Below are 115,343 nucleotides of genomic sequence, written 5' to 3' on the forward strand. Positions count from 1 at the left end.
CCACCATAATAGACAACAGCATTATTTTCTACTCGTTGTTTTTCATTTTTTTTACAAGAGAATAATAGACATATTCCCAAAATCAGTAACAAGGTTTTTTTTGTTTTCATATTCTTTGGTTTTAATTATTGCCAACGGTCTCGTGTATGAGCAGTAGCGGATTTAACCCACAAAACTGTCAAATTACACTGACCTTAAATTTACACTTTTTAGTTTCAAAATAGCACAGAACCCGCTATTGCTTATACACATTGTTAGCCACTGGCTTTTTTCTTTCTGCGTTGGAAAAGCCATACTCTTTTGCAATTTTTGGCTTGTGTGTCGGCTGAAGCGAATTGCAAATGTGTATGGCTTTAGCGTTGGCTTATTCACTCGGAATTCTAAACCGAACTCCTACATACAATTCTCTCCCGCGAGTTGGTCCCCAAACTGAACTTGTGTCAAAAAACTGACCGAATGGGTCTTGCCAACCTATAATCGGTCGTTCTTGCCTAAAGTCAAAAATGTTTTCGCAACCTGCATACAATTCAAACTTTTTCAGGTTGTATGTAAATTGAGCATTTACAAGCACATAATTTTCTGAAAAGTCAGGTCGTTGAAATTCTGGTGGATTGCTCTGCGTATTTGGCAATCGTTGTTGACCGTACCAATGGATATTCATATCTACGTGATACTTTTTGGATAATGGTTTGTAGCCTAAAGTCGTTACTACTTTATGTCTTGGATTGAATGGCAATAGCACTTTTTGTCCGTCAATTTCCCGATAAACATCTAAAAAGCTGTAGCCTGTTTTAAATTCAAACTGTCGCCAAAAATTTAGATAGACTTCTGCCTGAAATGTATTGCTTACGCTCTTTCCTGAGAAGTTTTCAATGATTGCCTTTGTTGGGTCTGTATCGTAATCGGGAAATATTTGGTTCTGAAAATCAGTTCGGTAATAGTCCGCACTAAAAAAACCTGTAACATTCTCGCCATTGAATTTCTGTGTAAGATTAATACCTGTATTCAATGCTTTTTCAGGTTCAAGTTGTTCTGAAAAAACAATGTCTCGTGAACTTACCAATAAACCAATATTTTCACTAAACAAATTGACCGTTCGCCATCCTGTTCCAATGTTTGCACGTACAATGGTGTTTGGTGCAATATCATATTTTAAAAGTGTTCTTGGCGTTACTATTGTGCCAAATTGATTGTGATTATCAACTCGTATTCCTGCAATCCAAGTCAGTTTATCGTTGAGTAACTTTAAGGTATTTTCTGCAAATACACCTGCAATGTTTTCGTTTCGCAAATAATTGCCTGCATACGTTCTTTGCAAGTTGTTATTTGTAAAGGAAATATCTTCATCCAAATTCAAATGACGAAAGCTAAACCCTGTCTTTAGCGAGTTGTTGCCGTAATTGAATTCATATTGAAGGTTTCCATAAAAGTTGGTCTGGTTGGCATTATACTTTACAGTTCCGAAGTAGGATTTTTGGTCTTGATAAAAACTTGAAGCGAATAAAACAAAATTGTGTTGGTCGTTTAAGCGATAGCCTGTTTTCGTCCAAATTTCGGGCTGATTGATATTTACCGTTTGTCCATAAACTTCTGTACTTCCTTTATCATTGTTTTCGTTAAAACTGGTTTGTCCGCCAATCCGCTGTTCGTTTACATATCGCAATCCTATTCGGCTGTTCCAACCCCAATCTGCGTCATTTCCATATTTTAGTTTATTGGAAACCATATATCGAGTAAGTTTTGGTAAGTCGAGAAAATTGTCGTTATCCCTGTCAAACTCATTCGCTGGTTGCACCGTATGAAGAGCTGTCAAGTTGCTCCATTTTCCTTTTTTTATTGCATAATTGGCGTTCAAATGCTTTTCTGAAAAGCTGTTGATATAGGCATTTAGCAAAAGTTTGTCGGTTTTGTCAGGTTCTTTGGTCTCTACATTTATTTGTCCGCTCATACTCTCAAAACCTTGTAAAACGCTGTTTGCCCCTTTTGAAATGTAAATGTTATCTACTAAAGTTCCTGGAATACTGCTAATCCCATATGTATAGGTCAAGCCCTGTATCATTGGAAAACCATCAATCAAAACTTGATTGTACACGCCTGAAAGTCCAAGAATACGAAGCTCTTTTGAATTTGTTATGACGTTTGTGGTTTGTGGTTGAACAGTTGTTTGTGTTTCAAAGCATCCTGCCAAATCACAACAAGCGGCTTTTCCTAATTCGGTTTGCGTAATCTGTTCTGTCTTTATTGGATTGAGATTTGAAATAATTACTCCGTCTCGTTGTCCTTTTACAACCACTTCATCAAGCTCTTGAGACTGCTCTAACTTAAACTCTACAAATGTTTGGTTCGTTATTTCTATGGTGTCTGCAATATGTCCGACATAACGAGCTATCAGAAGTTTAGGCGAAATATCCTTTGTAGTAAGTTCAAACTCGCCTTTAATGCCTGTTGTTGTGCCAATGGTTGTGTTAGCCCAAAAGACACTCGCTCCAACAAGAGGTTCGTTTTTTTCGTTGGTTACCTTTCCTAAAATACTTTGTGCAAACAAGGCATACGGAAACAGCAAACCAACAATGAATATATATTTTTTCATTGTTTCTTTTTTAAATGAGTTGAAAAGCAAAGCGTAATTCAATTACGCTTTGCCTTAAATCTGTTTACTGCTTTATTTTGTATGGTCTTTCGTCAGGATTTTCGCAACTTCCTGTATTTTGAATTGCTGAATGTATTTCCTTTTCTGTAATCAGAGCTGGATTATACACTATTTCAAATGTGGTTGTTGGTCCTGTTTTTCCTGCTTTGCAAGTGCTTACACCTTTTAGTTTCTCGACATTTGCCGAAATCATTTTTAGGTCTGTCGAGCAAGTAATGCCTTTAACTTTGGTTGTTAAAGTTTTTGTGGTGTCCGCAATTTGCACTTTTTCTTTTGTCGATTGTGCAAAAGTTACTGTTGTTGAGGCTAACATAAATGTGATAGCCATAACGAAAATATTTGAAAATTTCATTTTTCTGAATTTAAATTGTTTAACTAAAAGTTGAACCGAAGTTTCGGTTCTTTTCTGTGGTCGAAAGTGTTGTTAAACAAATTGTGGCGGTTGCCAAAAGTCAGAAATGAATTGAGAAGCTATAAATGATTGGTATCCGAAGAACTCTTCGGTTGAAAAATCAGTCTGTAACGCTGGAAAAAAAGGTGTACTAACACAAATCAAAAGGCAAGAGCCACAAATTTGAAATGGATTACACATTCCGTTATCTTTTTGTTCGTTCTGATTTTCTGAATTATGATTGTCAGAAATTGGATTACACTTACTACTGCTACAGCAAGTCTGTTGGGTTTCTGACGAAAACGGAATAGCATCAATCGCTGGTTTTACCGAGAGAAAGATTACCGTGAAGGCTAATATGTAAGTTAAAATTTTCATCAGATTGTTACAAAGCTACAAAATTTCAATGAGTTTCCTTTCGAGCCTTGGCGAAAAACAGCTCTTTTGGTTTTTTCTGCGTTGGCTTTCGTGTCGGCAAAAACCAAATGTGCTGTTTGTGCGGCTGGCTTTTTAGCTTGTGGCTAACTTGTTTATATGCCGAACTTTACTGAGTTTATACCCCTACAAAGGAGGACTATGCCCAAGTTTATACATGGCTTCTTCAGTTTAGCCCGGTTGTGTTATTTTCTTACAATGCAATATACTGTTTTTATAGATCATCAAACGGACTGCTAATATTTTTAAAACTATTCTCGGTAACGTGGGTGTAGATCATTGTAGTTTTGGGACTGCTATGGCCCAATAGTTCCTGTATGTACCTAATGTCGGTACCGTTTTCCAATAAATGTGTGGCAAAGCTGTGCCGAAGCGTATGCAATGTAACCTCTTTTTTAATTCCCGCTTTAAAAACAGCTTTTTTTAATACCCATTGCGCACTGCTAGTACTGTATTTTTCCGAACGCTGACCTTCGAATAAATATTTACTCGGTTTATATTGTCTATAATAAGTACGTAGCGTTTCCAAAAAACTATGGGACAACAAGGTATACCTGTCCTTTTTTCCCTTTCCTCCCTTAATATGGACCAACATTCGATCACTATCAATATCGGTCACTTTTAAATTGATGGCCTCACCGATTCGCAATCCGCCCGAATAGATCAAGGACAGTAACGTTCTGTGTTTTAAGTTGTGTGTTTCCTCTATTATGGACCGTATTTCTTCCTTGCTCAAAACAACAGGAAGTTTCTTTTCCTTTTTTGGCCTCACCAGATCTAGGGCCTCCATAGCTATATTTTTGAACAAAAAATATTTTTTGATACCATTGATACATTGGTTTTGGTATGAAATTGATTTTCCTTCGTTCACGATAAAATCATAATTAAAGGACTCCACCAATGCCTTGGAATAGATTTTTGATTTTTTTAGGATGGCGTACCTAACAAAAAAAACGCTTACTTCTACATAAGTATTCACGGTATTTGGGCTCAATCTTTTCTCCATCAACCACTTTCTGAAACTATGTAGATCTCGTTGTTGTTTTGGACCTAAAGGAGGTAAAGAGAACGGCTTTTTATTTTTGGGGAGTCCTTTCTTTTTTTGTCTCACCTCTGAATAGTCCACATAGCATCCGATTTTTCGTAAATGATTGAAAATAAGGTTTAGATTATTTGAGGAGTTTTCCAGATAGAACGTACCATCCAGAAGGTCCTGCTGCAATACCGGCAACTTTAATAAATGTTTCCTTAGTGTTGTGTCCGATTTATAGTCGATACGGATAATGTCCGCCCCATTTTTTGTCCCTAAAACCAGTTTTACGGATTTCATTTTATTTCGTTTAAAATAAATAGGGGGTGCTACGCGGTAAACCTGTCCGTTAAAATACAAAATCAAATTTGTAAACGATCAGTGTAACTATTTGGCCCAAATACTGTCTGTTATTTTGGTACCGATGCTTAAGGAAAAAGGGGAGACTATAGGTTTTTTACATAAGTGCGTCTACGACGAATTACCTTGGGGTCAAAATGCTTCCACATCTGTTGTATGGCAATATTGTCCTCCAGTTCGGGGGTTCTAATGCAATTCACAACGCCACGCTTTTTAAAAGTGTGGTGGAACTCGTTAAAAATAATGGCCGTAACACCTTTGTTCTGGTATTTTGGATGAATGCCGATAAGGTAGAAAATGGCATCCTTACTGTGTTTTCTGGCGTGGAGCAAATGGAAAATGCCGAACGGGAACAATTTGCCCTTGGCCTTTTGCAAAGCTTCCGAGAAAGAGGGCATTACAATGGCAAAGGCCACCATATTGTCCTCGGCGTCCACCACAAACTTAATATACTCCGGGTTTATAAAACCAATGTACTTTTTCTTAAAATATTCCTTTTGGATATCCGTGATCTTAACAAAGGAAGATAGTTTGGCATAACTATCGTTGAACAGGTCGAACATTTTGTCCACCCACGGCATAATATCGGCACTTTTCTTAAAGTTGAGTTCTCTGAGCCCGAATCGTTTTTTGATGAGCATATTGGCTTTCTCAAAAAGTTTGGGGTCCGCATTGGCCGCCAAAAATTTGCTTTCGGAGTATTTTTTTTCCGTGGTGAACCCGTGCTTTTCATAATGAGATTGATAATAGGGGTGATTGTACCAGGTGATCATATTGCCAACTTGATCAAAACCTTCGGTGAGCACGCCCACTTTGTCCAAATTGGAAAAACCTACAGGACCTTCCATGTAATCGAGTTGGTTTTCCTTGCCGATTTCCTTCACTTTGTCCAACAAGGCCTTGGAAACTTCCAGGTCGTCCACAAAATCGAACCAACCAAAGCGCATTTTTTTAAGCCCCTGTTCCTTAACCTCCAACCAATTTATTATGGCCGCTACGCGACCCACTAACTTACCATCCATGTAGGCTAAAAAAAACTGCGCCTCCGCTGTTTTAAAAACAGGGTTCTTGTCCTTGTCAAAAGATTCCATTTCATCATTGATAATAGGGGGTACCCAATACGGGGAGCCTTTGTAGAGCGAGAAAGGGAATTTTACAAATCGTTTAAGGTCCGATTTGGACGAAACCTGTTTTATGGTAACCATAGTTGCAAATTAATACCCAATATTATGAATATTACTTGCGCTAGAAAAATAAGATGGTGTAAAACGTAAAAATCCATGGATTAACCACGGTTTTTTCTCTTCTTTTTTGATTTCCGTTTATTGGAGTTCTTTTTGATTTTCCCGTTCATGCCAGATTGCTGCTCGTTGATCGGGATAAGTTCATCTTTATGAAAATCCAAGCGATACGAAAAACCGAGCACTACAAATATACGGGAAGGGTCGTTTTTAAAACCCGACCCCATATGGATATCGGCCTGGAAATTAGGATTGATCAAACGGGCCACCCCGGTCCTTAGAATAATATCAGAATAGCGATCCCCGGAAATGCCCTGTCCCTCAAAAAAGACACTCCATCTGGGGTCACGAAAAGCATGGGTTACCGAAAGGGCGTATCGCCATTCGGGAGTATCGGTCGTAATGAGATCGTAGGCAATATTGGAAATCAATACAAACCTTGGGGATAGCCTGCTCTGTGTTTGGATTCCACCACGGTACGAAATTGTAGGTTCGCCGGGATAGAACGGATTATCGCCCAATACAAAATTCGCACCACCGTACACCGACACGGCCGGAATCAGGTTTTTCCATTGAAAAAGGTTGTTGGCCCTCCAGCTGTACAAGTTGGGTTTGCTCCGAGCAGGATCTTTGTAGGGGTCAAAGACCAAATATTTTAATCCTACACGATTTCTGGAAAAATTGGTGAGCGAACCCTCGATGCCCAAGTCGGGATAAGTAATGTTCTGTGTAATGAACGTACCTTCCATGATCACTTCCAGCTCCTCGAAAAGCAATCCGTAACGTAGGGCATAATCGGCGCCAAAAATGTTGGAGTCGGAGTTTAAGTCCGCATTGTCCTGCTGTTCGTACAGCAAGCCAACTTCTGCCTGCACCACATTTTTACCAACGGCATAGGCACTTGCGGCCCTGCCCGGGCGGTTGGAATTGATCACATCGGTATATTGTGCGCAGATAATGGTGGGGAAAAAAGCGAGTAAAAAGAATTTCTTTTTGATTATGGAAATGTCCATATAACTGGTTTTTAATACTATTTTAAGATACGTTTTATGGGTTTGCGGGACTAACAGTGTAAATTTGATTCAATAACTGAGGTTATATGGTTTTATTACAAACGATTTTAATATTCATATTAGTATACTACGGGCTTAAATTCCTGTTAAAATGGTTGGCGCCGAAATTGCTCAATTACGCCATGCGCAAGACCAACGAGCGTTTTGAGCAGCAGTTCGGAAATCCTGGGGATTTTGGACATACAAAAACACGGGAAGGGGAGACCACCATATCCAAAAAACCGCAACGCAGATCCAATCCTTCAAAAAAAGTTGGAGAATACATAGATTTTGAGGAAATTGATTAATATTTGCCGAATCAAAACCTATCCATGAATCTTTCTCCAAAAGCCATTATCACCCATATTTGTGTTATTGCTTTATTCATTCTTGCATCACTGGTCTATTTTTATCCAGTTTTACAGGGAAAAGCTATTTATCAATCCGATATAGCGTTGTACAAGGGCATGGCCCAGGAACGGGATGCCTACAAGGATGCCACGGGTGTGGAGTCCTATTGGACCAATAGTGCATTTGGCGGCATGCCCACCTACCAGTTGGGAGCCAATTATCCCCATAATTACGTAAAAGAGTTAGATCGTCTGATTCGTTTTTTACCGAGACCCGCCGATTATTTATTTCTATATTTTATAGGGTTTTACATTCTGTTGCTTTGCCTTAAGGTTGATTTTAGGTTGGCGGCCCTTGGAGCCATAGCTTTTGGCTTCTCTACCTACCTGATTATTATTCTTGGCGTGGGGCACAATGCCAAGGCACATGCTTTAGGGTATATTCCAATGGTTCTTGGCGGGGTTGTGCTCGTTTTTCGAAAAAAATATATTCTAGGATTTATACTCACTGCACTGGCCATGGCACTCGAAATAAGTGCCAATCACTACCAAATGACCTATTATTTTATGCTTTTGGTGCTACTAATGGGTTTGGTATATCTCATTTATGCCATTAAGGAAAAAGAACTAAAACACTTTTTTGTTTCAGTAGGAATTTTGGTTTTGGCCGTTGTTCTTTCCGTTTTTACCAATGCCACAAGTTTGCTGGCAACAAAGGAGTATGCCGATTGGAGTACCCGTGGTAAATCTGAACTCACCATTAACCCCGATGGAAGTGAAAAAGCCGTTTCCACAGGGTTGGACTACGATTACATTACACAATACAGTTATGGGGTAATGGAATCCCTAAATGTATTTGTACCTAGGCTGTTTGGTGGTTCGGGCAGTGAAAACCTGGGCAAGGATTCCAAAGCTTATGAATACTTGACCAATCAAGGGTTGACCCCCACCAAAGCATTGGAATTTTCGAGTGGTCTACCACTTTATTGGGGCGATCAACCCATTGTAGCAGCCCCTGCCTACGTAGGCGCAATCGTTTTCTTTTTGTTTGTGTTGGGCGGTTTTTTGGTTGATGGAAGAAAAAAATGGTGGTTATTATCGGGAGCTGTTATGGCCTTGCTCTTATCGTGGGGCAAGAACTTTCCTTTGCTCACCAATTTTATGATAGATTATTTTCCCATGTACAATAAGTTCCGGGCCGTATCCTCCATACAAGTAGTACTGGAACTCTGTTTGCCGGTGCTTGGTATTTTAGGGGTTTGGGAACTGTTTAAATCCAGCACAGGTCAAAAAGAAAAACTAAATGCTTTAAAATGGAGTTTTTTCATAACGGCTGGTTTGGGCATAGTGATCTTATTGTTAAAAGGTTTCTTTGATTTTGAAGGTTCCCGGGACGAAATGTACCGTGGATACTTTGGAGATGAGTTAATGTCCATGATCCTACGCGATCGTGAAGCTGTTTATGTTAGCGACACCATTCGTTCGTTGGTCTATGTTCTTTTGGCCGCAGCCGCATTGTGGTTTTTTATTAAAGAGAAAATCAACAAAAACGTTTTAGTATTTGCCCTTGGCGCCCTTATTCTTTTTGATTTGGTAGGAGTGGACCTTAGGTACGTGAACGAGGACGATTTTGTACGTCAGCGTCAAGTAAACCAACCGTTCCAAGCCAGTCAAATAGACCAAATGATCATGCAGGACGATTCCATTTATCGTGTTTTTGACCCTCAGGAAGGCATCAATGGTTCACGAACCTCCTATTTTCATAAATCGATCGGTGGCTACCATGCTGCCAAACCACGGGCACTGCAAGATCTGTTCGAGTATCATTTGTACCAGAACAACCTTCAGGTTCTTAATATGTTGAATGTTAAATATATTATCCAACAAGATGAGGAAGGCAATAGTTTTCCGGCTGTAAATCCAGATGCCAATGGCAATGCTTGGTTTGTGGATCAATTGGTGGCCGTTTCATCTGCCAACGAGGCAATCCAAAAACTGGGCGATTTTAATTCCAAGACACAGGCCGTGGTGAACACGGCGCAATATCCGGAATTGACCAAGATGCGTTACACAGCAGATTCGTTGGCAAGAATAGATTTGGTGGATTACCGCCCCAATTACCTAAAATATACATCTAAAAACCCCAATACTGGTTTTGCCGTATTTTCCGAGATGCATTATCCATCGGGCTGGAATGCTTTTGTAGATGGTGAATTTCAGGAACATTACAAAGTAAACTATGCACTTCGCGGTATCAAGGTACCCGCTGGTGAGCACGAAATCGAATTCAAGTTTGAGCCCGAAGTGGTGGAAACTGGTAGTCAGATCAGCTTGGTGGCCAACATCCTGCTTGGCATAATTATAGTTGGGGGACTGGGCTTTACATTGTTCTTACGTAAAAAGGAAGTGGCCTAATGCGAAAAATTTTGGTCATAGCGTATTATTGGCCTCCTGCGGGTGGACCAGGTGTACAGCGATGGCTCAAATTTGTAAAATACTTGCCCGAACTTGGGTTGGCCCCCATCGTTTATGTTCCGGAAAATCCTAGCTATCCGATAATCGATAACAAACTGGTGAACGAAGTTCCAAGTTCCATCCGAATACTGAAACGTCCCATAAAAGAGCCCTACGGTTGGGCCTCAATATTGTCCAAAAAGAAAACTAAGACCATAAGTTCTGGAATTATAAAGGAGAAAGATCCATCTTTTATAGAGAAGGTGCTGCTTTGGATTCGCGGTAACTTTTTTATTCCTGATGCGAGGAAACTTTGGGTAAAACCATCCATTTCTTATTTGGCGAAGGTAATCGCGGACGAGGGCATAACCACTATTGTCACAACAGGGCCACCGCACAGTTTACATTTGATCGGACTTGGACTCAAAAAAAAGTACAATATCCAATGGGTCGCCGACTTTAGAGACCCATGGACCTCTATTGGGTACCACAAAAGTTTACGGCTCACCAATTATGCCCATTTAAAACATAAGGCACTGGAAAAAGGCGTTCTTTTGCGAGCAGATAAGATCGTGGTAACAAGCAGAACCACAAAATTGGAATTTGAGGCCATAACTCCCAAGCCCATTAAAGTGATCACCAATGGTTTTGATGATGAATTGCCATTGGTTGCCTTGGATAAAAAGTTTACCATTTCACATATTGGTTCGTTGTTGACAGGCAGAAACCCTTTAGGTTTTTGGAAAGCTGTACAGGAACTATTGTCTGAAAATGAATTGTTTAAAGACGCTTTACATATCCAACTGGCAGGTGTAGTGGGGGAGGAAGTGCTACAATCCATTAAGGATTTTGGACTTACCGACTATGTGGAACAATTGGGCTATCTTCCACACGATAAGGTTTTGGAAACCCAGCAAAAGTCACAATTGCTATTGCTGTTGGAGATTGATTCCAAAGAAACCAAAGGTATTATTCCAGGAAAACTGTTCGAATATTTGAATGCCAAGCGACCTATTTTGGCCATAGGACCACAAGGCTGGGAGGCGGGTGCTATGGTCGTGGACCATAAAGCGGGAACGTTCTGTTTGCATAATGATGTAGCGACTTTAAAAACTGTACTTTTGGAGGCATTCCATCAGTACGAAAAAGAAACTTTAGGTTGTAATTCAGAAGGGGTGGAGCAATATCACAGACGGGCGTTAACGGAATCTTTGGCTAAATTTATCTAATGGGCGTTGTTCTTAAGCAATCCATACAAAATACAGTAGTAACGTATCTGGGGTTCTTTTTTGGAGCTATTAATACGTTGTTTCTGTATACCAAAATACTGCCGGACAAATATTACGGCCTGGTAACCTTTATTTTGGCTTCGGGAGCCATATTAATGCCGCTAATGGCATTTGGGGTGCACAATACCATGATCAAGTTTTATAGCAATCATCAAGAGACCGAAAAAGATGGTTTTTTTACCTTGATGTTGTTGGTTCCGCTGCTCGGGGTAGTTCCCGTTGCCTTGGTCGGCTTGATTTGGTACGATCCCATTGGCGATTGGGTGTCCCAAGTAAACCCTAAGGTAAAGGATTATCTGTGGTATGTCTTTTTTGTGGGACTAGCGATGGGCTATTTTGAAGTATTTTACTCCTGGACCAAGGTGCATCTAAAGTCGGTTTTCGGAAACTTTATGAAGGAGGTTTTTGCCAGGGTAGGGGTGTCCCTTTTGCTTGTCCTGTTTTATTTTGATGTGATCTCATTGGATATGTTCTTCAAATGTTTGGTAGGATTGTATTTATTGCGGACACTGATCATTAAAATGTATGCTTTTTCCCTTCGGATGCCCAAGTTTAGTTTTAAGTTTCCGAACTATACCAAAGAAATCCTGTCCTATTCTTTTTTAATTATTTTGGGAGGATCTGCATCCCTGGTTTTGTTGGAAATAGACAAAGTGATGCTGAATCAGTTCATCAGTATAGAAAATGTGGCGTATTATGGAGTGTCCGTTTATATCGCTACTGTGATTATTGTACCGTCTCGTGCCATGCACCAGATTACTTATCCATTAACAGCAGAGCTGTTGAATACCAAAAATGAAGCTGGTCTGGATACTTTGTACAAAAAAACCTCACTAACACTGTTCATTGCTTCGGGCATCTTGTTCGTTTTGATTATTTTAAACCTCAACGACTTATATTTAATGCTTCCCGAAAATTATAGAAATGGCTTCACCATTGTGTTCTTGATCGGTTTGGCCAAAGTTATGGATTCACTTTTGGGAAACATAAATTCTATCTTGTACAACTCTAAATACTATAAAACGGTGTTGGTGTTCGGGGTCTGTTTGGCTGCCTTGACCATTTTGCTCAACTTTTTGTTGATTCCCAAATTAGGTATGGAAGGGGCTGCATGGGCCAGTTTTGTCTCTATTTTTATCTTTAATCTGGTAAAATTGGTTTTTGTGAAGCTGAAATTTGGCATTTTGCCTTTTACCTCGGCGACCTTTAAGGTTTTTTCGACCTTGGTCTTATTGATTGTACTGTTCGATTTTGTGCAGTTTCAATTTCATCCGTTAATAAATATTGGTTTAAAATCCATATTGGTATCTGTAATGTACTTAGGTATTTTGTACCGTTTTAATATTTCTGAAGATGTATCCGGAATATTGTCCAAATGGCTCAAAAAAATACCCCGTAGCGAATAAATTCAGCTACGGGGCATACAACTAACCAACCTAAAAAATCTTTCTAATTGTTACTTCTTGAAGATCTCGAGGACCTTGAAGCACTTGTATTACTTTTTCTATTGCCAGAACTTCGGCTTACCGTTGCTCTTGAACTACTTTTTCTGCTCACGGTGCTTTTCTTGACACTAGGCCTTGCACTTTTGGACACTGTTCTGCGTGTAGAGTTGCCTTTGTTCAGCGTTGTTCTATTGGAAGACCTTGCTACCGATTGAGGCTTTTTATATGTACTACTACTTGTGCGTTTTACAGTGGTCCCTCGTGAGTTACTGGTCACTTTTCTTGTGCTCACGGTTCTCTTGTTCGGAGTTCGAGTGACCTTTGTATTGGTGGTCACAGTTCTACTTGATCGACCAACGTTGTTGGATTTTCTGTAATTATTGCTACTGGAACTCCTTGAAGCCACCGTATTTCTTTTTACGGTATTGCTGGAACGGTTTGCTGTTGAGTATCCTCTTCTTGAGGAATTTTTGGATACCGTTGCATTGCTTCTTCCATAATCGACCCTTCTGGCGCTATTGTCCCTTACAGAAACTCTTCTGTCATTTCTATAGATTTTGTCCCTTCTATACCTGTTATCATTTCTATAGACTTTGCCAACTCTTGCATAAGCACGTCTTGTATTGTATCTATAGGGTGTATAATATGTATATCGAACAGGTCTGTAATACCTTCTGTACGGTCTAGCGTATACGTTGCAAAAACCAACGGTCGGTCTTATAAAATATCTGTGAAAAGGTCTGTACACATATCTTCGATTATATACATTGATAAACCCTGTGTAGTGACTAAAAACTCCACCATTATAGTAAACATGTAGGCCACCAATTCTCCGTACCCTACCATTGTTGTACCAGATATCCACATTTCCTATTTGTGATACACGACCATAGTAATCGTAAAAAATAGGGGTGTTCTCTACTTGTATTACAGCACCGTAATCATCGTACTGAACAAATGGATTGTAGTTATATCCAGAGTTAAAAGTGATACCGACATTGCCAATTCTAGCTCCTACGCCAACATTTACCCTATTGTCCATATAGAAATCGAACTCACCATCGGGATAAACGGAAAAAGTAACCCCATCTTCTACAAAGATGAAAGAATTTCCATATCGATAATTAGGTGCGGTAACCGTTGTATTTGTTGTTTCTGCTTGGATACTTGGTATTCCAAAAACAACCGCTGCTATAATGAGTACTAACTTTTTCATACTACAAGGTTTTAAGTTCCAGATGCAAATATTTACATCCACCTTGTATTAAGCAATCAGCGTGCCAAAAAATATAACTAGATGATATACAGTGTGTAAATAATTATTTATTTAATAATAAACATTGATCTTCGGTTAAGTTGATGTTGCTCATCGGTACACTCGACTCCATTGGAACATTCGTTTAACAACTGTGTTTCTCCATATCCTTTTGCGGTAAGCCTACTTCTACTAATACCTTTCTTTACAAACCAATTTAAGGTGGATTGTGCCCTTCTAGAAGACAATTTCATGTTGAAAGAGCTACTAGATCTTGAATCAGTATGGGATTCTATATGGATTTTTAACTGAGGGTATTGCTTTAATGCTTGTAATATTTTGGCCAACTCCACTTCTGCATCCTTTCTTATGTAATGCTTACCATAGTCAAAGTATATGGGCAAAAGATTTAATCTACACCCAAGGTCATCCACTGCACAGTCCGGTGGAGTAAGTTCTAGGTTCAGTTCTAAGGTTTTTGAACCTCTAGGAGTCTTGATATTTTTTTCTGTAGGTGTATATTCCCTAGTGTCATTTTCACCTCTTACTGCATATTGTTTGCCACAATCCACTAAATTTTCAAACTTGTATTTCCCTTTTTTATCGGTTGTTGTTTGTGAAACTACATTATTGTTTTCATCTAATAAGGTAACTTTTGAATTGCTTAATGGTTGGGTTGTGTTTGCATCCGAAACCAGTCCTTCAATATTTATTACACCGCATTTTTCCCAAACTCTATAGATATCATCAGAAACGCTACCTTCATCACCGTCTCTATTGGATGAAACAAACCCCACTTGTTTTTCCTCGTTGATAATAAAACCAAAATCATCCTTGTTCGAGTTTATGGGCTGTTTTAGGTTCGTAACTTTTATAAACTCGCCTTCACTGTCCAGCGAAACAGCAAAAACGTCCAATCCACCCAATCCTAAATGCCCATCGCTGGAAAAATAAAGGATATTGCTCTTGCTGACATAGGGAAAAGTCTCCCGCGCTTCTGTGTTAATTTCTGGCCCAAGGTTAACAGGGGTCCCATAGTTCTTTGATTCACTTATTTTTACATACCAAATATCAGATTCACCCAATGTTCCTTTCATGTTGGATGAAAAGTACAAGCGAGTTTCATCTGGACTTAATGCAGGGTGTGCTACAGAGTATGAATCACTATTAAAAGGCAATTCTTCGACATTGCTCCACAGCCCTTCATCATTTTTTTCCGCTCTATAAATTTTAAGCGTCACAATTTTTTCTTTGTTCTTCTTTTTCTTACCGTTTATATAGTTGTTTCGGGTAAAGTACATGGTATTACCGTCTTTTGTGAAAGCGGCGGTTGTTTCATGATATGGCGAATTTATTTCTCCCTTGATAGGTTTAGGGTTTGCGATTTCCCAGTCATCGGTAATTTCGGCCTCATACAAATCAACATAGGGTAATCCAGACCAATTATGAACTTTAGAGCCTTCTGTTTCTTGGGAAGAAGAGGCATATACAAGCTTGTCCATAAAAAAAGATGGGCCAAAATCTGAACTGGACAATAGTTTTGTAATGTTATCCACTTCAAATTTTTTGGATTGAAAATCCACTAAGCTATCCAGAGCGGAATACTCGTTCGCATATATTTCAGCGATTCTGGTGGTTGCTGATTTTTCGGCAAATGTGCCCATTACCTTTTTCGATTCTTGATATTCCCCAATACTTTTTAAGCTCTGTGCAGTTCTATAATAATAGACAGCTTCCATCTCATCGGAGTATTTTTTTATCAACTCTTTATACCATTTTACAGCATTGGCATAATCACTATTAAAATAGTACGTGTCTCCTAACTTTTTATAGACTTGGGCCGATTCATATCCATCTTCTACAACTTTAAGGTATATTTCCCTCGCATTGATGAAATCGTAGGTATCAAATTCTTTGTTTGCTTTTTTGATTATGCTCGACTGTGCGTTCATTGCACAGGTAAAACAAATAAATAAGGAGAGTAGGAAGTATTTTTGGGGTAACATATGCTGTGTATTAAAAAAATCTTGGGGCTACTATTTTTTCCGCTTTGTTAAAGATGTCGAATCGAAGAAAAACTTCATAAGAACCGTTGCTATAATCTTCAATTGCTGTTGATTGGTAATCATATCCTACACCTGCAAAGATGCTGTCCGAAATTTGAAATCCCAATAATGCACTTATGGACGCGTTCCATCTATACGATGCCCCAACGACAAACTTTTCCTTGAACATAAAATTGGCCGATAAATCCCATTGAAGGGGAGCACCATCTACCATTCTCCAAAGGGTTGCTGGTTTTAATTTTAGATTGGGATTCAGGTCGAATACATAGCCGGCAATAAAAAAATAGTGCAACCTTTCCACCACAACACCTTCAAGGTTTTCGTCATCTAGTGATTGTTCATCAAAGTGCTGTATGGAAAGGAAATTTGGAACGGATACCCCGGTATAGAATTTTTGGGTATTGTAATATATTCCGGCCCCCACTTGTGGTTGGATTTTGGAATCTATATTATTTTGAAAGAATGGGTCGTTGGGATTTGATAAATTTAATTTGGAGTAATCCACGTCCAACATATCTGCTCCGACCTTCAACCCAAATGAAAGCTTGCTCACATTTCTCCGGGCCAAATGAAGTGCATAAGAAAAGTCGATTGCAGCATTGGATTCAACTGCCGGGCCTATTTGATCATGAATAATCGATAGCCCTATTCCCATATTGTCATATAAACCGGCAGGGAGGTTTACCGTAAAAGTCCCGGTTTTTGGGGAACCTTCCAGGTCAACCCATTGGTAACGGCCCAACACACCAAAGCTCAATGTTTCCCTTGAACCCACATAGGCTGGATTTATAATCTGGGTATTGTACATATATTGTGTGTATTGTGCATCTTGTTGGGCACACATCAAAAAAGTTGACCCCAGGAGGCATATATAGAAAACTATTTTTTTCACGTTTTTGTCTATTGACCTTTTTAGCAAAGGATTTGTCATCTTTAAAAGTTGATATGGGTATTTTAATTATTGTTGCTTAGGAAGAGGTAGCCTGAATAGTTCTTTGCGCCTGGATTTTCATTGGGAAATTCGAGTATATAGAAATAAGTACCGCCAGGAAGTTTATTTTCTTTGGAAACTGTAGCCTTGCCTTCTGAAACCCCTGTGAACAATTTATTCCCGGTTCCATATCCTTCGGCTTTATAAACCAGGGCTCCCCATCTATTGAATACTTTTAGAGTGTTATCGGGATAGGCCTCAATACCGTTTATTTGGAAATGATCATTGATTCCATCTCCATTTGGTGTAATCCCATTAAATATTTCAAAATCAGGGTCATTAATCGTAAAGGTGCAAATCTCCTCGGGTACCAACGTTTCGGTAGGGTTGTTTTCCAAAGGACTGTTATCGTCAGATAAATCAGATACCTTAGTTTGTTGGCCTACTATAGAAGCAAAGACCGTAGCTTGATTTACCACTGATCCATTCTCTATATCCATTTCTGTTATACTATAATTAGCGGTAAATGTCCAGCTTTCGCCAACAGATAGAATACCATCGTCCCCTATGTCTTCTCCTGGGCTCAGCTGTGTGGAAATTACATCATCCAACTTTTGGTCTTCTAGTGTTATGTCGGTGAGATTTGCACTACCAACATTGCTCACGATAAAGGTGTATCGAATAGATTCGTTGCATCCATCCAAATCTAGGTCATCAAGTTCCCCTGTTTTTACCAAAGCAATCCCGGGACCACCACTGGTACACACATCGGATGGAACCATTGTGAAATCTGAGTCACCGTCAGAAATTAGTACATCCAAGTTTTCTGGTTTGGCAGAAACCACCGCTTGGTTATTGATGGTACTATTGATATCATTTAGCACTAGGCTATATAGGACTTGATAGCTCCAGCTCTCCCCAATGGACAGTACATTGTCATTGCCCGTATCGGTATTGGGGTCGGGGCCATCAACGGTTCCCCCCAAGAAATCATCTTGCAGAACAACCTCAAGCAAGTCAAAATCCCCGGTATTGGTCACGGTAAAGCTGTAGAGAATACTTTCAATACAACCATCATTATTAAAATCATGTAGATTACCAATTTTATTGAGTTCAATGCTTGGAGCTCCAGTAGTACACGCCGTATCGGTAACACTGGTCTGTGTCGGCCCATCCAAAGTTTCATCGCTAGGATGCGAAACATCTTGTAACGGGATGTCCGTATCAAAGATTTCTGCGGTTACTGTTGCTGTATTTTCCACAAAGGTCAGATCTATATCTTCCTGAACAATGGCGTAAATGGCTTCAAATGTCCAACTTTCTGCTGGTGAAAGCACACCATCCTCGTTTACGTCCGATCCTGCGATGGGGCCAACAATTTCACCTCCAAATAAGTTATCCAATAAGATAACGCTATCCAAAGCCACATCTCCATTGTTTGTGACGGTGAAAGTGTACAATATACTTTCTTGGCAGCCATCTTGGTTCAAGTCTTCCAGCGCCCCTGTTTTTATGAGACTTATGCTTGCCGTACCTTGCTCGCAGGCATCTGAAGATATTGTGGTGTTTGTGGGGTCATTTTCATTGGCATTTGGGGAATCATCATCGGATTGGTCCTGTACCTCAGCGGTTCCACATAGATTGAATGCGGTAACGGTAGCGGTATTTTCTACATTGCCCGCATCTATGTCGGACTGTTGTAAAGGATATAGGCCAGAGAACACCCAGTTTTCGCCCACGCTCAAAATACCATCCGAACCATCGTCCGAGGTATCATCCAAAATGGGATTCCCTTGTAACAAATTATCAACGATACTAACGGTTGCCAAGGGAGCATCACCGGTATTGTGCACGGTAAAGGTATATTGAATGTGGTCATCACAACCATCGTTATCAATAATATCCACAGTTTCTCCTTCTTTCACCAAACCGACGGATATATTTTGGCAACTGCTCAGATCTACCTCGGTAACATCATCTTCATCTGGACTGTTGTCATCCGATAGGTCTTCAATTGGAAAATCCGGATAGGCCTGTACATTTGAGGTTACATGGGCCTGGTTGTGGAAACATCCAAAATTGATTTCGTCTTGGGTTATGGGTTGTGTTGCAGTATAAACCCAGGTCTCATTAGGATCTAATAAGCCAATATTGTTTTCATCACCTGTGGGGCCACTGATGACCATGGGCAAGTTAAGATCAGTGAGCACCACATTCTCAAGTAGCTCGTTGGATGTACTTTCGTTGGTCACGGTAAAGGTGTAATCTATGGCCGTACAATCTGCGTTGACCACCCCGGTTTTGACCAATCCAATACGGGGTTCACAATCAGCGAGCAAAGTTATGGTAGGTCTATCCTCATCAATACTTTCAAAATCAGATACATCCTCTACGGTCACATCAGGAAAACCGACCATGGCTGCCTTCACTAATGCGGAATTTTCTACCTCTCCATTCAAACGATCTTCCGTAGTCAATTGATACTCGACGGTATTAAAAATCCAGGTTTCACCAGGATCCAATTGCCCGGGGTTTATATCATCGCCCTCATTCGGTGTTAGAGGAATGGATATGGGTAGGTTTAAATCGGTAATGGTCACATTCTCCAGAATCTGCCCTTCCGTACTTTCATTGGTCACTGCAAAGGAATAATCAATAAATGCGCAACCTCCTTCCACACCTTGACCATCTTTGGCCACCCCTTTTTTTATAAGGCTTATACGAGGTGTACAGGTTGGAATGTCAACTATTGTAGGTCGATCTTCATTAATATTTTCAAAATCGGAAATATCACTCGCCACTTTGCCTGGAAAGGTATCGGATTCCGCTAGAACATACGCATGGTTCTCTACAGACCCGGTAGTAATATCTTCGGCAGAAAGGGGATAAACTACCACATACTCCCACACTTCGCCAGGCTCCAATATACCCAATGGGGCATTATCACCATTAATGGGTTGGGCAGGAATAATCCCAGCCAATTTTGGGTCTTCAATTGCAATACTGGAAAATGTTTCAGTCGGTTGTCCTGTATGAGTAACAAAAAACGTATATTCTATTGATGAACAACCATTATCTTCTCCCAAAGGACCTTTAGATTGCCCTATTTTTGTGAGTGCAACGCCAGTGGTACAAAAGCTCAGGTCTATTACTGTTTCCCCATCTATACTGAAATCACTGGGATGCGAAAAATCGGATACTATGGTGCCGGGCGAGTTTACCATTTCAGCTTCAACAAAAGCTTGGTCGAGTGTTTGCCCTGCATCAATTTCCGTATCCAAAAGCTTACGCGTGATCACATATTCCCAATTTTCACCAAAGTCCAAGATGTTATCCTCAACGCCAACACCTATTGGACCCTCGATGGTTTCGTTAGGGCCAAGATTATTTATGGTGATGTTGTGCAAAGGTTCTTGATTTATACTTGTGTTTTGTATTGCTAGGGTAAATTGAACAAATGAACAACCAGGTGATACATCAGTGAATGCAAAGGTTTTGCCTTTCAATACCGTACCAATACTGGTATCGCAATTACTTAAAGGAGTATTGGTCTCTCTATCTTGGTTAACATCGCTATGATCTGAGGCATCTACTGCCACTATTAGGGGAGTTTGGTTTTTTGCTTCAGCGGTGACATAGGCTTGGTTCAGCACAAAACCATCTGTAATATTATCTTGTACAACAGTATAGAATGCTTGGTAGGTCCAAGTTTCACCAGGTTCCAATTCCCCAGCAATACTTCCTCCACTCTCCACAGGAGGTTCTGAAATAACACCATTTAAAGCGGGGTCTTCAAGAACAACATTGATAAAGCTGTATGGAACGGTATTTAAATGGGTTAGGGTAAAAGTGTATAAAACTTGATTGCAATTGCCCAAGGTTTCCCCGGTTTTGATTAGTCCGATACTCCCTTTTTCACAATTTGTTATGTCGATGTTGGTGTTGCCATCGTCCAACAGATCTGTAGGATGTGACAAATCGCTGACTGTTGCGGTAGGGGTTCCGTTTGCTTCGGCAGTTATTGATACTTGTTCAGTTATCGTAGTATTAAAGTCACTTTGATTTAATGGTCTGGAAGCACTATATTCCCAAGTCTCGCCGGGGTCAAAAAAACTATTGTTATTAGAATCTCCATCTACCAATACGAAACTCAAGCTTGTATCTAAACTGCTAATATTGATATTGGTTAAGTTTTGAGGAGAGGAACTTAAGTTTACAACAATGAGTTGATATTCTAAAGTTTCGCATCCCGGGGAATTACCAAACCAATCGCTGGTTTGGGCCAAGAGTTGAGCACCAATTTTGCGACAAGAAGAAATGTCAAAAACGGTTGGATCATCTTCATTGAACAAGTTATCGTCGGATAAATCAATTGTGGTTACCCCCGGTTGCCCCACAACTTCGCACGTGACCCTTACTTGGTTTTGAATGGAGTCTTGACTAAGGTCATCGGGACTTAAATTTCGTGTTGCATTGAGTTCCCAAGATTCACCTGCATCCAATATCCCATCGTTATTGGTATCACCGGATACGGGAGTAAGGTTTACTATCAACGCTGGATCATTTATATCAATGGCCTCTGTAATTGTTAGTGATTCACTATTGGTACTATTATTTCTTATAAATACTGTATAATTTATAGCAGAACAATCTCCATTGACGGTTCCGGACATGACCACTGCTATACTTGGCACATAGAGGTTTGTGCCTGTTTCGGTTGTGTTATTGTAAATTGCATTTTCCGTATAGTAACCATTCAATGTATGGGCCCTTAGGGCCAAGCTAAAGCTGATCAAGGTAAAAAGCAACAAAATTGACCCTATATGAAACCTTTGGTTACTTTCTTTATATCTCGTTTTCATGGCAATTAGCTTTGTGGTTATTGGTAAGGAACGGGAAGAAGAATCCGATACAATAAGCTATGCTCGATGTATTCGAACTTTTGTTTACAAATAACGGATGGATGTTTTGTGGAACGTATAAATTCACCATACGTGAATAAATTGTTATTTAACCCACAATTTTAGGCAGATAAATAAGATGGCTTAGGTGTCATTTGATAAATCAATGATATGAATTGACGAAATAAGCATATCAATTGACGGGATAATCCCATAAATTAGGGGGTAAACATATAAGATTACAAATACAAAAGTGGTTTCTTACAAACTTGAAATACGGCTATGAATAGTTGCGTGGTTTAGTAATTAACTTTTCAAGTACACACCAAACTGAAAATCCTCGCGGATTTTCAGAAGTAGGGGAGAACAAGCAATTACTAATGGCCATTGTACACAGTTTTTATTTGTTCAATATCCAATTTATTAATTCCGTTTTGTCTACAATTGCCCAACTATGAGGATGTCTTTCGCCATTGGCTCTGTATCCTTTATCAGTTGTCGGAATATATTCAACACTCTTATATCCTTTTTTGTTAAGACTTTCAGATAATTTTTTGATGTAAAAAGCGTTCATTTGTTCGTAATCCGCCATTCGATTTTCTTTCCACCAAAGAGTGTCAGGTTCTGTATAAAGTCTGATTTTAGTCCGTTTTAATTTTTTTATATTAGAAGTGTTATTCGTGCTGTATGTGAACACAGCATTTTTTTCATATTTTCCAATATTATCTTTTGGATTACCGAAGTTACTGCCCAAAGTTTCTAAAAGCCAAGTACTTTCTTGAATTGAAGGTTCTGAAAAATTTCGTTTTATATTTTTTTCTGAAGATTTGTACAATGCAACCAAGTCTATTGGCGAATCTACAATAAACACTCCTTTTGGGTCAATATAGAATTGCTTCATCCCAACAATAAAATTACTTATTAAGAGACTGACAACTCCACCACTTGAAAAACCCCCGATAAAAATATTTTCAGTTGGCAGCTGATTTTCAATAATTATATTCTGCAATTTTTTTGCGAGTTGACGTTTTTCGCTTTCCTCAAGCCATAGCTTCTGATTAAAGTTTGATAACAAAACTGCAATACTGTTTTCTCTCGCAATGTCAAGAATTTGAAATTCCCTTTTAATATCATCAGCATTTTCAGGATAACCTCCGAATAAAATTAAAACACCATTAATTTCTTTGTTTGGTTTATAAAGCTCGTAATCTTCTTTTATAATTTCAGTAAACTTAGTTTTTTCAGTAGCTATTTGTTCCTTTTCTTCTTTTTTCTGTTTACAAGAAACAACTACAACAAATATTAAAATTAAAATGGATGTTCTTTTCATTCTTCAAATTGTGTACAACGGTCTCCTTTATATTTATAAATATAAACTCTCCTGCTCAAGGTCCTATTAAGAGTTGTCAGCTTTTTAACTTTAGATTATTTGAGCGAGATATTTACTCGTATGTGACAAATTATTTTTAACGATTTCCTCCGGAGTGCCTTCGACTACCAAGTTCCCACCTTTTTCACCGCCTTCGGGGCCTAGGTCTATAATGTAATCAGCACATTTTATGAGCTCCATATTGTGTTCGATAACAATAATGGAATGTCCCTTGTCCAAAAGTTCTTCAAAGGATTTGAGCAGTTTTTTGATATCGTGAAAATGAAGACCCGTAGTGGGTTCATCAAAAATGAACAAGGCTTTTTCCTTGGTATGACCTTTCACCAGGAATGATGCAAGTTTTATACGTTGTGCCTCGCCGCCAGATAGGGTAGAAGAGGATTGCCCCAAGGTAACATAACCCAATCCTACATCTTGCAACGGTTTTAGCTTGGTTACGATCTTGTTCTGATTGTACTTGGTAAAGTGATCAATGGCATCGTCAATGGTCATGTTCAAGATATCATCTATGTTCTTACCTTCGAAGTGGACTTCCAGGATTTCCTTTTTAAAACGTTTGCCGCCACATACATCACACTCCAAATGTACATCGGCCATAAACTGCATCTCTACGGTAATCTCTCCCTCTCCCTTACATTTTTCGCAACGACCACCATCTACATTAAAGGAAAAGTGTTTGGCCTTATAACCACGTAGCTTGCTCAGTTTTTGCGAAGCGAGCAGACTTCTTATATCATCGTAGGCTTTAATATAAGTGACCGGATTGGAGCGCGAGGAACGGCCAATCGGGTTTTGATCTACAAATTCCACATGTTTGATATGGGCATACTTGCCATACATTTCCGAGAACTGTCCGGCCTTTTCACCATACCCCCCTGTTTCCTTCAAAATAGAAGGATACAGAATTTTACGGACCAAGGTACTTTTTCCACTTCCCGACACTCCGGTGACCACTGTGAGTACGTTCAAAGGAAAAGTAACATCTATGTTTTTGAGATTGTTCTCTCTCGCTCCTTTAATTTGAATGTAATGCTTTGAGTTTCTCCGTTCTGAAGGAACAGGGATTTCCATGGTTCCATTAAGATAGTTTGCCGTTAACGAATCGGCCTGTAAGATGGTTTCCCAATCCCCGGTAGCCACTACGTTTCCGCCAAGGGTCCCCGCTTCTGGGCCAATATCGATAATTTCATCGGCAGCCTTCATAATATCTTCATCGTGTTCTACTACAATAACGGTATTCCCGAGATCACGAAGTGATTTTAATACTTCGATCAAATTTTCGGTGTCCCTGGGATGAAGTCCAATGCTGGGTTCGTCCAAAATATACATGGACCCCACTAAACTGCTTCCCAAGGATGTGGCAAGATTGATCCGTTGACTTTCCCCTCCGGAAAGGGTGTTGGATTTTCGATTTAATGTAAGATAACCTAGACCGACCTTGTCCAAAAACTCCAATCGGGTGGTAATTTCCTTGAGCAATCGTTTGGATATTGCCGTGTCGTGCTCGGACAGCTGTAAGCCGTTAAAAAACGTCATTAATTGTTTAATGGGCAGCTCTATTAGATCTGAAATGGATTTATTGTCCACTTTTACAAAGTTCGCTTCTTTGCGCAGGCGTTTTCCTTTACATAAGGAGCATTTGGTTTTACCTCGGTATCTGGACAACATTACCCTGTTCTGGATTTTATAGCTTTTCTCCTCCAGTTGCTCAAAAAATTTATGTATACCAATAAAATGTTCGTTGCCGTCCCAAACCAATTGTTTTTGAGAGTCCGAAAGTTCGAACCAAGGTTTATGTATGGGAAAGTCGAACTTGTATGCCGAATTTACCAATTGATCCCTGTACCAGCCCATACTTTCGCCACGCCAAGGGAAGATTGCATTTTCATAAACGGATAAAGAGGTGTTGGGAATTACCAGGTCTTCATCAATACCTATTACATCACCATATCCTTCACACTTTGGGCATGCACCGTAGGGATTGTTAAAACTGAACAAGTGTACATTGGGTTCCAAAAACTTCATTCCGTCCAACTCAAACTGGTTGCTGAATGTTTTGATCTCGCCAGTCTGAAGGTTTTCTATGGCACAGGTTCCCTTACCTTCAAAAAACGCATTGTCCACTGCATTGGCCAAACGGTTCCAGAAATCCTCATCATTCTTCACTATAATACGATCTACTACAAGATCGAATTCCCTACCGATATCTTCCGGGGCTTGATCAATACGGATGACTTCTCCCTTATATTTTATCCTGGCATACCCTTGTTTGGAAAAAAGCTCCAACGATTTTAGCGGTTCTCGTTCGTCGGATATGGTTATGGGGGACAACAAAAGAAGTTTGTCCCTTTCGTTCAACTGCTTTATGTAGTCGATAACATCGGTTACGGTATGCTTTTTAACCACTTTGCCAGAAATAGGTGAAATGGTTTTCCCAATACGTGCGTAAAGCAGTTTTAGGTAATCGTATATTTCCGTGGTAGTGCCCACCGTAGATCTTGGGTTGGTGGAATTTACTTTTTGTTCTATGGCAATGGCAGGGGCTATACCTTTAATATAGTCCACTTTGGGTTTGTCCAATTTTCCCAAGAACTGTCGTGCATAGGAGGAAAGACTTTCCACATATCTACGCTGTCCTTCGGCATAAAGTGTATCAAAAGCCAAACTCGATTTTCCAGAACCGGATAATCCTGTGATAACCACCAACTTATTTCTTGGAATCACAACATCTATATTCTTTAGGTTATGTAGTTTGGCACCTTTGATTATAATATTCTGCTTAGGATCTACGTTGATATTGATTGCCATATGTTAAAATTAGGGTTCCAAAGATACGATACACTGCACTTTATACGTATATTGTATCAGTTAACATATAAAAATCGTCAACTCACAACATAGATTTTTAGGTCGCCTCCCTATTTATCTATATTTGAAGTGTAATTAAAATCCTGATAGGCCTATACAGAATAATTACTTTTTAAAGATTAAAAACTGAATAACTAAAGTCTTTCTTGGCAAAGGAAGGGCTGTGATTTTAACCCAAAAAAGTAATTTGTATGGAACAGCTACAGATTAATGACTCGATTTTAGTAAAGAACTACATTAACGGAGACGAAAAGGCTCTTGAAATCCTAATCAACAGACACAACCAAAGAATCACCAGCTTTATATACAGCAAAGTTTTGGATAGAGATGTGGCAGAGGACATCTTCCAGGACACTTTTATTAAGGTGATTAAAACCTTGAAAAAAGGAAGCTACAGCGAAGAGGGTAAATTTTTACCTTGGGTAATGCGAATAGCCCACAATTTGGTGATTGACCATTTCCGTAAAAACAAGAGAATGCCCAAATTTGAGGGAAGCGACGATTTCAACATCTTCTCCGTAATCCACGACGAGAAATTGAACGCCGAAAAACAGATCATTAAAGATCAAATAGAAAGTGATCTTACCCTTTTGATCGAAGAATTACCGGACGACCAGCGCGAAGTACTTATCATGCGAATCTACAAGGACATGAGTTTCAAAGAGATATCCGAAAACACCAACGTTAGTATTAACACAGCTTTGGGTAGAATGCGATACGCTCTTATTAATCTTAGAAAAATAGTTGAGCGTAAGAACATCGTTTTAACGAATTAATCGGTATTACGTCGAACGCTGCAATATTTCCAATCTAGCGCCGTTATATAATGGAAACAATTACTTACGCTAGAATATGGAAAACATTTACTCTGAAGAACAAAAATCCGTAAAAACGGTAAAAGCGAGCCAGAAAACTGTTGATTTCTTACTTAGCTTTTCAAAATCGATTCATGTAGTTGACTACAAAAAACACCAGTTTGAAGTAACATTGAATTAATTTAAGGATCAAACTGACGAAAAGAGCCGCAATTAGCGGCTCTTTTTGTTTTTATAGTATTCGTTGATCACCGATTTGCGCCCAATAGTCTTGGTGATAATATCCTTTTCCAAGTCCCAGCCCCTGGCAGGCGAATATTCCCGGCCATACCAAATTATTTGAAGGTGCAACCTGTTCCAGATTTCTTTTGGAAATAAACGTTTGGCATCACGTTCGGTCTGTACCACATTTTTGCCATTGCTAAAACCCCAACGGTACATCAACCTATGAATATGGGTGTCCACAGGAAAGGCTGGAATCCCAAAGGCTTGTGAAACCACTACACTTGCGGTTTTATGTCCCACTGCAGGCAATTCTTCCAACAAAGCAATATCCCTGGGTACCTTGCCATTGTACTTTTCTATCAGTATTTTGGAAAGTCCATAAATGCCTTTTGCTTTCATAGGGGATAGACCCACTGGCTTAATGATCTCCCGAATTTCTTCCTCAGATAACTTTACCATATCGTATGGATTATCGGCCTTTTCAAATAAAAGAGGGGTAATTTGATTGACACGAACATCGGTACTTTGTGCGGATAGCAAAACTGCAATCAACAAGGTATAGGGATCCTTATGATCTAAAGGTATGGGAATGGTAGGATAAAGTTCATCCAAGGTTTTTACGGCAAAATCAACCTTTTCTTGTTTGGTCATATTTGTTTAACTTTGCTTGTATAAATATTAAACAATAAATTCAATCACAGAGATCATGAATATGTTAAAAATAGGAGATAAAGTACCTGATTTTTCAGCAAAAGACCAAGACGGCAATACAATTAATCTTAGTGATTACAAAGGCAAGAAGTTAGTGGTATTTTTCTACCCTAAAGCGAGTACTCCTGGATGTACGGCCGAAGCCTGTAATTTACGGGACAATTATAAGGAATTGCAAGATCAAGGTTTTGAGCTTTTGGGCGTTAGTGCCGATTCAGAAAAAAGACAATCCAATTTTAGGAACAAATACGAGTTTCCTTTTCCCTTATTGGCAGACGAAGACCATACCGTAATCAACACCTTTGGTGTTTGGGGGCCAAAAAAATTTATGGGAAAAGAATACGACGGTATCCATCGTACCACTTTTATTATTGATGGTGATGGAGTGGTAGAAAACGTTATCAGTAAAGTAAAAACCAAAGACCACGCTGCGCAGATATTGTCTTAAAATGCTTTTTTTCTGATCGAGCGTAGTCTAGATGTCAATAAACAGGAGGCATTTTAAAGTTCTCGATTGCGCTCGAACGGACAATAAAACGTAATAAAGTAAAAAAGGCACTGATTTCAGTGCCTTTTTGTTTATTCTTTTTTCTCAAGAACCTTTCTGGTAAATAAGTTTTTTTCTTTGATTATTTCGGCAATACCCTCCGGTAATTCTTCTTCCCATCCATCATCCTTGTTAATGATTCTTTTAAGAACATCCCTGGAGAAAATATGGAGCACATCCGGGTCATAATCAATAATGTCCATCACCTTTCCGTTATATTTAAAGAATTTGTACAATTCTTTCATTCTTGGATGAACCTTTACATTGTTGCTGGTAAGCACTTGTCCCGTTTCTGGATCTTTCATAGGGTAGAGGTACACTTTTAAATCCTTAAAGAACAGTTTGCCGAACGCTTCAAGAATACCACCGCTCAAGTGACGATAGTATTTTTCATCAAAAACATCTACCAAGTTGTTCACGCCCATGGTCAATCCAATTTTGGCCTTGGTGTAGCTGTTAAAGTATTCCACCAACTTATAATATTCCTGGAATTTGGAAATAAGCACCGTATGCCCCAGGGAACAAAGAAGCTCCGCACGATCCATAAAGTCTTGCTCATCTATTTCACCCGAAGCTTTTAGGTTGGACAAGGTAATTTCGAAAACTACAATGGCATTGTCCATATCTACTGTTTGCTCCCGAATAAAAATATCGTACGATTTCTGGAACATGTCCATATTCACCTTGGTCACCGGTCTAAAACTACCGCGAAGAGCCAAAATGTTTTTCTTGTAAAGCACGGCCGCAGGCAAAAGGTTGTGCCCATCGGGGCCGAACATTACCGCATCCGTCATATCGTTTTTAATAAGTTGAAGACTCATTAAACGGTTGTCGACCTCGGAAAAATTAGGCCCAGTAAAGTTGATCATATCAATCTCCAAAGTATCGTGGTCGATATGGTCGTATAGATATTTTAAGAGCTTTTTGGGCTTGTGGAACTTAAAAAAGGCGCCGTAAATTAAATTAACGCCTAAAATACCGAGGGTTTCCTGTTGTAATCTGGCCTCGTTTTGTTTAAATCGAATATGGAGAATAATTTCGTCGTACTCCTTTTGGTCCGGGTCTAATTGAAAACGAAGACCGACCCAACCATGCCCTTTGTATCTTTTCGAAAAATCGATGGTAGCCACAGTATTGGCATAACTAAAGAACAGGTAATCAGGGTTGTTGTCCCTACTGATCCGTTCTTCCACCAAACGCATTTCGTGGTCCAACATCTTTTTTAATCGGGATTGTGTAACGTAACGGCCATCCTCTTCGATTCCATAAATGGCATCGCTAAAAGATTTGTCGTAGGCGCTCATTGCCTTTGCAATAGTTCCGGATGCGCCACCAGCTCTAAAAAAATGTCTGGCGGTTTCTTGTCCCGCTCCGATCTCGGCAAAAGTTCCGTAAATATCTCGATTCAAATTTATCCTTAAGGTTTTCGCCTTTATGGAAGGAATATTTTCAAAAGAATTTTCTTTGCTTGGTACGCTGGGCATTTCCAAATTTTTAAACTACGGCAAAGTTACACTCTTCGGGCAATCTATTAAATAAATAAGTTATAATTTTGGTTTTAATGGATGATAAGATGACCATTACTTTTTTAGGTACGGGCACTTCGCAGGGCATACCCGTGATCGGAAGCAACCATCCCGTTTGTCTAAGTACAGACCCTAAGGATAAAAGACTGCGTGTATCGGTACTGATTTCTTGGGAAGAATATAATTATGTTATTGATTGTGGCCCTGATTTTCGACAGCAAATGTTGACAAATCCCATTGAAAGACTGGATGGCATTCTGTTTACCCACGAGCATGCCGATCATACTGCGGGCATCGATGATATTCGCCCATTTTTCTTTAGGCAGGGAGATATTCCCGTTTATGCCCATCCAAGGGTTTTGGATTCGCTCCGTAGGCGGTTTGATTATATTTTTGCCGATGAGGATCGATACCCCGGAGCCCCGGCGGTAGAAGTGCACGAAGTCTTTAAAAATAAGAATATCTCATTGGGCGATTTAGACGTGGTACCTATTGAAGCCTACCATAACCGTTTACAGGTTTTTGGTTATCGTTTTGGAGAGTTTGTTTACATGACCGATGTTAAAAGAGTGGAGGAGGAGGAAATCAAAAAAATAAAAGGCGCAAAAATTTTAGTGGTCAATGCACTGCGTATTGAGCCTCACCATTCCCATTTTAATTTAGAAGAAGCATTGGAATTTGCAGAAAAAGTAGGCGCGGAACAAACCTATTTTACCCATATCAGCGCTTTGTTGGGTTTTCATGAAGAAGTTGAAAAAAAACTGCCAGAAAATGTACATTTGGCCTACGATAACCTAAAGATAAAAATATAGAAGTTCTTAATTCGTTTTCATGGTAGGTTATAAAATAACAGATTGTCATTTTGAGTCCGACCCAACACGGGACGGAACATCTCGACTGTGTTCCATGTGACATTAATTGGAATTAAGGATTCATATAATTTTCAAATACATGAAGAAAAACATATTTCTATACCTATTTGTTTTTGCCGCTCTGTTGGCACTTTTTCAATACGTTACTGGTAGTAACATGCAAAAAGCATTGAGCTCTGATGTGGAAAAATTGGAAAACCAGGTAGTAAAACTTGAAGATTCCCTACAAACCATGCATCTAAAGGTACTGGATATGCAATACTTTACCTTGGAGAACAACGACGATGCCCTGGCCTATTACGACCACTTAAAACTGGAGAACCCATCGCTCTACATCCAGGATAAATTACTGGAAACCAACGAACAAAAAGGAGATAATCCTTTAATTCCCTACGAAGGGATGGAAAGTGATTTTAAGATAAACAAGATCAAAGTACTGAACCATAAATGGATTTTGGCCGATTTCTCAGATGGAAAATACTGGGGGGATATGATCATCAAATATGAGCTAAAAGATGATCTAAGCGTAGATTTTACTTTGGCCGAACATTTGCTTTACGCACCACGGGACTATTAATTTGCCTCAAGTCAGTACTTAGTTCGACACATGCAAAAAATATATCATCTGTAACGCATTTCTGAATTCTTAAGATTCCTTCTCAAAATAGCTTAAATCCGTTGTTGCAACCACTTTTTAAAGGAAAAAAAGTTTTGCTGGGAAACCCCGTGCCCCACCGGAAACTCTTCGTAAGTAGTTGGGATATTTAAGTTTTTGAGAAATTCAGGAGATTTTTGGGCCCATTCCAAAGGGATAACTTGGTCCACTTGACCATGTGAAGCATAAAAACTCAACTTACTGTGATCTTTTTGTCCATAATCTTCCACCAATATATTTTCATTGATGTAACCGCTGAGCGCAACCACATTCTTTATTTTTTCGGGATACGACAATGCCACCGAATAACTCAAAATTGTACCTTGGCTAAAGCCCAGAAGAGAAATATTATCCTCATCCAGGTCATAAGCTTCGATGGCCTCATCAATAAAGGCTACTATCTTTTCCCTAGATTCCTTCGCTTGCTCATCGTCGCTCCATTTGCCTTGTTCGGCATCAAAATTAATGGCATACCAAGCATGCCCAAATGGTTCTAGATCATACGGGGCCTTTACGGAAAAAACCATCAATTCTTCTGGTAATTCCGAAGCAAAAGAAAATAAATCCTCCTCGTTGCTCCCATAGCCGTGGAACATAAACAGCGCCGGTATTTTTCCGGATTGTATTGAGGAAGGGCGTAATAAATATGTTAAGGATAGGGGTTTAGGAGACATTTTTCTATTTTATGATATGAAAGTAAACCATTGTTGAAAATACTTGCCCAAAACCGGCAAAGGCTTTGTGTTCTCGTTTAAAACCTGTAAAAAACCAAAAACCCAAATAACCAAATAAAAAAGATAGATGGGTATGGATAAATAAGCTAATCCGGTATAGGTCAATAATATGGCGAGGGCATGGAAAAGTATATGAATTCCAAAGGCTTGCCTAATATGGAAACGCGCAAATGTATTTTTTGGTTCCATGTTCATTGTTATTGCGATCAAACAACCCACAATGGTAAGGTAAGATACTATTGCGGCGGTTTTTCCAGGTTGGGACTTACTCATTATAAATTGCTTTGGCCGTTGTTAATGATTCCGTAAACTTTTCCTTTTAAAGAAGTACCTATAAACATACTGTTCTTTGAAGTGGATAAAATATCCTTTACTTCAAAAGTGTAGGTCTGTTCTGGGTCGAACAAGGTAAAACAGGCTTTGCTCCCTTCTGTAAATTGTGGTTCCTCGATATGATATCTGTCCCGTCCTTTGGTCAATAACCTAATGGTTTCCTCGATTTCGAACAGGGTGTTCAAAGCGCCAAAAGCAGATTCCAGACCAATACTGCCGCTTTTCGCATTATCAAATTCAACTCGTTTGTGTTCTACATCCAACGGTATATGATCTGAGGTCACAAAATCTATGGTTCCATTTTTAACCCCCTTGATCAATGCCTTACAATCGGATTTTGCACGAAGGGGAGGGGACACTTTAAAATTGGAATCAAAGCCCTTTAGGGTCTCATCCGAAAAAAATAGATTATGTACGGCAGTACTGCAGGTGACGTCCAAGCCTTTTTTCTTGGCTTCTGCTATTAGTTTTACCGACCCGGCCGAGGAAATGGTCGGAATATGCAATTTTCCACCGGCGTATTCCAGAATAAACAAGTCCCTGGCCACCTGAAGCTCCTCCGCCAATGCGGGAATTCCTTTTAGGCCCAACATGGTGGATATTTCACCTTCGTTTACCACTCCTTTGCCCTTAATGTTGTTATCCTGAGGAAAGGAATGAACCAAACCATTAAAATTTTGCGCATACAGCAGGGCAATTTTCAGTAGATTGGGATTGGCTATCTGCTTTTTAAAATCATAAAAAGCCACTGCACCTGCATTTTTCATATCGTATAGCTCTGCAAGGTCTACACCGTCGGAATTTTTGGTCAGGGAGCCAATGGGATGAACTTGTGTAGCTTTTCCCTGTCCTCTTTCTTTTAAAAAAACTATATCGGAACTGGTATCGGGAACAGGGTTCGTATTTGGATTTAATACAATATCCGTAAATCCGCTCTTCCCCGCAGTAAAAAGTCCATTGGCAATGGTTTCACGTTCTTCAAAGCCAGGCTCACCAAAACTTACACTGCTATCGAACCAACCTAAGGACACGTGTAGATTATCTTTTTCCACAACTTTTGCATTCGAAGGGGCTTCCAAGGACACACCGATCTTATCAATTATACCTTTTTTAATGAGAATATCACGCTTTTTTAAATGCAGACCCTTGTTATCCGGACACACAATTTTTGCAGACTTCAGCAGAATGTTCATGTAACAAATTTTTGAATGAGTACCTCTATAAGTGCCAGAAGCAACGCTAAAATAACAAACCATTTCCAATAAGCGTAAATGTTATTCTCCGCTTTTAGCTGTTCAAAAAGTTCTGGAATTGAATCCAGGGTGTTTATGTTTTGCAATGTCCCCAAATCCAGGTATTTGAGCTGACTTTCCGTTCTTGGGTAATTAAAGCTGATATTTTGTAAAATCTCATTGTCCCGTACTATGGAATAAACCCCATCTTCTGTTGGATTCTGGTCGAAGGTGAGCTGAACCCTCGCGGGAAAACTCTGTTGCAGCGGTATAAATTCGTACCCTTCCTTGGTCACTTTTAAAATATCATCATTGTCCAATTCTACAACAACATCCACGGCAGATGCACTGCCCAATGTATTAAACAGCTTTGGCAATCGTAAGCTCGATTGTGCCATATTATAAAAAGTGGGCACGATCAAAGGTGAATTAACAAAATTGGAATTTGCCAGCTCCAAAGGCGCCGTAAATACATAAAATCTATTGTCACCAATTAAAAAAGGGTTTCCTCCGTCCATGGCCAAAGCCGTAGCAAGGTTGGTCCGTACATTAAAATATACACTTGTGGTGGGGTATTGAAAATTGGTCACTTGTTGTTCAAAGACATTTTGGTACAAAGGATGATCGAACGAAATCGTGGTCAACTGAGCTTCCGATGAGACTTTTTCGATAAAACGCGTAGAGGATAAACTGGATAGTAAGGAATTGTATGAAGATAGATCGGTGTTACTGGAGGGAACAATGATCACGGTGCCTCCAGTATTGAAAAACGACCGCAGAACAGTCTGCAAACTACTCGGAATAGCGTTCAAATTATCCAATACTATAACGTTTTTATCATCCAAAACACTATAATCGAGTCGATCTGGTGAGAACTTGTTAAAATCGAACTCATCGCCTCGGAACAGACGGTTCAAATAATCACTTTCCGATTCGCTTATGGCCAACACTTTTATTTTTTCCCTGGCATTGATATTGAAATAAAATCGGTTATCGTAGGCCAAAGCATTGTCCATAATACTCAAGTGGCCATCTAATTTTTGATGGACAGGGATGGAGAATTCAACTTCGGCATTTCCGTTCGATGTAAATTTTGCTGCCGTTTTGGCGATTAGTTCCCCATTGTCGTACAACGAAATCGGCACAGGATCATCCTCGTTACCTCCTGAAAGCAGTACTTTAAGACGCCCCTGATCATTTACACTATCATCCATAAAAACCGAATCTATGGACACGTTTGGGACTTGCCGTGGTCGTACGGGAACAAAATGGGCGTTCATGGTAGAATCCAAAACGTTGTTTTGCGAAGCTAATCTTTCTTGAAAATCAGAAATTACGATCAGATCCTTAATCGATGTCTTGCTTGTAGAAAACAAACTATTGGCCTTTAAACCAATCTCATTCAGGTTGAGCTGTTTATAAGAGTAGGGTAGTGCCAGCAGCGTATTCTGAATATCTCCTATTCGGATGTTGGTATAGGTTTTATCGTTGGTGAACAAGCTGAATTCCGTGTCACTCCCCACATTTTTGATAAAATCCTGAACAGCCTTTTCCAAAACCGGAATCCCATTTTGCTTGCCTTGCATACTAAAGGAATCATCCAAATAAACCACGATCTCTTTTTCTTGAAGAGCGGTGCTCGAGGAACTGAAAGGTTGTGCAAAGGCAATTATTATAGCTGCCAGTAGCAACAACCGTGTAAACAATAACAACCATTTTTTAAGGCTGTTGCTTTTTCTGGATTCGGAAACTACCTTTTGTAGCATTGCCACATTGGTAAAAGGTGTTTTGGTAAATCGACGTAATTGAAATAAATGGATCAATATGGGTATTACGAGAAGAAAAAGTGCCCAAAAAATTTCTGGATGTTTAAACTGCATTCCCAATTTTGCTTGATCAAAGATAGGGATTAAAATATTTGGATTTTAGTATTGATTTGCCAATTGTCCGTAATCCTTGGGCAAAACAGTAAAAGTGTAATCATTTTTGGCCATGGGGAACCATCTTTTCAACACTGATCGCACCGTTTTTATACTCTATTTTTGTATTTGGTATGTTAACGATACCTTTTACCGTTTCAATTTTAAATCAACAGAAAAAGAAATAATCCTGCATCGGGGATTGGCCCAATTCAGTAAAATAACTTCGAATTTCCTCTTGTGCTTCCTCGTTGGCAACGGTTATGATGCTTTGTGGATTTTTTAATTTCTTCAATGCATTAAAATGTACCAATTCTTTACCATAAATGTTTTTTCCGATTTTTTTGGGATTATCACATAGCCAAACAAAATCCAAGTTTTGTTTTTTAAGACCCTTCGCAATCTTTTTTCCCTTAAATCCCGCACCCCAGATCACTAGGGGTCTATTGGGTGTACGATTCAACTTTAAAAAATAATGGAGCTTGATCTCCAAAAAATAATTTTGTGCGTAGTGCTCATGCGTTCGAGAAGTTCGTGTATCATAGTCTCTCCATAAATGGAGTATTTGGTTACATGGGATTATTTGCAAACCATTTTCGTAAAATCGGAACGTAAGGTCGTAGTCTTCCGGATATCTGTCCGGTATAAATCCTTGGCATATTTCAAAATCTTGGCGATGGACCATCCAGCATGGGGAGGGAATTGAGCATTCTTTGTAAATCTCTTCAAAATTGGCCCCATTTTCCGTAAGGTGATTAAGCCATTGTTCGTATCTAGCGTAGCCATTACTAATTCCCCTATGTGAAAAATATTTTACCTGCCCTACGGCCACGTACCCCATTCCTTGTTTTTTCAATGATGAAACCATTACCTCCAATCGTTCTGGCTTCATTATGTCGTCGGAATCCATACGGGTTACATATGCGCCAGTACTTTGGGCATATCCCGTACGTAACGCTGGTATTATTCCCTGCCCCTTATTTTCAAAAACCTTGATGCGTGAATCTTTTGTGGAATAGGCGGTTAAGAGCTCTAAACCAGTATCGGTGGAATGATCGTTTACTGCTAAGATTTCCCAATCCGGATATGTTTGGTTTAAAATGGAATCTAGGCATTCGGGCAGATAGTGTGCAGTGTTTTTAAAGGGTATTATGATACTAATCTTGCCGTTTTGCATAAAATAAAGGACTTGTTCTTTTATTGGTATTGCAAGACCTGATCTATGGTTTCCTTGACCATTTGCTCCATAATTTTGTAGCCAGCCTTGGTTACATGTACCTCGTCTGTAGTCAATTCGGGTGGCAATCCATTTCTGTCATCTGCCATTTTAGAAAAATAATCCAAATATACGGCACCCTTGTCACTAGCCATATTTTTGAGCATTCTGTTAAGTTTTGGGATTTTAATATTGGGCTGCAAACCGGGGCTCCACGGATAATCAAAAGCAGGAAGAACTGAACAAACAATGGGTATGATCTGGTTGGCTTGGGCCAGTTCCACCATGGATAGGATGTTGTCGTGAATTTGTTTCAAAGTCATAGGACCTGTGTTGCCGGCAATATCGTTCGTACCGGCTAAAATTACCACCGCTTTTGGGTTCAGGTCAATTACATCTTGCCTAAAGCGCAATAACATTTGAGGAGTTGTTTGTCCACCGATACCACGGTTTATGTACGGGTTTTTATCAAAAAAATCCGGATTGGCGCCCTTCCACATCTCGGTAATGGAATTACCCATAAAAACTACACGGTTTTCGGTTCCGTTGGAAGTCGAAATACGGGTATTCTCCTTATGATATTTTTCCAAATTGGGCCAATCCTGAGCATTTATTTTTGATGAAATGGATAATCCTAAAAATGAAAACATGATCCAATAAATGGTTAGATTCTTCACAAGGGATGGTTTTGGTTAAAAATAGAAAAATATCAGGGTATTAAAAGTAAATACAGAATAAAAAAGAAGATGATAGTGGCTATAACAGCATAGATCATATGCCTTTTCTCTTTTTCTTTTTAAATAAACATTTTTTTACGAATACGAGCTATATCCCTTTGGGTGGATTTTTTAAAATATAATTCAGTAACATTTTTAGTGCCGTAAATATTGTCTTTAGATTTTAATTTTCTTTTTTTGAGCATGCTTCTATTGAGCTTCATACTCTTTATGGCATGCATCATGCTACCTTCTCCTCCCATAGTTGATATATTTTAGTATATCAGTGTCTTTTATTGTGGTTTTGTTACATCATAATTTAATCTACAGGGAATTACTCAATAAAAAAGCGATATAACTAAAAAAGTTATACCGCCTAATTTTGGTTTAATAGTATTGGGATTAATATTTTGCGCTCTTGCCTTTTGCTTGTGTTCTTAAAATAAAAGCCCGTATGTCTTCATTTGCGGCCTTTAGGTCTTCTCTCCTCAAATACATCATGTGGCCGGAACGGTACCCTTTAAATTCAAAACGATCTTTCATTCTACCACTTGGATCAACTTGGGACATGGTGTATTTAGCTGCAAAATAGGTGCAAGCGCCATCGTAATATCCCGATTGCACCAAAACATTCAAGTACGGGTTTTGTGCCATGGCCTGTCTTAGATTGTCACGCACATTGTCGTTTTCGTTGTCCCATGGGTGTACAGGACCGAACATATTGTATTTTATATCGGTCTTGAAGTTTAGCTCTTCCTGCAAATAATAGTTAATTGCTGGGGTGAAGCTATGCAACCAAGAAGTCAGTTCTGGAGAGTAATCCGGGCGCGTACCTGCCAATGTTTTATCTATTCCCAAATAGCGGCTATCCAATCGGCCAACGGTATATCCACCTTTTTCCCTTAAAAGGGCCTTCCAAAAAAACTGCGTGGGAACATCCAAATTATGGTCTAGGATATCTTTTGCTTTTAAACCTGAGTAGCGGGCCATTTTATCGGCGATGGACTTCCGTTCCGCATCTGCAATAAACCCACCCTTGGCAATGGCCGGTAATAATTCGTTTATGGTGAACTCTTCAACTTCTGGCAAAACTTCCAACAAATCCTTGCTTTGCAAATCGGATGGCAAAGCTTTGTGGTGCCATGCCGCAGCTGCAAAGTATGGCAAGTTCAAAGCACTGGAAACAGGATCATTGTCGCGGAACACCTTGTAATCCGCAGGTGAAACCATGATTACACCGTTCAAGTACATCCACTGTTGGTTTTGCAATGCCAAGGACAATCCCATAACACGTGTTCCACCATAGCTTTCACCCACAATATATTTTGGGGAGTTCCATCTATTGTTCCTTGTTACAAAAGTATTCAGCCATTCTGCCAAATATTTGGTATCGGCATTGATCCCAAAGAATTTTTTTCGGTCTACTTCCTTTCCGGTTTCCGGTATGGTTCTGGAATAACCTGTGTTTACCGGGTTTACGTAAACAATATCGGTAACATCCAAAACAGAATATGGATTTTCCTTTACGCCATAGGGCTGAACAGGGTAACCTTCGTCATCAATTTTTAGGATTCTTGGACCGGTGTAGGCCAAATGCATCCAAACGGAACCAGAGCCCGGACCTCCATTGAACGAAATCAACAATGGACGGGAAGATCTGTCTTTTACCCCATTTTTGGTATAATAGGTATAATGTAAGGATGCAACGGGCTCTCCCATTTCGTCCCAAACAGGTTGTGTGCCCGTGGTAGCTGAATAATCGATTCGTGCACCATTTATGGTAACGGAGTGCTGGGTAGTAATGGTAGTGTCTACAGGAAGTTTTCTTTCTTGGGCAAAGGTGATGGTCGCACAGAACGCCATACCCAATAATAAGAGTTTTTTCATTTTATATGGTTGAATTAGTCTAGTTCATAAAAATAAGGAATTTGATAATGGTTTCCTTAAATCTCAGTTTGAAAAAAATCACCTATCGTATTTATATCTCTCTTTGGATTTAATACATACAAGATATAAAAATGTACAATTAGCTTTTTGATAGGTATAATCAGAATGAACTGATGATAGTTTGTTAAGGGTTTAGAATCTCTCAAAAACTCCCAACCCAAATAGCGCAAAATCATATTTTACAGGGTCGACGGCATCCAGTTTTCTCAGGTTTTTGTCTAGTTCCTGTAATGCCTTGGCATCGTTCTGTTTACGCTTTAGTAATTTGAGTTTGCGGGCCACATTGCCAGAATGCACATCCAACGGGCAGGAGAGTTTGGAAGGGGCAATGCCTTTCCATAAGCCAAAATCGACTCCCGTACTGCTATCACGGACCATCCATCGTAAAAACATATTGATGCGTTTTGCCGCGGATCCATTTTTGGGGTCGGACACATGTTTTTGGGTGCGATTTTGATGAGGGAGTTCAAAAAATAGTTGTTTGAACTCCGAAATTGCGGGCTGCATGGAATCCTTGGTCTGGTATTGGGTAAAAATCGCCTCCAAACCTCCATGTTCTTGGTAGATGTTTTGGAGACTGGTTACAAAGTAACCAAGATCAATACTATTAAAAGTACGGTGTACAAATGTCGAGAGTTCACTAAGGTCCTCCGCGGTATGGGCCATCACAAAATCGTAGGGCGAGTTGCCCATTAAATCCATAAGTTTGTTTGCATTGTTAATAATGCTCTTACGGTTGCCCCAGGCTATGGTGGCCGTTAAAAAAGCGCTGATCTCAATATCCTCTTTTAATGCAAACTTGTGCGGGATCTGTAAAGGGTCGTCCTCTAAAAACTTGGGATGATCGTATTCCTCTACCTTGGCATCGAGAAATTCCTTGAGTTCTGCTTTGGTCATACTAATTCTTGGAGACAATCCGCCCATCTACCATGGTTAGTTTTCGGTCCGCCATATCGGCAAGGTCCAGATTATGCGTTACCAGAACAAAGGTTTGCCCAAATTCTTCCCGTAACTGAAAAAACAGTTTGTGTAGATTATCGGCACTTTCAGAATCCAAATTACCACTGGGTTCATCGGCCAAAACCACCGATGGTTTGTTCATTAAAGAACGGGCAACTGCCACTCGTTGCTGTTCCCCACCGGACAGTGCGTTGGGTTTGTGGTCGTAACGGTCCTTTAATCCCAGAAAATCCAAAAGCTCTTTGGCGCGTTGTTCAGCTTCGGTACGGGATGTTTTTTTAATAAAGGCAGGTATGCATACATTTTCCAATGCGGTAAACTCGGGCAGTAATTGATGAAACTGAAAAATAAACCCGATATGCTCGTTGCGAAATTGGGCCAAGTTTTTGTCATTCAATTGGTTTACGTCCGTATCATTGATCAAAAGAGCACTTTCTTCCTTGTTGGTAGGGGTGTCCAAGGTTCCCAGAATTTGTAGCAAGGTCGTTTTTCCTGCTCCAGAAGCGCCAACAATGGAAACAACTTCACCTTTTTTAATATTAAGGTCAACTCCCTGCAATACCTTGAGGTCTCCGTAACTTTTTTGAATATTTGTAGCCTTGATCATAACTAATTGTTCGGTGTTCGAAGATAATGATTACTGTTGTATTGTAAAGTTTGTTCGAAGTGGGATTTTTTTGCAAATACCATTTAAAAGTAATGGCTGGACAACCAAGTTCGACTAAGTTGCATATAAATATTTGTTATAAATCGTAATACAATATAAATATTGTTTAACTTTGAAAAGAAATGAATAAACAAAATGATTCAATATTGGAAACTGCAATTTTAGCAGGAGGTTGTTTTTGGTGTACCGAAGCCGTATTCCAAAGGCTAAACGGAGTAGTGGAAGTAGTTTCCGGATATACAGGCGGGACTATAAAAAACCCAGCATACCGCGAAATTTGTACCGGTCGTACGGGCCATGCCGAAGGTGTAAAAATAACATTTGATCCATCGATAATATCCTATGCCGAACTTTTGGAGGTGTTTTTTGCTACACATGACCCCACCACGCTAAACCGACAGGGAAACGATGTTGGCACGCAATACCGAAGCGAGATTTTCTATACTTCGCCCGAGCAAAAACAAATTGCCGAGGATTTTATCAACTTGTTGGACAACGAAAGTATCTTTGATTCTCCTATTGTTACCCAGATATCCGAGGAAAAACCTTTTTATTTGGCAGAAGAAGAGCATCACGATTATTACAACGGACATAGAGAGCAACCGTATTGTCAAATTATAATAGATCCCAAGATCAAAAAATTGAACAATTATTTTTCAAAAAAACTAAAACATGGCACCATATAGAAACCTCGAAGAATATAACATAGAGATCACCAATGAGGTAAAAGACCATTTTTCCAAAATTGTGGACGATATCGGGGAAGATGTAACCAGGGAAGGTTTGATCAAAACACCAGAACGTGCGGCGAAGGCCATGCTTTTCTTAACACAGGGGTACAAGCAGAATGCAGAAGAAATATTAAAAGGGGCCATGTTCGCGGAAGAATATGACGACATGGTAATAATAAAGGATATCGAATTATATTCTTTGTGCGAACACCATATGTTGCCCTTTTTCGGGAAGGCCCATGTTGCTTATATTCCCAACGGCCACATTGTAGGTTTGAGCAAAATTCCCCGCGTTGTGGATGTTTTTGCGCGCAGGTTACAGGTTCAAGAACGGTTGACCCACGATATACTGGAGTGTATCAATTCTACTCTAAAACCTAAAGGAGTCGCTGTGGTAATTGAGGCTTCCCATATGTGTATGATGATGCGAGGGGTGCAAAAGCAAAACTCTGTTACCACAACTTCGGGCTTTAGAGGACAGTTCGAGAAAATTGAGACCCGCAACGAGTTTTTGAAACTTATTAGTGCCGATTTGTCCTAATCCCTTTTCAAATTAATCGGGAATTGCTATTTTTCCCATATGGCAGAAGAAAAGGACAAAAAATACCGTAATCTACTTTTAGGTTTACTTTTTGATGGCATTGGTATGCTATCTTTTGCAATTCCGGGAATAGGAGAGTTTTCCGATGTAATTTGGGCGCCCATTGCTGGTTGGCTCATGACGCGTTTGTATAAAGGCAGGGTCGGTCAAGCTGCCGGTCTGATTACCTTTGCGGAAGAGTTGATCCCAGGGTTGGATGTTATTCCGACCTTTACCTTAACATGGATATATACCTATTTGTTGGGCAAAAAAAGGGTCGACCCTAAAAAGATTGACCCTTAATTCTTGATAACTTATGTCCTGCACGCTACAAAGGCAAATGTAAACTGAAAGAGATATTTCTTCCCATATTGGCTATACCGTCAGCTTTTAATCTGGATAGGTGAGAAATATAATCCTTGTTGAACAGGTTGTTTGCTGTAATCGAATACCCAACTTTTTGATTGAAAATATTCAAGTCTCCTCCGATGCCCGTATTGAACAAATTATATCGGGGCGTTCTTGTTTCAAAATCAGCAACCTTGTTCTGATTAAAAAATGTTTGAAGCGTTACAAAAGCATAGCATTTGTAGTTCTGATTTCTTTTGTTCCATTCCACTCTAAAGGTATTGGTCCAGCGATTGGCAGGTATTAGCGGCAAATTGGATTTATCATCCAATTGCCCATATACAATATCGTAACTGCTTTCCAGGTGCAGCCAATCAATAGGGTGGGGGTGTAGGTGGAACCCAAACTCGCCTCCGTACAAAATGGCATCTTGTTGTTGGAAATTATAAATGGGATCCAGTTCCCTAAATTCACCGGTAGGCTCCAAATAAATATAGTCGTTTACAATATTATAAAACGAATTAATATAGGCTTCCACATGTTTGTTCCCGTACTCTAGGGCAAGATCTATCTGAAAGTTTTGTTCGCTATCTAGGTCCGGATTTCCTATTTCTACTCGATTGGCGCCACTGTGCAGGCCATTGGAAGACAGTTCGGATAGGTTGGGGGCCCTAAAACCGGTCGCCAAGTTTAAACGTCCTATAATAGTTTTGGCAAGGTCCGTTCGGTAGCCCAAGGCCGCATTAAAATTATTAAAATTTCTGTCCAGTGCCGGAATATATTCCTCATCGCCCTCAATGCCACTGGCTTCACCGTTTATAGACCTTAGATCATAACGCAATCCAATTTGCAGATCACTTTTATCAAAATGAATGTGAGAAGTGACCAAAACCCCAAAATCGTTGGTCACGGCATCGGGAACCAAGATTTCCTCCCCAAAGTTTTCGTTGGTTTGATGCATGCCCTGCACCCCAAAAATAGTTGTTATATTTCCCCACTGTGGGTTAAACTGTATGTTGTAGTTAAAGGTTTTCAGCTTCATGTCCAGGGCGGCGCCTTCTTCCTCTTCTTCATGTTCTTCTTCGTGTTCCTCGCCTTCTTCGTGCTCATGTTCGTGCCCATCTTCCTCGTGGTGATGCTCTTCAAACTCCTTTCTGTTGTTTATAGTGTATCCGAACGTAGCCTCCAAACTCGATTTTTTAAAAAACAAATTGTTTTTGGAGCTTAATATATGTGTGGAGAGCTCTTGGTAGGGCAACAAAGGGTCGCGATCGTTGTTTTGAACCCCGATTTCTTCGGGAATGCCCAATTCCGTAGTATTGTAGTTATACCTTAATTCTGTTTTAAATTTGGACGCTTGGTAGGCAAGTCCCGTTTTTAAATCGGCTTCATTAAACCTCGAATTGGTAACGCTTGTGCCATCGCCCGTTTCATAATCGGCATTGGATGCGTATGCACCTCTTACCAAGAATTTTAATTTTTCCCCTGACGTTTTAAAACCTGCGTTTGCATTATAACCCAAAGTATTGGTAAAATACCGCATGTTTATATCTCCAGAGCTTTCTCCAGCTATTTCAAATTTCTCGGGATTTAAGTACAAAACACCTCCTAGGGCATCGGAACCATATAGTAATGAGGCAGGTCCTTTTATAACTTCTACACTTGAAATTCCGGCGTCGTTGAGTCCCAGCCCGTGCTCACCGCCAAACTGCTGGTTCTCCAATCTAACCCCTTGGGTATACACCAAAACCCGGTTAAAACTTAAGCCACGTATTACAGGTTTTCCAATACCGACACCGGTCGATACCGAGGAAACCCCTGGAATGTTCGTTATTCCTTCTGAAAGGGTAATTCCTCCTTGTTGTTTGAGCTCCTCCATGGACTTTTGCTCCACTTTCATTACATTTTCGCGCTGTAATTTGTGAAAAGGCGTGGAGAGCACCACTTCGTCCATTTCTATGGCCGATGGTTCCATTTTATAATCGAACCGGTTATTTCCTTCACTGATCTCAATGGATGTGGAATAAGTTTCAAAACCTATAAAGGAAACAACCAACTTATAGATACCTTCTGGCAAGTTTTTTAAGGAAAAGTCCCCATTTTTATCGGTTACAGTACCGTTTTCAAGTTGTGGAACATATACGGATACTTGTTCCAAAGGCGCTCCCGTTTCCATATCTGATATATTTCCGGAGAGTGTATGTTGTGAATAGCTACAAACTACCGTAAATATCATTAATAGGGTGATGTATAGTTGTTTCATTTTAAACTAATAAAGGTTGAACATATGGTTCCGTACATTTCAAAATTTGTCGTGAACGAACCAAAAACTTATCTAGCTCTTAAAAATTTAATTTTCCCCGGTTATCGCAAAAATGAGCCCAAGCCCATGCGTTTCAGCATTTTTTTTTCAAAATTCCAGAAGAATTGATATTGTCCAAACAGCCAGCCGATCAAAACAAGTAAGATTTGATAGATAGGAAATATCAATAGGATCCGAAGGGTCCAATATAAGGCACCAGGTATATTTTCCGCATCCAATCCAAGCCAGTGAATCAGAGGGCCGGCCAATTTACCGGATAAACTACCTGTTATGGCAAAAACAATAAATATGGCGATCATTTCCCATTTGTAGTCCACTCTCCATTTATTCTCCAGTTTTTTGAAACACCATAGAAAAAACTTGATCAGTACCAGATGAATGGCAAGCATAACCCCTAGGGTAAAAAACCATTCGTAAATAGTATTGTTCAAATTAAAAATATGAAGCAGACTTCGAGAAATAAGATAAGCTGTAAGTAAATTTAGGAATGTGCCCAAGATCGGAAACAAGAACTGCCAATTCTTTTGGATTTCCCAACGCTGTTTTATTTTTTGCATTTTTAATCTCGTAATTGATGCAAAAATAGCACTTTAAATCCGCGGTAGAAAAGGGCCTAGCCTTTGATTGTACTTTCTTTGAAAATAAATGAAGTAATTGTACAATTTATAGTTCACCTCGTATCCATAATCAATACTTGGGTCGTAGTTGATCTGCAATTCGTACAAATTTGGGTTGAACCTGTTGGGTTGCAATACTCTCTGGTTCCAGGTAATTACCATAATGGCATTTCTATTTTCCAAAAAGGATTGGGAATAGTAGCCTTCCGGCCTGGCAATGGAGTTTAGCCATGTATAAAACCCTGGCTCAATAATAATGATCTCGTATTCGGATTCTGCATCCTTGATTTCTACCGGTTCCTCATCATCAGAATCAAAAAGGGTTTGTTCCTCGTTGGACACATCCAATGTAGCTTTTTGAGAAGTACACGAAACAAACGCGATACAAAACGTCAAACCAAAAAGTAATGGAAGCAATATTTTCTTTTTCATGACATTAATTTACAAAAAAAGCCACTTGAATGTTCAAATGGCTTTGTTAAATATTGATCGATTTGACCTTTATTTTCCAAAAAGTCCTCCCAGCATACCGCCGAGTCCACTTTTTTTGCTGCTTCCGCTGTTAAGCACCATACCTGCTAGATCATCGATGACACTACCGTCACCATCGCTGTCCAAAAAGCTTTCTACTAAAGATTGTTGCTTGGATGCCGCGGCACCTCCGCCCATTAAGCCGCCCAATAGACCGTTGAGTCCTTCAGGGCTGCTTACGTTTTGTTGTCTGGTCTGTTTTCCCAAATATCCCAAAAGGATTGGTGCTGCTATTTTCAATATTTGGGCAATCGACCCCGCATCGATCCCTGATTTAGAACTTAGCGCATTCTCTACCTGTGGTTGTTTGGCCCCAAGGATATGGCCCAATATCCCGGCACCATCATCCATTACATTCTGATCTACACCTCCACCGAAAAGACTTCCTAAATCATCCAAAATACCACCATCGTGCTTGGAGGATAGTGCATTCATCAATCCTTGGGCTCCACCTGGTGTGGATGCATTCTTTTTCATGGCTCCCATAAGCAATGGCATGGCCATACTCAATACTTCTGCCGTCTTATTTTCCGATTGCCCTGTTTGTCCGGCAACCCCGCTGACCAACTGTTTTCCCATTGGGCTGTTGATCATGTCTAGTAATCCTGTCATTATGTTAGTGTTAAGGTTAAAGGTGGCAATGTACAAAAAAGCAGGTTTTGTCTTCTTTCACAAGCCTATAAAAGTTGTTATTTAAGCAGGTCAATTACGTTTTGTGCCAGTTCTTTGCCTATTCGCTGTTGCGCCTCCAATGTAGAACCGCCAATATGGGGACTAAGGGATATCTTCGGATTCATAAGTATCTTGATTTCTGGAGTGGGCTCGGATTCAAAAACATCCAATCCTGCGAATGCCAGGTGATTGTTTTCCAAGGCCTCGACCAAAGCTACTTCGTCCAGTACACCACCTCGTGAGGTATTGATTATTCCCGCTCCGGGTTTCATTAGGCCCAATTCTTTTTTCCCGATCAGGTAGGTGTCCTGTGAAGGTACGTGTAGACTCACAAAGTCTGAATTGGCCAGAACATCTTTCAATTCACTTTTTTGAAGGGAAAAGTCAATAGTCTGTCCGTTGTAAAAAGAAAGGGTCAAAGTTGTTTCGTCTGCATGATGGTCGGTGTACAAGACCTCCATGCCCAAAGCAAGTGCCATTTTTGCAGTAGCTTGTCCAATTCTTCCAAAACCGACGATACCCAAGGTTTTGCCTTTGAGCTCTACGCCGGCAGAATAACTTTTTTTAAGTTGTTTGAACTGGCTATCGCCATCCAAAGGCATGTTACGATTGGAATCGTGCAAAAACCGGACACCGTTCAACAAGTGGGCAAAAACCAACTCCGCTACGGATTCGGAGGACGCTTCTGGTGTATTGAATACCTTAATTCCTTTTGATTCGGCATATTTTACATCAATATTGTCCAAGCCTACGCCTCCACGACCGATCAACTTTAGGTCGGGGCACGCATCGATAAGTTTTTTATCCACTCTGGTAGCACTGCGTACCAAAAGGGCATCGACTTTATTTGTGTTGATATAGTTTGCCAACTGTTCTTCGGCAACCCTGGTATTTTTGACTTGGAATCCTTCCTTTTCCAGTAGAACAATTCCTTCCTGGGCAATTCCGTCATTCGCCAATATGACCTTCATAAATGTTTTTATTTAAAAATTTGAGTACTGCATTTCTTTTTGGGTATTGTCCTCTGGGGCCCATCACCATCAATATGGCAAGTAATGGTAAGTGAAGACGTCCGAACTCGAACAACTTCCAAAATTAAGTACAGTTATCCTTTCTTTTCGAGTTCGCTCATTATATCGACCAATACGCCAACACTTTCCATTGGCAGTGCGTTGTACATGGAGGCTCTGTAACCGCCAACCGATCTATGTCCATTGATACCGCTTATTCCAGCTTCTTTGCACATTTCGTCGAACACATCCTTTAACTCATCATCTGTAATATTAAAAGTAGCGTTCATACTAGAGCGGTCCTCTTTGGCGGCAATGCCAGAAAAAACTGGGTTCAGTTCTATTTCTGAATAAATAAGGTTGGCTTTACGCTCGTTAATTTCTTCTATGGCGGCTATACCTCCCAAATCTTTTAACCACTGCATGGTAAGCATGGATACATACACCGCAAAAACAGGGGGCGTGTTGAACATGCTGTCCTTGGCAATATGTACCGAGTAATCCATCATAGAGGGAATTTTGCGCGATACTTTGCCCAAGATATCTTCTTTTACCACCACCAGGGTTGTTCCGGCAGGTCCCATATTCTTTTGCGCTCCGGCATAGATCAAATCGAACTGGGAAAAGTCCATTTGTCTGGAAAATATATCTGAACTCATATCGCAGACTAAGGGAACATCTGTTTTTGGAAACTCCTTAAACTGCGTTCCATAGATGGTATTGTTGGAGGTTAAATGAAGGTAATCCAAATCAGTTGGGATCTCGAATCCCTTTGGTATGTACCTAAAATTATCTTTTTGAGACGAAGCCACTTCTACAATATCTCCGAACATTCGGGCTTCCTTGATCGCCTTCTGACTCCATGTTCCCGTGTTCACATACCCGGCTTTTGCATCCAAAAGGTTAAAGGCGGTCATTAAAAATTGCATACTGGCCCCACCTTGTAGGAACAAGGCATGGTATCCTTTGCCCTGGAGTCCCAAAAGCTCTAGGGCCAGGGAACGGGCTTTTTCCATTATTTCAACAAATTCTTTGCTGCGATGGGATATTTCAATCAGTGAAAGTCCAATGCCATCCAATTCCAGAACAGCTTCGGAAGCCTTCTGCATTACCTCTGCGGGCAGAATGCAGGGGCCGGCGCTAAAATTATGCTTTTTCATTTCCTAGGTTTAAGGGGTAAAGGTCTTAAAAATTGTTGTATCTAAAAATGGCTCCAACGGTTGGGGACTTTCTTAAAGTCCCGATAAAAATTCCATGGTATCAATTCCGTCGGCGTAGTCGCTCAAGCTTGGTTTTTGGGTTTGTCCAAAATTTATGTCTCCTTCCTTTTTGGAGACCACACATTGAATTTGCTTTTCCATCCTCCGTAAATCCAATTCCAAGCTGGCTTCATCATCATAAAATGAATAGAACAATGCGGAAATGGGAGAGGAAAGACTTTGATCCTCTTTTAAGATCAAAAAACCGTTATCCAAAATCTTGAACTCACTCATCAAATAAACAGCTTTGTTGTAATCGTAGTTATTGGCATATTTATGTTGGTGGATAATATCTTTATATGTGTAGAGTGCTTGGAACAGCCTGTCAAAATTGTATCCCTTGGGTACAAATATTTTGGATACGTTGCGGCAACCCAGCCCATAATATCTAAAAATATCCTCGCCAAGTGCCTCTAGCTCTTCTTCGGTTTCATCTCCGGTGAGCACTGCCACCGAATTTCTATTTTTTCTGATGATATTCGGCTTCTTTCCAAAATAATATTCAAAATAACGACTTGTATTATTGCTCCCTGTAGCGATCACTGCATCGAAATTCTCTAGTTTTTCGTCTACAAATTGGATTTTATCTGCGAGCGATGGCTCTTGTTCCATTAAGTAATCGGAGAGAAATGGGAGAAGCACTTTGTCATTGGAGGACTGCTTAATCAATACAGAATTACCGGAAAGCAATACACATAAAAAATCGTGAAAACCTACCAATGGTATATTGCCCGCCATTACTACCCCCACTTTTTTAGTGTTTTCTCCACTTTTAAAGGAGTATTGGGACAACCAATCGTTTATATGCGGCCTGGACAGGATATTTCCCCATTGTTCCATGGAAAATAAAATGTTTTCCTCCGTAAACCATCCGTTATGATGACCTGCTCTTGCCACGACCTCTTTTAGTCCCGGGTCGGTTTTTGGGCTTTTTTGAGAACAATCTTGACAAAATTCCGTTAGGTATTTTCCAAGTTTAACAAAAGCATCTATGGTATTTGTATCTGGTGCCATTAAATTTGTACACTAATTAACTAGGGTTTATTTTTGTCAAAAGTAAGCATGCTGATCAGAATCAACCCAAAAGGAAAAGAAAATTATGGCAATAATAATTACGGATGAATGCATAAATTGTGGTGCTTGCGAGCCAGAATGCCCAAATACAGCAATTTACGAGGGAGCGGACGAATGGAGATATAGCGATGGAACTTCTCTTAGCGGTGATGTGGTTTTGCCAGATGGTAAAGAAGTCAATGCCGATGAAGTTCAAGAACCGGTCAGCGATGAACTGTATTATATTGTACCCGATAAATGTACGGAATGCAAAGGCTTCCACGAAGAGCCACAGTGCGCGGCCGTATGTCCGGTAGACTGTTGTGTGCCCGATGACGATCATGTAGAAACAGAGGAGGAGCTTTTGGGCAAGCAAAAGTTTATGCACCCAGAAGGTTAAGATGTAAAAAACTTATAATTTTGCCCCGGACCAAGGTTCGGGGTTTTTTATGCAGGAAAAAGAAAAGGAATATAACGGTTTTTGGAAACAGCTCGGCTGTATATTGTCTCTTGTAGCCATTTTTGGAATTATAGCATTGCTAATTATTGGCTTCTATCTACTGATTGGCAATTATTAGGTCGCAGTACCAAAACTTCAACTTATATTTGCACCCTCAAATCGGTATTTGGTAGGTTATCGGTATTTTATATTGATAGCACCATACCTAAGATACTGTTTTGTAATCTGAACTCTTAAATCTAATTTCTAGCGAATGAAAGCAGGTATCGTAGGATTGCCGAATGTAGGAAAATCAACGCTGTTCAATTGTTTGTCCAATGCAAAGGCACAAAGTGCCAACTTTCCTTTTTGTACCATAGAGCCCAATATTGGAGTTGTAAATGTGCCCGACCAACGATTGGAGAAGTTGGAAGAGTTGGTGAATCCTGAACGCGTAATTCCGGCCACCGTGGAAATTGTGGACATTGCCGGTCTGGTAAAAGGCGCCAGTAAAGGAGAAGGGTTGGGAAACCAGTTCTTGGGAAACATCCGAGAAACCGATGCTATTCTGCACGTGCTACGCTGTTTTGACAATGACAATGTAGTTCACGTTGACGGCTCCGTAGACCCGATAAGGGACAAGGAAACCATTGATATGGAATTGCAGTTGAAGGATTTGGAAAGTGTAGAAAAAAAGCTTGACAAAGTAAAACGTGCCGCTAAAACTGGAAACAAAGAAGCCCAAAAAGAAGAAGCGGTTCTGATTAAATTGAAAGATGGTTTGGAAGCTGGAACTTCCGTACGTGCCATTGAATTTTCAGACGATGAACGCCTTGAGTTCGTGAAACCCTTGCAACTGATTACGGACAAACCCGTAATGTACGTTTGCAATGTAGACGAAGCTGCCGCCGTAGAGGGCAATGCTTACGTGGAGAAAGTAAAAGAAGCAGTAGCCCACGAAAATGCCGAAGTCATTTTTTTGGCCGTCGGTACAGAAGCAGATATTACCGAATTGGAAACCTACGAAGAACGTCAAATGTTTTTGGAAGACCTTGGACTATCCGAACCAGGTTCCGCCAAATTAATTCGTGGGGCATATAAACTTCTGGACCTGGAAACATATTTCACCGCAGGTGTAAAAGAAGTGCGGGCCTGGACCATACCCGTTGGTGCCACCGCACCACAAGCCGCAGGGGTAATCCATACGGATTTTGAAAAAGGATTTATCCGAGCAGAAGTAATTGCCTACGATGATTACGTGCAATTTGGAAGCGAGGCCAAGGTTAAAGAAGCTGGTCGTATGCGCGTAGAAGGCAAAGAATATATCGTAAAAGATGGTGATGTTATGCATTTTAGGTTCAATGTGTAAGCACTGGCTGTTGTAATCCATAAAATTTCCGCCACAGTAGTTTCCGGACGCAAAATAACTTTGCTGTATGTCCAGTAAAAGTTTAGGGGTTTTATACGGGGTCTTGGGAGTTGTACTGTTTTCCTCCAAAGCTGTATTGGTAAAGTTGGCCTATCGGTACCATGTCGACACGCTGGACCTTTTATTGTTTCGGATGTTGTTCTCATTGCCCTTTTACATCCTTATTTTATTTTTGATTCGCAAAAAATCAACAGAAACAAAAATTTTGCCCAAAGATTATGTTTGGTTGTTTCTTTTTGGGTTTGTTGGTTACTATTTGGCCAGTTATTTCGATTTCTTGGGCCTCAATTACATCAAAGCCGGCCTGGAACGTATTATTCTTTTTGTGTACCCGACCATAGTGGTGTTTCTTAGTTGGCTGATTTTTAGACAGAAAATTACACGCGTACAGCTCACTGCAATACTTATCACATATTTAGGTGTGCTGATCACGTTCTGGGAAGAATTGGATATGTCCGGAAACAAAGTGCTCATGGGTGGTTTTTTGGTTTTATTGAGTGCAATTACCTATGCTTCGTATTTGGTGGGAAGTGGATGGTTGATTCCAAAATTTGGGGTCTTACGGTTTACATGCAATGCCATGATCGTATCCACCCTTTGTATTATGGTCCACTATTCAATAGCCGGTAATTGGACATTTATGGATTACCCATGGCCCGTGTATGCATATGGTGTGGCCATGGCCATTTTCGCCACATTGATTCCTTCTTTTTTGGTTTCCGCGGCAATAAAGCGATTGGGCGCCTCCAACTTTTCAATTTTGGGAAGCTTGGGCCCCATTTCCACAATTTTGCTCGCTTTTCTGTTTTTGGACGAAAAACTCACTCTCGGACAACTGATCGGAATGCTTGTGGTAATATTCGGGGTAACATACCTTTCCATCCAAAGCAAAAAGAGGGCTAAGGACTAATATATATTAACAATTATTATTTTTCATTGTTGATTACTTTCTAGCGTTCACCCTTTTATTTTTGCCCCGAAATTTTATATTGCAATGATTAACCCTTAACTAATGGCAGATACCCAATATACTGAGGATAACATCCGTTCGCTGGACTGGAAGGAGCATATTCGAATGCGTCCGGGAATGTACATTGGAAAATTGGGAGATGGTTCCTCCGCGGACGACGGAATTTATATTCTTCTAAAAGAAGTCCTCGACAACTCCATTGACGAATTTGTGATGGGGGCAGGAAAAACCATTGAAATCAATATTAAGGAAAACACCGTTCACGTTCGAGATTATGGTCGTGGTATTCCACTTGGTAAAGTGGTAGATGTAGTTTCCAAAATGAATACCGGGGGGAAATACGATACCCGGGCGTTTAAAAAATCCGTAGGCCTTAACGGGGTAGGGACCAAAGCGGTCAATGCGTTATCCACCTATTTTAGAGTGGAATCCAACAGGGACGGCCAATCCAAGTCTGCAGAATTTGAGACCGGTAACTTGGTGAACGAGGAACTTTTGGAAGAATCATCCAGGAGAAAGGGAACCAAAGTAAGTTTCACTCCAGATGAAACTATTTTCAAAAAATACAAATACCGTAACGAGTATGTGGAACGCATGCTCAAAAATTATGTATATCTAAATCCTGGATTGACCATTGTTTTTAACGGGGAAAAATTCTATTCCGATAACGGATTAAAGGATTTGCTCGAAGACAACAATAACCAAGAGGATTTTCTGTACCCGGTGATCCACTTAAAAGGGGATGATATCGAGGTGGCCATGACCCATAGCAAAACCCAATATAGCGAAGAGTACCACTCTTTTGTCAATGGACAACACACCACACAGGGCGGAACTCACCAAGCTGCTTTTAGGGAAGCCATTGTTAAGACTATACGTGATTTTTACGGAAAAAACTACGACGCTTCGGATATTCGAAAATCCATTATCTCGGCAATTTCCATTAAAGTGATGGAGCCCGTTTTCGAGAGTCAGACCAAGACCAAATTGGGTTCCACCGATATGGGGGGCGATCTACCAACAGTGCGCACCTATGTCAATGATTTTATTGGCACCCATCTGGACAACTACCTCCATAAGAATCAGGCAACGGCAGATGCGCTCCAAAAGAAAATTGTACAGGCCGAGAAAGAGCGCAAGGAACTTTCAGGCATACGGAAATTAGCCAGAGATCGCGCCAAAAAAGCGAGCCTTCACAATAAAAAACTACGGGATTGCCGAATTCATTTGCAGGATATGAAAAAGGACCGACGCTTGGAAACCACCCTTTTTATTACCGAGGGAGATTCCGCATCTGGTTCCATAACAAAATCCAGGGACGTGAACACACAGGCTGTATTCAGCTTACGGGGAAAACCGTTGAACTCCTACGGCATGTCCAAAAAAATCGTTTACGAGAACGAAGAGTTCAATCTCCTGCAAGCCGCGCTCAACATTGAGGACTCTATGGAGGACTTGCGCTACAACAATATCGTAATAGCTACCGATGCCGATGTGGATGGGATGCACATTCGTTTATTACTGATTACGTTCTTTTTACAATTTTTCCCCGAATTGATCAAAGAGAATCACTTATACATTTTACAAACCCCGTTATTTCGGGTACGCAATAAAAAAGAAACCATTTATTGCTACAGTGAAGAGGAAAGAAGACAAGCCATTGAAAAATTGTCCGGTAAACCGGAAATTACCCGATTTAAGGGATTGGGCGAAATTTCCCCGGACGAGTTCAAAAACTTTATCGGCGATGATATCCGTTTGGAACCTGTGATGCTGGACAAAGCCATGAGCATAGACGCCCTATTAAAATTTTATATGGGCAAAAACACACCGGACCGTCAGGAATTCATCATCAACAACCTTAAAGTAGAGCTTGACCTTGTTGAAGAAAACCAACTACAACCCAAATAAATGCCACCTTTCTAAATGGAAGAGAACGAAGAACTGAACGATGAAAGTTTAGAAAACCAAGAAGAGTCCCAAGATAGCCTGGTCAAAGTGACCGGAATGTACAAGGATTGGTTTTTGGATTACGCTTCGTATGTAATATTGGAGCGAGCAGTACCCGCCATCGAAGATGGATTTAAGCCAGTACAAAGAAGAATTATGCATTCGCTCAAAGAACTGGACGACGGTCGTTACAACAAGGTCGCGAACGTAGTGGGGCACACCATGCAATACCATCCTCATGGCGATGCCAGTATTGCAGATGCCATGGTACAGATCGGACAAAAAGATCTACTGATAGACACTCAAGGTAACTGGGGGAACATCCTTACCGGCGATGGAGCAGCTGCACCGCGTTATATCGAAGCAAGACTTTCCAAGTTTGCCCTTGAAGTAATTTATAGCCCAAAAATTACCGAATGGCAGCTAAGTTATGACGGCAGAAAAAAAGAACCCGTTAATTTACCGGTAAAATTTCCGCTTTTGCTCGCGCAAGGGGCGGAAGGAATTGCAGTGGGCCTTTCCACCAAGATACTGCCTCACAACTTTAACGAGCTTATCGATGCCTCGATAAAACACTTGCAGGGCAAGCGGTTCACCATTGTTCCAGATTTCCCTACAGCAGGGATTATTGATGTGACGAATTATAACGATGGTATGCGAGGCGGTAAGATCAGGGTAAGAGCCAAAATTTCGACTTTGGACAAGAATACCTTGGTCATCAACGAAATACCTTACGGCACCAACACGTCCTCTTTAATTGACTCCATCTTAAAGGCTAACGATAAGGGGAAAATCAAAATAAAAAAGATTGAGGACAATACCGCAGCAGAGGTAGAAATCTTGGTACATTTACCAAACGGTATCTCGCCGGATAAAACCATCGACGCACTTTACGCCTTTACCGCTTGTGAATCCTCCATCTCACCATTAGGTTGTGTTATCGAGGACAACAAGCCCTTGTTTATTGGAGTAAAAGAAATGCTTCAAAGATCTACGGACAACACGGTAGAGTTGCTCAAAGCCGAACTCCAAATTCAATTGGATGAACTGGAAGAACAGTGGCACTTTTCTTCATTGGAACGCATTTTTATCGAGAATAGGATCTATCGGGAAATTGAAGAAGAGGAGACATGGGAAGGTGTTATCGATGCCATAGACAAAGGTCTAAAGCCGCATATTGCCCATTTGAAAAGAGCTGTGACCAAAGATGATATTGTGAGATTGACGGAAATCCGAATTAAGCGCATTTCAAAGTTTGATTTAGATAAGGCGCATCAACTCATTGAAAGTCTTGAAGATAGGATAAAAGAAACCAAACACCATCTAGAGCATTTGGTGGACTATGCCATTGCGTATTTTAAAGAGCTCAAAAAGAAATATGGAGCAGGCCGGGAACGGAAATCAGAGGTCAAGATTTTTGACGATATCGAAGCCACCAAAGTGGTTATCCGCAACACTAAGCTCTACGTAAACCGCGAAGAAGGCTTTATTGGCACCTCCCTTAAACGCGACGAATACGTTACGGACTGCAGCGATATTGATGACATTATCGTTTTTACCCAAAAAGGGGACATGATGGTCACCAAGGTGGATTCCAAAGTATTTATCGGGAAGAATATTATACATGTTGCCGTTTTTAAAAAGAAGGACAAGCGAACCACCTACAACATGATCTATAAAAGCATGAAAGGTGGCCCGAGCTATGTAAAGCGGTTTAATGTAACCAGCATTACCCGGGATAAACTTTACCCCCTGGCCGGTGACAAAACCTCTTCCGAAGTACTTTATTTTTCCGCCAATCCAAACGGTGAAGCCGAAGTTGTTACCGTAATGCTACGGCAGTCCGGCAGTATTAAAAAGCTGAAATGGGACCTTGACTTTTCCGATGTGTTGATCAAGGGACGCAGTTCCAAAGGAAATTTGGTTACAAAATATGCCATTAAACGCATTGAACTCAAAGAAAAAGGAGTGTCAACCCTGAAACCAAGGAAAATTTGGTTCGATGATGTTGTGAACAGATTGAACGTTGACGGTAGGGGAGAACTACTCGGTGAATTTAAAGGAGATGATCTTCTTTTGGTGATCGACCAAAAAGGCATTGTAAAAACCATCCCACCGGATATGCTCACTCGTTTTAACGACGACATGATCGTACTGGAAAAATGGAATCCAGAAAAACCCATTTCCGTTGTGCACTATGTAGGGGAAAAAGAACGTTTTTACTTAAAAAGATTTCTGATAGAAAATCCAAACAGGGAAGAAGTGGTGATCGATGAAGATCCCAAATCGTATTTGGAGCTTGTATCAACCGATTGGAGGCCCAGACTGGAAATTGAATTTGTTAAGCCCCGCGGAAAAGACCCGAAGCCAAATCTTGAGGTAAACGTTGAGGGTTTCATTGCGATAAAAGGAATTAAAGCCCTCGGAAATCAGCTTACTCCAGAGAAAGTGAAAAATATAAACACCATGGAACCATTGCCCTTCGAGGAACCCGAAGAGCAAAAAACCGAAGAAATCGAAGTAGTGGACGAAGAACAGATAGAAACCGATGATAACGATATAGGCACAAAGAATGATAGTTCCGATCAAACCTCTTTGTTTTAATTCTTTTTATGTCTAATTTTCCGAACAACACACACCTAGAGCTTAAAGCTTAATATTGCTATATGGATTTTACAAACCCCCTGGTATACGGAGTACCAGTTTTTATTGCCTTTATTTTACTCGAATTAACTTACAGCAAAACTCACGACGACGACCATCTTTACAACTGGAAAGATCTCGCCGCCAGTAGTTTTATGGGCATAGGCTCCGCCATTTTGGGACCTTTGTTCAAAGTTGCCTTCGCCATCCTCCTTTTTGAAGGGACCTATGAGCTTTTTAATCCCGAGATAGACGGGGTCAGAACAAACATTATGGGATACCAATCCTTCGGGTATGCTTGGTATATTTGGATTTTATGTCAATTGGCCGACGATTTTACCTATTATTGGTTTCATAGGGCCAATCACGAGGTCCGTATTCTTTGGGCGGCCCATATCGTACACCACTCTTCGGACAATTTTAATTTAGGTACCGCAATTCGCAATGGATGGTTCACCATATTGTACAAACCTTTCTTTTACATTTGGATGCCAGCTATTGGTTTTCCACCGGAAATGGTAGTGGTCTGTTTGGGCATTGAAGCATTGTGGCAGTTCCAGCTACACACTGTTTATGTGCCTAAACTCGGCTTTTTGGAGAAAATATTCAACACCCATACCATGCACCAAGTGCACCACGCTCAAAATGTGGAGTATTTGGACAAGAACCACGGGGGCTTCTTAAATATTTTCGATAAAATGTTTGGGACCTGGAAAGAACTTGATGATAATATTGATGTAAAGTACGGTGTAATCCACGCGCCTAATTCCTATAATCCAGTGGTTATCCTAACCCATGAATTCAAAGATATTTGGAACGACGTTAAAAAAGTGGACAAACTATCGCACAAGCTGATGTATATTTTTGGACCTCCGGGATGGAGCCACGACGGAAGCACATTGACCGTTAAACAGCAACAACGATTGTTCAAAAAACACAAAGAGTCCAGTCCAGAACTGGCATATCAAAGACCCAATTAATAGAAAAGCAGGGATTTAACCCTTATTTTAACCTTCGAAGAAATCATTTTTGTCGGAGGTTTTTTTTAAACAACATAAGCGAAAGACGGTCAATCAATCAATTTGAAAAAGGTCGTATTTCAATTACAATACAAACTGATTGTCATACGTCAATCTATTTTATGGGCAGTACCTTTGAACTTTTTACTTTCACCGACAATATTGTATTCAAAAGTGTAGGAAGACCCTGAGGTCGTCAAGATCTTAATGTGAATAGGTTTTTCTTCCGCCTTGCTTTTTGGATTCAGATTTTTTAAAACGTATTCGCAGTCATTTATCCAGCGAACCGAGGAAGAATCTGTTTTACCCTCGAACTCATCAACTTCCAAATCCATTGTTCTTTGAAAAATCGTCTCTTTTTCCTCCCCATTTATGGTAGCTTTAAAAGAAAATGTTCCCGTTTTAAAATCTTCGCAATTCCGCTCCGGTGGTTGACCACAAGAGAAACACAATAGAATAACGGCAGTTGTAAGTAGAAGTCTTGTCATAAGTGCAAAGAAACGGAAACTAGTCGAAAGGTTCAATCCTTTTTTGGATCAAAAGTCTTAAAGCTACCATCCCTGTATAGCAATATAATTTGAGTAGGGTTCTCTTTCCTTGAGCCGGATTTTTCAATTTGCGCTGAAGACATAGCTTCCGTGTATTTTGCATCCGTACTTTCAACAATAGATTGTCTTTCTCTGATTTGGACAGGACCCTCCGTATCGCTCTCTATTGGAAAGGAACCCTTACCTTTCAACAACCAATATAGGTCAACCTCAGGGTAGGTATCGACCAACTTCATAACAAAGTCCAAGCTGGGTTTGTTTCTTCCGCTCAACAAATGGGATATACTGGATCTTTGCACGCCAATAGCATCGGCAAAAGCGGAAACGGACAACCCAAAATGATCTATAACCTGTTGTATGCGCAATATTAAATCGGAATTCACATCTGTAAATTTTTATACAACAAAAGTAATGCAAGTAAAATTCCCCACAATGATATTCACTTAAAAATCACATTTATACTTGCACTATAGATTTAAATAAATAATATTAACCAATTGATATAAATAAACATAACTTAGTTTAAATACATTCTGTTTACATTTGTATAAAAAGCAATGTTATTAATAATTTCACGGTTTACAAATGTGTAAATATTTTACAGGCATACATTACATTTGTAAACTTATCCTATGGTATTTTTGTACGCTTTAATCAACGGTATACATGATTCACTATTCAAAGTTTAAAGAAAGCTCTATTCAAGGCAGGTACATAAACATGGACTCTATTCAAAAATGCTTTTCCAAACTTTCGGAGCCTCTTATTGAAATCGGCAAATCGGTCAACCAAGTCCAAATTCATGCTTTTCAATTGGGGAATGGACCTATCAAGGTACTCTTGTGGTCTCAAATGCATGGTAACGAATCCACGACCACTAAAGCGTTATGGGATTTGGTGAATTTTTTACGGTCTAACGACCCCTTGGCCTATACTATATTAAAGGAATGCAGTTTAATGGTCGTACCCATGTTAAATCCAGATGGGGCAAATGTTTATACTCGAGAAAACTGTAATGGTGTGGATTTGAATAGGGACGCCAAGATGCAATCACAGCCCGAAAGCGTTGCGCTTCGTAGATTGTTCAATTCTTTTCAACCAGATTTCTGTTTTAATTTACACGATCAACGCACGCTGTTCAGTGCCGGGAACACCAACAAACCTGCAACAGTGTCGTTTTTATCTCCTGCCAGTAATAAAGAACGCGAGATTACCCCAACACGAGAAACGGCAATGAAATTAATAGCTGGGATGAATGTTATGCTGCAAAAACACATTCCCGGTCAAGTTGGGCGGTACGATGATGGTTTTAACGATAACTGCGTAGGGGATACGTTCCAAATGCTCGGTGTACCAACTGTATTGTTCGAGTCTGGACACTATCCGGGGGATTATGATCGTGAGATTACCCGGAAATACATATTTCTTTCCTTACTGGAAGCTTTTAAAATTATTGCAGAGCATCAGGTAGATGAGTTTTCTGTTGGAGATTATTTTTCTATTCCCGGAAACCATAAATTATTTTTTGACATCATCATAGAAAATGCCGGAATAGTCAATCCCAGAATTTCTAACACTCACAAAGTTGGTGTCCGATACAAAGAAGTTTTGGTCGACGGCACTGTAGTTTTTGAGCCCCAAATAACGGAAGTAGGCACGCTAAATGGATTTTACGGACATAGAACCATTGAATGTGTTGATACCAAGGGATTTGGATTTACATACGCCGATACACCCTTACTGGATTTACTTAAAAACACCAAGGAATAACCGTTAATACGAACCTGTTCTTGCATTTTATTTAAAAAAAAACCATTTTTATTACGTAAATTTCCTTTTTTAACTAATTTTGCTGCAAAATCAATGTAATGAATAAAGTCAAATTAGACGAAATAGACCACCAGATATTGGACATGTTAATCGACAATACCCGTACACCGTTCACGGATATTGCCAAAAAATTGCTGATTTCTGCGGGTACTGTACATGTACGCGTTAAAAAAATGGAAGAATCCGGAATCATCAAAGGATCTTCTTTAACCTTGGATTATGTGAAGTTGGGCTATTCCTTTATCGCATATGTGGGTATATTTTTGGAAAAAACCCATCAAACCAAATTCGTGCTCGAACGTCTAAGTCAAATACCTTACGTGACCGTGGCCCATATTACCACCGGGAAATTCAATATTTTCTGTAAAATTAGGGCCAGGGATACAACACACGCAAAAAATATCATTTTTAAAATAGATGATATTGATGGTATTAGTAGAACGGAAACTATGATTTCTCTTGAAGAAAGCATCAACGATAAAAGACGTCTGATGCACACCATCTTCAACGAGCTGTAATCCATACCTCTTATATGTTGCTTTCGGAACTGCCTTCTTCTGAATACAATCCATTTTACCGAACCTATATTATGGCTTTGGGAAACGTGGATCTGTTAGAGGAGCTAAAAATGGGCAGAACCGCTTTTTTGTCTCTTTTTGATGAAATTACAGACAAAAAATTGAGTTTTGCCTATGCCGAGGGCAAATGGACGTTGGCAGAGTCGATTGTCCATATGATCGATACGGAAAGAATCTTTCAATATAGGGCACTATGTTTTGCCAGAAAAGACAAAACACCGTTGCCCGGGTTCGATCAAGATGATTATGTCCCAAACTCCAATGCCCATCTGAGGACCAAGCAAAGTCTGATTGAAGAATATGCGGCTGTAAGAGCAGCAACCATCACCCTGTTTTCCTCTTTTGATGATGTGGCGATGAACCAAATAGGTATTGCCAGCGATTCCAAAATGAGTGTAAGGGCATTAGGGTTTATCATTAGTGGCCACCAGGCCCATCACCTAAAAATTATCCAAGAAAGGTACTTGGTGTAGATCAATAGTCGGTTTCACCATCCAATTCGTCGGAAGCGGATTCCATACCATCCAAACCATCTTCCTCAAATTCAGAAGCAACCAAGTCGTTATCCAACTCCTTTTCAATGGCTTCCTCGAAATTGGCTATAAAATTGGAAAGGCTTTTGCTGATTTTTACCATATAAATAGTGTCGTCCGTTTTAACTTCCACTGCCTCGATCACTTCCCCATTCGGTTTTTTTATGGTAATTATGTCGTCGTCGCCATAACCGTCGGGATAGGAATCGATCAAAGTGGCCGCAACGTGGTGGTCCAACTTTTTGTAGTCTATCAAAATTCGTTTCATAATGGTTAGTTATAAATTCCAATCCTAAACTAGAAATTTTTAAACTTGATAGGTACAGAGAGTTACGTAAATTAAAAAAAAGTAGGTGAACGGCTTATTCGCTGTAGTATGCAAATGCTTTGTGGAACAATTCCTCGGGCACTTTTATATCGGTCACTGCCTCGCCAATCGCCTGCAACAGCACAAAATTGACATTTCCGTGAGAGTTTTTCTTGTCATATTTTAGCAATTTTAGGATGGCATCAATATCATCTTCGGTGAACTCTACACGGTCAAAATGCTGCAGAAACCCCATTTTTATCTCGTCCAGGTCTAACTTGGAGAGACCTCGAAGTTCGTGAGACAGGTATCCTTCCAAGATCATACCAACGGCAATCGCCTCACCATGTAACAAGGTTGTTCTATTTGGGTTGTCCAAACAATACGACTCAATGGCATGCCCCAAGGTGTGACCGTAATTCAATATTTTACGGAGTCCCTGTTCTGTGGGGTCCTGCATAACCACTTCATTTTTAATGGCTATGGATTTTTGAATACAGCCGGCTTCGGCAAAATTACCTTCTAAGGTGAGTTCTTTCCAATATTCCTTGTTTTGAATAAGACCGTGCTTCAACATCTCGGCATAGCCACTTTTGGTCTGCCTTGAATCTAATGTTTTGAGAAATTCAGGAAAAATCAATACCATTTGTGGCTGGTTGATCACCCCGATCTGGTTTTTCAAAGAACCTAGGTCTACCCCCGTTTTACCTCCAATAGAGGCATCTACCATAGAAAGCAGGGTAGTGGGTATATTAATAAAATCTATCCCTCTTTTAAAGGTAGAAGCAACAAATCCACCCATGTCGGTCAAAACGCCACCTCCCAAATTGATCAAAAGGCTTTTTCTGTCTCCATCCAACTGCGAAAGCTCCTCCCAAAGTTGTAAACAAGTCCTAATGTGCTTATTTTCTTCACCGGATGCTATTTCCAAGATGGCATCCACCGGTCCATCAAAAATATTTTTAAGGACAGGCAAACAATGTTCCTTGGTATTTTCATCTACCAAAAGAAATACTTTTGAATATTTTTTTTGGGCAACATGTTGATTGAGAGCAGCTTTTGCCAATTCGTTGATGTGTACCTCGTAGGATTGTGATTTAACCGACTCCATAATTTTATTTACACCGCTAAATAAAGACTAATTTTAATTATATGGTTATAGATTCCCTACTTATCTTTGAATCTTTAATGTATTGTAAATAATGCGACCAAATTTTGAGAATACTGCAATAGCATTTGAGCTAAAGTCGGACTCCCAGCTGGAGCGAGCTTATTTTCTTTTTAAAATGATTTCCAAAGAACCCCTGGTACGAATCGGTACTGCGGTCACGAATTTTGCCATAAAGGCGCATCTTCCCGTAGAAGGGTTGATCCGGGCAACGGTATTCGACCATTTTTGTGGCGGGGTAAGCGAAAAAGACTGTCTGCCGATCATAGATAATATGTACGGTAACGGGGTATATTCCATTTTGGATTATTCCGCCGAGGGCAAGGAGGTGGACAATCAGTTCGATTTTACCATGGAAAAAACCTTGGAAATCCTAGATTTTGTAAAAGAAAAAGACGCCATGCCCTTTGCCGTGTTCAAACCCACGGGTTTTGGTCGTTTTAAGCTTTTTGAAAAAGTATCTGCACAGAAGGAACTTACGGAATCTGAGCAAGCAGAGTGGGGGAGAATTGTACAGAGGTTTGAGAAAGTATGCCAAAAAGCATACAATTTGGATGTTGCGCTGTTGATAGACGCCGAAGAAAGTTGGATGCAAGATGCCGCGGACGATTTGATCCTTGATCTAATGCGCAAGTACAATAAGCAGAAAGCCGTGGTGTTCAATACCTTTCAAATGTACCGTTGGGACCGCATGGAGTATATTAAAAAAATATATGGACTGGCCACCTCGGAAGGATTTAAAATTGGGGCCAAGGTAGTGCGCGGCGCTTACATGGAAAAGGAAAACGATCGTGCCCATGAAAACGGATATGAAAGCCCGATCTGCAAGTCCAAAAAGGACACGGACGAAAATTATGATACTGCCATTGCATTTATGATGGAGCATTTAGAACATTTTATCATCTTCGCAGGTACTCATAACGAGCAAAGTAGCCTTAAACTGGTAGATCTTATGGAAAAGAATGGAGTTCCATCGAACGATGAACATATTTGGTTTGGGCAGTTGTTTGGCATGAGCGACCATATTACCTATAATTTGGCCGCAGAGGGATATAACTCTGTGAAATACTTGCCCTACGGTCCTGTTCGCGACGTAATGCCCTATCTGATCAGAAGAGCAGAGGAAAACACCTCCGTTGCCGGGCAAACGTCCCGAGAGCTTGCCCTGATCACCAAAGAACGGAAGCGGAGGAAGTTGGGGGATCAGTAACCAAACTGTAACAATTCTCTGCTTTTGGACACTTATAGGTCAAATCCCATTTTTATGGAACTGGACCTACTAAAAAAGAGTTGGAAAAAAATAAACTTTGAAACAAGTGAAGATGCAGTGCCCGATTTTTCTATTATCAGAAAAAAAGAGTCTGTTTTAGCTTTAAATACCGCCCGAAAGCTATTTGTTTTTTCAATGTTAGAGTTCGCTCTATGGGGTGTTCTGGGAATAGTACTTCAAGTTTATTTTCAAAAAGACATCCCTGAATCTTTCTTGCAGTTTAAGCCATTGATTGTTTTGGAAAAAATAAATTACTTGGTCTTGGCTGTTTTTATTGCTGCATTTTTATGGTCGTACAATACAATTAAAACAAATATTGGGGTTAGAGAGATGCTATCCCGAATATTGCAAAGCAAACAACTTGTTACGTACTATGTAAACTACAACATCATAGTGTTTGGTTTAACGTTTTTAACAAGCTTTGTTTGGGAGCTTTTCAACAATGAACAGCTTGTAGTGTTGTTGCAAAACAAGAATGGGCTGGTGATTCCCGGGCTTATAGTTTTTGGTACTGCATTGACCCTTATCCTTACCGTACTGGTTCATAAGGCCTACATGTTTTTTTATGAAAGATTCATTATAAGCTTTAAAACACTACTGAAAAACCTTAAAGAACTGGAAGAATAATAGAATTTTTAGTCAATAGTCGGTTTTACTGCCTGAACTTCAATGTCTTTATCACAATTTTTTACTTTCAGTTCCAACTCTTCCCCATTGTAATCGTGTGAGATAAAATAGGTTTTGCATGGCTTGGATTTAGTGTCGCTTTTACTAAAATCCACATCGCCATCCTTAAAGAAAGATTGGATAAGCAGAGTGTCTCTGTACTGCTCGCGTAGGGATTCGGAAAAAGTCAAGGGTTTGGATCGCATGTCCTTGAGCACCCTGCAATTGGGCAAATAGCAGAAATCGATTCCCCCTTCACCTGATTTTTTCTTCAAAAAGAATACTAAAAATATCAATCCTATGGATAGTCCAACCAAGTACCACCCCAATCGTTTCAAAAAACCCATTTACAATTAAAAAATAAGAAAGTTAATATCGTTGTAATTTAACCCAAACCAATCCCCGACCGATTTATTGGTCAAAATACCGTGGTACATATAAAGTCCGTTGCGCAACCCTTTGTCGAACCGAAGGGAATGTTCCAATCCCCCTTCTTCACCAATTTTTAATAAATACGGCGTAAATATATTGCTAATGGAAATCGAAGAGGTACGAGGATATCTGGATGGAATATTGGGAACACCGTAATGGATTACGCCATATTTTTCGAAGGTCGGTTTCCGGTGTGTGGTCACTTCGGAAGTTTCAAAACAACCGCCCATATCAATACTGACATCTATAACTACTGCACCTTTTTTCATATTTTCCACCATGGAACTGGATACAACAACGGGCGAACGGTCCTTGCCTCGGGTCGCACCAATGGCAACATCGCAACGTTTTAAGGATTTTATCAGGTTCTTGGGCTGCACGGTAGAGGTGTACAGGGTCTGGTTCAGGTTGGTCTGTAATTTTCGCAGTTTACTGATGGAATTATCAAAAACTTTTACATTGGCGCCCAAACCCAAGGCCGAACGTGCTGCGAATTCACCTACGGTTCCAGCGCCTATAATCACAACTTCTACAGGCGGCACACCACTTATGTTACCGAACATTAAACCGTTCCCCTCGCTGGGCATGGCCATTAACTCTGCAGCTATTAAAATAGAGGAAATCCCAGCGATCTCGCTTAGGGATCGAACTGCAGGATAATTACCATCGTCGTCCCGAATGTATTCAAATGCGATGGCCGTCAATCGCTTTTTGGCCATAACCTCAAAATATTCCTTGTTCTGCGTCTTGATCTGCAAGGCAGAAATAATAATGGTCTGCGGATTCAGGTAATCAATTTCGGTAAGGGTAGGTGGCTCAACTTTTAAGATTATAGGGCAAGAAAACACTTTTTTGGTATCGCGGGTAATTTCTGCGCCTGCGTTGGTATAATCTATATCCAAAAAATTGGCTCCTTCACCGGCCCCGGATTCAATTAAGACCCTATGCCCATGTGCCGTGATGGCATTAACGGCATCTGGTGTAAGGCACACCCTCTTTTCTTGATATTGATTTTCTTTTGGGATACCTATAAAAAGCTCACCTTTTTGTTTATCGATCTCTAAAGTTTCTTCTTGTGGAAGTAACTGTTGTTTGCTAAATGGAGAGGAAGCTTGGCTCATATAGGGTAAATCTATTCTAAACGCCCCAAGGGCATTTGAGCAAATTTACATTTTTTTTGAAGTAGTCTTTTGGCGTTGCTCCAATTTCTCGCGTTCCTTGCGCAATTCCTCTTTTTCCTTAAGAATTTGAAGTTCGGTATCCATAGCCTCAAGATCGATGCCATGTACGTGTTTATCCACCAACTTGACCCTAATAAAATAAACAACGGGAATCACTACCATGGTTACGGCAATTATGTACAAGATTTCATTTTCATCCACAATACCCGATTCAAAGGTTAAGACAGAAAACAATTGAAAGCTGTACATGGCAATCGGAATCAAGATGGTGTAATACCACCATTCTTTTGAGGTAATAAACCAAATTATCAACAGCAGCAATGGTACAATTTTACCAAAATAGTAATAAAAGGAATCTGCTACATCATTAAAACCATTGTTTCCAAATTCAATTCCTAAAAACGAATATGACGTACTACCTACGGGAATGTATTTATACCAATAAAACATAATAGGGGTTATAGCAATTAAGATTGCAAATATTCCCTCCAAAATGAATTTTTTTCTGATACTTTTTTTGCTGCTCATTACTGGTGATAACATAAAAAAGTTCAAATTATTGTAAAAAAAATGACCCTATTTAAAAAACAGGGTCATCTCATTCTTACAAGGATATCAAAATTATAATTTTTTGATATCCTTTTTCTTGATGCTAGTAGTTTGATCTTTGTCAACTTTAACAACATCTGTAGAAACAGCAGTCATTGCCAAAAATGCAACAGCTAGCAATCCAAAAAAAACTTTTTTAGTGTTCATCGTAAAAGAGTTTTTGGTTAATAAATGAATTCATTCTTCTGAACAAATGTAGGAAAATATTTCAACTTTCCATGCCATTTATCGGTAAAATTGGTTTTTAAACGCAAAAAAACAACACTTTGTCGAAAATGACCCGTCCAGAACAATAATTTGTTTGAATATAGACCTATTGACTTTTAAGAAATATTTAACTCGATTGAACGTGTGTTTTCATCGATAAAATGCAAGAATACCCCCACAGCATCTTCCGGTAGTAAGGACGATATTTTATCGGGCCATTCTATAAATAGCCAAGCATCCGAGTTCAAGTAATCATCAAACCCCATATCCAACGCCTCCATTTCATCGTTGAGTCGATAAAAATCGAAATGATAGGCCAGGGGGGTGTTATTTTTATCCGAATATTCGTTAACCAAACCGAATGTAGGGCTGTTGGCCACATCGGCCGCGCCAAGTTCCTTTACCATGGCCTTTACCAAAGTGGTTTTGCCCACGCCCATTTCGCCATAGAGGCACAAAATTTTATTTGGAGCTTCCTGCAGCAATTGTATTGCCACATCTTGGATTTCATCTAACCGAAAAGTTCTCTTCAAAATGATACTATTTAGGGTCCAAAACTACAAAAGGAACAATCATTTCTTCCAAAGAAACCCCACCATGTTGATAAGTGTTGCGGTAGTAACTTACGTAATGATTATAATTATTGGGATAGGCAAAAAAGAGGTCGTTCTTTGCAAAAATAAAGCTGCTGCTCAGGTTAATGTTGGGCAAATGTATTTCTTGTGGGTTCTTTGTTGCCAGCACTTCTTTTTCTTGATAAGTTAGGCTTCGCCCGGTTTTGTAGCGCAGATTTAAGCTAGTTTCTCTATCACCGATAACTTTGGAAGGTTGCTTTACATTAATGGTACCATGATCGGTGGTCAGGATCAATTTCATGCCCAAATCCTGTGCCTGCTGGATTATTTCCAGTAGGGGAGAGTTTTTAAACCAGCTAAGGGTTAACGACCTATATGCCTTATCATTAGAGGCCAGTTCCTTTACCACTTCCATTTCGGTTTTGGAGTGGGAGAGCATATCCACAAAATTATATACCACCACTGTTAGGTCGTTGTCTTTTTGGCATTTAAAATTTTGTGCCAATTGTTTTCCTTGCTTTAGGTTGATAATTTTATGGTATTCCCAATTTAAATCCAGCCCCAAACGTTGTAATTGCTCGCCCAAAAACTCTGCTTCAAAAAGATTTTTCCCTCCTTCGTCCGTATCATTTTTCCACCAATCCGGATAACGCCTTTCCATTTCCGAGGGCATTAGGCCAGAAAAAAGGGCGTTACGGGCATACTGCGTAGCCGTTGGCAAAATGCTGAAATACGCGCATTCCTGTTTTTTCTTGTAATGCACGGATAAAGATTTCTCAAATGCCAACCATTGATCATATCTTAAGTTATCTATGACCACCAAAAGGGTTTTACTGCCTTCCAGCTCCGGTTGTATTTTATTTTTGAACAAGGTATGCGACATAATGGGAGCGTTATCGCCCTTGAACCATTCCTTATAGTTTTTGTCCACAAATTTTCCGAATTGCGAGTTGGCTTCCACTTTTTGGGATTCCAGTATTTCGAACATTCCGGAATCCTCGATCTGTTCCAGTTCCAATTCCCAATAAATCAATTTTTTGTACAGCTCCATCCACTCCTCATATGTATTGATCATGGAAAGGTCCATAGCAATCTTTCGAAATTCCTGTTGATAATTGGCTGTAGTTTTTTCCGATACCAATCGGGAGTTGTCCAAACTCTTTTTTAGGGACAATAAAATTTGGTTGGGATTTACGGGTTTTATAAGATAGTCGGCGATTTTGGATCCGATCGCCTCGTCCATGATGTATTCTTCCTCACTTTTGGTGATCATCACCACAGGAATGGAACCATCGTATTTTTTTATTTCGGTCAAGGTTTCCAAACCAGAAAGACCTGGCATATTTTCATCCAAAAACACAATATCAAAAAAGGTCTCCTTGATCTCCTCGATGGCATCTTGTCCGCTCTGGCTCGTAAATACATTGTACCCTTTACTTTGTAAAAATAATATGTGTGGTTTTAACAGGTCTATTTCATCATCGACCCATAGAATTGTAATCTTGTTCATATAGTAGTTATCTTTGTGGGAAATAAAACAAAAAACTTTGGTAAAAACCAATAAGCTTAATGTTTTCAACGATCCAATTTACGGTTTTATTGGAACTCCCAACGAACTAATTTTTAGTCTGATCGCCCACCCTTACTTTCAAAGGCTGAGGCGAATATCCCAAATGGGGCTTTCTTATTTGGTGTACCCGGGAGCTCACCACACTCGGTTTTCACATGCCTTGGGCAGTATGCATTTAATGACTAAGGCCATCCAGGTACTAAAAATAAAAAACGTTCCCATAACCGAAGAGGAAGAAAAAGGCCTTCTGTGCGCCATATTGCTTCACGATATTGGTCATGGACCATTTTCCCACGCCTTGGAGGGCTTTGTTGCCAAGGAAATTAGCCATGAGCAGATTTCCTTAAAATTTATGCAGGAGCTCAACAAAGAGTTCAATGGACAATTGGATACGGCCATTGCCATTTTTAAGGGGGATTACCCAAAAACCTTTCTAAACCAATTAGTATCCAGTCAACTGGATATGGACCGATTGGATTATTTAAAGCGGGACAGTTTTTATTCTGGGGTAACGGAAGGCAACATAAATTCGGAAAGGCTTATTTCCATGCTCAATGTAGTGGAAGGAAACTTAGTGTTGGAAGAGAAAGCCATATATGCGGTGGAAAAATTTTTGATGGCCCGTAGATTTATGTACTGGCAAGTGTATTTGCACAAAACTGGATTGGTAGCGGAACAATTATTGGTCCGGGTCATGCAACGCGCCCGCCTTCTCTTGAGTAAAAACACCGAACTTACCTGCAGCAAGCCCTTATTGTTTTTTTTAAAGAACAATGGCACGTTGAAATTTAATGCCGAAATTTTAAAGACCTTTGCCAATCTTGATGATATGGATATCCTGGGAGCTCTGAAAACTTGGCAATTCCATGAAGATTTTGTCCTATCCAAACTTTGCAAAATGCTATTGGAAAGAAGACTGCTCCATGTTAAGGTAAAGAAAAGGGCCCTTTCCACAGAAAAAATGGAAGAGAAATTGAATTGGATCATGGAAAAACACGATCTTTCCATAGAAGAAGCTTCCAATTTTGTGTTTCAAGGGGAGATATCCAACAAGGCCTATAGCAAAGATGAGGCCATCAAAATTTTAAAGAGTAACGGCAAAATATCGGATGTTCTGAAGGAATCGGACCAACTCAGCTTAAAAGCACTGGCAAAAACCGTGACCAAATATTATAGCTGTTATCCTAAGAAAGCCGTTTAACAAATTTTGTTACTTTTGCACCAATGAAATTTACAGCTACCCAAATTGCCGGAATCCTAGAGGGGGAAGTTGAGGGAAATCCTCAAATCGCTGTCCATAAATTATCTAAGATCGAAGAGGGTGAAAAAGGGTCGTTGACCTTTTTGGCCAATCCTAAATACACCTCTTATATTTATTCCACCAAGGCATCCATTACTATAGTAAATAAGGATTTTGTTCCAGAGCAGTCCATTACAACAACATTGATCAAAGTTGATGATGCGTACAAATCCTTTTCCAAATTATTGGAATACTATAATCAGGTTAAAAATAACAAAGTGGGTATAGAAAACCCCTGTTATATTTCGGAAACCGCAAAGTATGGCGAAGAATTTTACCTGGGAGCGTTTGCTTACCTCGGAAACAATGTGAACATAGGCAATAATGTAAAAGTCTATCCCAATGCCTACATTGGCGATAACGTGACCATTGGAAACAATGTAATCGTTTTTGCAGGAGCCAAAGTCTATTCCGAAACCATAATCGGCAACAACTGTGTAATCCATGGTGGTGCCATTATCGGTGCGGACGGATTTGGATTTACGCCCAATGCCAACGGAGAATATAGTAAAGTGCCCCAAACAGGCAACGTTATTATAGAGGACAACGTTGATATTGGTGCAGGAACTACAATAGACCGAGCAACCCTAGGGTCCACTATATTAAGGAAGGGAGTAAAACTGGACAATCAAATCCAGATTGCCCATAACGTGGAAATTGGTGAACATACAGCCATTGCGGCCCAAACAGGTGTAGCTGGTTCCACCAAAATTGGAAAAAACTGTTTGATTGGCGGCCAGGTAGGTATCGTAGGGCATATTACCATTGGCGATAGGGTTCGTATACAGGCACAATCCGGAATAGGCAGAAATGTAAAGGACGATGAAGTACTCCAGGGATCTCCTGCCTTAAATTATGGTGATTTCAACAAATCGTACGTACACTTTAAGAATTTGCCAAAATTGGCAAATCAAATCTCCAACATAGAAAAAAAAGTTGAAGGTGAGCAAAACAAGTAACAAACAACGCACAATAGCCAAAAAAGTAAGCCTACAAGGTGTAGGATTGCACACTGGGGAAAATGTAACAATGAGTTTTCTTCCTGCTGACGAAAACCATGGTTTTGCGTTTAAAAGAATAGATCTCGAAGGTGAACCCATAATAGAGGCCGATGCCAATTATGTGGTAAACACCCAACGTGGAACCAATCTGGAAAAGAACGGAGTCAAAATCCATACATCGGAGCATGTTTTAGCAGCTTTGGTAGGTTTGGATATAGACAATGTTCTCATAGAGTTGGATGCACCGGAACCTCCGATCATGGACGGTTCTTCCAAATTTTTTGTCGAAGCTTTGGAAGAGGCCGGGATAGTGGAACAAGAGCAGGAACGTGAAGAGTATGTGGTAAAAGATGTGATTTCTTATAAAGATGAGACCACGGGAAGCGAAATCACCATTATTCCCGCAGAAGAATACCAAGTAACCACCATGGTAGACTTTGGCACCAAAGTTTTGGGAACACAGAATGCCACATTGGAAAAAATGTCGGATTTTAAAGAAGAAATTGCCGATGCCCGCACATTTAGCTTTCTACATGAACTCGAAATGTTGTTGGAGCATGGACTAATAAAAGGTGGGGACCTAAACAATGCCATTGTGTATGTGGACAAGGAAATCTCCGAATCCACCATGAAAAAGTTGGAGAAAGCCTTCAATAAAGAAAAACTCTCCGTTAAGCCCAACGGTATTTTGGATAACCTGACTTTGCACCACCCAAATGAAGCTGCACGTCATAAGTTATTGGATGTGATCGGCGATTTGGCACTTGCCGGAACCCGGATCAGAGGAAAAGTAATCGCCAACAAACCCGGGCATTTTGTAAACACCCAGTTTGCAAAAAAACTATCCAAAATCATAAAGATCGAGAAAAGGAACAAAGTTCCCACATACGACCTGAACCAAGAACCATTGATGGATGTGAACGAAATTATGGCAAGACTGCCGCACAGACCTCCATTTTTATTGGTCGATAAGATTTTGGAACTATCCGACACACATGTGGTGGGCGTAAAAAACGTGACCATGAACGAGCCGTTCTTTGTGGGCCATTTTCCTGGTGCACCGGTAATGCCAGGGGTATTGCAAGTGGAAGCAATGGCTCAAACAGGAGGAATTCTTGTATTGAGCACTGTTCCCGACCCTGAGAATTACCTAACATTCTTTATGAAGATCGATAAGGTAAAATTTAAGCAACAAGTAGTTCCGGGAGATACCTTAATTTTTAAATGTGATCTAATTTCGCCCATCCGAAGAGGAATTTGCCATATGCAGGCCTATGCCTATGCCAACGGGAAATTGGTTTCGGAAGCAGAACTAATGGCGCAGATCGTAAAAACAAAAAACACAGATTCGTAGATGAACCAACCTTTAGCATATGTTCACCCCGGGGCCAAAATTGCCAAAAACGTGGTAATTGAACCCTTTACCACCATACACAACAATGTTACCATAGGTGAAGGCACATGGATAGGCTCCAATGTGACCATTATGGAGGGCGCCCGTATCGGGAAAAACTGTAATATATTCCCCGGTGCCGTAATTTCGGCCATGCCCCAGGACTTAAAATATCAAGGAGAAGATACCACGGTCCAGATTGGCGACAATACCACCATTCGTGAATGCGCCACTATCAACAAGGGAACATCCGACCGGATGAAGACCGTTATCGGCAACAATTGTCTAATTATGGCCTATTGCCATATTGCACACGATTGTTTGGTGGGCGACGGTTGTATATTTAGCAATAATTCCACTTTGGCAGGACACGTCACCATAGGTCAAAATGTAGTTCTGGCAGGTATGGTGGCAGTTCACCAATTTGTATCCATTGGAAACCACGCATTTGTAACAGGTGGTTCCTTGGTTCGTAAAGACGTACCTCCTTATGTAAAGGCCGCAAGAGAACCACTTTCCTATGTTGGCATCAATTCCATTGGATTGCGAAGAAGAGGTTTCGAATCCGATAAGATTCGTGAGATTCAAAATATTTACAGACTACTTTATCAACAAAACTATAACAATTCCCAAGCTGCGTCCATTATAGAAGCAGAAATGGAGGCAACCCCGGAAAGGGATGAGATTCTTCAATTCATCAGAGATTCGCAGAGAGGAATTATGAAAGGATATTTCAGTTCAAACTAAAATTTATGGCAAGTACTTCAGATATAAGAAAAGGATTGTGCATCAAGTACAACAACGACATCTACAAAATTGTGGAGTTTCTTCATGTTAAACCAGGTAAAGGGCCTGCATTTGTCCGTACCAAATTAAAGAGCGTAACCACCGGAAAAGTAATCGACAACACTTTTTCCGCCGGTCATAAAATTGAGGACGTCCGTGTAGAAACACGCAGCTATCAATTTTTGTACAACGAAGGTGAAACATATCATTTTATGAACACCGACGATTACACTCAGATCGCATTGCAAAGAGACGCATTGGATGCTTACGATCTTTTGAAAGAAAGTGAAGTGGTAACCATTATTTTCAATGCCGAGGACAACATGCCGCTTTCCGTTGAAATGCCCGCAAGCGTAGTTTTGGAAGTTACCCACACTGAGCCAGGTGTGAAGGGAAACACGGCTACAAACGCAACAAAACCGGCAACGGTAGAAACTGGGGCCACGATCAATGTTCCTCTTTTTATCAACGAAGGCGATAAGATAAAAATCGATACTGAGAAAGCTTCCTATTTGGAGCGCTCCAAAGAATAAGGCTGAATGAAATTCCCAAAAACCTATACCTTAAAAGAAATTTCGGAACTTATTGATGCCGATTTTGTAGGGAATAAGGATTTTCCTGTTCTGGGCATGAACGAGATCCATGTGGTGGAAGAAGGTGACATTGTATTTGTGGACCATCCCAAGTATTATGACAAGGCACTGCAGTCAAAGGCTACCGTAGTTCTCATCAATAAAGAGGTGGAATGTCCAGAAGGTAAAGCTTTGCTTGTCTCGGATGATCCTTTTAGAGACTTCAATAAGTTAACGCGTCATTTCAAACCGTTTGAAAGTGCTGCTTCATCTATTGCATCCACTGCCCAAATAGGGGAGGGAACCATTATCCAGCCCAACGTATTTATCGGCAACCATGTAGAAATTGGTAAAAATTGCGTAATTCATCCCAACATAACCATTTACGATGGATGCAAATTGGGCGATAACGTAACCATACATGCAGGAACCGTGCTGGGGGCCGATGCGTTCTACTATAAAAACAGGCCCGAAGGTTTTGACAAATTGCTTTCCGGAGGGAATGTCGTGATAGAGAACAATGTGGATATTGGAGCCGGATGCACCATTGACCGTGGAGTAACAGGCTCAACTACCATAAAAGAAGGGGCTAAATTGGATAACCAAATCCAAGTGGGGCACGATACTGTTATCGGAAAAAAATGTTTGATCGCATCCCACGTAGGTATCGCTGGTTGTTGCATTATTGAGGATGAAGTGACACTTTGGGGCCAGGTGGGTATCACCAGTGGTGCTACCATTGGGAAAAAGGCGGTAATATTGGCCCAATCGGGTATATCCAAATCCCTGGAAGGCGGTAAAACCTATTTTGGTTACCCGGCCGAGGAAGCTCGGGAAAAACTCAAACAAATTGCATACATCAAAAAGATTCCAGAAATCTTGAAAAAACTAAAAAAGATTTAAGAAATCAATAGAAAAAAACTTTAGTAAACCATATTTTTGTATCTACATTAAGTTAAATATATGAGCGTCTTAGTAAACAAGGATTCAAACATAATTGTACAAGGATTTACCGGTAGTGAAGGAACTTTCCATGCCGAACAAATGATTGAATACGGAACCAACGTAGTCGGTGGTGTGACCCCAGGAAAAGGTGGTCAGGAACATTTGGGAAAACCAGTTTTCAACACCGTTGCCGAAGCTGTAAAAGAAGTTGGTGCCGATACCACGATTATTTTTGTTCCACCCGCATTTGCTGCGGATGCCATTATGGAAGCTGCCGATGCAGGAATCAAGGTGATCATTACCATTACCGAAGGTATTCCCGTAGCGGATATGGTAAAAGCCAACGATTACATCAAGGATATGGACTGTACGTTGATCGGTCCAAACTGCCCAGGAGTAATTACTCCGGGTGAGGCAAAAGTTGGTATTATGCCAGGATTTGTCTTCAAAAAAGGAAAAGTAGGCATTGTGTCCAAATCCGGAACATTGACTTATGAAGCTGCCGATCAAGTTGTTCGCCAGGGATTGGGAATCACAACAGCCATTGGAATTGGTGGTGACCCTATTATCGGGACCACGACAAAACAAGCTGTTGAATTGTTGATCAACGATCCGGAAACCGAATGTGTGGTAATGATCGGTGAAATTGGTGGCCAATTGGAGGCCGAAGCGGCAAGATGGTACAAAGAAAGCGGTAGCAAAAAGCCTGTTGTAGGTTTTATTGCTGGTGAAACTGCTCCTGCCGGACGTACCATGGGACACGCCGGAGCTATTGTAGGCGGTAGTGATGATACCGCACAGGCCAAGAAAAAAATCATGCGCGACTGTGGTATCCATGTTGTGGATTCTCCCGCAGAAATTGGCGTAAAAGTTAAAGAAGTGGTTGGATAATCAACCGTTAAATCCATACTAAATCCCGTTTTATGCGGGATTTTTTTTCGTCTAAACATAAAACAACGACTATATTTGGTTAATAACCATTCAAACACCATCGATTTATGAAACTTTTGGAAGGGAAAAACGTAATTATAACAGGAGCAAGTAGGGGCATTGGAAAAGGAATCGCAGAAGTATTTGCCAAACATGGAGCAAATGTGGCGTTTACTTACAGCTCTAGTGAAGCTCCAGCATTGGAACTGGAACAAGAATTGACCAAACTTGGCGTCAAAGCCAAAGCCTATAAAAGTAACGCCGCAAGTTTTGAAGAGTCCGAAGCACTTGTTGCCAAGGTCTTGGAGGATTTTGATGGCAGGATTGATGTACTCATCAACAATGCAGGCATTACCAAGGACAATTTATTGATGCGAATGGGAGAGGACGATTTTGATAAAGTAATCGAAATCAACCTAAAATCAGTTTTCAATATGACCAAAGCAGTGCAACGTACTATGTTGAAGCAACGTAAAGGCTCTATAATCAATATGAGCAGTGTGGTTGGAGTAAAAGGCAATGCGGGTCAGACCAATTACGCAGCTTCCAAAGCAGGAATGATCGGGTTTACAAAATCCGTTGCCTTGGAACTAGGGTCTAGGAATATACGTTGCAATGCCATTGCGCCAGGTTTTATCGAAACTGAAATGACCGAAAAGTTGGACGAAAAAACAGTTCAAGGTTGGAGGGAAGGTATTCCTTTAAAACGAGGTGGTAGCCCCGAGGATGTTGCCAACGCCTGTGTTTTCTTGGCATCGGACTTATCTGATTATGTCACCGGACAGGTATTGAACGTTGATGGTGGAATGTTAACATAAGTGAATGGAAATGAGCACGGTACTTCTTATTGTTTTAGCAGTTGCTGCCGCGCTTGCCCTTGTCTATTTTCAATATTACCATAAAGACCCGAGAAAGGGTTCACTTAAATTTATATTGGCCGCACTGAGGTTTGTCACCTTTTTTTGCGGCCTTTTACTTTTGATAAATCCAAAGTTTGTCAATAGGGATTATTTTATCGAAAAAGCCAATTTGATTCTATTGGTGGACCATTCCGAATCCATGCAGGAAGCCTCATCAGAGGGCGAAATTTACCAAGCCATACAACAAATAAAGCAGAATGAAGCCATAAACGATAGGTTTGCTGTGCATCAATATGGTTTTGGCGATATTGTTTCAGTAACCGATTCCATTCGTTTTGATCAAGGAAATACGGATCTTTCCAAAGCGTTGACTACCGTAAATGATGTATTTGTAAACGGAAACAATGTTATTGCATTATTTTCTGATGGGAACCAGACCTTGGGCAAGGATTTCGAATACATCAACTTAAAGGACAATTTAACTGTAAATCCCGTAATTGTAGGTGACACCACTCAATACGAGGATATCGCCGTAGGCTTTATCAACGTTAATAAATACGCATTTTTACGTAATACCTTTCCGATTGAGACCTCTGTCCGTTATCAAGGAAACAGTTCAGCATCCAGTACCATTTCTATTTATCTAGATGGCAGTAGGGTTCACCAGGAACGTATTGAACTGAGCACGGAAAATAACAGCCGGACGATTAAAACTTTGGTCGAGGCAAAAAGTGTAGGGGTTAAAACCATAAAAATAGAAATCAGACCTTTGGACAGTGAACGAAATGTTACCAATAACTCCAAAGAAACGGCCATAGAGGTCATCGATGAAAAAACCAATATTGCGATTGTTTCGGATATACTTCATCCGGATATCGGTGCGCTCAAAAAATCCATTGAATCCAACGAACAACGCTCCGTAATCCTTCTAAAGCCAGATGCCACCCCATCCGAGTTGGAAGAAATAGGTTTGTTCATCCTATATCAGCCTAACAGGAATTTTAAAACTACATACGATTATTTGGAAAAATATGGGGGAAACTATCTCACTATTGTAGGGACAAAAACAGATTGGAATTTTGTGAATGCCTCGCAAAATAGCTTTGCGGTATCCGGCAGTAGGCAGCAAGAGGATGTTTTACCCGTTTTAAACAATGCATTTGGGATGTTTGGATTGGGCGAATTTTCGGTTGACGACTTTCCGCCCCTGCAAGGAACCCTGGGTGAAATAGAACTTAACAAGGAGAGCGAAACCTTAATGTACCAACAGTTACAAGGTGTAAATTTGGATAAACCCCTATTCACCATTCTTACGGAGCGCAATAAAAAGGAAGCGATATTGTTCGGGGAAGATATTTGGAGATGGAGGGCCCAAACGTACAGAAACGAGCAAAATTTTAAAAAGTTTGATGACTTTATAGGTAATTTAATGATTTATCTAGTTTCCAATAAACAACGGAATCGACTGGAACTGGACTACGAACTTGTATTTGACAATGCCAATATGGCCAAGATCAGAGCTTCCTATTTTGATGAAAGCTACCAGTTTAATGCCAACGCAAGTATTTCTATCAAAATAGAAGGAGAAGACAATGATTTTACCAGAGTATCTCCATTACTTCTTAAAGGGGGCTTTTACGAAATCGATCTAAGCAACTTAGAGGCCGGCACCTATAAATTTAACGTCAAGGTGGAAGATGAAAACTTGAATAGGTCCGGGACCTTTAGAATCTTGGACTTTAATCCCGAGAAGCAATTAATCTCCGCCAACTATAAAAAAATGGGTCGTTTGGCATCCAAAAGTAACGGACACCTTTACTTTTTGAACAATCTGGACGATTTACAATCGGAATTGACCACTTCCGGAAAATTCTTGCCCGTACAAAAGACCAAGGAGAATGTCGTATCTTTAATAGATTTCCGTATTTTATTGGGATTGATTGCTCTATCCCTAACGTCGGAGTGGTTCATCAGAAAATATAATGGATTAATATAAATAGAAGTAAAAATGGACAAATTGCCCAAGATTGCGTTGCCTGCACTGGCAACGGTTATTTTCTTAATTATCATCATTTCAAAATCTGCAGTGACCATAGGTTCCGGTGAAGCAGGTGTATTGTATAAAACCTTTGGTGGCGGTGTTGTTACGGATGCCCCACCCTTGGGAGAAGGCTTTCATTTAGTAGCGCCTTGGAACAGGGTATATATTTACGAAGTAAGACAGCAGGAAAAAACCGAAAAAATGAATGTGCTATCGTCGAACGGACTGGATATTAAATTGGAAGCTTCCGTATGGTTCCAGCCTAAATACGATGAATTGGGAAAACTACACCAAGAAAAAAGCGAACAGTACATCGACCGAGTACTTCTTCCCGCTATACGCTCTGCGGCAAGAAGTGTTGTTGGAAGATATACGCCCGAACAACTTTATTCGAGCAAAAGGGATGCCATACAACAAGAGATATTTGAAGAAACCCAAAAAATAGTTGAGGATCAATACATCCAATTGAACGAAGTATTGGTAAGGGATGTAACATTGCCTCCCACTATTAAAGATGCCATTGAACGCAAATTAAAACAAGAACAGGAATCTTTGGAGTACGAATTTAGATTGGTCACAGCAGAAAAAGAAGCTGAAAAAGTTAGGATAGAAGCACAAGGTAAGGCAGATGCCAACCGTATTTTAAGTGCTTCACTTACCGATAAAATATTGCAGGACAAAGGCATAGACGCAACAATAAAACTATCCGAATCACCAAATACCAAAGTAATCGTGGTAGGATCGGGAGACGACGGCCTACCATTAATTTTGGGAAATAACTAAATAACTCTTTTTTGATATAAAAATATATCCTACTTTTGACGTATAATGAAAACGAATAACGTACATCATCATCATTTTTATACTTGCTCTCAAGCGAGATAGGAATGTATTGCTGTATTTAAAATATATTCTAACCCGTTTGAGAAATCAAACGGGTTTGTTTTTTGTACCCCTTTGGTTTTTCGGACAAAAACTTGAAAAATGACAAAAATTAGAATTGCTGTTCAAAAGAGTGGGCGTTTAAACGAAGATTCGCTCAAAATTTTAAAAGATTGCGGTATTTCCATAGACAACGGGAAAGATCAATTAAAAGCTACTTCCCGCAATTTTCCCTTGGAAGTATTTTATCTAAGAAATGGGGATATTCCACAGTACCTGCGAGATGAGGTAGTGGACATAGCCATTATTGGTGAAAACGTCCTTATAGAAAAAGGGAAGGACATTTCCATAGCCGAACGTTTGGGATTTTCCAAATGTCGGGTTTCCCTGGCAGTTCCAAAAAGCGAGAGTTACAATTCCATTAAGGATTTCGAAGGGAAGAAAATCGCAACTTCCTACCCAAACACGGTCAAGGAGTATCTGGCCGCCAGAGGGGTAAACGCAGAACTTCATATTATAAATGGTTCCGTGGAAATTGCTCCCAATATCGGTTTGGCCTATGGAATCTGTGATATTGTTTCGAGCGGTAGTACGTTGTTCAAAAACAACTTAAAGGAAGTCGAGGTAATGCTAAAAAGTGAAGCGGTGCTAGCTGTTTCGCCTACCATTTCCGAAGAGCGCAAAGAACTCTTAAAAAAAATACAGTTCAGGATCAAATCGGTTTTGCAGGCACGCCAGAACAAATATGTGCTCATGAATGCACCAAACGAGAAACTGGACGAGATTATTTCCATTCTCCCCGGAATGCGGAGCCCCACGGTATTGCCCTTGGCTGAAGAAGGATGGAGCTCTGTGCACACGGTAATAAATCGAGAGACTTTTTGGGAAGTAATCGATGAACTGAAACAAGCGGGAGCAGAAGGTATCTTGGTTTGTCCAATCGAAAAAATGGTCCTTTAAAATTAGGTAGAATGATAGGTGAGTTCAACATAAAATGGATTCCCGAAGAGAATCTGTCCTCAATTTTACCTTTGGCATTTGTGCTGAACAATAAAAAGGTTTCCATGGATATCTTACAGCAACGATTGGCCGCTATGATTCCCATGGGATATAAATGTATCGGGGTTTATGATCAAGAAAGATTAGTGGGAATATGTGGGGTATGGGAACTGAACAAACTCTATGCAGGAAAGCATTTGGAACCGGATAATGTGATTATTGATCCCGAATATCAAGGAAAGAAAATCGGCGACTTAATGATGTCCTTTTTAACGGATTATGCAAAATCCATAGGTTGCGAAACCATGGAACTTAACTGTTATGCCAATAATAACAGAGGTAAACAATTCTGGGAAAACCAAGGTTACGAAGCCTTGGGCTTTCACATGATCAAAAGACTAAAACCATGAAAAAGTATATATATCCAGATAAAGACACTTGGCCAAAACTACTTCAAAGGCCAACACAGACTGTTTCCGACATAGAGGAAACGGTGAACGATATTTTTAAGGCTGTACAGACCGGTGGTGATGGGGTCATCAAAAAGTACACTGCGCAATTCGATAAGGTAGAATTGGACTCTGTTTTAGTGACTGCTTCAGAAATTGAAACTGCCAACAACAACGTTTCAGATGCTTTAAAGCAAGCTATCAATTTGGCCAAATCCAATATTGAAAAGTTCCACGCAGCCCAAAAAACTGATAAAGTTGAAGTCGAGACCATGCCTGGTGTGGAATGTTGGCAGGAAAAACGTCCTATTCAAAAAGTGGGGTTGTACATTCCAGGCGGAACAGCACCTCTATTTTCAACCATTTTGATGCTGGCCATTCCAGCGAAGCTTGCCGGCTGCAAAGAAATAGTACTATGTAGCCCGCCAGATAAAAATGGTAAAATCAATCCTGCCATTTTATATGCCGCCCAACTTTGTGGCGTAACACAAATTTTTATGGTTGGAGGTATTCAGGCCATTGCAGGGATGACCTTTGGCACGGAGAGTGTTCCGAAAGTGTACAAAATATTTGGTCCAGGTAACCAATATGTAACCGTTGCAAAGCAATTGGCCACCAAGTATGGTGTGGCAATCGACATGCCTGCGGGTCCGAGTGAGTTGTTGGTGGTTGCTGATGATTCTGCCAATGCTGCATTTGTTGCTTCGGATTTATTGAGTCAGGCCGAACACGGAGTAGACAGTCAGGTTATTTTGGTTTCTACTTCTGAGAAAATGATTGAAGCTGTTGAAAAGGAAGTTGAAATTCAGCTTGAACAACTACCAAGAGTCGATATTGCTCGAAAATCTATCGGCAACAGTAGATTGATTTTGGTCAAAGACGATAAAGAAGCCATAGAGCTCATCAACGAATATGGTCCGGAGCACTTTATTGTTTGTGTGGAAAACGAGGAATTTTATTTGGATAATATCCAGAATGCTGGTTCGGTTTTCATAGGAAATTACACCCCAGAAAGTGCGGGTGATTATGCTTCCGGCACCAACCACACCTTGCCGACCAATGGTTATGCCAAACAATACAGCGGTGTAAACCTGGATAGTTTTATGAAGAGCATGACCTTTCAGAAGATTTCAGAAAAGGGAATTCAAGGGATCGGGACTGCCATAGAATTAATGGCCGAAGCAGAAGGATTACAAGCACACAAAAACGCCGTAACCCTTAGATTAAATAGTTTGAAACAATGAAAGGGTTTGATTTAAATACATTGGTTAGGGAGTCCGTACAAAAACTACAGCCATACTCTTCGGCACGAGACGAATATGTCTCCGATGGTTCCGAAATGCTATTCTTGGACGCAAACGAGAACCCGTTCGATAATGGGGTAAATCGGTACCCCGACCCATATCAACGCAGCTTAAAATTATTATTAGCCGAACAAAAAGGAGTATCAGAAAGTCAAATTTTGTTAGGTAATGGAAGCGACGAAGTATTGGATTTAATTTACAGGGCGTTTTGCGAACCAAATCAGGATAACATCATCTCTTTGCCACCAACTTATGGCATGTACAAGGTGTTGTCGGGTATTAATGCGGTGGAAAATAAGGAGGTGTTTCTGACTGACGATTTTGAACCGAATGTAGAAGAAATTTTAGGCGTAGTGGATGCCAAATCCAAGCTACTTTTTATTTGTTCGCCGAACAATCCCACAGGAAATTCCTTTAAAAAAGAAAGAATCAAACAATTATTGGCATCTTTCAGTGGATTGGTTGTTATCGATGAAGCCTACATCGACTTTTCAAAAGATGAAAGTTGGTTATCGCAACTGAATAACTATCCCAACTTAATCGTGACGCAAACCTTGTCAAAGGCCTATGGTTTGGCAGGTATTCGGTTAGGCATATGCTATGCATCCGAAGAAATAATTAAGGTTTTGAACAAAATCAAACCACCGTACAATGTCAATCAATTAACTCAGCAAAGAGCACTCGAGCGTGTTTTAAACCAAGATTTGGTCAATAAAGAAATACTACAAATACTACAGGAACGAAATCAACTGATCACTGCTTTAAATAACTTGGAATTTGTAGAAAAAATATACCCCACCGACGCCAATTTTGTGTTGGCCAAGGTCGATAATGCCAACAAACGCTACCAACAACTTTTGGAAAAACAAGTAGTGGTGCGAAACCGCAGTACGCAGCCGCTTTGTGAAAACACTTTGCGCTTTACCGTTGGTACACCAGAAGAAAACAAAAAATTGATAGCCACTTTAAAAGAATTGAACTAATGGCCAAAAAAGTACTATTTATTGATCGTGATGGAACCATCATCAAAGAAACTATCGATGAGCAGATAGATGCCTTTGAAAAAATGATTTTCTATCCCAAGGCATTTACGTATTTAGGAAAAATTGCAAAGGAATTGGACTATGAATTGGTGATGATCACCAACCAAGATGGGTTGGGAACCGATATTTTTCCCGAAGATACCTTTTGGCCCGTACATAATTTTATCATCAAATCTTTTGAAAATGAAGGTGTGGTTTTCGATGCGGTTTACATCGATAAAACCTTTCCAAAGGACAATGCCGACACTCGTAAACCCGGCACTGGCATGTTGACTTCCTATTTTTCCGAGGAATATGATTTGGAAAATTCATTTGTGATCGGTGACCGTTTGACAGATGTGGAGTTGGCCAAGAATCTTGGAGCCAAAGGCATCTTCATCAATGACAATACCCATTTAGGAACAGGGGAAATCACAGTAAAACGTGAGGAGTTGGATGACTTCATCGCTCTGGAAAGTAATGATTGGGAGAAAATCTACGAGTTCTTGAAATTGGAAAATCGTGTTTCTGAAATCTCACGTAAAACCAATGAGACTGATATTCAAATCAAAATAAACCTCGACGGAACTGGAAAAAGCAATATCAACACAGGATTGGCATTTTTTGACCATATGTTGGACCAATTGGCCAGACATGGACAAATGGATTTAGATATTAAAGTAGATGGTGATTTGGAGGTAGATGAACACCATACCATTGAAGACACAGCAATTGCATTGGGAGAGCTGTTTTCCAAAGCTTTGGGCAATAAATTTGGTATTGAACGCTATGGCTTCGCATTGCCCATGGATGATTGCTTGGCACAAGTGGCCATCGATTTTGGTGGTCGAAATTGGTTGGTTTGGGATACCGAATTCAAGCGAGAGAAAGTAGGAGATATGCCAACCGAAATGTTCATGCACTTTTTTAAATCGTTCACTGATGGAGCCAAGGCGAACTTGAACATTAAAGCCGAAGGTACCAACGAACACCATAAAATTGAAGCTATATTCAAGGCTTTTGCCAAATCCATTAAAATGGCGGTAAAACGAGATGCTGAAAAAATGATATTACCCTCTACGAAGGGCATGTTATAAATTCCCGTCATTTCGAAGGAGCTCGCGACTGAGAAATCTAGATTTCTCGCTTTGCTCGAAATGACATCAAGATTTTAAGTAAATGAAAATTGTAATTATCGATTACGGCGCAGGAAACATTCAAAGCATCATATTTGCCATAAAACGGTTAGGATATGAAGCCGTTTTGAGTCATGATGCCGAAGAAATCCGAAATGCCGATAAAGTTATTTTTCCTGGAGTTGGCGAGGCAAGTTCCGCTATGGAAAAATTAAGAGCCACGGGATTGGATACGCTTATTCCAACGCTAAAACAACCAGTTTTGGGCATCTGTTTGGGCATGCAGCTCATGTGTAATGCTTCTGAAGAGGGCAACACCGAAGGATTAGGAATTTTTGATTTGGATGTGGTAAAATTTTCAAACAAAGTAAAAGTTCCTCAAATAGGATGGAACCAGATTTCAGATTTAAAAAGTGAGCTTTTTGCCAATGTTCCTGATAAATCATACATCTATTTAGTGCACAGTTTTTATGCACCTATCGGTAAAGAATCCATTGCTTTATCTGAATATGAGGTCGAATATAGCGCTGCTTTGCAGAAAGATAATTTTTATGGGGTACAGTTTCATCCAGAAAAAAGTAGTGAAGTAGGAAGTGGAATTTTACAAAATTTCTTAAATCTATAAGTATGAGGATAATACCAGCCATAGATATCATTGACGGTAAATGCGTGCGTCTTTCCAAAGGCGATTACAATACCAAAAAAGTCTATAACGAAAACCCTTTGGAAGTAGCCAAGGAGTTTGAGGAACATGGTATTCAACATCTTCATTTGGTGGATTTGGATGGCGCAAAATCCAAACATATTGTCAACCATAAAGTTTTGGAGTCCATTGCATCAAAAACCAATCTTCAAATTGATTTTGGTGGAGGGTTAAAATCCAATGAAGATCTGCACATTGCTTTTGAAAGTGGTGCAAAACAAATCACAGGTGGGAGTATCGCTGTAAAAGACCGAGACACGTTTTTGGGTTGGTTGGAAAAATATGGGCCCGAAAAAATTATTCTGGGTGCAGATGCCAATAATGAAAAGGTGGCCGTTTCTGGCTGGCAAGAAGAATCAGATTTACAACTTATTCCTTTTGTTCAACAATACCAATCGGAAGGCATAACCTATGTGATTTGTACAGATATAAGTAAGGATGGTATGTTACAAGGACCATCATTCCAGTTATACAAAAAAATGCTGTCCCAAACCAAAAAAGGATTACATTTAATTGCCAGTGGAGGAATCTCCACTTTTGACGAACTCCCCAAACTTGCTGAAATTGGTTGTGAGGGCACAATCATAGGCAAAGCCATTTATGAAGGTAAGATCAGTTTAAAACAATTGGAACATTATATTCTTGAGAATGGATAAAGAAAAAGAACTCCAAGAAGAATTGGTTTGGAATGCAGGGTATCGTATGAACGAAAACCTCCGTATGATCAAAATTTGTTTAGATCAACTTTCTGAAGAACAAGTTTGGCAGAAGCCGAACAGCTCGTGCAACAGCATTGCAAATCTTATTCTTCATTTATGCGGAAACATCACCCAATATGGGATTGCTTCCATTCAAAACTTGGAGGATGAACGTAAACGGGATGAAGAATTTGCCACCGAATCTGGCTACACCAAAGCTGAGTTAATCAAAAAACTAGAAGATACGGTCGATGAAGCTAAAAGAGCATTTTATGATGCTCCCTTACATGAGCTTTTGCGCAAACGTTATGTTCAAGGGTTTAATTTTTCTGGGGTGGGCAATATTATCCATGTAACAGAGCATTTATCTTACCATACGGGTCAGATTGCACTGTACACTAAAATGTTGAACGATCAGGATCTTGGATTTTATTCTGGGGTAAACTTGAATGTGAAGAACGAATAATTATGTTAACAAAAAGAATAATTCCCTGCCTCGACATAAAAGATGGTAGAACCGTTAAAGGTGTCAATTTTGTGGATTTACGTGATGCTGGTGACCCAGTAGAATTGGCACAACGGTATGCTGATGAAGGTGCAGATGAACTTGTTTTCTTAGATATTTCTGCCACCGAGCAAAAGCGTAAAACGCTGGCGGAGTTGGTGTATCACGTAGCAGAAAAATTAAATATACCATTTACAGTAGGTGGTGGAATCTCTTCCGTGGAAGATGTAGATATATTACTTAAAAACGGAGCAGATAAAGTTTCTATCAATTCTTCAGCGGTTAAAAATCCAGAATTAATCAACGAATTGGTGGCCAAATTTGGTTCGCAATGTATAGTTGTTGCCATAGATGCTCGTAAAACTACCGATGGCTGGAAAGTGCATTTGGTGGGAGGCAAAGTGCCTACGGAATTGGATTTATTTGATTGGGCAAAAGAGGTAGAGCAGCGTGGTGCTGGTGAAATTTTATTTACCTCCATGGACCATGATGGTACTAAAAATGGCTTTGCTGACGAGGAATTGGCTAAACTATCGAGTTTGGTAAACATTCCCATAATTGCCTCTGGTGGGGCGGGAGCGGTGTCTCATTTCACAGATACTTTTAAATATGGTAAGGCAGATGCAGCTTTAGCGGCAAGCGTTTTTCATTTTAAGGAAATCGAAATCAATTCACTCAAAAAAGAATTAAAGGAAAAAGGAATTCCTGTAAGATTATAATAATGCAAATAGACTTCAATAAAAATTCAGACGGACTAGTTCCTGCAATAATTCAAGATGCAACAACCAAAAATGTGTTGATGCTAGGGTACATGGATCAGGAAGCATTCAACAAAACCCAAGAAACGGGTAAAGTCACTTTTTTTAGTCGTTCTAAAAATAGGTTGTGGACAAAAGGTGAGGAAAGCGGCAACTTTTTGGAATTGGTTTCTATGAAGGTAGATTGCGATAAGGATACCTTATTGGTCCAAGTGAATCCAGCTGGGCCCACCTGTCATACGGGTACAGATACCTGTTGGGATGAAGAAAACACACCCAACTTTAGCTTTTTATCAGAATTAGAGAATGTAATCGCTTCCCGAAAAGAAAACAAAGAGGATGAAAAAAGCTATGTAGCTTCACTTTTTAGAAAGGGAATCAATAAAATTGCCCAAAAAGTAGGGGAAGAGGCCGTGGAAACTGTAATTGAAGCCAAAGACGATAACGAAGAATTGTTCTTAAACGAAAGTGCAGATTTACTTTTTCATTATTTAATCTTACTCCAAGCTAAAGGATACACTTTAAAAGATATTGAAAAAGTATTGATAGAAAGGCATTAAAAAAGGCTTTTTTATAAGGTAACGGGAGACCAAGTTAATTGGATTGGTTTTATAATCTTGTCCTGATTACAAATATAAACGGTATTGTTTTTAACAAATACTCTAGTCACAGGAATAGTTATTTTACTAGGTGCTTTTTCTCCCTTCATCCTAATCTATTTGTTTCTTATAACGGTTTTTACCCATGTTAAATATACCTACTTTAATACCCAAACCAGCAGAGAAACCGTTAATGCGATCCAGTGCTTGTTGCTCCAATTCAATTTTACTAGAAAACCGGTATTTACCAGTAGCTTCTAACTGTACGTACCTATTGATATTAAATAATAAACTTACTCCTGGTTCGTAAACAAATATGTAGTCCGAAGTGTCAAAATCCTCATTATCAAAATCGTTGTCATCGTTCTCAAAGGTGTCGCCATCTACATAACCAATAGCTCCGCCACCTATAAATTGAGGAAAGGACAGGCTAATTGTTCTTTTACCAAAAAGAATTGGTTCCAAGTGTAAGCCTACATAACCACCTATTAAATCTTCATTATCTATAGATAATTCGCCAGATAAGTTTTGTTGCGAATAAAACCCATAGGTTGCTAAGCCTATTTCTAATTTACGGTTAGCAACGTAAGCTAGTTTTAGACCGGCAAAAAAAGTGTCCTTTCCATCAATTTCGCCAATAGCCAATGGAATACCGAGATATATACCATGGACTACATTGTTACGGTCGTTAAAGGTGATGTATTCGTCATTACTTTTTTGTTGCGCATGCGTGGTGATTATACTAACTAATGCTATAAATAATACTGTCGTTTTTTGATTGAACATTATTCAAATTTTGATTGATATAATTTAAAGACAACCCAATTTTAAAAAGGTTGCATGTGTAAGACTATTTTAATCATTTATGGTTACAATTCCTTTAACTCCAGAAATAGTAATTTTTCCCAGGGCATTATTACCGTAGGTAGCTTCTATTTTTCTAAGTTTTTTACCCTTATCCAACATTTTGGAAGCAACATTATCAAAGGTTTTAGGTAGTCTTACAACTCCTTGTTCCAGTGTAGCTATAAAGCGATGGGGGAAATTTGTGGTTTTGATGGTAATATCAGAGGATTCTTGGGTGAGCGTTATAGCAGCATCGGGATTACCTATTTTAGCAACTACAAAATCTACAATCTTTAATTCGCTATCTATATCCTTTTGCAATTGCTCTATTCTAATGGAAGAGAATTTAAGACTTCCAAAAAGGTGTTTAACTTCTTCTACATGTATTTCATCCTTGTTTGAATACAACTCAAGTGTGGCTATAGCATTCAATTGTATTTCGCTCCCTTCCGTTGTTAATTGCAAGTTTTTGGCGTCATCCATGCTTAACTCGCCATTTTTTAGGACTATTCTGGCATAATTGATGTTTTTAGCACGTATTTTTCCAAATTTTAATTGAATAGTAGCTTTGCTGATCATTTCTCCTAACCATAAGTCACCATGTTCTAAGTTGGCCTCTAATTGCCCTTGCCATTCTTCTATAAGAATATCCCCAAATTTGTTCGTAACATTCAATTTGGCATCCCTAGGTAAAAACACTTCATAGTCTATTTGTACTCTACTACGGTCTGAATCTATTGGGTTTGTCTTATTAAAAAAATCTGCAAACCATCCGGTATTTCTATTGGCTATAACAGATGTTATGGAAACATAGCTTTGATTGGCACGTATTTCTGGTTGCACTCTTTGAAGTAAATCCTTGGCATTTTCTTCTTTTTTATGATTTACTTTTACAGTAATAACCACTTTTACTTTTGGCTGTTCCCAACCGGTGAAGGTTATATTTCCATATTTGTTGTCGATGTGTAGCTCTCCGTTAGCCTCTAATTCAAATTGCTTTTCTATTGTTTTTTCAACGTGCTCTTGTGCTGCCACAGTAGCTGAAGTTAGTAATAAGAGCAATCCTAGGTAAGTTTTATAAAGTGTACTCATAATTCTGCTCAAATTTTTCTGTTTCATTAAGTCGTTCTAAAAGCTTCTCTATAAGCTCAATGCGTTTTTTGTAGTTGGCAACAATAGCTTCCAGGACCTGCTCATTGTCTAAATTGGTCTCCATTTCTTTTTTTAGTGCCAGGTATTCCGCATCTAACTCGTCCATAAAAGACAAAAATTCATTTTTATCGGCTGTACTAAGTTTTGGATTTTTCTGTACCAAAGCTACTTGGTAATTAACCAAACTTTTATAATGCATGTCTATTTCCAGCAACTCTTTTGATGCCAGCTGGTTCTCTGTAGCTATGCTAGGTTTAAAATGTGTGTAGAAAAATGTAATTACCATCAGAGCGATCAAACTAGCAGCAATTTTTAAGAACAGTTTCCTTTTATAAAGCGGCACAACTTTAGTTTTACCTGCTTCTAAAACGGTATTGATCTGCAGCCACATGTTATCTCGATCCGCTCTTTCTGTGTTAAAAGCTTCTGCATTGTCGCTTATGTATTTTTCAAAATCATCCATCATAATTCACTTACAATTTGCATTAACTTCTTTTTAGCTCTGTGGTATTGGGATTTCGAGGTACTTACTGTTATTTCTAAGATTGTTGCAATTTCTACATGATCATATCCTTCTACTAGATATAGATTTATAATTTGCTTGTAGCCATCTGGTAATAACGCAATGCCACGTTTAATTTTACTAATATCTTTTACATCCGGTATCACAGTCTCCGTGGTTTGGGTCATCTGATATTCGCTTTCCTCCATAGGTACTAAATCTACCTTTTTAGCTTTAAGATGGTTAATACTTTTATTAATCACAATCCGCTTTAACCAAGCTCCAAAACTGCTTTGGTATTTAAAAGAGTGTAATTGTTTAAAAGCATCTATAAAGCTGTCTTGTACAATATCTTCAGCATCTTCTTTATTTCCTAAAAACCTAAAACCAACATTATACATGGCATCCACATAGTAACTATAGAGCTCGTATTGAGAACTACTATGGCCTGCTTTGCACTGTTCTACTAATGATTGATGTGTAAAACGAATGTCCGTTTTCAATGGTTCGGTTTGATGCTTATTGCTCTAAAGACAAAGGAAATACTAAAGGGTTGCACCTAGAGTAAAAAAAGTGTGAAGTTTTTTTAATTAGGTGAAGAAACTGCATTTTTTTTAGAAGCAATGCAACCTTGTCTTTTTTGAATTGTCTATTGGTGGTATACATTTTAATTCAAACATCAAAAAACAAATCAGAAAATGAATTCAAAAAAAATACCATGGGTAATGGTAGTTTTAGTATTAAACTCTTTTTGGAGTTTTAGCCAAACCAATTACACGCTAAGTGGCACTATCAGAGATAATAATAATGGAGAAACACTTTATGGTGCTTCTATTTTCCTTGCCGGCACAACAATAGGAACTACCACAAATGAATACGGTTTTTATTCTATTACCGCACCAGAAGGCATCTATGAACTAAATGTCTCTTACATGGGTTTTACCGATGTTAAAATAAAAGTGAATTTACACGCAGATGTAAAAAAGGATATAGAGATTGAACAATTATCTACTGAGCTGAACGAGGTTATCGTAACTGCCGAAGAACCAGAAAAAGCCTTGCTTCGGAAACCAGAAATGAGTGTGCTAAAAATGAATATTGGAACTGTTAAAAAGATGCCTGTTGTATTAGGCGAGGTAGATATTTTAAAATCGTTACAATTGCTTCCCGGGGTCACTAACAATGGAGAAGGCACTGGAGGTTTTCATGTACGGGGTGGAGCCCAGGACCAAAATTTAGTTTTGTTGGATGAGGCTATCATTTACAACACCTCTCATATGTTTGGCTTCTTTTCTGTTTTTAATGCAGATGCCATTAAAGACTTAAAACTGTATAAAGGTGGTATTCCGGCCCGGTTTGGAGGTAGGGTTTCTTCTGTTTTGGATATCAGACAAAAAGACGGGAACAATAAAAATTTTGCACTTACTGGTGGTATCGGTGCAATTTCTAGTAGGTTAACAGCAGAAGGGCCAATGTTCAAAAACAAGGGCTCTTTTTTGGTTGCTGGTAGACGTTCCTATCTAGATCTTTTTCTTAAAGCTGCGGGTGAAGAGAATTCCGTAATGTTCTATGATTTAAACCTTAAAACCAATTACAGCATTAATCCAAATAATAGAATATACCTGAGTGGTTATTTTGGAAGAGATGCATTTGAAATCGGTCAAAGCTTTGCCAGTAGTTATGGCAATGCCTCTGGCAATTTACGATGGAACCATATTTTCAACGATAAATTATTCTCTAATCTTTCCGCAATTGTCAGTAGGTATGATTATGATTTAGACTTGGATTTTGAAGAGTTTGAGTGGATGTCCTCCATAAACAACTACAATCTTAAGTATGATTTTAAATATTACTTAAATGATGGTTTTACTTTGGGTTTTGGGGCCAGCAGTCTGCTCTATGAGTTTGACCCTGGCCAGATAAAACCAACATCAGAAACATCTGCCATAAATCCCTTGGCATTAGATAAAAAGAGAGCTTTAGAAAGTGCGGTTTATGTAAATGCTGAGCATAAATTAAGCAATAGACTAACGGCACAATACGGATTACGTTTAAGTGGATTTTCCAGATTGGGCGGGCAACCTATTTCGATATATCAAAACAACCAGCCGGTTGTATATAATTCGGATTTAGAAATCTATGAGAGAGGGGAGGTAATTGATGAAACTACGTATAAAAAGAGTGACGTTATTACTTCTTTTCGCAATCTAGAACCTAGAGCATCTTTGGCCTACTTAATTAATGATAACAGTTCTTTAAAGGCAGGGTTTTCAAGAACAGCCCAGTATATTCATCTTTTATCAAACACCTCTTCTGTAACACCTTTAGACGTTTGGACTCCAAGCGGGCCCTTTATAAAGCCGCAATTGTCCAATCAATATGCGCTTGGTTACTTTTATGACTTTAAGGATAAGAAATATTCCTTGGAGGTAGAAGGTTACTTTAAAACCGTGGCAAATCGGATAGATTATATAGATGGTTCTGACCTTATAGGCCAAAATACCATAGAAACCGAAATATTGAATGGAGAAATGCGTGCCTACGGTTTAGAGCTCTTGCTACGCAAAAACACAGGGAATTTTACGGGTTGGTTAGCTTATACGTGGTCAAAATCTGAACAACGTACTCTTGGTGATACAGCTGGCGGACCTGGAATTGCCAACGGTAATTGGTATCCTACTTTTTTTGATAGAACCCATGATATATCCATTTCTGGCGCATACCGGTTAAACGATCATTGGAGCTTTGGAACAAACCTAGTATATCAAACAGGGAGACCAGTGACTTACCCCAATGGGCAGTATAGTTACGAGGGGGTGTCCATTGCAAGTTATGCAAGTCGAAATTCAGACCGTTTACCAGCGTATCACCGTTTGGATGCATCTATAACTTACACGCCCAAAAAATCTTTAAATAAGCGATTTAAGGGAGAATGGGTTTTAAGCATTTACAACCTCTATCACCGTAAAAATGCGGCCAGTATTTCTTTTGGACAAAACTTTGAAACAGGAGCCAACGAGGCTACAAGAACCGCCATATTTGGCATATTACCATCCATCACTTATAATTTTAAATTCTGATCATGAAAACCATTATAAAATATATATCGTTAGTAATTTTTTTGGTTCTAACCGCCTGTGAAGACGTAGTAGATATAGATGTGCAAGAAGGACCAACAAGACTTGTAATAGAAGCTTCTTTAGATTGGGAAAAAGGAACAGAAGGTAATTATCAAACTATAAAACTATCCACCTCTACACCTTATTTTGATACAAGTTTTCAGCCTGCAATAGGAGCTACAGTTAGCGTTCTAAATGTAAATAGCGGAACAGAAGTTTTATTTGTAGACCAAAATGATGGAAACTATACTACAACTGATTTTGAGCCGGTAATTGGCGACACCTATGCATTGACCGTAAACTATAAAAACGAAGTATTTACGGCTACAGAGAAAATGACTCCCGTGCCAGAAATCAAGGAAGTTTTTCAGTCTAGGGATGATGGTTTTAATGATGAAGATCTAGAAGTTCATTTGGTTTTTACGGACCCCGAAGCGGAAGAAAATTATTACCTGTTCAAATTTTTAAAAGAGGGAGAATTGTTTCCAGCATTTGAAGATGCAAAGGACGAATTTATAAACGGAAATGAGATCGATTGGTGGTACGAAATTGAAGAAGATGAGATGGATGGCTTAACGCCTTTTGAGCCAGGTGATACGGTTTACATTAGCATGCACGGTATTTCTAAAAGCTATTATGAATACATAAAGATCTTAATTGAACAAATGGGCGGTGTTGGCTTGTTCTCTTCAACTCCTGTTGCTTTAAAAGGAAACTGTGTGAACCAAACCAAACCAGAAAATCAACCATTAGGATATTTTAGACTTACAGAGGTAAACAAGGTTACCTATACATTTACAGCAGAATAAAAGGTGATTGATGTGGTAGCGCTGGGTTCCTAGGTCCTGGCGCTATTTTTCTGCTTTACCACCATACCACAAACAGCTTAAATAATTCTCCTTCTGTAGTACGTACCCATAGCATTGGTGCGTACTGCTTAAGGTGTTTTAGATTGATGTCTAGCAGCGTGTTGTAATGGTTGTTCCACAAAACTTGATTATCGGGTGGCAACGGCCATTCTTTTTTAGTCGGAATGTAGAACTGATAATGTTTAAATAGATTAGTATTGAATTGCTCAAAACGCACCCAATAGCCCGCATGGCAAGATGTATTTAGTGGTCGTATAGCTAGTTTTTCCTCCTTAAAAGGTGTAAAAAGTTGTGCCTTAAAACAGCATTGCTGTTCCATTTCTAATGGGTCAATCCCTAAGGCATCCCATTTTTGTTTAAGACTGGCATGATGTAGAAGAGGAAATTGTTTTTCTTTGAGCTTATCCAATTTGGTATAAAACATATCCCGCTTATTAGGCCCCATCAGTCGGTGTATAGGTTCCGATATGTTAGGATTTATGATATAGAATTTGTAGGCTAGTTCTACGTGTAGATAGTTATTGGTAAGGTTGTTTTTTAAGATAAAATCCAATTCGCCCAAACGTACTTTTCCTTCATCTATCAAAACATTTGCTAATACAACCTCATACGCTTCAGAAGTTGTTATCAGGTGCCTAAACACGTATTCCATTTGGTGACCTAAACGTAATTTTTCTGGAATGGCAACATTTTTTACAGAATCCATGTCTATGGATGGAAATTCAAATTGCGGTAATCCAAATTGTTCTCGGGTCCAAAGTGGCGCAGTATTGTAAAATGCTTCTAACAGTGCTTTCATCCTTAAACAAACTTACGGAAAGCGTTAAGTTTTTTCTAAAGCTTTAGTCATTACCTCAATTTGCCGTAAATTTATGTAATGGCTATGAACACAAGAAAAGGGTTTCGTTTTACCAATTACGAAGCACCCGACCAAACTCCGTTCGAAAAACTCTTCGAAATTTTTCAAGAACTCGTCACTCATACCTCGGGCGATGTGGAGGAAGCGTTGGACTGGTTACGTGAATTGGATAAAGAATACAACCTTACTGACGACGATTACACTATTGATGACTTTATCGAGGACCTAAAGGCAAAAGGTTATATCCGCGAAGAGTTTGATATTGATAATCCCCAAGGTGGAGAAGGTGAGGAGGGTAATGAAAACGGTGGTGGTATACTCTCTTTGACCGCTAAACTAGAGCGCATGCTGCGTCAACGGGCTTTAGATCAAATCTTCGGTAAAATAAAGCGTAGTGGTTCGGGTAACCATAAGACCGGAAAATCAGGAAAAGGAGACGAGCATACCGGGGAGTTCCGTGAATACCGTTTTGGAGATTCGTTGGAGCACATCAATATGACGGAAAGCCTCAAAAATGCCCAAGTAAACCATGGGTTGGATAACTTTTCCCTAAATGAAGAAGATTTAGTCGTTGAGGATACAATGCACAAAGCTCAGATGAGTACGGTGCTCATGATAGACATTAGCCATAGCATGATTTTATATGGCGAGGACCGAATCACACCCGCCAAAAAAGTGGCCATGGCTCTGGCAGAATTGATCACCACCCGTTATCCAAAAGATACCTTGGATATCTTGGTTTTTGGTAACGATGCCTGGCCCATTCCCATTAAAGACCTGCCCTATTTAAAAGTAGGGCCATACCATACCAATACCGTAGCTGGTTTGCAATTGGCCATGGACATGCTCCGCCGAAAACGTAATACCAACAAACAAATTTTCATGATTACCGATGGAAAGCCATCCTGTTTGCGATTACCAAACGGAGATTATTATAAAAACAGTGTAGGCTTGGACGAATACATTGTTGAAAAATGCTACGCCATGGCGCAACAAGCCAGAAAACTTCATATACCTATTACCACATTTATGATTGCAGAAGACCCTTATTTGATGCAATTCGTTCGTGAATTCACAAAGGCCAACAAGGGGAAGGCCTTCTATACAGGACTTAAAGGATTGGGTGAAATGATTTTTGAGGACTACGAACAAAACAGAAAAAAAAGAATTAAAGGTTAATATCACAAATGAAATTAGATCACAACAACATCGCAACCCTGGGTCAACTCAAATCGGCAGGGTATACAGGTAAAAGTATCAAGGACGAACTACGTGACAATCTTTTGGAAAAAATATCGAAGGGAGAACAGGTCTTCGAAGGAGTTTGGGGCTACGAAAATTCGGTGATTCCTGAATTGGAAAGAGCTATTTTATCACGCCACAATATAAATTTATTAGGGTTGAGAGGTCAGGCAAAAACACGCTTGGCCCGTTTGATGGTGCAATTGCTGGATGAATATATCCCAATCGTAGAGGGTTCCGAAATTCATGACGATCCAATGCATCCCATCTCCCGATATGCCATAGAGCTGGTCAAGGAAAAAGGTGATAATACACCTATCGGTTGGGTGCACAGGGATGAGCGATTTTACGAAAAACTGGCCACCCCAGATGTTACCGTAGCCGACCTTATAGGAGATGTAGATCCCATAAAAGCAGCAAATCTTAAATTATCCTATGCCGATGATCGAGTAATTCATTTCGGGATGATACCCAGAGCAAACCGCTGTATTTTTGTTATCAATGAACTTCCGGACCTTCAAGCAAGAATTCAAGTAGCGTTGTTTAATATTCTGCAAGAGGGAGACATACAAATTAGAGGGTTTAAACTTAGACTCAATTTGGATATGCAATTTGTTTTTACCGCCAACCCAGAAGATTACACCAATAGGGGAAGTATCGTTACACCTTTAAAAGATAGGATAGGTTCGCAAATTTTGACGCATTATCCGGATAACATCGAAATCGCAAAAAAAATCACCAAGCAAGAAGCCAAATTGGACAAACGCCAATCTGATTTTGTATATGTTCCTGAAATCGCCATGGATTTGTTGGAGCAAATCAGTTTTGAAGCCAGAAACAGTGAGTTTGTAGATGCCAAAAGTGGCGTAAGTGCGCGTATGAGCATCACCGCTTTTGAAAACTTATTGAGCACCGCAGAACGTAGGGCCATTATTGCAGGTGATACTAAAACTACCGTTCGATTGAGTGATTTTATGGGAGTGGTGCCCTCCATTACCGGAAAAATTGAGTTGGTGTACGAAGGAGAGCAGGAGGGAGCTGGTTATGTGGCCGAAACATTGATAGAAGAGGCTGTAAAAAGTTTGTTCCCTAATTATTTTCCCAAGATAGAAAAGCTGCAGCGCAAAGAAGAGGAGAACGAATATGATGAACTCGTGAGTTGGTTCTTTGATGGTGAAGGATTTGATTTATTGGACGACGAAAAAGATGAAAATTATAAATCCAAACTGGATGCCATTGGTCCCTTGAACCATTTAATCAGAGAATATCAGCCAGAAATTTCTATGGAGGATTCCTATTTTCTTAAAGAACTTCTGCTTTGGGGGCTGGTGGCCCACAAGAAATTGAGCAAACACCGCTTTCAGCAGGGTTATCAATTTAAAGATCTATACGGGAGCTACATTAGTGGGTTATAGCCCATTGATGGGCCTACTGCCAAATATTTAGATTATCGTTGTAGTTTTCGAAATTATAGATTCCTATGTAACGCTTTCTTAACCAAAAAGTGTAAAGCGTTAAAATAGGTAGTATACTATACAAAACCAAGGTAAGTGTGGCCATGGGCTTAAATGTTGCAGGGATTACATGTTCATTAAACCCACCAATGGAGTATAATACCATAGCGCTGTCATAGATTTTAAACAAGTATATGATCATCACAACGTACAGAACATACTCTATATTTCTCATTTTGGGGTCTGGCAATTCATCTTCAGTGATCTTGAACCAAACCACGTACAAATAAAGCAAATGTACAACGGATAGAATCGGGAATATATAATTGTCCGGTTTTAAAAAGTAAAACTGATTGGTGTAAATACCATAAAAACTCAATACCGACAAGGTTAATAGAACTACTATACTTGCTAGGATATTCCTTTTCCAGGTAATGATTTTTGACAAGGTATTCATGTTGATTTCAGATTTGGGATAATACTTGCTGTAAAGAACGGGGTTTTGTCGCCACTATTTTAACAAAATCGTTGAGTGGCAAACAATGTTGGATAATGGGAAAAAACCGACATGAAACCCAAATTTTAGATGGTAAAAACAACTAGTCAAATAGATCTGAAGAGAGATAACGGTCCCCACGGTCGCACACAATCGAAACAATAGTGCCGCTCTCCAAGGTTTCTGCCAAGCGCAAGGCCACTGTTGCGGCACCACCACTGCTCATTCCTGCGAAGATACCTTCCTCTTTGGCCAACTGTTTTGCCATAGTTCTGGCATCTTCCTCGCTCACCTCCATTACGGTGTCCACTTTTGCGGGGTCAAAAATTTTTGGCAGATACTCTTGCGGCCATTTTCGAATTCCCGGTATTTTGGAATTATCCGTAGGCTGTACACCTACAATCTGAATATTGGGGTTTTGTTCCTTTAAAAAAGTTGATGTGCCCATAATTGTCCCTGTGGTACCCATACTGGAAACGAAATGTGTGATTTCCTCTTGTGTATCTCGCCAAATTTCCGGTCCGGTAGTTTTGTAATGTGCCAACCAATTATCATTATTGGCAAATTGGTTCAGCATTCTAAAACCTTCTTGGGCAACTTTTGCTTCAGCATAATCTCGTGCGCCCTCTATCCCAACATCGGCAGGGGTCAAGGTAACTTTTGCACCGTAGGCCCGCATGGTCTGCACTCGTTCCTTGGTAGAGTTTTCTGGCATCACCAATTCAATATTCAATCCAAAAAGACCGGCAATCATGGCCAATCCTATCCCAGTGTTACCGCTTGTAGCTTCTATAAGTTTGGTGTCTTTCGTAAAGTCGCCTCGTTCCAGACCACTTTTGATCATATTGTACGCAGGTCTGTCCTTAACACTTCCGCCAGGATTATTTCCTTCTAGTTTAAAAAGGACTTTTACTTTTTTATTGGTGTTCAATACTTTGGATTCCACCAATGGGGTGTTTCCGATTAAATCGAGTATACTGTTAGACATTAGGGCTCGTCTTAATTTTAATTTCTGGAGTATGGTACACTTTAGAGTTTGGCGGCACCGATTCGGTTATCCAGGCATTTCCGCCTATAATGGAATTTTTACCAATAACGGTGTCGCCACCTAAAATGGTAGCGTTGGCGTAAATCGTCACATTATTTTTAATAGTTGGGTGTCGCTTTGTTTTTTCCAAGCTCTTGGATACGTACAATGCACCCAGAGTAACTCCCTGGTATACCTTAACGTTGTCTTCTATAACTGCCGTCTCACCTATAACTACACCGGTAGCATGATCGATAAAAAAAGATTTTCCGATTTTGGCCCCAGGGTTAATGTCCACACCCGTTTGTCTATGGGCATACTCCGTCATCAAACGGGGAATCAAAGGAATGCCTTCCACATATAGCTCATGTGCCAATCTATAAATGGCAATCGCATAAAATCCCGGGTAAGCCAGGTATATTTCTTGCAACGAAGAAGATGCGGGGTCACATTCTAGGATAGCTTCGGCATCCAAGTTTAAAAATTCCAGTATTTCTGGTAGATGGGAAACATATTCTCCCCATAGCTCATCATGTGGCTTTTTCAATTCACAACACGCCATATCCATAAGCTTGTTGAACTGTTTTTCCAATAGCTCAAGGTTTACGGCCACAGGGGTATTGGTGTCAAATAAGGTATAAAAGAGCGTGTTCGTAAAATCCTCGGTAAGTTGCTTTAATTTAAAATCCAAGCAGGGCATTTTTTTATGCCTAATAAGCTCTTCGATTATTTTTTCCTTATCCATAGTACAATTTGTCGCTCTAAAATTAGTCAAAACCTTACCGCAAGTGGGCACAAAAGGGTAACTTTAGATTAAAAATAACATATTATAATTTTATGAGCTCGAACATAACGATTTCCAAGGATTCCCTTGACTTTTTAAATGAATTGAAAAAAAACAACAACCGCGAATGGTTCGAGGCCAACAAGACTACTTTTAAAAAGCATGAAGCTCAGGTAAAGGCATTTTTTGAAGCCGTTAAAGACAATCTGAACCAGCACGACGAAATCGAGAAAATGAAGATGTTCCGAATTTATAGGGATGTTCGCTTTTCTAAGGACAAAACTCCATATAAGAGTCATTTTGCAGGCTCTTTTTCCCGTTTGGGCGCTCATTTAAGGGGCGGTTATCACCTACATATAAAACCAGGGGAATCACTCTTGGCCGCAGGTTTTTGGGCCCCCAACAAAGAAGATCTATTTCGCATACGGAAAGAACTGGAATTGGATGCCTCGGAATTTAGGGACACCATAAACCAAAAACAATTGAAAACCGTTTGGGGAGACCTAAGTGGGGACGAGTTAAAAACTGCCCCAAAGGGTTTCGAAAAGGAACACCCCGACATAGACCTAATTAGAAAAAAGCAATTTGTTTTTGTGCGAAATCTATCGGACAGTGAAGTTTTATCCGCGTCATTTTTGGAAGAAGTGGACAATTCCTTTAGGGCCATTAGACCCTATTTTGATTTAATGAGCGATATCCTCACTACCAACTTGAACGGAGAATCAATCTTGTAACAGCGTCTCCGCCTCTAAAAGTTGGATTTGATCCTTAAGACGTTCCACCACCATATGCATCATTCGCTTGTTCAAGGCAGAGGAATTGGTAATATAGTCCCTGTATTCTTCTACCGTGAACTGACCTATTATCATACCTTTTAGGGAATTCCGGAACTTGATGTCCTTTTGGATGGCCCGCTCAATGTATTGAAGTTTTTTCTCTAAGGAAAGATCGTAAAAAACGCCTTTGTGCTTGTTCGCATAATTCTTGAACGCTTCTACCAATAAATAGTTCTGGAGTTTTAAAACAGGGCGGAGGGTCTTGTTCTGGAAATGCTCATCAAAACCCATTTGATTGTTAAAATGTGACTCGGGAATACTCGGACGAATGTCCAATCGGCGGTCGGATTCTAAATCCATGGCTGTGATTTTTAATAAAATTACAGAATGAATCGCCCTGCACATTTAATAATCGCAATAGTTGTCAACGATGTTATGAACAGCATAGTCAGAATGAATATGGAAATCTTAGAACAATTTAGAGACCCAATAAACTATAAGACAAAACAGGCAGATTGAAAATTCGTGCAGGACCCAGTACCGGAATAGTTTAGGGAATTTAGAAGATGGATTAAAGTTCAGTATACTTAAATATATTAAAAAAATGAACCATGGATGATTGACCCCTTAACCAAGGAAAAGCCTATTTTTATAAATTGATTCCAAATATATTCGTTCATGAAATTCGGAAAAGTAGATAATCCGGAAAACATAGATTTTACCATACCACCTGACCACCCAGATACGCCCGTGGTGTTATCCAAAACCAAAACGGGGGCTGAGGCAAAGATTTATGTCGGTTGCGCCAAATGGAATAGACAAGATTTAAAGAATTTTTACCCAAGGGGCACAAAGGATGAGCTGGAATATTACTCATCGCAATTCAACAGTATTGAGCTCAACGCCACATTTTATCGGATATTTCCGGCGGAACAGTATGAGAAATGGCGGGACAAAACTCCTGAAGGTTTTAAGTTTTTCCCGAAAATGACCAACGAAGTAAGTCATTTACGCCGAATGAACGATAAGGCTCTTGAAGCAACTGACCGTTATTTAGAGGTAACGTCTTTACTTGGAGAAAAGCTCGGAACCATTTTTTTACAAATGCACAATAATTTTGGTCCAAAAAACTGGGATAGGGTAGTGCGCTTTGTAGAATATTGGCCAAAAGAGTTCCCATTGGCCATGGAGTTTAGACACACGGATTGGTTCAACGACAAAAATGTGGCCAATGAGCTTTACCACTTATTGGATGAAAACAATATTGCCAACACCCTAGTGGATACAGCAGGCAGAAGAGACCTTATGCATATGAGATTCACCAAGAATGAAGCCTTTATTAGATATGTTGGTGCAAATCATAAATCGGATTACCCCCGCTTGGATGATTGGATCGAGCGTTTAGCTTCATGGAAATCCATGGGCTTGGAAAACATTCATTTTTTTGTACATCAAAACCTTGAGTTGGAATCCCCTTTATTGTCAGCCTATTTTATTGAACAACTTAACACTAAAATGGGTTTTGATCTACGTGTACCAAGAACAACTCTATCCTCTGAAAAAGGTTTGTTCGATTAAGTGGCGTAAATTGATCAAGTTTAAAATCTTTGGGTACAATATTTAATTACTCATTATCAGGGTCGATCAAATTATTTCAAATTCGTAATTCGCATCAATTAAAGAAGTTAAGAATACCTTTCTTAGGGCTATTGCCCTAACTTTGTGGTCTAAAACATTAAATTCATTGCTATGCGATTTCACACTAGAAAATGGGTCAAGCCAGAGGATTTAAATGCCAACGGAACACTTTTCGGAGGAAAGGTGCTAGCCTGGGTAGATGAAGAAGCTGCCCTTTACAGTATAATTCAGCTCGAAAACAAAAAAGTGGTCACCAAGTACATGTCCGAAATTAACTTTATGAGCACGGCACGGGAAGGTGACATTGTAGAAATAGGGATAGAAGTAATAAAATTCGGGGTCACCTCGATTTCTTTAAACTGCGAAGTTAGAAACAAGATGACCCACGAAAGTATTGTTACGGTCGACAATATAATTATGGTCAACCTGGATGAAAACGGCAATCCCAAACCCCATGGCAAAACAAAGATTGAATATGTAAAAGATCGTTTGGCCAAAAAGGAAAAGGAAGAACAAAATGCCGCTTCTTAGTTCATTGATTCGGCTACTGCTTGCACCTCGTCCAGTACCCTTAGCAGATTTCCACCCCACAATTGGGCTATCTCTGCTTCGGTATAACCTCTTTTGACCAATTCAAGGGTTACATTAAAGGTTTCGGAAGCATCTGACCAGCCTTCGATACCACCGCCACCATCAAAATCGGAACTAATGCCCACATGGTCTATTCCGATAAGATCGACCATATAATCTATGTGGTCCACAAAATCTGAAACGTTAACGGCCGGTGGGGCGTTGGAGTCGTCTTTTGCCAATTCTTCCCCAATATTCATCACTTTCCTGTAGTTGGCAAAGAATTCTTTACGTTGATCGGGAGTCAATGTAGAAAATTGGGAACGTTCGTACCAGGCAATTTCCAAGGAATCCGCTACTTTTTTGTACACGTCCTTCATATATGCGGCACGAGCTTCGTGTTTTTCTGTATTTAAGTAAGAGCTAAATGCAACGGTCTGCACCACACCTCCGTTTTCCTTCATCAGCATTAGCTGCTCGTCGTCCAAGTTACGGCTATGATCGCACAACGCTCTTGCAGACGAATGCGAAGCTATGATGGGAGCTTTGGTCAACTCTATCATTTGTTTCATGGCCTCTTTGGAAGGGTGGGACACATCGATCATAATGCCCACGCGGTTCATTTCGGCAACGGCTTGTTTTCCGAGTTCACTTAATCCATTGTGGAGCCATACACTATCTTTTTCTCCTGTATTGGAATCGCTGAACTGGCTGTGCCCATTGTGCGAAAGGGAAATATAACGTGCTCCACGCTTTTGATATTCTTCGATCAAGGCAAGATCCTCACCGATCGGGTAGGCATTCTCTACGCCGATCATGGCCACTTTTTTACCAGACGCTACAATTCTCCTTACATCGTCGGAGTTTAAGGCCAATTCTATTTGGTCCGGGGCAATATCTTCACAAAGCCTATGTATGGCATCAAATTTGGCCATGGCATTGTCCGCCGCTTTCGCATAGCCATCAGATGTCAGTTCGTCCTGCCCGGTATACACGATCAAGAAAACGGCATCCAATCCACCTTCTTCCATTTTTGGAAGGTTTATCTGGGTCTCCAGTCGTTGTGTGTAATTAATACTGTCGGTAAAGTTTTGGACGTTAATGTCGTCGTGGGTGTCGATTGTAATCACTGAATCGTGGATTCTCTGTGCTTTTACTTCCAAGGTTTCAGTTTTTTCGGTTTTTTGATTTTTTTTCTCTCCGCAAGAGATCAATAAGGTAATACTAAGGAATAGATAAAAATATTTCATGGTCGGTTAATTTATACATACAAATAACGCAATTTGACAACAAAATCCGAATACTACGGAACAATTAATTGTATTCCCTTGGTTTTATCAAGATTTTTAGAAGGATTAATAACCACTTTTACATCAGTACTTTGGGAACACGGGAATTGTTAACGTATTTGGAAAAACTTGAAATAGGATTAAGCTCTTTTTCTTACGAAGAGCTAGGTGTTGTTGAAGCAGGCGAACTCAAAAAATCTTTTGAGATGTTCAAATTTGGACTGGAAAGCAAAGTTTTTGGTATTTCCGAAATGAGACAGCTCGAGAACATCTACAAAAAGGTTGGAATCCAAAGTGTTGATACCAGAGAAGCCGAAAGCTATGATAAAAGTAAATTTTTAAAGCTAATGGCGGCCTTGGAAGGTACAAGTTTGACCGAGGAACAACTTCAAATTATAAATGACCTTAAAGTTATGATGAAAATTGAGCAGGATGGATTCCCCCGAAATACAGGGGAAGCTCCAAACCAAATATCCCGCGACTTTGAATTCATAGAGAAAAGCCTGAAAGCAGGATTTGCCTCCCAAAATATAGACTTAAAACCCGTTTTGGAGGATTGTATGGGCCAAATGGAACTATTGGAAGAACTGGTCCGTATGTTCAAGCTCAATATTTTGGAGTTTATCGGCAGCGCCAAAACCAATTTAATGTGCGAAAACTTTAATGTACTGGAACTGACCTGCCAAAAAATTATGCCTTCGTTGCGTATGATGCAGACAACCGGACTTTTGGAGGTCACACAACAAATTTCCAGGCTTTGCAAAACAGACCAAGACATAAAACACCTTTCGTTTCTATATGATCAATTTTTGAAAGAATACCCCAATGTACAGGAACAAATAGATTTTGAAATGGAACTGTTCCGTACAATGTAACATGGACAAAAATGGAAAGCAACGATCTTCCAAAATATTTACAAAGTATTTTTTATCCTTTGTTCAAACACGCAAAGGATTTGGAATGTAAGCTTATGCTTTTGGACGAAATGTTGGAAGTAGGGGACAAAAAGGAAATTCCATTGCTAACAGAGCTGGAATCCCACAAAAACCACCAGATAAGCAATAAAGCATTTGAAATAAAGGTCGCCCTCCAATCCAAGTTGGGCCTTATGACAGATACTGAACGCAGGAGATTGCCTATGAACCTTTGTTTTATTTATGATGAATTCAACATAAGACCCAGTAAAGTGGACAAGGAACTGGACTTTGAAATTGAACTCGACTTATTGAATATGAAGAAAGAATAGGGTTTCACCACCCAATGTGGAATTTTCACCACATTCTATCTTTTATAAATAATCTTTAAAATGATTTAACGTTATACTTAAAACCCCGACAAATTAACCAAAGATTACCATGTTATACGATACCTACGGAGAAGAATACTTGGCATTTTTACAAGAACTCAACGAAATTTTGAGCGTAAACCAACTTGCCGAACTGGATTACCTATAAACCAATACCCCAAAACTGTTCAAAATGAAGAACCACAACAAAGAAAACACCGCTTACTTGAATTTTATTCAAGATTTGAAAGACATGCTCACTGATTTTGATATTAGTCTATTGAGCAAATCCTAAAAGTTTAAGTAAATATCATAAAAAAGGGGATGTACAAAAACATCCCCTTTTTTATTTATAACATATACCTACCTATCCCAAATAAGATTTTAAAATTTTGCTTTTGGATGTATGTCTTAATTTTCTAATGGCCTTTTCCCGGATTTGCCGCACACGTTCTCGGGTAAGGTCAAACGTACTGCCTATTTCCTCCAAAGTCATGGAAGGTTGGTCTCCAATACCGTAGTACAACCTCACCACATCCGCCTCTCTTGGCGATAGTGTATCCAATGCCCTGTTGATCTCTGTATTTAAGCTTTGGTGCATTAGGCTCCTGTCCGGTTTAGGAGAATCACCGGCATTGAGCACATCATATAAATTTGAGGTTTCACCTTCCTTAAGGGGAGCATCCATGGAAACATGGCGTCCAGTATTTTTTAACGACTGTTTTACCTCGGATACCGTCATGTCCAGCTCCTTGGCAATTTCTTCTGGAGATGGTGGCCGCTCATGTGCCTGCTCCAGATAGGAAAACGTTTTTTTTATCTTGTTGATCGACCCAATTTTGTTCAAGGGCAAACGAACCACTCGAGATTGTTCGGCCAAAGCTTGTAAAATGGACTGCCTGATCCACCATACCGCGTAGGAAATAAATTTAAAGCCGCGGGTCTCATCAAAACGCTTGGCTGCTTTAACTAGCCCAACATTACCTTCGTTGATCAGGTCGGGCAGTTTAAGACCTTGGTTTTGGTATTGCTTGGCCACAGAAACAACAAACCTAAGGTTGGCGTTGGTCAGTTTTTCTAAAGCAGCTTGGTCTCCGGCCCGTATCTTTTGTGCCAACTCAACTTCTTCCTGTGCAGTTATAAGATCAATCTTACTAATGTCCTGCAAGTATTTGTCAAGTGATTTGGATTCCCGGTTCGTGACCTGCTTAATGATTTTTAGCTGCCTCATTCGTATTTATGGTTTTGTAAGTGTTATAAGCTTTCATTATACGTTTTTATGTCCGATTTTCCAAGTACAAAATGTTATTGTTATCAAAATGTTATCAGTCAACAGGAGTACCAATGTAGAAAGTTCCCTAAAACTTGATTGTTGATACTATTTTGATAGAAAAGCACCCAAGTGTTGGTCACAAGCACAAAAAACCCCTAATTTTGTAGGGTTTTTTAATTAAGAATCCCTAATGCCCTTTTCCCTTTGGAAGTAAACAAAACCATCAAGAAGAAAACTTTATACGGATACCAGGAAGAAGACCTGAACAAAATATTCACCCAATTGGACAAGCTTCCGGAAGGCACCAATATCCTCTATCAATTGCCCACCGGGGGCGGTAAGACCGTTGTGTTTTCCGAAATTACTCGCCGATTTATCCAACAAACCGGTAAAAAAGTAATGGTTCTTACCCATCGAATAGAACTGAGCAAGCAAACTTCCAAAATGCTAAAAGGCTTTGGGGTGGCCAATAAAGTCATCAACAGTGAGGTAAAAGAGCTCTACGACCAAGACGACTACATGTGCTTTGTGGCCATGGTGGAGACTTTGAACAATCGTTTGCAAGAGGAAAAGGTAAAGATCAACAATATCGGCCTGGTAATTATAGACGAGGCCCATTACAATTCGTTTAGAAAACTCTTCAAATATTTTGAAAAGTCCACCATTTTGGGAGTTACCGCAACACCGCTCAGTTCCAACATAAAACTCCCCATGAAGGACAATTACAAACATTTGATCATTGGGGAATCCATACAATCGCTGATCAGTAAGAACTTCTTGGCCAAGGCCAATCTCTACAATTACGATGTTAGTCTAAAAACATTGAAACTGGGTATCAACGGGGACTATACCGTAAAATCTTCGGACGAGTTCTATAGTGCTCACAGCATGCTGGGCAAATTGCTTACGGCATACGAAGAAATTGCCAAGGGCACCAAGACCCTGATTTTCAACAATGGTATCAATACATCGCTTTATGTGTACGAAACTTTTAAAAAGGCAGGATATAATGTAAGGCATTTGGACAATAAAAATACGGCTACCGAACGAAAAGAAATTCTGGAATGGTTCGCTGAGACCCCAGATGCCATATTGACCTCGGTGAGTATTTTAACCACAGGTTTTGATGAGCCTACGGTAGAGAGCATTATTCTGAACAGGGCCACACGTTCGCTTACTCTTTATTTTCAAATGATCGGAAGAGGTTCCAGGGTACTCCCCAACAAGAGCGAGTTCAACGTAATCGACATGGGTAACAATATCGCTCGTTTTGGACCTTGGGATGCGCCTGTGGATTGGCAAGAAATCTTCCACTTCCCAGATTTCTATTTGGAGAACATAAAAAATGATGAAGAAATAGAACGGGATTTTGTTTATGAAATGCCAGATGATCTTCGGGCCAAATTCAGCAAATCCGATAATATTACCTTCAATGTAAAAGAAGAGTATAAAAAAATATTTGCGCAAGGCAAAAAATCCAAACTTGTACTGGAAAAAAGTATCGAACAACATGCCCAGATCTGTGTAGAGAACAGCGAAGATGTTTTCGATGCACGGATTTTGGCCAAAGAGTTGAAAGACGAGATCCAGTATCGCGTAAAGCAATACTCGTATTGCATTATGAACAATACCAAAAACTACAAAGAGTGGTTGGAGGAAGATTATGAGCGTAAACTGCGTTCCAGCATTTCTAAAATGTTCGCCGCAAAAATGTAAGGGCAGGGTATTGGCCGGATTGTTTGGCCCTGTTTGCAATATCTGGGCCCTTGTGATCCTAACGTAATACATTTATTATATGCCAAAAAAGCTCCTAGTTATTGGTTATGTATGGCCCGAACCGAACACCACGGCGGCCGGATGCCGTATGCAGCAATTGCTGAATGCCTTTTTGGAGCTTGGATACCGGATTACCTTTGCGAGCACTGCAGTAAAAACCGAGTATAGCTTGGACCTGAAGCCATGGGGCATTAAAGAAACAACTATTGCCCTGAACCATTCCAGTTTCGATGATTTTGTAAAACAGCTAGCGCCCGATCTGGTAATGTTCGATCGTTTTATGGTGGAAGAGCAATTTGGTTGGCGCGTAGCGGAATTTGCCCCGAATGCCGTCCGAATTTTGAACACCGAAGACTTACATGGACTTCGAAAGGCCAGGGAAGAGGCCCATAAAAAGGATGTACGGTTTAAACTACTCGACTGGAAAAACCACCCGGTCACTTTACGAGAATTGGCCAGTATGTACCGGTGCGACCTTAGTTTGATTATCTCCACCTTCGAAATGCGAATTTTGCGGGAGCATATTAAGTTTCCAGCAGAGCTGCTGTTCCATTTACCGTTTATGGTCGAAGTTTCCAAAAACCATAAAGACACATTGCCCACATTTGCCGAGAGAAATGACTTTGTTAGTATCGGGAACGGAAAACATGCCCCTAATGTAGATGCCATAAAACTGTTGAAACAGGAAATATGGCCAAACATCCGCAAAAAGTTACCAGAAGCTCAATTACGGGTCTATGGTGCTTATTTGCCACAGCAAATTAAGGAGATGCACCATCCCAAATCTGGTTTTTTTATTGATGGATGGATAGAGAATGCCGACTTGGTTCTAGAAAATTCTAGGATATTATTGGCACCGCTCCGCTTTGGCGCAGGTATTAAAGGAAAACTTTTGGATGGCATGAAAACGGGAACCCCTACGGTTACCACAACTATAGGTGCCGAAGGCATGTATGGTGACCAGCATTGGAACGGGGTTATTTCCGACAACTGGAACGATTTTGCAAATGCTGCCGTGAAATTATACCAAAACAAATTAGAGTGGGAAAGGGCCCAAAAAAATGGATTTGCCTTACTGGAATCCAACTACAATAAAACTAAATCAACCAAACAGTTTAAAGCCCTATTGGATAATTTGATTTATGACTTGGAAAATCATCGAACCGAAAATTTTGTAGGGAGGTTACTTCAGCATCAAACTTTAACGAGCTCCAAATACATGGCCAAATGGATAGAGGAGAAGAATAAAAAAGTTTGACCTTTATTCTTTACATCCACAACCTGGTTAGATAAAAAAGTACATTTCTGTAAACGCCATCAAACCGAAAATCATATTGTTAAAGTATTGTTTACGGCCGTTAAAGTACGTTAATCCCCATGGTCGGTTGCCCAGTATTTTTATTTTATTGGTATGGAAAAAATATTAGTAGCAGGTGCGACCGGCACCACTGGAGAAAAAATCATAAAATTATTGAAATCGAGCGAAAAATATCAACCTATCGCCATGGTTCGTAATGAGGATCAAAGAACGCGATTTGAATCTCAGGGCATTGAGACCGTAATGGGTGATTTGGCCAAGGATGTCTCCAAAACGACCGAGGAAATCGATAAAGTTATTTTTGCTGCAGGGTCCAAAGGAAAGGATGTGGTAAATGTAGATCAAGAGGGAGCAAAGAGACTGATCGATGCCGCAAAAAAGGAGCGAGTGAACAAATTTGTAATGCTGAGTTCCATGGGAGTGGACAATCCTCGTGGAGACCTTAAAGAATATTTGCAGGCCAAACAGAATGCTGACCAGTATCTGGATATAAGCGGTCTGACCTTTACCATTGTTAGACCTGGTTCGCTAACCAATAATGAGGGTATCGGAAAAATAAAACTTGCAAACAAACTGCAAGAACATGGCACTATTCCACGATGGGATGTCGCCAGGACCTTGGTACAAAGTCTGGATGACAAAATTGCCAAAAATCAAGCCTTTGAGATTTTAACCGGTGAAACCCGTATTGAGGAAGCCGTTGAAAAGCTCGAAATGGCATAATTTATTTACTTATAGGTTTGTAAATGTTAGTTCCCGGTATATCCCGGGCCACGAACTACCATTCCTGGCAATTCACCGGTATGTTCACCATCTTTCAGCACTTGGGTGCCATTTACAAACACATGTTTTACACCTTCAGCATATTGATGGGGATCTTCGAATGTGGCTTTATCGTTTATGGTCTCCGGGTCGAACAAAACCACATCGGCATAATTGCCACGTTCAAGACTTCCCCTTTTCTCTATTTTTAAGTTGCTCGCGGGATATTTAGATAATTTATGCACTGCTTCTTCCAAGGGAATCACTTTTTCATCACGTACATATTTACCCAACAATCGGGCTACATTCCCATAGGCCCTGGGATGGGTGCTCGATCTTAAGAACACACCTTCTGTGGCCATTGACCTCGCATCGGAACCAAAGCTCATCCAAGGTAGGGCTATTTGTTTTTTTACATTTTCTTCCGACATTAGAAAATAAATGGTGCTAACGCTACTGCCATCTTCCACCACTAAATCCATTGCGGTCTCCTCGGGTGATGTACCTCTCATTTCTGCAACTTCTTTAAGTGATTTTCCAGTTAAGTATTTTAGGGAATCCGCATTGAACCCGACCAAGAGAATTTTTGAGGGATCTCCCGCAGCCTGCATTAGACTCTCCCATTTGTCCGTAGGTTCGATCATTTCTTGTTTTACCCTTTTTCTTATCTCGGGGTCCTGTAGCCTTTCGGCCCATTTATCATAACCTCCTTCTTGCACCCATGGTGGCATGGAGGCATCCAGTCCTGTAGATCCGGCTATATAATTGTACATATTGGCGGTAATACGCAATCCCGCTGCATTGGCGGAATCCACTTTGGCCACTACCTCATCAAATTTATGCCAGTTATCCTTGCCACTTTGTTTAAGATGATAAATTTCGGCCCTGATACCTGCTTCATCCGCTATTCGAATCAATTCATCCAAACTTTCCAACAAACGTGGTCCTTCGCTTCGCATATGGCTAATGTACATACCATCATATTCTGCAGCTACTTTGGAGAGTTCTATCAATTCTTCGGTACTGGAATAAAAGGCTGGGGCATAGATCAATGAAGTGCCAACACCCAAAGCACCTTCTTCCATGGCTTGCCCGACCATAAGTTTCATATTATCAAGTTCTTGCGGGGCAGGGGCACGGTCCTCATATCCCACGGTATGAATTCGCAAAGTAGTTGCCCCGACAAAGGAGGCCACGTTAGGCGATACCCCTTTGTTTGTCAAAAATTCCAAATACTCGCCCAAGGTGTTCCATTCAATGTCATATTTAATGTCGCCTTGTTTTTCCTCTTCTTGTTTCTTCATGGATTCGGAAAGTGGTCCCATAGACCAACCTTCTCCAAATATTTCCAAGGTCACGCCTTGCTTAATTCCTCCCATGGACCGTCCATCCTCAATCAATGTTTCGCCTGCCCAGCTCAGCATATTTATAAAACCTGGGGCAACGGCCAGTCCTGTTGCATCGATTTCCTGAGTTCCTTTGGCAGAGCTTAAATTACCTATTGCGGCAATGGTGTCGGCGTTAATTCCAAGGTCACCAACATAAGATGGCTTACCTGAACCGTCGACTATATGACCGTTCTTAATTAAAACATCAAAGTTTTGAGGCTGCGAACATTGGGTGAAGAGAAAAATAAGCGGTAAAAATGTAAAATACTTGAGGTTTTTCATGGTTTGGTGGATTAATAAGCTAACCAAGTTATGCTATTTTAGACCGCAAACCAAAACAGATGGCTTGTTTAAAGATGTAGTTGAAAGAGACATGCATTTCAGAGATTATCGCTTTCTACCCAAAAAACGTATCACGGAACCTGTGCCGACATGGCTGTCACCCTCGTTAAGTTCGATTGTTGTTTTTTTAAGTTCCAAAATTTCATAATCCTGAAAATCGGATGTCAACTCTTCCAGTGAAAATAAGGAATCCAAGTCCATTGGTCCGCCTACGTGAGGGTTTTTATTTCTGAATTTTAGGTGGTCCTTGCTAAAGGCTTCAAAAATGATTGTTCCTCCTTTTTTTAGATATTTGTGCAATAATCTGTGGTAATTGGAACGGATATTGGGCGGGAAGTGTGCATATATCAACGCTATGGCATCAAATTGTTCCGGTTTATAGTCCAATACTTCCAATTCTCCAATTTTATAGTCAATGGAAACTTGCTTTTGTTCAGCCAGTTGGGTCGCTTTTTGTTTTCCTGCCTCACTTATATCAAAAGCGGAAACATCCCAGCCCAATTGTGCAGCATACACAGCATTGCGGCCTTCTCCCTCGGCAGGGAAAAGTATGGTTCCTGTATTAAGTTGATCTAGTTTATTTTTAAGGTATAGGTTTGGTTCTGTTCCATAGGCATAGCTTTTTTTGCTATAGCGTGAATTCCATTTATTAAGCCATTGGTTTTCCATAAGTAATTTTATCATGGATCAATAAAATTACTTATGGAAAACCAAAATAAAAAATCAAAAAAACGGGTGTTCTGGGCATTGATCGGGCTTGCCTTGATAGTGGGTTTTATCGTCTACGGAATATTGAAGGATCAATTGGATCTAAAATTCTTGGTGTTCTTCTCAGGTGCGCCTTTTCTTTTGTTTATTACAGGGGTTTTTGGTGTACTATAGCCAAAAATCAAACCCGAGGGGAACGAAGTTTAAATAAGTCATGCGCTTACAATAGGACTACTTTTTATTGTAATGTTCTTTATCCATGTATGGATATTACTGCCTTTAATTTGTCCAAGATTTGCAGAGTGTCTGTCGATGTAGATGGGTTTTTCAACTCTAATAACATGGTTTCAGTATAACTAAGTTGATTATTCTATTTTATAACTCATCGAACAAAATCACTTTAATATCCGGAAACTGCTCATTTAACTCCTTTTTTAATCCAACAATGTGAGCCGCACCAACAAAAAGTATACTTTTTCGAAAATTGTGTTCTTTTATCTGACTGCCCAAGTTATTGGCAAAACGTTTATTTCTTTGGTTGAAATAATCTATTGCCTTTTTGCAGTTACAATTCTGCTGGTCTGCATATTTAAGGCCACTTAAACTATCGAGTAATTGTAAATGCTTCCATTTGTTGTTGACTCTTCCATATCTACCTACAATGGAGGGGAAAATTTCACGAGACACCAATTTCACGCCTATTCTTTTGCCCCGTTTTTCAAACCTGGTTCCCATAATTTCCTCCTCACATTTT

At 39.9% G+C, this 115,343-nt stretch carries 109 protein-coding genes (1 of these 109 running past the window's edge); 55 read left to right on the forward strand and 54 right to left on the reverse strand.

What is annotated here, in order from left to right; all coding sequences use genetic code 11:
- Positions 1-364: 364 nt before the first annotated feature.
- The 5 genes from AB9K32_RS04445 to AB9K32_RS04465 form a co-directional block, all read right to left on the reverse strand.
- Complete coding sequence (locus tag AB9K32_RS04445; RefSeq protein WP_138259783.1) at positions 365-2,590, reverse strand: TonB-dependent receptor domain-containing protein; 2,226 nt, start codon at positions 2,588-2,590, stop codon at positions 365-367.
- A gap of 64 nt (positions 2,591-2,654) precedes the next feature.
- Positions 2,655-3,002, reverse strand: a complete 348-nt coding sequence (locus AB9K32_RS04450; protein ID WP_138259784.1) for a hypothetical protein — start codon at positions 3,000-3,002, stop codon at positions 2,655-2,657.
- A 688-nt stretch (positions 3,003-3,690) separates the two neighbouring features.
- On the reverse strand, positions 3,691-4,806 hold the full coding sequence (locus tag AB9K32_RS04455; RefSeq protein WP_369884480.1) for a tyrosine-type recombinase/integrase: 1,116 nt from the start codon (positions 4,804-4,806) through the stop codon (positions 3,691-3,693).
- 146 nt (positions 4,807-4,952) lie between these two features.
- A complete protein-coding gene (locus AB9K32_RS04460; protein WP_369884481.1) occupies positions 4,953-6,071 on the reverse strand; it encodes a GTP cyclohydrolase in 1,119 nt (372 codons plus the stop codon).
- 80 nt (positions 6,072-6,151) lie between these two features.
- On the reverse strand, positions 6,152-7,120 hold the full coding sequence (locus AB9K32_RS04465; RefSeq protein ID WP_369884482.1) for a transporter: 969 nt from the start codon (positions 7,118-7,120) through the stop codon (positions 6,152-6,154).
- A gap of 86 nt (positions 7,121-7,206) precedes the next feature.
- Here AB9K32_RS04465 and AB9K32_RS04470 point away from each other — a divergent pair, with 86 nt between their 5' ends.
- From AB9K32_RS04470 to AB9K32_RS04485, 4 genes are read left to right on the forward strand one after another with little or no spacing between them, the layout of a single operon-like run.
- The gene (locus AB9K32_RS04470) at positions 7,207-7,467 is read left to right on the forward strand and encodes a DUF4834 family protein (RefSeq protein ID WP_224837021.1); all 261 of its coding nucleotides are present in this window, start codon (positions 7,207-7,209) and stop codon (positions 7,465-7,467) included.
- A gap of 24 nt (positions 7,468-7,491) precedes the next feature.
- On the forward strand, positions 7,492-9,924 hold the full coding sequence (locus tag AB9K32_RS04475; RefSeq protein ID WP_369884483.1) for a YfhO family protein: 2,433 nt from the start codon (positions 7,492-7,494) through the stop codon (positions 9,922-9,924).
- Positions 9,924-11,192, forward strand: a complete 1,269-nt coding sequence (locus AB9K32_RS04480) for a glycosyltransferase family 4 protein (protein WP_369884484.1) — start codon at positions 9,924-9,926, stop codon at positions 11,190-11,192. Before AB9K32_RS04475 ends, AB9K32_RS04480 begins: the two co-directional genes overlap by 1 nt.
- Positions 11,192-12,658 (forward strand): lipopolysaccharide biosynthesis protein, encoded by a 1,467-nt coding sequence (locus tag AB9K32_RS04485; RefSeq protein WP_369884485.1) that lies wholly within the window; start codon positions 11,192-11,194, stop codon positions 12,656-12,658. Before AB9K32_RS04480 ends, AB9K32_RS04485 begins: the two co-directional genes overlap by 1 nt.
- Positions 12,659-12,701: 43 nt before the next feature.
- On the opposite strand, the gene AB9K32_RS04490 is transcribed toward AB9K32_RS04485, so the two are convergent.
- The 6 genes from AB9K32_RS04490 to uvrA form a co-directional block, all read right to left on the reverse strand.
- Positions 12,702-13,913: a hypothetical protein gene (locus AB9K32_RS04490; RefSeq protein WP_369884486.1), complete on the reverse strand. Its 1,212-nt coding sequence runs from the start codon at positions 13,911-13,913 to the stop codon at positions 12,702-12,704.
- 107 nt (positions 13,914-14,020) lie between these two features.
- Positions 14,021-15,958, reverse strand: coding sequence for an OmpA family protein (locus tag AB9K32_RS04495; protein WP_369884487.1), 1,938 nt, complete (start codon positions 15,956-15,958; stop codon positions 14,021-14,023).
- Between the two features lie 10 nt (positions 15,959-15,968).
- Positions 15,969-16,949, reverse strand: a complete 981-nt coding sequence (locus tag AB9K32_RS04500; protein ID WP_369884488.1) for a type IX secretion system membrane protein PorP/SprF — start codon at positions 16,947-16,949, stop codon at positions 15,969-15,971.
- A gap of 23 nt (positions 16,950-16,972) precedes the next feature.
- Positions 16,973-21,811 (reverse strand): gliding motility-associated C-terminal domain-containing protein, encoded by a 4,839-nt coding sequence (locus AB9K32_RS04505; RefSeq protein WP_369884489.1) that lies wholly within the window; start codon positions 21,809-21,811, stop codon positions 16,973-16,975.
- 439 nt (positions 21,812-22,250) lie between these two features.
- On the reverse strand, positions 22,251-23,180 hold the full coding sequence (locus AB9K32_RS04510; protein ID WP_369884490.1) for a hypothetical protein: 930 nt from the start codon (positions 23,178-23,180) through the stop codon (positions 22,251-22,253).
- Positions 23,181-23,270: 90 nt separating this feature from the next.
- The gene (gene uvrA, locus AB9K32_RS04515) at positions 23,271-26,048 is read right to left on the reverse strand and encodes an excinuclease ABC subunit UvrA (protein ID WP_369884491.1); all 2,778 of its coding nucleotides are present in this window, start codon (positions 26,046-26,048) and stop codon (positions 23,271-23,273) included.
- A gap of 251 nt (positions 26,049-26,299) precedes the next feature.
- Here uvrA and AB9K32_RS04520 point away from each other — a divergent pair, with 251 nt between their 5' ends.
- A complete protein-coding gene (locus tag AB9K32_RS04520) occupies positions 26,300-26,884 on the forward strand; it encodes an RNA polymerase sigma factor (RefSeq protein WP_224837007.1) in 585 nt (194 codons plus the stop codon).
- 252 nt (positions 26,885-27,136) lie between these two features.
- Here AB9K32_RS04520 and nth read toward each other — a convergent pair whose 3' ends face one another.
- Positions 27,137-27,799, reverse strand: coding sequence for an endonuclease III (gene nth, locus AB9K32_RS04525; protein ID WP_252079694.1), 663 nt, complete (start codon positions 27,797-27,799; stop codon positions 27,137-27,139).
- Between the two features lie 55 nt (positions 27,800-27,854).
- Here nth and bcp point away from each other — a divergent pair, with 55 nt between their 5' ends.
- Entirely contained in the window at positions 27,855-28,307 is a 453-nt protein-coding gene (gene bcp, locus AB9K32_RS04530; protein ID WP_224837005.1) for a thioredoxin-dependent thiol peroxidase, read from the forward strand.
- 131 nt (positions 28,308-28,438) lie between these two features.
- Here bcp and AB9K32_RS04535 read toward each other — a convergent pair whose 3' ends face one another.
- On the reverse strand, positions 28,439-29,890 hold the full coding sequence (locus tag AB9K32_RS04535) for a TonB-dependent receptor (protein ID WP_224837004.1): 1,452 nt from the start codon (positions 29,888-29,890) through the stop codon (positions 28,439-28,441).
- A gap of 89 nt (positions 29,891-29,979) precedes the next feature.
- Between AB9K32_RS04535 and AB9K32_RS04540 the strand changes: the two genes are divergently transcribed.
- Positions 29,980-30,744, forward strand: a complete 765-nt coding sequence (locus tag AB9K32_RS04540; protein ID WP_369884551.1) for an MBL fold metallo-hydrolase — start codon at positions 29,980-29,982, stop codon at positions 30,742-30,744.
- Between the two features lie 139 nt (positions 30,745-30,883).
- Positions 30,884-31,381, forward strand: a complete 498-nt coding sequence (locus tag AB9K32_RS04545) for a hydrolase (protein WP_369884492.1) — start codon at positions 30,884-30,886, stop codon at positions 31,379-31,381.
- Positions 31,382-31,473: 92 nt separating this feature from the next.
- On the opposite strand, the gene AB9K32_RS04550 is transcribed toward AB9K32_RS04545, so the two are convergent.
- From AB9K32_RS04550 to AB9K32_RS04595, 10 genes are all read right to left on the reverse strand, one after another.
- Positions 31,474-32,133 carry an alpha/beta hydrolase gene (locus tag AB9K32_RS04550; protein WP_224837002.1) on the reverse strand — a complete coding sequence of 220 codons (660 nt, stop codon included), beginning with the start codon at positions 32,131-32,133 and terminating at the stop codon, positions 31,474-31,476.
- Positions 32,134-32,142: 9 nt separating this feature from the next.
- The gene (locus AB9K32_RS04555; RefSeq protein ID WP_369884493.1) at positions 32,143-32,466 is read right to left on the reverse strand and encodes a hypothetical protein; all 324 of its coding nucleotides are present in this window, start codon (positions 32,464-32,466) and stop codon (positions 32,143-32,145) included.
- The gene (locus AB9K32_RS04560) at positions 32,466-33,719 is read right to left on the reverse strand and encodes a dihydroorotase family protein (RefSeq protein WP_369884494.1); all 1,254 of its coding nucleotides are present in this window, start codon (positions 33,717-33,719) and stop codon (positions 32,466-32,468) included. The genes AB9K32_RS04555 and AB9K32_RS04560 overlap by 1 nt, the downstream gene beginning before the upstream one ends.
- A complete protein-coding gene (locus tag AB9K32_RS04565) occupies positions 33,716-35,638 on the reverse strand; it encodes a BatA domain-containing protein (protein ID WP_369884495.1) in 1,923 nt (640 codons plus the stop codon). Before AB9K32_RS04565 ends, AB9K32_RS04560 begins: the two co-directional genes overlap by 4 nt.
- Before the next feature lie 208 nt (positions 35,639-35,846).
- Positions 35,847-36,854: a glycosyltransferase gene (locus AB9K32_RS04570; protein ID WP_252079699.1), complete on the reverse strand. Its 1,008-nt coding sequence runs from the start codon at positions 36,852-36,854 to the stop codon at positions 35,847-35,849.
- Positions 36,855-36,874: 20 nt separating this feature from the next.
- A complete protein-coding gene (locus AB9K32_RS04575; protein ID WP_369884496.1) occupies positions 36,875-37,570 on the reverse strand; it encodes an SGNH/GDSL hydrolase family protein in 696 nt (231 codons plus the stop codon).
- 119 nt (positions 37,571-37,689) lie between these two features.
- Entirely contained in the window at positions 37,690-37,872 is a 183-nt protein-coding gene (locus tag AB9K32_RS04580; protein WP_369884497.1) for a hypothetical protein, read from the reverse strand.
- Between the two features lie 139 nt (positions 37,873-38,011).
- Entirely contained in the window at positions 38,012-39,496 is a 1,485-nt protein-coding gene (locus tag AB9K32_RS04585) for a S10 family peptidase (protein WP_224836995.1), read from the reverse strand.
- 192 nt (positions 39,497-39,688) lie between these two features.
- Positions 39,689-40,453: a TIGR02757 family protein gene (locus AB9K32_RS04590; RefSeq protein WP_369884552.1), complete on the reverse strand. Its 765-nt coding sequence runs from the start codon at positions 40,451-40,453 to the stop codon at positions 39,689-39,691.
- Position 40,454: 1 nt separating this feature from the next.
- Complete coding sequence (locus AB9K32_RS04595) at positions 40,455-41,123, reverse strand: ABC transporter ATP-binding protein (RefSeq protein WP_369884498.1); 669 nt, start codon at positions 41,121-41,123, stop codon at positions 40,455-40,457.
- Between the two features lie 182 nt (positions 41,124-41,305).
- Here AB9K32_RS04595 and msrA point away from each other — a divergent pair, with 182 nt between their 5' ends.
- Genes msrA through AB9K32_RS04610 form a run of 3 tightly spaced genes read left to right on the forward strand, consistent with a single transcriptional unit; the run spans position 41,306 to position 42,797 of the window.
- A complete protein-coding gene (gene msrA / locus AB9K32_RS04600; protein WP_293295281.1) occupies positions 41,306-41,869 on the forward strand; it encodes a peptide-methionine (S)-S-oxide reductase MsrA in 564 nt (187 codons plus the stop codon).
- Positions 41,856-42,455, forward strand: a complete 600-nt coding sequence (gene folE, locus AB9K32_RS04605; RefSeq protein ID WP_224836992.1) for a GTP cyclohydrolase I FolE — start codon at positions 41,856-41,858, stop codon at positions 42,453-42,455. The genes msrA and folE overlap by 14 nt, the downstream gene beginning before the upstream one ends.
- 39 nt (positions 42,456-42,494) lie before the next feature.
- Entirely contained in the window at positions 42,495-42,797 is a 303-nt protein-coding gene (locus AB9K32_RS04610; protein WP_252079705.1) for a hypothetical protein, read from the forward strand.
- Between the two features lie 25 nt (positions 42,798-42,822).
- Here the strand turns inward: AB9K32_RS04610 and AB9K32_RS04615 are convergent, their stop codons facing one another.
- The 7 genes from AB9K32_RS04615 to AB9K32_RS04645 form a co-directional block, all read right to left on the reverse strand.
- The gene (locus AB9K32_RS04615) at positions 42,823-45,105 is read right to left on the reverse strand and encodes a TonB-dependent receptor domain-containing protein (protein WP_369884499.1); all 2,283 of its coding nucleotides are present in this window, start codon (positions 45,103-45,105) and stop codon (positions 42,823-42,825) included.
- Between the two features lie 101 nt (positions 45,106-45,206).
- A complete protein-coding gene (locus AB9K32_RS04620) occupies positions 45,207-45,722 on the reverse strand; it encodes a DUF6787 family protein (protein WP_338195013.1) in 516 nt (171 codons plus the stop codon).
- 33 nt (positions 45,723-45,755) lie between these two features.
- Positions 45,756-46,214 (reverse strand): DUF6146 family protein, encoded by a 459-nt coding sequence (locus tag AB9K32_RS04625; RefSeq protein ID WP_369884500.1) that lies wholly within the window; start codon positions 46,212-46,214, stop codon positions 45,756-45,758.
- A gap of 69 nt (positions 46,215-46,283) precedes the next feature.
- Positions 46,284-46,925: a DUF937 domain-containing protein gene (locus tag AB9K32_RS04630; RefSeq protein ID WP_224836987.1), complete on the reverse strand. Its 642-nt coding sequence runs from the start codon at positions 46,923-46,925 to the stop codon at positions 46,284-46,286.
- A gap of 77 nt (positions 46,926-47,002) precedes the next feature.
- Positions 47,003-47,956, reverse strand: coding sequence for a D-2-hydroxyacid dehydrogenase (locus AB9K32_RS04635; protein ID WP_369884501.1), 954 nt, complete (start codon positions 47,954-47,956; stop codon positions 47,003-47,005).
- Between the two features lie 134 nt (positions 47,957-48,090).
- Complete coding sequence (gene serC / locus AB9K32_RS04640; RefSeq protein ID WP_369884502.1) at positions 48,091-49,155, reverse strand: 3-phosphoserine/phosphohydroxythreonine transaminase; 1,065 nt, start codon at positions 49,153-49,155, stop codon at positions 48,091-48,093.
- A gap of 72 nt (positions 49,156-49,227) precedes the next feature.
- The gene (locus AB9K32_RS04645) at positions 49,228-50,268 is read right to left on the reverse strand and encodes an acyl-CoA reductase (protein ID WP_369884503.1); all 1,041 of its coding nucleotides are present in this window, start codon (positions 50,266-50,268) and stop codon (positions 49,228-49,230) included.
- An 85-nt stretch (positions 50,269-50,353) separates the two neighbouring features.
- On the opposite strand from AB9K32_RS04645, the gene AB9K32_RS04650 reads away from it, so the two are divergent.
- The 6 genes from AB9K32_RS04650 to AB9K32_RS04675 all read left to right on the forward strand — a co-directional run bounded on the left by AB9K32_RS04650 (position 50,354) and on the right by AB9K32_RS04675 (position 58,718).
- Complete coding sequence (locus tag AB9K32_RS04650) at positions 50,354-50,707, forward strand: 4Fe-4S dicluster domain-containing protein (RefSeq protein ID WP_224836983.1); 354 nt, start codon at positions 50,354-50,356, stop codon at positions 50,705-50,707.
- Between the two features lie 313 nt (positions 50,708-51,020).
- Positions 51,021-52,115, forward strand: coding sequence for a redox-regulated ATPase YchF (ychF, locus tag AB9K32_RS04655; protein ID WP_224836982.1), 1,095 nt, complete (start codon positions 51,021-51,023; stop codon positions 52,113-52,115).
- Positions 52,116-52,182: 67 nt separating this feature from the next.
- Positions 52,183-53,085, forward strand: a complete 903-nt coding sequence (locus tag AB9K32_RS04660) for a DMT family transporter (protein ID WP_369884504.1) — start codon at positions 52,183-52,185, stop codon at positions 53,083-53,085.
- A gap of 102 nt (positions 53,086-53,187) precedes the next feature.
- Positions 53,188-55,056, forward strand: coding sequence for a DNA topoisomerase IV subunit B (locus AB9K32_RS04665; RefSeq protein WP_224836980.1), 1,869 nt, complete (start codon positions 53,188-53,190; stop codon positions 55,054-55,056).
- A 15-nt stretch (positions 55,057-55,071) separates the two neighbouring features.
- Positions 55,072-57,699 (forward strand): DNA gyrase/topoisomerase IV subunit A, encoded by a 2,628-nt coding sequence (locus AB9K32_RS04670; protein ID WP_369884505.1) that lies wholly within the window; start codon positions 55,072-55,074, stop codon positions 57,697-57,699.
- 62 nt (positions 57,700-57,761) lie between these two features.
- A complete protein-coding gene (locus tag AB9K32_RS04675) occupies positions 57,762-58,718 on the forward strand; it encodes a sterol desaturase family protein (RefSeq protein ID WP_293295271.1) in 957 nt (318 codons plus the stop codon).
- A gap of 149 nt (positions 58,719-58,867) precedes the next feature.
- Here the strand turns inward: AB9K32_RS04675 and AB9K32_RS04680 are convergent, their stop codons facing one another.
- Together AB9K32_RS04680 and AB9K32_RS04685 are read right to left on the reverse strand one after the other, a co-directional pair.
- Positions 58,868-59,245: a DNA topoisomerase IV gene (locus AB9K32_RS04680; protein WP_369884506.1), complete on the reverse strand. Its 378-nt coding sequence runs from the start codon at positions 59,243-59,245 to the stop codon at positions 58,868-58,870.
- Between the two features lie 32 nt (positions 59,246-59,277).
- Positions 59,278-59,688 carry a helix-turn-helix domain-containing protein gene (locus AB9K32_RS04685; RefSeq protein ID WP_369884507.1) on the reverse strand — a complete coding sequence of 137 codons (411 nt, stop codon included), beginning with the start codon at positions 59,686-59,688 and terminating at the stop codon, positions 59,278-59,280.
- Between the two features lie 283 nt (positions 59,689-59,971).
- Here AB9K32_RS04685 and AB9K32_RS04690 point away from each other — a divergent pair, with 283 nt between their 5' ends.
- The 3 genes from AB9K32_RS04690 (at position 59,972) to AB9K32_RS04700 (ending at position 62,186) form a co-directional block, all read left to right on the forward strand.
- The gene (locus AB9K32_RS04690; RefSeq protein ID WP_369884508.1) at positions 59,972-61,075 is read left to right on the forward strand and encodes a M14 metallopeptidase family protein; all 1,104 of its coding nucleotides are present in this window, start codon (positions 59,972-59,974) and stop codon (positions 61,073-61,075) included.
- A 98-nt stretch (positions 61,076-61,173) separates the two neighbouring features.
- Positions 61,174-61,653: an Lrp/AsnC family transcriptional regulator gene (locus AB9K32_RS04695; RefSeq protein ID WP_127141951.1), complete on the forward strand. Its 480-nt coding sequence runs from the start codon at positions 61,174-61,176 to the stop codon at positions 61,651-61,653.
- A gap of 14 nt (positions 61,654-61,667) precedes the next feature.
- Positions 61,668-62,186 (forward strand): DinB family protein, encoded by a 519-nt coding sequence (locus AB9K32_RS04700; protein WP_293295267.1) that lies wholly within the window; start codon positions 61,668-61,670, stop codon positions 62,184-62,186.
- Position 62,187: 1 nt separating this feature from the next.
- On the opposite strand, the gene AB9K32_RS04705 is transcribed toward AB9K32_RS04700, so the two are convergent.
- Complete coding sequence (locus tag AB9K32_RS04705) at positions 62,188-62,514, reverse strand: hypothetical protein (protein WP_224836973.1); 327 nt, start codon at positions 62,512-62,514, stop codon at positions 62,188-62,190.
- A gap of 94 nt (positions 62,515-62,608) precedes the next feature.
- Positions 62,609-63,664, reverse strand: a complete 1,056-nt coding sequence (gene aroB, locus AB9K32_RS04710) for a 3-dehydroquinate synthase (protein ID WP_224836972.1) — start codon at positions 63,662-63,664, stop codon at positions 62,609-62,611.
- 91 nt (positions 63,665-63,755) lie between these two features.
- Between aroB and AB9K32_RS04715 the strand changes: the two genes are divergently transcribed.
- Both AB9K32_RS04715 and AB9K32_RS04720 read left to right on the forward strand, forming a co-directional pair.
- Positions 63,756-64,931 carry a proline dehydrogenase family protein gene (locus AB9K32_RS04715; protein ID WP_369884509.1) on the forward strand — a complete coding sequence of 392 codons (1,176 nt, stop codon included), beginning with the start codon at positions 63,756-63,758 and terminating at the stop codon, positions 64,929-64,931.
- A gap of 54 nt (positions 64,932-64,985) precedes the next feature.
- Positions 64,986-65,618 carry a hypothetical protein gene (locus AB9K32_RS04720; RefSeq protein ID WP_369884510.1) on the forward strand — a complete coding sequence of 211 codons (633 nt, stop codon included), beginning with the start codon at positions 64,986-64,988 and terminating at the stop codon, positions 65,616-65,618.
- Between the two features lie 8 nt (positions 65,619-65,626).
- Here the strand turns inward: AB9K32_RS04720 and AB9K32_RS04725 are convergent, their stop codons facing one another.
- The 6 genes from AB9K32_RS04725 to AB9K32_RS04750 all read right to left on the reverse strand — a co-directional run bounded on the left by AB9K32_RS04725 (position 65,627) and on the right by AB9K32_RS04750 (position 70,171).
- On the reverse strand, positions 65,627-66,004 hold the full coding sequence (locus AB9K32_RS04725) for a DUF4258 domain-containing protein (RefSeq protein ID WP_252079722.1): 378 nt from the start codon (positions 66,002-66,004) through the stop codon (positions 65,627-65,629).
- Between the two features lie 6 nt (positions 66,005-66,010).
- On the reverse strand, positions 66,011-67,210 hold the full coding sequence (locus tag AB9K32_RS04730; protein WP_252079723.1) for an alanine dehydrogenase: 1,200 nt from the start codon (positions 67,208-67,210) through the stop codon (positions 66,011-66,013).
- A 45-nt stretch (positions 67,211-67,255) separates the two neighbouring features.
- Entirely contained in the window at positions 67,256-67,720 is a 465-nt protein-coding gene (locus AB9K32_RS04735) for a hypothetical protein (protein WP_293295264.1), read from the reverse strand.
- Between the two features lie 171 nt (positions 67,721-67,891).
- Positions 67,892-68,026: a hypothetical protein gene (locus AB9K32_RS04740; RefSeq protein ID WP_293295263.1), complete on the reverse strand. Its 135-nt coding sequence runs from the start codon at positions 68,024-68,026 to the stop codon at positions 67,892-67,894.
- Positions 68,027-68,202: 176 nt separating this feature from the next.
- The gene (tsaE, locus tag AB9K32_RS04745) at positions 68,203-68,619 is read right to left on the reverse strand and encodes a tRNA (adenosine(37)-N6)-threonylcarbamoyltransferase complex ATPase subunit type 1 TsaE (RefSeq protein WP_369884511.1); all 417 of its coding nucleotides are present in this window, start codon (positions 68,617-68,619) and stop codon (positions 68,203-68,205) included.
- A gap of 7 nt (positions 68,620-68,626) precedes the next feature.
- Positions 68,627-70,171 carry a PglZ domain-containing protein gene (locus tag AB9K32_RS04750; protein ID WP_369884512.1) on the reverse strand — a complete coding sequence of 515 codons (1,545 nt, stop codon included), beginning with the start codon at positions 70,169-70,171 and terminating at the stop codon, positions 68,627-68,629.
- A 37-nt stretch (positions 70,172-70,208) separates the two neighbouring features.
- Here AB9K32_RS04750 and AB9K32_RS04755 point away from each other — a divergent pair, with 37 nt between their 5' ends.
- The 20 genes from AB9K32_RS04755 to hisIE all read left to right on the forward strand — a co-directional run bounded on the left by AB9K32_RS04755 (position 70,209) and on the right by hisIE (position 89,075).
- Entirely contained in the window at positions 70,209-71,432 is a 1,224-nt protein-coding gene (locus AB9K32_RS04755) for an HD domain-containing protein (protein WP_369884513.1), read from the forward strand.
- Positions 71,433-71,455: 23 nt separating this feature from the next.
- Positions 71,456-72,490, forward strand: coding sequence for a UDP-3-O-(3-hydroxymyristoyl)glucosamine N-acyltransferase (gene lpxD / locus AB9K32_RS04760; RefSeq protein ID WP_224836957.1), 1,035 nt, complete (start codon positions 71,456-71,458; stop codon positions 72,488-72,490).
- Positions 72,474-73,886, forward strand: coding sequence for a bifunctional UDP-3-O-[3-hydroxymyristoyl] N-acetylglucosamine deacetylase/3-hydroxyacyl-ACP dehydratase (locus tag AB9K32_RS04765; RefSeq protein ID WP_224836956.1), 1,413 nt, complete (start codon positions 72,474-72,476; stop codon positions 73,884-73,886). The genes lpxD (AB9K32_RS04760) and AB9K32_RS04765 overlap by 17 nt, the downstream gene beginning before the upstream one ends.
- Complete coding sequence (gene lpxA / locus AB9K32_RS04770) at positions 73,887-74,672, forward strand: acyl-ACP--UDP-N-acetylglucosamine O-acyltransferase (protein WP_224836955.1); 786 nt, start codon at positions 73,887-73,889, stop codon at positions 74,670-74,672. It begins immediately after the preceding gene.
- Positions 74,673-74,677: 5 nt separating this feature from the next.
- Positions 74,678-75,244, forward strand: a complete 567-nt coding sequence (gene efp / locus AB9K32_RS04775; RefSeq protein WP_224836954.1) for an elongation factor P — start codon at positions 74,678-74,680, stop codon at positions 75,242-75,244.
- Between the two features lie 6 nt (positions 75,245-75,250).
- Positions 75,251-76,186 carry a UDP-3-O-(3-hydroxymyristoyl)glucosamine N-acyltransferase gene (lpxD, locus tag AB9K32_RS04780; RefSeq protein WP_369884514.1) on the forward strand — a complete coding sequence of 312 codons (936 nt, stop codon included), beginning with the start codon at positions 75,251-75,253 and terminating at the stop codon, positions 76,184-76,186.
- Positions 76,187-76,246: 60 nt separating this feature from the next.
- Positions 76,247-77,119: a succinate--CoA ligase subunit alpha gene (gene sucD / locus AB9K32_RS04785; protein WP_369884515.1), complete on the forward strand. Its 873-nt coding sequence runs from the start codon at positions 76,247-76,249 to the stop codon at positions 77,117-77,119.
- Positions 77,120-77,226: 107 nt separating this feature from the next.
- Positions 77,227-77,976, forward strand: a complete 750-nt coding sequence (fabG, locus tag AB9K32_RS04790) for a 3-oxoacyl-[acyl-carrier-protein] reductase (RefSeq protein WP_293295258.1) — start codon at positions 77,227-77,229, stop codon at positions 77,974-77,976.
- A gap of 10 nt (positions 77,977-77,986) precedes the next feature.
- Complete coding sequence (locus AB9K32_RS04795) at positions 77,987-80,014, forward strand: VWA domain-containing protein (protein ID WP_369884516.1); 2,028 nt, start codon at positions 77,987-77,989, stop codon at positions 80,012-80,014.
- A 12-nt stretch (positions 80,015-80,026) separates the two neighbouring features.
- Positions 80,027-80,842 (forward strand): prohibitin family protein, encoded by an 816-nt coding sequence (locus AB9K32_RS04800; RefSeq protein WP_224836949.1) that lies wholly within the window; start codon positions 80,027-80,029, stop codon positions 80,840-80,842.
- Positions 80,843-81,043: 201 nt separating this feature from the next.
- The gene (hisG, locus tag AB9K32_RS04805) at positions 81,044-81,901 is read left to right on the forward strand and encodes an ATP phosphoribosyltransferase (protein ID WP_369884517.1); all 858 of its coding nucleotides are present in this window, start codon (positions 81,044-81,046) and stop codon (positions 81,899-81,901) included.
- 11 nt (positions 81,902-81,912) lie between these two features.
- Complete coding sequence (locus AB9K32_RS04810) at positions 81,913-82,350, forward strand: GNAT family N-acetyltransferase (RefSeq protein WP_224836947.1); 438 nt, start codon at positions 81,913-81,915, stop codon at positions 82,348-82,350.
- On the forward strand, positions 82,347-83,633 hold the full coding sequence (gene hisD, locus AB9K32_RS04815) for a histidinol dehydrogenase (protein ID WP_369884518.1): 1,287 nt from the start codon (positions 82,347-82,349) through the stop codon (positions 83,631-83,633). The genes AB9K32_RS04810 and hisD overlap by 4 nt, the downstream gene beginning before the upstream one ends.
- The gene (gene hisC / locus AB9K32_RS04820; protein WP_369884519.1) at positions 83,630-84,676 is read left to right on the forward strand and encodes a histidinol-phosphate transaminase; all 1,047 of its coding nucleotides are present in this window, start codon (positions 83,630-83,632) and stop codon (positions 84,674-84,676) included. Before hisD ends, hisC begins: the two co-directional genes overlap by 4 nt.
- On the forward strand, positions 84,676-85,812 hold the full coding sequence (gene hisB, locus AB9K32_RS04825) for a bifunctional histidinol-phosphatase/imidazoleglycerol-phosphate dehydratase HisB (protein WP_369884520.1): 1,137 nt from the start codon (positions 84,676-84,678) through the stop codon (positions 85,810-85,812). The genes hisC and hisB overlap by 1 nt, the downstream gene beginning before the upstream one ends.
- A gap of 82 nt (positions 85,813-85,894) precedes the next feature.
- Complete coding sequence (hisH, locus tag AB9K32_RS04830) at positions 85,895-86,476, forward strand: imidazole glycerol phosphate synthase subunit HisH (RefSeq protein WP_369884521.1); 582 nt, start codon at positions 85,895-85,897, stop codon at positions 86,474-86,476.
- Between the two features lie 2 nt (positions 86,477-86,478).
- On the forward strand, positions 86,479-87,210 hold the full coding sequence (hisA, locus tag AB9K32_RS04835) for a 1-(5-phosphoribosyl)-5-[(5-phosphoribosylamino)methylideneamino]imidazole-4-carboxamide isomerase (protein WP_252079737.1): 732 nt from the start codon (positions 86,479-86,481) through the stop codon (positions 87,208-87,210).
- Positions 87,203-87,718 carry a DinB family protein gene (locus AB9K32_RS04840; RefSeq protein ID WP_224836941.1) on the forward strand — a complete coding sequence of 172 codons (516 nt, stop codon included), beginning with the start codon at positions 87,203-87,205 and terminating at the stop codon, positions 87,716-87,718. The genes hisA and AB9K32_RS04840 overlap by 8 nt, the downstream gene beginning before the upstream one ends.
- Before the next feature lie 2 nt (positions 87,719-87,720).
- Complete coding sequence (gene hisF, locus AB9K32_RS04845) at positions 87,721-88,476, forward strand: imidazole glycerol phosphate synthase subunit HisF (protein ID WP_224836940.1); 756 nt, start codon at positions 87,721-87,723, stop codon at positions 88,474-88,476.
- A gap of 2 nt (positions 88,477-88,478) precedes the next feature.
- Positions 88,479-89,075, forward strand: coding sequence for a bifunctional phosphoribosyl-AMP cyclohydrolase/phosphoribosyl-ATP diphosphatase HisIE (gene hisIE / locus AB9K32_RS04850; protein WP_369884522.1), 597 nt, complete (start codon positions 88,479-88,481; stop codon positions 89,073-89,075).
- Between the two features lie 150 nt (positions 89,076-89,225).
- Here the strand turns inward: hisIE and AB9K32_RS04855 are convergent, their stop codons facing one another.
- From AB9K32_RS04855 to AB9K32_RS04870, 4 genes are all read right to left on the reverse strand, one after another.
- The gene (locus AB9K32_RS04855) at positions 89,226-89,900 is read right to left on the reverse strand and encodes a hypothetical protein (RefSeq protein WP_252079738.1); all 675 of its coding nucleotides are present in this window, start codon (positions 89,898-89,900) and stop codon (positions 89,226-89,228) included.
- Between the two features lie 69 nt (positions 89,901-89,969).
- Positions 89,970-91,079, reverse strand: a complete 1,110-nt coding sequence (locus AB9K32_RS04860) for a hypothetical protein (protein ID WP_369884523.1) — start codon at positions 91,077-91,079, stop codon at positions 89,970-89,972.
- On the reverse strand, positions 91,036-91,578 hold the full coding sequence (locus AB9K32_RS04865; RefSeq protein WP_369884524.1) for a hypothetical protein: 543 nt from the start codon (positions 91,576-91,578) through the stop codon (positions 91,036-91,038). Before AB9K32_RS04865 ends, AB9K32_RS04860 begins: the two co-directional genes overlap by 44 nt.
- On the reverse strand, positions 91,575-92,117 hold the full coding sequence (locus AB9K32_RS04870) for an RNA polymerase sigma factor (protein WP_252079741.1): 543 nt from the start codon (positions 92,115-92,117) through the stop codon (positions 91,575-91,577). The genes AB9K32_RS04865 and AB9K32_RS04870 overlap by 4 nt, the downstream gene beginning before the upstream one ends.
- A gap of 195 nt (positions 92,118-92,312) precedes the next feature.
- Between AB9K32_RS04870 and AB9K32_RS04875 the strand changes: the two genes are divergently transcribed.
- Both AB9K32_RS04875 and AB9K32_RS04880 read left to right on the forward strand, forming a co-directional pair.
- Positions 92,313-94,694 carry a TonB-dependent receptor gene (locus tag AB9K32_RS04875; protein WP_338195118.1) on the forward strand — a complete coding sequence of 794 codons (2,382 nt, stop codon included), beginning with the start codon at positions 92,313-92,315 and terminating at the stop codon, positions 94,692-94,694.
- A 2-nt stretch (positions 94,695-94,696) separates the two neighbouring features.
- Positions 94,697-95,542: a DUF4249 domain-containing protein gene (locus AB9K32_RS04880; protein WP_369884525.1), complete on the forward strand. Its 846-nt coding sequence runs from the start codon at positions 94,697-94,699 to the stop codon at positions 95,540-95,542.
- Positions 95,543-95,597: 55 nt separating this feature from the next.
- Here AB9K32_RS04880 and AB9K32_RS04885 read toward each other — a convergent pair whose 3' ends face one another.
- Positions 95,598-96,401: a DUF1853 family protein gene (locus tag AB9K32_RS04885; protein WP_369884526.1), complete on the reverse strand. Its 804-nt coding sequence runs from the start codon at positions 96,399-96,401 to the stop codon at positions 95,598-95,600.
- Positions 96,402-96,479: 78 nt separating this feature from the next.
- On the opposite strand from AB9K32_RS04885, the gene AB9K32_RS04890 reads away from it, so the two are divergent.
- Together AB9K32_RS04890 and AB9K32_RS04895 are read left to right on the forward strand one after the other, a co-directional pair.
- Positions 96,480-97,640, forward strand: coding sequence for a VWA domain-containing protein (locus AB9K32_RS04890; protein ID WP_224836931.1), 1,161 nt, complete (start codon positions 96,480-96,482; stop codon positions 97,638-97,640).
- 8 nt (positions 97,641-97,648) lie between these two features.
- A complete protein-coding gene (locus AB9K32_RS04895; protein WP_369884527.1) occupies positions 97,649-99,118 on the forward strand; it encodes a magnesium chelatase in 1,470 nt (489 codons plus the stop codon).
- Positions 99,119-99,131: 13 nt separating this feature from the next.
- On the opposite strand, the gene AB9K32_RS04900 is transcribed toward AB9K32_RS04895, so the two are convergent.
- The 3 genes from AB9K32_RS04900 to epsC all read right to left on the reverse strand — a co-directional run bounded on the left by AB9K32_RS04900 (position 99,132) and on the right by epsC (position 101,425).
- A complete protein-coding gene (locus AB9K32_RS04900; protein WP_224836929.1) occupies positions 99,132-99,614 on the reverse strand; it encodes a hypothetical protein in 483 nt (160 codons plus the stop codon).
- Between the two features lie 142 nt (positions 99,615-99,756).
- Complete coding sequence (gene cysM / locus AB9K32_RS04905) at positions 99,757-100,641, reverse strand: cysteine synthase CysM (protein ID WP_252079745.1); 885 nt, start codon at positions 100,639-100,641, stop codon at positions 99,757-99,759.
- A complete protein-coding gene (gene epsC, locus AB9K32_RS04910) occupies positions 100,634-101,425 on the reverse strand; it encodes a serine O-acetyltransferase EpsC (protein WP_252079746.1) in 792 nt (263 codons plus the stop codon). Before epsC ends, cysM begins: the two co-directional genes overlap by 8 nt.
- A gap of 92 nt (positions 101,426-101,517) precedes the next feature.
- Between epsC and AB9K32_RS04915 the strand changes: the two genes are divergently transcribed.
- Positions 101,518-102,198, forward strand: coding sequence for a DUF2461 domain-containing protein (locus AB9K32_RS04915; RefSeq protein WP_369884528.1), 681 nt, complete (start codon positions 101,518-101,520; stop codon positions 102,196-102,198).
- Here AB9K32_RS04915 and AB9K32_RS04920 read toward each other — a convergent pair.
- Positions 102,187-102,600 (reverse strand): glyoxalase, encoded by a 414-nt coding sequence (locus tag AB9K32_RS04920; RefSeq protein ID WP_224836925.1) that lies wholly within the window; start codon positions 102,598-102,600, stop codon positions 102,187-102,189. The genes AB9K32_RS04915 and AB9K32_RS04920 overlap by 12 nt on opposite strands.
- 318 nt (positions 102,601-102,918) lie before the next feature.
- Between AB9K32_RS04920 and AB9K32_RS04925 the strand changes: the two genes are divergently transcribed.
- Together AB9K32_RS04925 and AB9K32_RS04930 are read left to right on the forward strand one after the other, a co-directional pair.
- On the forward strand, positions 102,919-103,818 hold the full coding sequence (locus AB9K32_RS04925) for a DUF72 domain-containing protein (protein ID WP_369884529.1): 900 nt from the start codon (positions 102,919-102,921) through the stop codon (positions 103,816-103,818).
- A 171-nt stretch (positions 103,819-103,989) separates the two neighbouring features.
- Entirely contained in the window at positions 103,990-104,409 is a 420-nt protein-coding gene (locus AB9K32_RS04930) for an acyl-CoA thioesterase (protein ID WP_224836922.1), read from the forward strand.
- On the opposite strand, the gene AB9K32_RS04935 is transcribed toward AB9K32_RS04930, so the two are convergent.
- Positions 104,406-105,698, reverse strand: coding sequence for a dipeptidase (locus AB9K32_RS04935; RefSeq protein WP_369884530.1), 1,293 nt, complete (start codon positions 105,696-105,698; stop codon positions 104,406-104,408). The genes AB9K32_RS04930 and AB9K32_RS04935 overlap by 4 nt on opposite strands.
- A 131-nt stretch (positions 105,699-105,829) precedes the next feature.
- Here AB9K32_RS04935 and AB9K32_RS04940 point away from each other — a divergent pair, with 131 nt between their 5' ends.
- Positions 105,830-106,612, forward strand: coding sequence for a hypothetical protein (locus tag AB9K32_RS04940; protein ID WP_369884531.1), 783 nt, complete (start codon positions 105,830-105,832; stop codon positions 106,610-106,612).
- An 11-nt stretch (positions 106,613-106,623) separates the two neighbouring features.
- Positions 106,624-106,983, forward strand: coding sequence for a hypothetical protein (locus AB9K32_RS04945; protein WP_224836919.1), 360 nt, complete (start codon positions 106,624-106,626; stop codon positions 106,981-106,983).
- 406 nt (positions 106,984-107,389) lie between these two features.
- On the opposite strand, the gene AB9K32_RS04950 is transcribed toward AB9K32_RS04945, so the two are convergent.
- Positions 107,390-108,253, reverse strand: a complete 864-nt coding sequence (locus AB9K32_RS04950) for an RNA polymerase sigma factor RpoD/SigA (RefSeq protein WP_224836918.1) — start codon at positions 108,251-108,253, stop codon at positions 107,390-107,392.
- A 246-nt stretch (positions 108,254-108,499) separates the two neighbouring features.
- Between AB9K32_RS04950 and AB9K32_RS04955 the strand changes: the two genes are divergently transcribed.
- The 3 genes from AB9K32_RS04955 to AB9K32_RS04965 all read left to right on the forward strand — a co-directional run bounded on the left by AB9K32_RS04955 (position 108,500) and on the right by AB9K32_RS04965 (position 112,112).
- Positions 108,500-110,011 carry a DEAD/DEAH box helicase gene (locus tag AB9K32_RS04955; RefSeq protein WP_338195144.1) on the forward strand — a complete coding sequence of 504 codons (1,512 nt, stop codon included), beginning with the start codon at positions 108,500-108,502 and terminating at the stop codon, positions 110,009-110,011.
- Between the two features lie 79 nt (positions 110,012-110,090).
- Positions 110,091-111,329, forward strand: a complete 1,239-nt coding sequence (locus AB9K32_RS04960; RefSeq protein ID WP_369884532.1) for a glycosyltransferase — start codon at positions 110,091-110,093, stop codon at positions 111,327-111,329.
- 153 nt (positions 111,330-111,482) lie between these two features.
- Positions 111,483-112,112 carry an SDR family oxidoreductase gene (locus AB9K32_RS04965; protein WP_369884533.1) on the forward strand — a complete coding sequence of 210 codons (630 nt, stop codon included), beginning with the start codon at positions 111,483-111,485 and terminating at the stop codon, positions 112,110-112,112.
- A 26-nt stretch (positions 112,113-112,138) separates the two neighbouring features.
- Here AB9K32_RS04965 and AB9K32_RS04970 read toward each other — a convergent pair whose 3' ends face one another.
- Positions 112,139-113,821 (reverse strand): amidohydrolase family protein, encoded by a 1,683-nt coding sequence (locus AB9K32_RS04970; protein ID WP_369884534.1) that lies wholly within the window; start codon positions 113,819-113,821, stop codon positions 112,139-112,141.
- 105 nt (positions 113,822-113,926) lie between these two features.
- Positions 113,927-114,550: a class I SAM-dependent methyltransferase gene (locus tag AB9K32_RS04975; protein WP_369884553.1), complete on the reverse strand. Its 624-nt coding sequence runs from the start codon at positions 114,548-114,550 to the stop codon at positions 113,927-113,929.
- 33 nt (positions 114,551-114,583) lie between these two features.
- On the opposite strand from AB9K32_RS04975, the gene AB9K32_RS04980 reads away from it, so the two are divergent.
- A complete protein-coding gene (locus tag AB9K32_RS04980) occupies positions 114,584-114,763 on the forward strand; it encodes a hypothetical protein (RefSeq protein ID WP_369884535.1) in 180 nt (59 codons plus the stop codon).
- Positions 114,764-114,964: 201 nt separating this feature from the next.
- On the opposite strand, the gene AB9K32_RS04985 is transcribed toward AB9K32_RS04980, so the two are convergent.
- Positions 114,965-115,343, reverse strand: the end of a protein-coding gene (locus tag AB9K32_RS04985; protein WP_369884536.1) for a DUF5694 domain-containing protein. The gene runs 560 nt beyond the window's last position; 379 of the gene's 939 nt are visible here — the last part of the coding sequence; the start codon falls outside the window, past its right edge — the gene reads right to left on this strand; it ends in the stop codon at positions 114,965-114,967.

The organism is Allomuricauda sp. XS_ASV26, assembly GCF_041224615.1.
GTDB lineage: Bacteria > Bacteroidota > Bacteroidia > Flavobacteriales > Flavobacteriaceae > Flagellimonas > Flagellimonas alginolytica.

Excerpts from the sequence above, each read along its gene's own strand:
- AB9K32_RS04705 (WP_224836973.1), bottom strand. The coding sequence starts at position 62,514 with ATGAAACGAATTTTGATAGACTACAAAAAGTTGGACCACCACGTTGCG.
- AB9K32_RS04595 (WP_369884498.1), bottom strand. The coding sequence starts at position 41,123 with ATGATCAAGGCTACAAATATTCAAAAAAGTTACGGAGACCTCAAGGTA.
- AB9K32_RS04720 (WP_369884510.1), top strand. The coding sequence starts at position 64,986 with ATGGAACTGGACCTACTAAAAAAGAGTTGGAAAAAAATAAACTTTGAA.
- AB9K32_RS04860 (WP_369884523.1), bottom strand. The coding sequence starts at position 91,079 with ATGAAACAGAAAAATTTGAGCAGAATTATGAGTACACTTTATAAAACT.
- AB9K32_RS04445 (WP_138259783.1), bottom strand. The coding sequence starts at position 2,590 with ATGAAAAAATATATATTCATTGTTGGTTTGCTGTTTCCGTATGCCTTG.
- AB9K32_RS04885 (WP_369884526.1), bottom strand. The coding sequence starts at position 96,401 with ATGAAAGCACTGTTAGAAGCATTTTACAATACTGCGCCACTTTGGACC.
- hisA (WP_252079737.1), top strand. The coding sequence starts at position 86,479 with ATGAGGATAATACCAGCCATAGATATCATTGACGGTAAATGCGTGCGT.
- AB9K32_RS04960 (WP_369884532.1), top strand. The coding sequence starts at position 110,091 with ATGCCAAAAAAGCTCCTAGTTATTGGTTATGTATGGCCCGAACCGAAC.
- bcp (WP_224837005.1), top strand. The coding sequence starts at position 27,855 with ATGAATATGTTAAAAATAGGAGATAAAGTACCTGATTTTTCAGCAAAA.
- AB9K32_RS04555 (WP_369884493.1), bottom strand. The coding sequence starts at position 32,466 with ATGAGTAAGTCCCAACCTGGAAAAACCGCCGCAATAGTATCTTACCTT.
- AB9K32_RS04690 (WP_369884508.1), top strand. The coding sequence starts at position 59,972 with ATGATTCACTATTCAAAGTTTAAAGAAAGCTCTATTCAAGGCAGGTAC.
- AB9K32_RS04500 (WP_369884488.1), bottom strand. The coding sequence starts at position 16,949 with ATGACAAATCCTTTGCTAAAAAGGTCAATAGACAAAAACGTGAAAAAA.
- AB9K32_RS04645 (WP_369884503.1), bottom strand. The coding sequence starts at position 50,268 with ATGGCACCAGATACAAATACCATAGATGCTTTTGTTAAACTTGGAAAA.
- AB9K32_RS04975 (WP_369884553.1), bottom strand. The coding sequence starts at position 114,550 with ATGGAAAACCAATGGCTTAATAAATGGAATTCACGCTATAGCAAAAAA.
- AB9K32_RS04670 (WP_369884505.1), top strand. The coding sequence starts at position 55,072 with ATGGAAGAGAACGAAGAACTGAACGATGAAAGTTTAGAAAACCAAGAA.
- AB9K32_RS04740 (WP_293295263.1), bottom strand. The coding sequence starts at position 68,026 with ATGAACACTAAAAAAGTTTTTTTTGGATTGCTAGCTGTTGCATTTTTG.
- AB9K32_RS04610 (WP_252079705.1), top strand. The coding sequence starts at position 42,495 with ATGGCAGAAGAAAAGGACAAAAAATACCGTAATCTACTTTTAGGTTTA.
- AB9K32_RS04915 (WP_369884528.1), top strand. The coding sequence starts at position 101,518 with ATGAGCTCGAACATAACGATTTCCAAGGATTCCCTTGACTTTTTAAAT.
- AB9K32_RS04620 (WP_338195013.1), bottom strand. The coding sequence starts at position 45,722 with ATGCAAAAAATAAAACAGCGTTGGGAAATCCAAAAGAATTGGCAGTTC.
- sucD (WP_369884515.1), top strand. The coding sequence starts at position 76,247 with ATGAGCGTCTTAGTAAACAAGGATTCAAACATAATTGTACAAGGATTT.
- AB9K32_RS04700 (WP_293295267.1), top strand. The coding sequence starts at position 61,668 with ATGTTGCTTTCGGAACTGCCTTCTTCTGAATACAATCCATTTTACCGA.
- AB9K32_RS04580 (WP_369884497.1), bottom strand. The coding sequence starts at position 37,872 with ATGGGAGGAGAAGGTAGCATGATGCATGCCATAAAGAGTATGAAGCTC.
- nth (WP_252079694.1), bottom strand. The coding sequence starts at position 27,799 with ATGACCAAACAAGAAAAGGTTGATTTTGCCGTAAAAACCTTGGATGAA.
- lpxA (WP_224836955.1), top strand. The coding sequence starts at position 73,887 with ATGAACCAACCTTTAGCATATGTTCACCCCGGGGCCAAAATTGCCAAA.
- AB9K32_RS04665 (WP_224836980.1), top strand. The coding sequence starts at position 53,188 with ATGGCAGATACCCAATATACTGAGGATAACATCCGTTCGCTGGACTGG.
- AB9K32_RS04540 (WP_369884551.1), top strand. The coding sequence starts at position 29,980 with ATGACCATTACTTTTTTAGGTACGGGCACTTCGCAGGGCATACCCGTG.
- AB9K32_RS04980 (WP_369884535.1), top strand. The coding sequence starts at position 114,584 with ATGGAAAACCAAAATAAAAAATCAAAAAAACGGGTGTTCTGGGCATTG.
- folE (WP_224836992.1), top strand. The coding sequence starts at position 41,856 with ATGGCACCATATAGAAACCTCGAAGAATATAACATAGAGATCACCAAT.
- AB9K32_RS04855 (WP_252079738.1), bottom strand. The coding sequence starts at position 89,900 with ATGTTCAATCAAAAAACGACAGTATTATTTATAGCATTAGTTAGTATA.
- AB9K32_RS04455 (WP_369884480.1), bottom strand. The coding sequence starts at position 4,806 with ATGAAATCCGTAAAACTGGTTTTAGGGACAAAAAATGGGGCGGACATT.
- AB9K32_RS04470 (WP_224837021.1), top strand. The coding sequence starts at position 7,207 with ATGGTTTTATTACAAACGATTTTAATATTCATATTAGTATACTACGGG.
- AB9K32_RS04460 (WP_369884481.1), bottom strand. The coding sequence starts at position 6,071 with ATGGTTACCATAAAACAGGTTTCGTCCAAATCGGACCTTAAACGATTT.
- AB9K32_RS04675 (WP_293295271.1), top strand. The coding sequence starts at position 57,762 with ATGGATTTTACAAACCCCCTGGTATACGGAGTACCAGTTTTTATTGCC.
- AB9K32_RS04840 (WP_224836941.1), top strand. The coding sequence starts at position 87,203 with ATGGATAAAGAAAAAGAACTCCAAGAAGAATTGGTTTGGAATGCAGGG.
- hisH (WP_369884521.1), top strand. The coding sequence starts at position 85,895 with ATGAAAATTGTAATTATCGATTACGGCGCAGGAAACATTCAAAGCATC.
- AB9K32_RS04810 (WP_224836947.1), top strand. The coding sequence starts at position 81,913 with ATGATAGGTGAGTTCAACATAAAATGGATTCCCGAAGAGAATCTGTCC.
- AB9K32_RS04510 (WP_369884490.1), bottom strand. The coding sequence starts at position 23,180 with ATGAAAAGAACATCCATTTTAATTTTAATATTTGTTGTAGTTGTTTCT.
- AB9K32_RS04635 (WP_369884501.1), bottom strand. The coding sequence starts at position 47,956 with ATGAAGGTCATATTGGCGAATGACGGAATTGCCCAGGAAGGAATTGTT.
- AB9K32_RS04615 (WP_369884499.1), bottom strand. The coding sequence starts at position 45,105 with ATGAAACAACTATACATCACCCTATTAATGATATTTACGGTAGTTTGT.
- AB9K32_RS04480 (WP_369884484.1), top strand. The coding sequence starts at position 9,924 with ATGCGAAAAATTTTGGTCATAGCGTATTATTGGCCTCCTGCGGGTGGA.
- hisB (WP_369884520.1), top strand. The coding sequence starts at position 84,676 with ATGGCCAAAAAAGTACTATTTATTGATCGTGATGGAACCATCATCAAA.
- AB9K32_RS04475 (WP_369884483.1), top strand. The coding sequence starts at position 7,492 with ATGAATCTTTCTCCAAAAGCCATTATCACCCATATTTGTGTTATTGCT.
- aroB (WP_224836972.1), bottom strand. The coding sequence starts at position 63,664 with ATGGAGTCGGTTAAATCACAATCCTACGAGGTACACATCAACGAATTG.
- AB9K32_RS04795 (WP_369884516.1), top strand. The coding sequence starts at position 77,987 with ATGAGCACGGTACTTCTTATTGTTTTAGCAGTTGCTGCCGCGCTTGCC.
- epsC (WP_252079746.1), bottom strand. The coding sequence starts at position 101,425 with ATGGATAAGGAAAAAATAATCGAAGAGCTTATTAGGCATAAAAAAATG.
- uvrA (WP_369884491.1), bottom strand. The coding sequence starts at position 26,048 with ATGGCAATCAATATCAACGTAGATCCTAAGCAGAATATTATAATCAAA.
- hisIE (WP_369884522.1), top strand. The coding sequence starts at position 88,479 with ATGCAAATAGACTTCAATAAAAATTCAGACGGACTAGTTCCTGCAATA.
- AB9K32_RS04725 (WP_252079722.1), bottom strand. The coding sequence starts at position 66,004 with ATGGGTTTTTTGAAACGATTGGGGTGGTACTTGGTTGGACTATCCATA.
- AB9K32_RS04715 (WP_369884509.1), top strand. The coding sequence starts at position 63,756 with ATGCGACCAAATTTTGAGAATACTGCAATAGCATTTGAGCTAAAGTCG.
- AB9K32_RS04920 (WP_224836925.1), bottom strand. The coding sequence starts at position 102,600 with ATGGATTTAGAATCCGACCGCCGATTGGACATTCGTCCGAGTATTCCC.
- AB9K32_RS04630 (WP_224836987.1), bottom strand. The coding sequence starts at position 46,925 with ATGACAGGATTACTAGACATGATCAACAGCCCAATGGGAAAACAGTTG.
- lpxD (WP_369884514.1), top strand. The coding sequence starts at position 75,251 with ATGAAATTCCCAAAAACCTATACCTTAAAAGAAATTTCGGAACTTATT.
- AB9K32_RS04485 (WP_369884485.1), top strand. The coding sequence starts at position 11,192 with ATGGGCGTTGTTCTTAAGCAATCCATACAAAATACAGTAGTAACGTAT.
- AB9K32_RS04505 (WP_369884489.1), bottom strand. The coding sequence starts at position 21,811 with ATGAAAACGAGATATAAAGAAAGTAACCAAAGGTTTCATATAGGGTCA.
- serC (WP_369884502.1), bottom strand. The coding sequence starts at position 49,155 with ATGAAAAAGCATAATTTTAGCGCCGGCCCCTGCATTCTGCCCGCAGAG.
- AB9K32_RS04880 (WP_369884525.1), top strand. The coding sequence starts at position 94,697 with ATGAAAACCATTATAAAATATATATCGTTAGTAATTTTTTTGGTTCTA.
- AB9K32_RS04895 (WP_369884527.1), top strand. The coding sequence starts at position 97,649 with ATGAAATTAGATCACAACAACATCGCAACCCTGGGTCAACTCAAATCG.
- AB9K32_RS04465 (WP_369884482.1), bottom strand. The coding sequence starts at position 7,120 with ATGGACATTTCCATAATCAAAAAGAAATTCTTTTTACTCGCTTTTTTC.
- cysM (WP_252079745.1), bottom strand. The coding sequence starts at position 100,641 with ATGTCTAACAGTATACTCGATTTAATCGGAAACACCCCATTGGTGGAA.
- AB9K32_RS04535 (WP_224837004.1), bottom strand. The coding sequence starts at position 29,890 with ATGCCCAGCGTACCAAGCAAAGAAAATTCTTTTGAAAATATTCCTTCC.
- AB9K32_RS04495 (WP_369884487.1), bottom strand. The coding sequence starts at position 15,958 with ATGTTACCCCAAAAATACTTCCTACTCTCCTTATTTATTTGTTTTACC.
- msrA (WP_293295281.1), top strand. The coding sequence starts at position 41,306 with ATGAATAAACAAAATGATTCAATATTGGAAACTGCAATTTTAGCAGGA.
- AB9K32_RS04925 (WP_369884529.1), top strand. The coding sequence starts at position 102,919 with ATGAAATTCGGAAAAGTAGATAATCCGGAAAACATAGATTTTACCATA.
- AB9K32_RS04735 (WP_293295264.1), bottom strand. The coding sequence starts at position 67,720 with ATGTTTTATTGGTATAAATACATTCCCGTAGGTAGTACGTCATATTCG.
- AB9K32_RS04570 (WP_252079699.1), bottom strand. The coding sequence starts at position 36,854 with ATGCAAAACGGCAAGATTAGTATCATAATACCCTTTAAAAACACTGCA.
- AB9K32_RS04945 (WP_224836919.1), top strand. The coding sequence starts at position 106,624 with ATGGAAAGCAACGATCTTCCAAAATATTTACAAAGTATTTTTTATCCT.
- AB9K32_RS04680 (WP_369884506.1), bottom strand. The coding sequence starts at position 59,245 with ATGACAAGACTTCTACTTACAACTGCCGTTATTCTATTGTGTTTCTCT.
- AB9K32_RS04900 (WP_224836929.1), bottom strand. The coding sequence starts at position 99,614 with ATGAATACCTTGTCAAAAATCATTACCTGGAAAAGGAATATCCTAGCA.
- AB9K32_RS04935 (WP_369884530.1), bottom strand. The coding sequence starts at position 105,698 with ATGAAATATTTTTATCTATTCCTTAGTATTACCTTATTGATCTCTTGC.
- hisG (WP_369884517.1), top strand. The coding sequence starts at position 81,044 with ATGACAAAAATTAGAATTGCTGTTCAAAAGAGTGGGCGTTTAAACGAA.
- AB9K32_RS04550 (WP_224837002.1), bottom strand. The coding sequence starts at position 32,133 with ATGTCTCCTAAACCCCTATCCTTAACATATTTATTACGCCCTTCCTCA.
- AB9K32_RS04970 (WP_369884534.1), bottom strand. The coding sequence starts at position 113,821 with ATGAAAAACCTCAAGTATTTTACATTTTTACCGCTTATTTTTCTCTTC.
- AB9K32_RS04625 (WP_369884500.1), bottom strand. The coding sequence starts at position 46,214 with ATGAAAAAGAAAATATTGCTTCCATTACTTTTTGGTTTGACGTTTTGT.
- AB9K32_RS04565 (WP_369884495.1), bottom strand. The coding sequence starts at position 35,638 with ATGCAGTTTAAACATCCAGAAATTTTTTGGGCACTTTTTCTTCTCGTA.
- efp (WP_224836954.1), top strand. The coding sequence starts at position 74,678 with ATGGCAAGTACTTCAGATATAAGAAAAGGATTGTGCATCAAGTACAAC.
- hisC (WP_369884519.1), top strand. The coding sequence starts at position 83,630 with ATGAAAGGGTTTGATTTAAATACATTGGTTAGGGAGTCCGTACAAAAA.
- AB9K32_RS04950 (WP_224836918.1), bottom strand. The coding sequence starts at position 108,253 with ATGAGGCAGCTAAAAATCATTAAGCAGGTCACGAACCGGGAATCCAAA.
- fabG (WP_293295258.1), top strand. The coding sequence starts at position 77,227 with ATGAAACTTTTGGAAGGGAAAAACGTAATTATAACAGGAGCAAGTAGG.
- lpxD (WP_224836957.1), top strand. The coding sequence starts at position 71,456 with ATGAAATTTACAGCTACCCAAATTGCCGGAATCCTAGAGGGGGAAGTT.
- AB9K32_RS04650 (WP_224836983.1), top strand. The coding sequence starts at position 50,354 with ATGGCAATAATAATTACGGATGAATGCATAAATTGTGGTGCTTGCGAG.
- AB9K32_RS04800 (WP_224836949.1), top strand. The coding sequence starts at position 80,027 with ATGGACAAATTGCCCAAGATTGCGTTGCCTGCACTGGCAACGGTTATT.
- AB9K32_RS04660 (WP_369884504.1), top strand. The coding sequence starts at position 52,183 with ATGTCCAGTAAAAGTTTAGGGGTTTTATACGGGGTCTTGGGAGTTGTA.
- AB9K32_RS04585 (WP_224836995.1), bottom strand. The coding sequence starts at position 39,496 with ATGAAAAAACTCTTATTATTGGGTATGGCGTTCTGTGCGACCATCACC.
- AB9K32_RS04560 (WP_369884494.1), bottom strand. The coding sequence starts at position 33,719 with ATGAACATTCTGCTGAAGTCTGCAAAAATTGTGTGTCCGGATAACAAG.
- AB9K32_RS04865 (WP_369884524.1), bottom strand. The coding sequence starts at position 91,578 with ATGATGGATGATTTTGAAAAATACATAAGCGACAATGCAGAAGCTTTT.
- AB9K32_RS04730 (WP_252079723.1), bottom strand. The coding sequence starts at position 67,210 with ATGAGCCAAGCTTCCTCTCCATTTAGCAAACAACAGTTACTTCCACAA.
- AB9K32_RS04490 (WP_369884486.1), bottom strand. The coding sequence starts at position 13,913 with ATGAAAAAGTTAGTACTCATTATAGCAGCGGTTGTTTTTGGAATACCA.
- AB9K32_RS04590 (WP_369884552.1), bottom strand. The coding sequence starts at position 40,453 with ATGACCAAAGCAGAACTCAAGGAATTTCTCGATGCCAAGGTAGAGGAA.
- AB9K32_RS04965 (WP_369884533.1), top strand. The coding sequence starts at position 111,483 with ATGGAAAAAATATTAGTAGCAGGTGCGACCGGCACCACTGGAGAAAAA.
- hisF (WP_224836940.1), top strand. The coding sequence starts at position 87,721 with ATGTTAACAAAAAGAATAATTCCCTGCCTCGACATAAAAGATGGTAGA.
- AB9K32_RS04695 (WP_127141951.1), top strand. The coding sequence starts at position 61,174 with ATGAATAAAGTCAAATTAGACGAAATAGACCACCAGATATTGGACATG.
- AB9K32_RS04520 (WP_224837007.1), top strand. The coding sequence starts at position 26,300 with ATGGAACAGCTACAGATTAATGACTCGATTTTAGTAAAGAACTACATT.
- hisD (WP_369884518.1), top strand. The coding sequence starts at position 82,347 with ATGAAAAAGTATATATATCCAGATAAAGACACTTGGCCAAAACTACTT.
- AB9K32_RS04875 (WP_338195118.1), top strand. The coding sequence starts at position 92,313 with ATGAATTCAAAAAAAATACCATGGGTAATGGTAGTTTTAGTATTAAAC.
- AB9K32_RS04930 (WP_224836922.1), top strand. The coding sequence starts at position 103,990 with ATGCGATTTCACACTAGAAAATGGGTCAAGCCAGAGGATTTAAATGCC.
- AB9K32_RS04545 (WP_369884492.1), top strand. The coding sequence starts at position 30,884 with ATGAAGAAAAACATATTTCTATACCTATTTGTTTTTGCCGCTCTGTTG.
- AB9K32_RS04450 (WP_138259784.1), bottom strand. The coding sequence starts at position 3,002 with ATGAAATTTTCAAATATTTTCGTTATGGCTATCACATTTATGTTAGCC.
- ychF (WP_224836982.1), top strand. The coding sequence starts at position 51,021 with ATGAAAGCAGGTATCGTAGGATTGCCGAATGTAGGAAAATCAACGCTG.
- AB9K32_RS04750 (WP_369884512.1), bottom strand. The coding sequence starts at position 70,171 with ATGAACAAGATTACAATTCTATGGGTCGATGATGAAATAGACCTGTTA.
- AB9K32_RS04890 (WP_224836931.1), top strand. The coding sequence starts at position 96,480 with ATGGCTATGAACACAAGAAAAGGGTTTCGTTTTACCAATTACGAAGCA.